General features: G+C 64.0%; 103 protein-coding genes and 4 tRNA genes (1 of these 107 cut by a window edge). 44 read left to right on the forward strand and 63 right to left on the reverse strand.

What is annotated here, in order from left to right:
• Positions 1-772, reverse strand: partial view of an NADP-dependent malic enzyme gene (locus ACU8YE_RS08390; RefSeq protein WP_316878981.1) — the 5' portion only. 1,550 nt of this gene lie to the left of the window's left edge; the window shows 772 of its 2,322 coding nt (coding positions 1-772); it begins with the start codon at positions 770-772; its stop codon lies beyond the left edge, outside the window.
• Between the two features lie 293 nt (positions 773-1,065).
• The gene (locus tag ACU8YE_RS08395; RefSeq protein WP_433864791.1) at positions 1,066-1,734 is read right to left on the reverse strand and encodes a DUF4136 domain-containing protein; all 669 of its coding nucleotides are present in this window, start codon (positions 1,732-1,734) and stop codon (positions 1,066-1,068) included.
• 163 nt (positions 1,735-1,897) lie between these two features.
• Between ACU8YE_RS08395 and pepN the strand changes: the two genes are divergently transcribed.
• From pepN to ACU8YE_RS08410, 3 genes are all read left to right on the forward strand, one after another.
• Positions 1,898-4,600 carry an aminopeptidase N gene (gene pepN / locus ACU8YE_RS08400; RefSeq protein WP_446928504.1) on the forward strand — a complete coding sequence of 901 codons (2,703 nt, stop codon included), beginning with the start codon at positions 1,898-1,900 and terminating at the stop codon, positions 4,598-4,600.
• Positions 4,601-4,646: 46 nt separating this feature from the next.
• Positions 4,647-5,663 carry a class 1 fructose-bisphosphatase gene (locus ACU8YE_RS08405; protein WP_232040504.1) on the forward strand — a complete coding sequence of 339 codons (1,017 nt, stop codon included), beginning with the start codon at positions 4,647-4,649 and terminating at the stop codon, positions 5,661-5,663.
• A 76-nt stretch (positions 5,664-5,739) separates the two neighbouring features.
• A tRNA-Thr gene (locus ACU8YE_RS08410) sits at positions 5,740-5,815 on the forward strand.
• A gap of 153 nt (positions 5,816-5,968) precedes the next feature.
• Here ACU8YE_RS08410 and ACU8YE_RS08415 read toward each other — a convergent pair.
• From ACU8YE_RS08415 to lysM, 9 genes are all read right to left on the reverse strand, one after another.
• Positions 5,969-7,924 carry a sigma-54-dependent Fis family transcriptional regulator gene (locus ACU8YE_RS08415; protein WP_260801859.1) on the reverse strand — a complete coding sequence of 652 codons (1,956 nt, stop codon included), beginning with the start codon at positions 7,922-7,924 and terminating at the stop codon, positions 5,969-5,971.
• A gap of 155 nt (positions 7,925-8,079) precedes the next feature.
• A complete protein-coding gene (locus tag ACU8YE_RS08420) occupies positions 8,080-9,660 on the reverse strand; it encodes a GMC family oxidoreductase (protein WP_260801860.1) in 1,581 nt (526 codons plus the stop codon).
• A gap of 33 nt (positions 9,661-9,693) precedes the next feature.
• Positions 9,694-10,266, reverse strand: coding sequence for a gluconate 2-dehydrogenase subunit 3 family protein (locus tag ACU8YE_RS08425; protein WP_322017297.1), 573 nt, complete (start codon positions 10,264-10,266; stop codon positions 9,694-9,696).
• A gap of 74 nt (positions 10,267-10,340) precedes the next feature.
• Positions 10,341-11,123, reverse strand: a complete 783-nt coding sequence (locus ACU8YE_RS08430) for a lipoate--protein ligase family protein (protein ID WP_446928505.1) — start codon at positions 11,121-11,123, stop codon at positions 10,341-10,343.
• Entirely contained in the window at positions 11,123-11,833 is a 711-nt protein-coding gene (locus ACU8YE_RS08435) for a dihydrolipoamide acetyltransferase family protein (protein ID WP_446928506.1), read from the reverse strand. Before ACU8YE_RS08435 ends, ACU8YE_RS08430 begins: the two co-directional genes overlap by 1 nt.
• A complete protein-coding gene (locus ACU8YE_RS08440) occupies positions 11,830-12,081 on the reverse strand; it encodes a lipoyl domain-containing protein (protein ID WP_232040559.1) in 252 nt (83 codons plus the stop codon). Before ACU8YE_RS08440 ends, ACU8YE_RS08435 begins: the two co-directional genes overlap by 4 nt.
• Positions 12,078-13,151, reverse strand: a complete 1,074-nt coding sequence (locus tag ACU8YE_RS08445) for an alpha-ketoacid dehydrogenase subunit beta (protein WP_252685368.1) — start codon at positions 13,149-13,151, stop codon at positions 12,078-12,080. Before ACU8YE_RS08445 ends, ACU8YE_RS08440 begins: the two co-directional genes overlap by 4 nt.
• Before the next feature lie 32 nt (positions 13,152-13,183).
• Positions 13,184-14,194 (reverse strand): thiamine pyrophosphate-dependent dehydrogenase E1 component subunit alpha, encoded by a 1,011-nt coding sequence (locus ACU8YE_RS08450; RefSeq protein ID WP_446928507.1) that lies wholly within the window; start codon positions 14,192-14,194, stop codon positions 13,184-13,186.
• Between the two features lie 306 nt (positions 14,195-14,500).
• On the reverse strand, positions 14,501-14,986 hold the full coding sequence (gene lysM / locus ACU8YE_RS08455) for a peptidoglycan-binding protein LysM (protein WP_009241111.1): 486 nt from the start codon (positions 14,984-14,986) through the stop codon (positions 14,501-14,503).
• A 302-nt stretch (positions 14,987-15,288) separates the two neighbouring features.
• On the opposite strand from lysM, the gene ACU8YE_RS08460 reads away from it, so the two are divergent.
• Entirely contained in the window at positions 15,289-16,323 is a 1,035-nt protein-coding gene (locus ACU8YE_RS08460) for an extracellular catalytic domain type 1 short-chain-length polyhydroxyalkanoate depolymerase (protein ID WP_446928508.1), read from the forward strand.
• A gap of 7 nt (positions 16,324-16,330) precedes the next feature.
• Here the strand turns inward: ACU8YE_RS08460 and ACU8YE_RS08465 are convergent, their stop codons facing one another.
• The 3 genes from ACU8YE_RS08465 to gcvA form a co-directional block, all read right to left on the reverse strand.
• Complete coding sequence (locus tag ACU8YE_RS08465; protein ID WP_232040563.1) at positions 16,331-16,636, reverse strand: hypothetical protein; 306 nt, start codon at positions 16,634-16,636, stop codon at positions 16,331-16,333.
• Between the two features lie 105 nt (positions 16,637-16,741).
• On the reverse strand, positions 16,742-17,152 hold the full coding sequence (locus tag ACU8YE_RS08470; RefSeq protein ID WP_232040564.1) for a hypothetical protein: 411 nt from the start codon (positions 17,150-17,152) through the stop codon (positions 16,742-16,744).
• A gap of 74 nt (positions 17,153-17,226) precedes the next feature.
• Complete coding sequence (gene gcvA, locus ACU8YE_RS08475) at positions 17,227-18,162, reverse strand: transcriptional regulator GcvA (protein WP_446928509.1); 936 nt, start codon at positions 18,160-18,162, stop codon at positions 17,227-17,229.
• A gap of 156 nt (positions 18,163-18,318) precedes the next feature.
• Between gcvA and ACU8YE_RS08480 the strand changes: the two genes are divergently transcribed.
• A complete protein-coding gene (locus ACU8YE_RS08480; RefSeq protein WP_446928510.1) occupies positions 18,319-19,152 on the forward strand; it encodes an EamA family transporter in 834 nt (277 codons plus the stop codon).
• Between the two features lie 9 nt (positions 19,153-19,161).
• On the opposite strand, the gene greB is transcribed toward ACU8YE_RS08480, so the two are convergent.
• On the reverse strand, positions 19,162-19,725 hold the full coding sequence (gene greB / locus ACU8YE_RS08485; RefSeq protein ID WP_446928511.1) for a transcription elongation factor GreB: 564 nt from the start codon (positions 19,723-19,725) through the stop codon (positions 19,162-19,164).
• 115 nt (positions 19,726-19,840) lie between these two features.
• Here greB and ACU8YE_RS08490 point away from each other — a divergent pair.
• Positions 19,841-19,917, forward strand: a tRNA-Arg gene (locus ACU8YE_RS08490).
• 168 nt (positions 19,918-20,085) lie between these two features.
• Here ACU8YE_RS08490 and ACU8YE_RS08495 read toward each other — a convergent pair.
• Positions 20,086-22,506 carry a RelA/SpoT family protein gene (locus ACU8YE_RS08495; protein ID WP_232040568.1) on the reverse strand — a complete coding sequence of 807 codons (2,421 nt, stop codon included), beginning with the start codon at positions 22,504-22,506 and terminating at the stop codon, positions 20,086-20,088.
• On the opposite strand from ACU8YE_RS08495, the gene ACU8YE_RS08500 reads away from it, so the two are divergent.
• Complete coding sequence (locus ACU8YE_RS08500; protein ID WP_232040569.1) at positions 22,505-22,720, forward strand: hypothetical protein; 216 nt, start codon at positions 22,505-22,507, stop codon at positions 22,718-22,720. The two genes, ACU8YE_RS08495 and ACU8YE_RS08500, sit on opposite strands and share 2 nt — an antisense overlap.
• A gap of 47 nt (positions 22,721-22,767) precedes the next feature.
• On the opposite strand, the gene rpoZ is transcribed toward ACU8YE_RS08500, so the two are convergent.
• The 3 genes from rpoZ to ACU8YE_RS08515 all read right to left on the reverse strand — a co-directional run bounded on the left by rpoZ (position 22,768) and on the right by ACU8YE_RS08515 (position 24,731).
• Positions 22,768-22,971 carry a DNA-directed RNA polymerase subunit omega gene (gene rpoZ, locus ACU8YE_RS08505; RefSeq protein WP_004630929.1) on the reverse strand — a complete coding sequence of 68 codons (204 nt, stop codon included), beginning with the start codon at positions 22,969-22,971 and terminating at the stop codon, positions 22,768-22,770.
• Positions 22,972-23,107: 136 nt separating this feature from the next.
• On the reverse strand, positions 23,108-23,773 hold the full coding sequence (gene gmk, locus ACU8YE_RS08510) for a guanylate kinase (RefSeq protein WP_024975230.1): 666 nt from the start codon (positions 23,771-23,773) through the stop codon (positions 23,108-23,110).
• Positions 23,774-23,795: 22 nt separating this feature from the next.
• Positions 23,796-24,731 (reverse strand): YicC/YloC family endoribonuclease, encoded by a 936-nt coding sequence (locus ACU8YE_RS08515; protein WP_260801870.1) that lies wholly within the window; start codon positions 24,729-24,731, stop codon positions 23,796-23,798.
• Between the two features lie 151 nt (positions 24,732-24,882).
• Between ACU8YE_RS08515 and ACU8YE_RS08520 the strand changes: the two genes are divergently transcribed.
• From ACU8YE_RS08520 to ACU8YE_RS08545, 6 genes are all read left to right on the forward strand, one after another.
• Entirely contained in the window at positions 24,883-25,908 is a 1,026-nt protein-coding gene (locus ACU8YE_RS08520) for a serine/threonine-protein kinase (protein ID WP_024975228.1), read from the forward strand.
• 105 nt (positions 25,909-26,013) lie between these two features.
• On the forward strand, positions 26,014-26,928 hold the full coding sequence (locus ACU8YE_RS08525) for a PP2C family protein-serine/threonine phosphatase (protein ID WP_147214658.1): 915 nt from the start codon (positions 26,014-26,016) through the stop codon (positions 26,926-26,928).
• Between the two features lie 94 nt (positions 26,929-27,022).
• On the forward strand, positions 27,023-27,739 hold the full coding sequence (gene rph / locus ACU8YE_RS08530; protein WP_232040571.1) for a ribonuclease PH: 717 nt from the start codon (positions 27,023-27,025) through the stop codon (positions 27,737-27,739).
• Positions 27,740-27,750: 11 nt separating this feature from the next.
• On the forward strand, positions 27,751-28,356 hold the full coding sequence (gene rdgB, locus ACU8YE_RS08535; protein WP_446928512.1) for an RdgB/HAM1 family non-canonical purine NTP pyrophosphatase: 606 nt from the start codon (positions 27,751-27,753) through the stop codon (positions 28,354-28,356).
• A gap of 7 nt (positions 28,357-28,363) precedes the next feature.
• Positions 28,364-29,632 carry a radical SAM family heme chaperone HemW gene (hemW, locus tag ACU8YE_RS08540; protein ID WP_446928513.1) on the forward strand — a complete coding sequence of 423 codons (1,269 nt, stop codon included), beginning with the start codon at positions 28,364-28,366 and terminating at the stop codon, positions 29,630-29,632.
• 74 nt (positions 29,633-29,706) lie between these two features.
• Positions 29,707-29,796: transfer RNA gene (locus ACU8YE_RS08545), tRNA-Ser, on the forward strand.
• 123 nt (positions 29,797-29,919) lie between these two features.
• Here ACU8YE_RS08545 and ACU8YE_RS08550 read toward each other — a convergent pair.
• Complete coding sequence (locus tag ACU8YE_RS08550; protein ID WP_260801873.1) at positions 29,920-30,237, reverse strand: hypothetical protein; 318 nt, start codon at positions 30,235-30,237, stop codon at positions 29,920-29,922.
• 608 nt (positions 30,238-30,845) lie between these two features.
• Positions 30,846-31,013, reverse strand: a complete 168-nt coding sequence (locus ACU8YE_RS08555; RefSeq protein ID WP_446928514.1) for a hypothetical protein — start codon at positions 31,011-31,013, stop codon at positions 30,846-30,848.
• Positions 31,014-31,067: 54 nt separating this feature from the next.
• On the opposite strand from ACU8YE_RS08555, the gene ACU8YE_RS08560 reads away from it, so the two are divergent.
• The 4 genes from ACU8YE_RS08560 to ACU8YE_RS08575 all read left to right on the forward strand — a co-directional run bounded on the left by ACU8YE_RS08560 (position 31,068) and on the right by ACU8YE_RS08575 (position 34,040).
• Positions 31,068-31,652, forward strand: coding sequence for a PAS domain S-box protein (locus ACU8YE_RS08560; protein ID WP_232040575.1), 585 nt, complete (start codon positions 31,068-31,070; stop codon positions 31,650-31,652).
• A gap of 398 nt (positions 31,653-32,050) precedes the next feature.
• Entirely contained in the window at positions 32,051-32,458 is a 408-nt protein-coding gene (locus ACU8YE_RS08565) for a hypothetical protein (RefSeq protein WP_316869885.1), read from the forward strand.
• Positions 32,459-32,493: 35 nt separating this feature from the next.
• Positions 32,494-33,126, forward strand: a complete 633-nt coding sequence (locus ACU8YE_RS08570; protein ID WP_316869886.1) for a DUF2968 domain-containing protein — start codon at positions 32,494-32,496, stop codon at positions 33,124-33,126.
• A 182-nt stretch (positions 33,127-33,308) separates the two neighbouring features.
• A complete protein-coding gene (locus tag ACU8YE_RS08575; RefSeq protein WP_446928515.1) occupies positions 33,309-34,040 on the forward strand; it encodes a ribonuclease E in 732 nt (243 codons plus the stop codon).
• A 26-nt stretch (positions 34,041-34,066) separates the two neighbouring features.
• Here ACU8YE_RS08575 and pcp read toward each other — a convergent pair whose 3' ends face one another.
• The 8 genes from pcp to ACU8YE_RS08615 form a co-directional block, all read right to left on the reverse strand.
• On the reverse strand, positions 34,067-34,714 hold the full coding sequence (gene pcp / locus ACU8YE_RS08580) for a pyroglutamyl-peptidase I (protein ID WP_260801878.1): 648 nt from the start codon (positions 34,712-34,714) through the stop codon (positions 34,067-34,069).
• Positions 34,715-34,792: 78 nt separating this feature from the next.
• A complete protein-coding gene (locus tag ACU8YE_RS08585; protein ID WP_232040580.1) occupies positions 34,793-35,818 on the reverse strand; it encodes a TRAP transporter substrate-binding protein in 1,026 nt (341 codons plus the stop codon).
• Positions 35,819-35,957: 139 nt separating this feature from the next.
• Entirely contained in the window at positions 35,958-36,914 is a 957-nt protein-coding gene (locus ACU8YE_RS08590; protein WP_232040581.1) for a DUF979 domain-containing protein, read from the reverse strand.
• A gap of 3 nt (positions 36,915-36,917) precedes the next feature.
• Positions 36,918-37,643 (reverse strand): DUF969 domain-containing protein, encoded by a 726-nt coding sequence (locus ACU8YE_RS08595; protein WP_045206110.1) that lies wholly within the window; start codon positions 37,641-37,643, stop codon positions 36,918-36,920.
• Positions 37,644-37,698: 55 nt separating this feature from the next.
• Positions 37,699-38,442, reverse strand: a complete 744-nt coding sequence (gene pxpA / locus ACU8YE_RS08600; RefSeq protein ID WP_024975214.1) for a 5-oxoprolinase subunit PxpA — start codon at positions 38,440-38,442, stop codon at positions 37,699-37,701.
• Positions 38,443-38,461: 19 nt separating this feature from the next.
• Entirely contained in the window at positions 38,462-39,511 is a 1,050-nt protein-coding gene (locus ACU8YE_RS08605; RefSeq protein WP_316670750.1) for a 5-oxoprolinase subunit C family protein, read from the reverse strand.
• On the reverse strand, positions 39,508-40,155 hold the full coding sequence (pxpB, locus tag ACU8YE_RS08610; RefSeq protein ID WP_322017310.1) for a 5-oxoprolinase subunit PxpB: 648 nt from the start codon (positions 40,153-40,155) through the stop codon (positions 39,508-39,510). The genes ACU8YE_RS08605 and pxpB overlap by 4 nt, the downstream gene beginning before the upstream one ends.
• Before the next feature lie 278 nt (positions 40,156-40,433).
• A complete protein-coding gene (locus tag ACU8YE_RS08615) occupies positions 40,434-41,648 on the reverse strand; it encodes a multidrug effflux MFS transporter (RefSeq protein WP_045206106.1) in 1,215 nt (404 codons plus the stop codon).
• 486 nt (positions 41,649-42,134) lie between these two features.
• Here ACU8YE_RS08615 and ACU8YE_RS08620 point away from each other — a divergent pair, with 486 nt between their 5' ends.
• The 5 genes from ACU8YE_RS08620 (at position 42,135) to ACU8YE_RS08640 (ending at position 47,499) form a co-directional block, all read left to right on the forward strand.
• Entirely contained in the window at positions 42,135-43,649 is a 1,515-nt protein-coding gene (locus ACU8YE_RS08620) for an ABC transporter ATP-binding protein (protein ID WP_232043028.1), read from the forward strand.
• Positions 43,642-44,751 (forward strand): ABC transporter permease, encoded by a 1,110-nt coding sequence (locus tag ACU8YE_RS08625; protein ID WP_446928516.1) that lies wholly within the window; start codon positions 43,642-43,644, stop codon positions 44,749-44,751. The genes ACU8YE_RS08620 and ACU8YE_RS08625 overlap by 8 nt, the downstream gene beginning before the upstream one ends.
• Positions 44,752-44,764: 13 nt before the next feature.
• Positions 44,765-45,685: an ABC transporter permease gene (locus ACU8YE_RS08630; RefSeq protein ID WP_024975208.1), complete on the forward strand. Its 921-nt coding sequence runs from the start codon at positions 44,765-44,767 to the stop codon at positions 45,683-45,685.
• A gap of 81 nt (positions 45,686-45,766) precedes the next feature.
• The gene (locus tag ACU8YE_RS08635; RefSeq protein WP_232040585.1) at positions 45,767-46,927 is read left to right on the forward strand and encodes a BMP family ABC transporter substrate-binding protein; all 1,161 of its coding nucleotides are present in this window, start codon (positions 45,767-45,769) and stop codon (positions 46,925-46,927) included.
• A gap of 275 nt (positions 46,928-47,202) precedes the next feature.
• Positions 47,203-47,499: a DUF1232 domain-containing protein gene (locus ACU8YE_RS08640; protein ID WP_433864830.1), complete on the forward strand. Its 297-nt coding sequence runs from the start codon at positions 47,203-47,205 to the stop codon at positions 47,497-47,499.
• A 9-nt stretch (positions 47,500-47,508) separates the two neighbouring features.
• Here the strand turns inward: ACU8YE_RS08640 and ACU8YE_RS08645 are convergent, their stop codons facing one another.
• From ACU8YE_RS08645 to ACU8YE_RS08660, 4 genes are read right to left on the reverse strand one after another with little or no spacing between them, the layout of a single operon-like run.
• Entirely contained in the window at positions 47,509-48,489 is a 981-nt protein-coding gene (locus ACU8YE_RS08645) for a quinone oxidoreductase family protein (RefSeq protein ID WP_446928517.1), read from the reverse strand.
• Positions 48,486-48,917 carry a methylglyoxal synthase gene (locus tag ACU8YE_RS08650; RefSeq protein ID WP_232040588.1) on the reverse strand — a complete coding sequence of 144 codons (432 nt, stop codon included), beginning with the start codon at positions 48,915-48,917 and terminating at the stop codon, positions 48,486-48,488. Before ACU8YE_RS08650 ends, ACU8YE_RS08645 begins: the two co-directional genes overlap by 4 nt.
• Before the next feature lie 10 nt (positions 48,918-48,927).
• Entirely contained in the window at positions 48,928-49,719 is a 792-nt protein-coding gene (locus tag ACU8YE_RS08655; RefSeq protein WP_147214644.1) for an SDR family oxidoreductase, read from the reverse strand.
• Positions 49,720-49,761: 42 nt separating this feature from the next.
• Positions 49,762-50,679: a DMT family transporter gene (locus tag ACU8YE_RS08660; RefSeq protein WP_446928518.1), complete on the reverse strand. Its 918-nt coding sequence runs from the start codon at positions 50,677-50,679 to the stop codon at positions 49,762-49,764.
• A gap of 184 nt (positions 50,680-50,863) precedes the next feature.
• Here ACU8YE_RS08660 and ACU8YE_RS08665 point away from each other — a divergent pair, with 184 nt between their 5' ends.
• Both ACU8YE_RS08665 and upp read left to right on the forward strand, forming a co-directional pair.
• Entirely contained in the window at positions 50,864-52,342 is a 1,479-nt protein-coding gene (locus ACU8YE_RS08665; protein WP_322017315.1) for an NCS1 family nucleobase:cation symporter-1, read from the forward strand.
• Between the two features lie 65 nt (positions 52,343-52,407).
• On the forward strand, positions 52,408-53,058 hold the full coding sequence (upp, locus tag ACU8YE_RS08670) for a uracil phosphoribosyltransferase (RefSeq protein ID WP_232040591.1): 651 nt from the start codon (positions 52,408-52,410) through the stop codon (positions 53,056-53,058).
• A 69-nt stretch (positions 53,059-53,127) separates the two neighbouring features.
• Here upp and ACU8YE_RS08675 read toward each other — a convergent pair whose 3' ends face one another.
• Entirely contained in the window at positions 53,128-54,690 is a 1,563-nt protein-coding gene (locus ACU8YE_RS08675; RefSeq protein ID WP_322017317.1) for a helicase HerA-like C-terminal domain-containing protein, read from the reverse strand.
• Between the two features lie 173 nt (positions 54,691-54,863).
• On the opposite strand from ACU8YE_RS08675, the gene ACU8YE_RS08680 reads away from it, so the two are divergent.
• The 8 genes from ACU8YE_RS08680 (at position 54,864) to rng (ending at position 62,118) form a co-directional block, all read left to right on the forward strand.
• Positions 54,864-55,589, forward strand: coding sequence for a YebC/PmpR family DNA-binding transcriptional regulator (locus tag ACU8YE_RS08680; RefSeq protein WP_446928519.1), 726 nt, complete (start codon positions 54,864-54,866; stop codon positions 55,587-55,589).
• A gap of 84 nt (positions 55,590-55,673) precedes the next feature.
• Positions 55,674-56,942, forward strand: a complete 1,269-nt coding sequence (gene purD, locus ACU8YE_RS08685; RefSeq protein WP_316878949.1) for a phosphoribosylamine--glycine ligase — start codon at positions 55,674-55,676, stop codon at positions 56,940-56,942.
• Between the two features lie 155 nt (positions 56,943-57,097).
• The gene (gene hemF / locus ACU8YE_RS08690; RefSeq protein ID WP_232040595.1) at positions 57,098-58,006 is read left to right on the forward strand and encodes an oxygen-dependent coproporphyrinogen oxidase; all 909 of its coding nucleotides are present in this window, start codon (positions 57,098-57,100) and stop codon (positions 58,004-58,006) included.
• Positions 58,003-58,713, forward strand: a complete 711-nt coding sequence (locus ACU8YE_RS08695; RefSeq protein ID WP_322017319.1) for a nicotinate-nucleotide adenylyltransferase — start codon at positions 58,003-58,005, stop codon at positions 58,711-58,713. The genes hemF and ACU8YE_RS08695 overlap by 4 nt, the downstream gene beginning before the upstream one ends.
• Positions 58,714-58,779: 66 nt before the next feature.
• Complete coding sequence (rsfS, locus tag ACU8YE_RS08700; RefSeq protein WP_322017320.1) at positions 58,780-59,397, forward strand: ribosome silencing factor; 618 nt, start codon at positions 58,780-58,782, stop codon at positions 59,395-59,397.
• A gap of 21 nt (positions 59,398-59,418) precedes the next feature.
• On the forward strand, positions 59,419-59,889 hold the full coding sequence (rlmH, locus tag ACU8YE_RS08705) for a 23S rRNA (pseudouridine(1915)-N(3))-methyltransferase RlmH (RefSeq protein WP_027680941.1): 471 nt from the start codon (positions 59,419-59,421) through the stop codon (positions 59,887-59,889).
• The gene (locus ACU8YE_RS08710) at positions 59,886-60,509 is read left to right on the forward strand and encodes a Maf family protein (protein ID WP_232040598.1); all 624 of its coding nucleotides are present in this window, start codon (positions 59,886-59,888) and stop codon (positions 60,507-60,509) included. The genes rlmH and ACU8YE_RS08710 overlap by 4 nt, the downstream gene beginning before the upstream one ends.
• A 139-nt stretch (positions 60,510-60,648) precedes the next feature.
• On the forward strand, positions 60,649-62,118 hold the full coding sequence (gene rng / locus ACU8YE_RS08715) for a ribonuclease G (RefSeq protein WP_232040599.1): 1,470 nt from the start codon (positions 60,649-60,651) through the stop codon (positions 62,116-62,118).
• Positions 62,119-62,140: 22 nt separating this feature from the next.
• Here the strand turns inward: rng and ACU8YE_RS08720 are convergent, their stop codons facing one another.
• From ACU8YE_RS08720 to mdlC, 4 genes are all read right to left on the reverse strand, one after another.
• On the reverse strand, positions 62,141-63,559 hold the full coding sequence (locus tag ACU8YE_RS08720) for an MFS transporter (protein ID WP_260801891.1): 1,419 nt from the start codon (positions 63,557-63,559) through the stop codon (positions 62,141-62,143).
• A gap of 120 nt (positions 63,560-63,679) precedes the next feature.
• Complete coding sequence (locus tag ACU8YE_RS08725; protein ID WP_446928520.1) at positions 63,680-64,615, reverse strand: ketopantoate reductase family protein; 936 nt, start codon at positions 64,613-64,615, stop codon at positions 63,680-63,682.
• A gap of 12 nt (positions 64,616-64,627) precedes the next feature.
• The gene (locus ACU8YE_RS08730) at positions 64,628-66,079 is read right to left on the reverse strand and encodes an aldehyde dehydrogenase (RefSeq protein WP_446928614.1); all 1,452 of its coding nucleotides are present in this window, start codon (positions 66,077-66,079) and stop codon (positions 64,628-64,630) included.
• Positions 66,080-66,111: 32 nt separating this feature from the next.
• Positions 66,112-67,701, reverse strand: coding sequence for a benzoylformate decarboxylase (mdlC, locus tag ACU8YE_RS08735; protein WP_440475676.1), 1,590 nt, complete (start codon positions 67,699-67,701; stop codon positions 66,112-66,114).
• 92 nt (positions 67,702-67,793) lie between these two features.
• On the opposite strand from mdlC, the gene ACU8YE_RS08740 reads away from it, so the two are divergent.
• Positions 67,794-68,693, forward strand: a complete 900-nt coding sequence (locus ACU8YE_RS08740) for a LysR family transcriptional regulator (protein ID WP_260801894.1) — start codon at positions 67,794-67,796, stop codon at positions 68,691-68,693.
• A 12-nt stretch (positions 68,694-68,705) separates the two neighbouring features.
• Here ACU8YE_RS08740 and ACU8YE_RS08745 read toward each other — a convergent pair whose 3' ends face one another.
• Positions 68,706-69,302, reverse strand: a complete 597-nt coding sequence (locus tag ACU8YE_RS08745) for a peroxidase-related enzyme (protein ID WP_316869908.1) — start codon at positions 69,300-69,302, stop codon at positions 68,706-68,708.
• A gap of 51 nt (positions 69,303-69,353) precedes the next feature.
• On the reverse strand, positions 69,354-71,078 hold the full coding sequence (msbA, locus tag ACU8YE_RS08750; protein ID WP_232043030.1) for a lipid A export permease/ATP-binding protein MsbA: 1,725 nt from the start codon (positions 71,076-71,078) through the stop codon (positions 69,354-69,356).
• Between the two features lie 233 nt (positions 71,079-71,311).
• On the opposite strand from msbA, the gene ACU8YE_RS08755 reads away from it, so the two are divergent.
• Positions 71,312-72,094: a glycosyltransferase family 25 protein gene (locus ACU8YE_RS08755; RefSeq protein WP_446928521.1), complete on the forward strand. Its 783-nt coding sequence runs from the start codon at positions 71,312-71,314 to the stop codon at positions 72,092-72,094.
• 15 nt (positions 72,095-72,109) lie between these two features.
• Here ACU8YE_RS08755 and ACU8YE_RS08760 read toward each other — a convergent pair whose 3' ends face one another.
• From ACU8YE_RS08760 to dnaE, 5 genes are all read right to left on the reverse strand, one after another.
• Entirely contained in the window at positions 72,110-72,952 is an 843-nt protein-coding gene (locus ACU8YE_RS08760; protein ID WP_440839399.1) for a glycosyltransferase, read from the reverse strand.
• On the reverse strand, positions 72,939-73,712 hold the full coding sequence (locus tag ACU8YE_RS08765) for a glycosyltransferase family 2 protein (RefSeq protein ID WP_446928522.1): 774 nt from the start codon (positions 73,710-73,712) through the stop codon (positions 72,939-72,941). The genes ACU8YE_RS08760 and ACU8YE_RS08765 overlap by 14 nt, the downstream gene beginning before the upstream one ends.
• Positions 73,713-73,724: 12 nt before the next feature.
• Positions 73,725-75,005, reverse strand: coding sequence for an O-antigen ligase family protein (locus ACU8YE_RS08770; protein ID WP_446928523.1), 1,281 nt, complete (start codon positions 75,003-75,005; stop codon positions 73,725-73,727).
• Positions 75,002-76,069, reverse strand: coding sequence for a glycosyltransferase family 4 protein (locus ACU8YE_RS08775; RefSeq protein ID WP_232040609.1), 1,068 nt, complete (start codon positions 76,067-76,069; stop codon positions 75,002-75,004). Before ACU8YE_RS08775 ends, ACU8YE_RS08770 begins: the two co-directional genes overlap by 4 nt.
• Positions 76,070-76,152: 83 nt before the next feature.
• The gene (dnaE, locus tag ACU8YE_RS08780; RefSeq protein ID WP_446928524.1) at positions 76,153-79,671 is read right to left on the reverse strand and encodes a DNA polymerase III subunit alpha; all 3,519 of its coding nucleotides are present in this window, start codon (positions 79,669-79,671) and stop codon (positions 76,153-76,155) included.
• Positions 79,672-79,821: 150 nt separating this feature from the next.
• Here dnaE and ACU8YE_RS08785 point away from each other — a divergent pair, with 150 nt between their 5' ends.
• Positions 79,822-80,670 (forward strand): sulfurtransferase, encoded by an 849-nt coding sequence (locus ACU8YE_RS08785; RefSeq protein WP_446928525.1) that lies wholly within the window; start codon positions 79,822-79,824, stop codon positions 80,668-80,670.
• Between the two features lie 182 nt (positions 80,671-80,852).
• On the opposite strand, the gene ACU8YE_RS08790 is transcribed toward ACU8YE_RS08785, so the two are convergent.
• Both ACU8YE_RS08790 and ACU8YE_RS08795 read right to left on the reverse strand, forming a co-directional pair.
• Complete coding sequence (locus ACU8YE_RS08790; protein WP_232040612.1) at positions 80,853-81,425, reverse strand: flavodoxin family protein; 573 nt, start codon at positions 81,423-81,425, stop codon at positions 80,853-80,855.
• Between the two features lie 78 nt (positions 81,426-81,503).
• Complete coding sequence (locus tag ACU8YE_RS08795) at positions 81,504-82,202, reverse strand: pirin family protein (RefSeq protein ID WP_446928526.1); 699 nt, start codon at positions 82,200-82,202, stop codon at positions 81,504-81,506.
• 106 nt (positions 82,203-82,308) lie between these two features.
• Here ACU8YE_RS08795 and ACU8YE_RS08800 point away from each other — a divergent pair, with 106 nt between their 5' ends.
• On the forward strand, positions 82,309-83,211 hold the full coding sequence (locus ACU8YE_RS08800) for a LysR substrate-binding domain-containing protein (protein ID WP_232040614.1): 903 nt from the start codon (positions 82,309-82,311) through the stop codon (positions 83,209-83,211).
• Positions 83,212-83,273: 62 nt separating this feature from the next.
• Complete coding sequence (gene gluQRS, locus ACU8YE_RS08805) at positions 83,274-84,209, forward strand: tRNA glutamyl-Q(34) synthetase GluQRS (RefSeq protein ID WP_232040615.1); 936 nt, start codon at positions 83,274-83,276, stop codon at positions 84,207-84,209.
• A 48-nt stretch (positions 84,210-84,257) separates the two neighbouring features.
• On the opposite strand, the gene ACU8YE_RS08810 is transcribed toward gluQRS, so the two are convergent.
• The gene (locus ACU8YE_RS08810; RefSeq protein WP_392397746.1) at positions 84,258-85,739 is read right to left on the reverse strand and encodes a DEAD/DEAH box helicase; all 1,482 of its coding nucleotides are present in this window, start codon (positions 85,737-85,739) and stop codon (positions 84,258-84,260) included.
• 254 nt (positions 85,740-85,993) lie between these two features.
• Here ACU8YE_RS08810 and ACU8YE_RS08815 point away from each other — a divergent pair, with 254 nt between their 5' ends.
• On the forward strand, positions 85,994-86,809 hold the full coding sequence (locus ACU8YE_RS08815) for an MBL fold metallo-hydrolase (protein WP_316869918.1): 816 nt from the start codon (positions 85,994-85,996) through the stop codon (positions 86,807-86,809).
• Here ACU8YE_RS08815 and ACU8YE_RS08820 read toward each other — a convergent pair.
• Complete coding sequence (locus tag ACU8YE_RS08820) at positions 86,793-87,503, reverse strand: TetR/AcrR family transcriptional regulator (RefSeq protein WP_316869919.1); 711 nt, start codon at positions 87,501-87,503, stop codon at positions 86,793-86,795. The two genes, ACU8YE_RS08815 and ACU8YE_RS08820, sit on opposite strands and share 17 nt — an antisense overlap.
• Before the next feature lie 200 nt (positions 87,504-87,703).
• Between ACU8YE_RS08820 and ACU8YE_RS08825 the strand changes: the two genes are divergently transcribed.
• Genes ACU8YE_RS08825 through ACU8YE_RS08835 form a run of 3 tightly spaced genes read left to right on the forward strand, consistent with a single transcriptional unit; the run spans position 87,704 to position 94,036 of the window.
• A complete protein-coding gene (locus tag ACU8YE_RS08825; protein ID WP_446928527.1) occupies positions 87,704-89,407 on the forward strand; it encodes an AMP-binding protein in 1,704 nt (567 codons plus the stop codon).
• 14 nt (positions 89,408-89,421) lie between these two features.
• Positions 89,422-92,733, forward strand: a complete 3,312-nt coding sequence (locus ACU8YE_RS08830) for a carboxyl transferase domain-containing protein (RefSeq protein WP_446928528.1) — start codon at positions 89,422-89,424, stop codon at positions 92,731-92,733.
• 25 nt (positions 92,734-92,758) lie between these two features.
• The gene (locus ACU8YE_RS08835; protein WP_414560859.1) at positions 92,759-94,036 is read left to right on the forward strand and encodes a branched-chain amino acid ABC transporter substrate-binding protein; all 1,278 of its coding nucleotides are present in this window, start codon (positions 92,759-92,761) and stop codon (positions 94,034-94,036) included.
• A gap of 15 nt (positions 94,037-94,051) precedes the next feature.
• Here the strand turns inward: ACU8YE_RS08835 and ACU8YE_RS08840 are convergent, their stop codons facing one another.
• From ACU8YE_RS08840 to rpoD, 7 genes are all read right to left on the reverse strand, one after another.
• On the reverse strand, positions 94,052-95,065 hold the full coding sequence (locus ACU8YE_RS08840) for an MBL fold metallo-hydrolase (protein WP_316869923.1): 1,014 nt from the start codon (positions 95,063-95,065) through the stop codon (positions 94,052-94,054).
• A gap of 210 nt (positions 95,066-95,275) precedes the next feature.
• Positions 95,276-95,779, reverse strand: coding sequence for a hypothetical protein (locus tag ACU8YE_RS08845; protein ID WP_446928529.1), 504 nt, complete (start codon positions 95,777-95,779; stop codon positions 95,276-95,278).
• Positions 95,780-95,891: 112 nt separating this feature from the next.
• Positions 95,892-96,716, reverse strand: coding sequence for an OmpW/AlkL family protein (locus ACU8YE_RS08850; protein WP_232040624.1), 825 nt, complete (start codon positions 96,714-96,716; stop codon positions 95,892-95,894).
• Positions 96,717-96,790: 74 nt separating this feature from the next.
• The gene (locus ACU8YE_RS08855; RefSeq protein WP_446928530.1) at positions 96,791-98,050 is read right to left on the reverse strand and encodes a DUF2957 domain-containing protein; all 1,260 of its coding nucleotides are present in this window, start codon (positions 98,048-98,050) and stop codon (positions 96,791-96,793) included.
• A 90-nt stretch (positions 98,051-98,140) separates the two neighbouring features.
• Complete coding sequence (locus tag ACU8YE_RS08860) at positions 98,141-99,736, reverse strand: DUF2957 domain-containing protein (RefSeq protein WP_446928531.1); 1,596 nt, start codon at positions 99,734-99,736, stop codon at positions 98,141-98,143.
• A 738-nt stretch (positions 99,737-100,474) separates the two neighbouring features.
• A tRNA-Ile gene (locus ACU8YE_RS08865) sits at positions 100,475-100,562 on the reverse strand.
• Between the two features lie 108 nt (positions 100,563-100,670).
• Positions 100,671-102,995, reverse strand: coding sequence for an RNA polymerase sigma factor RpoD (gene rpoD, locus ACU8YE_RS08870; protein WP_232040627.1), 2,325 nt, complete (start codon positions 102,993-102,995; stop codon positions 100,671-100,673).
• Between rpoD and ACU8YE_RS08875 the strand changes: the two genes are divergently transcribed.
• The gene (locus ACU8YE_RS08875; RefSeq protein WP_232040628.1) at positions 102,988-103,368 is read left to right on the forward strand and encodes a hypothetical protein; all 381 of its coding nucleotides are present in this window, start codon (positions 102,988-102,990) and stop codon (positions 103,366-103,368) included. The two genes, rpoD and ACU8YE_RS08875, sit on opposite strands and share 8 nt — an antisense overlap.
• Positions 103,369-103,476: 108 nt before the next feature.
• Here the strand turns inward: ACU8YE_RS08875 and dnaG are convergent, their stop codons facing one another.
• The 3 genes from dnaG to ACU8YE_RS08890 all read right to left on the reverse strand — a co-directional run bounded on the left by dnaG (position 103,477) and on the right by ACU8YE_RS08890 (position 107,134).
• Positions 103,477-105,288 (reverse strand): DNA primase, encoded by a 1,812-nt coding sequence (dnaG, locus tag ACU8YE_RS08880; RefSeq protein ID WP_446928532.1) that lies wholly within the window; start codon positions 105,286-105,288, stop codon positions 103,477-103,479.
• 40 nt (positions 105,289-105,328) lie between these two features.
• Positions 105,329-105,778: a GatB/YqeY domain-containing protein gene (locus ACU8YE_RS08885; RefSeq protein ID WP_280928277.1), complete on the reverse strand. Its 450-nt coding sequence runs from the start codon at positions 105,776-105,778 to the stop codon at positions 105,329-105,331.
• 132 nt (positions 105,779-105,910) lie between these two features.
• Complete coding sequence (locus ACU8YE_RS08890) at positions 105,911-107,134, reverse strand: NAD(P)/FAD-dependent oxidoreductase (RefSeq protein WP_446928533.1); 1,224 nt, start codon at positions 107,132-107,134, stop codon at positions 105,911-105,913.
• A 95-nt stretch (positions 107,135-107,229) separates the two neighbouring features.
• Here ACU8YE_RS08890 and tsaD point away from each other — a divergent pair, with 95 nt between their 5' ends.
• On the forward strand, positions 107,230-108,273 hold the full coding sequence (gene tsaD / locus ACU8YE_RS08895) for a tRNA (adenosine(37)-N6)-threonylcarbamoyltransferase complex transferase subunit TsaD (protein ID WP_316878920.1): 1,044 nt from the start codon (positions 107,230-107,232) through the stop codon (positions 108,271-108,273).
• 46 nt (positions 108,274-108,319) lie between these two features.
• Here the strand turns inward: tsaD and folE2 are convergent, their stop codons facing one another.
• The 4 genes from folE2 to ACU8YE_RS08915 form a co-directional block, all read right to left on the reverse strand.
• Positions 108,320-109,126: a GTP cyclohydrolase FolE2 gene (gene folE2, locus ACU8YE_RS08900; RefSeq protein ID WP_024975157.1), complete on the reverse strand. Its 807-nt coding sequence runs from the start codon at positions 109,124-109,126 to the stop codon at positions 108,320-108,322.
• 250 nt (positions 109,127-109,376) lie between these two features.
• Entirely contained in the window at positions 109,377-111,287 is a 1,911-nt protein-coding gene (dxs, locus tag ACU8YE_RS08905) for a 1-deoxy-D-xylulose-5-phosphate synthase (RefSeq protein ID WP_232040633.1), read from the reverse strand.
• Positions 111,288-111,343: 56 nt separating this feature from the next.
• Entirely contained in the window at positions 111,344-112,255 is a 912-nt protein-coding gene (locus ACU8YE_RS08910) for a polyprenyl synthetase family protein (protein WP_232040634.1), read from the reverse strand.
• On the reverse strand, positions 112,252-112,539 hold the full coding sequence (locus ACU8YE_RS08915; RefSeq protein ID WP_232040635.1) for an exodeoxyribonuclease VII small subunit: 288 nt from the start codon (positions 112,537-112,539) through the stop codon (positions 112,252-112,254). The genes ACU8YE_RS08910 and ACU8YE_RS08915 overlap by 4 nt, the downstream gene beginning before the upstream one ends.
• A gap of 414 nt (positions 112,540-112,953) precedes the next feature.
• On the opposite strand from ACU8YE_RS08915, the gene ACU8YE_RS08920 reads away from it, so the two are divergent.
• The gene (locus ACU8YE_RS08920) at positions 112,954-114,051 is read left to right on the forward strand and encodes an aromatic ring-hydroxylating oxygenase subunit alpha (protein WP_232040636.1); all 1,098 of its coding nucleotides are present in this window, start codon (positions 112,954-112,956) and stop codon (positions 114,049-114,051) included.
• Positions 114,052-114,148 lie beyond the last annotated feature (97 nt).

The raw sequence follows: 114,148 nt of genomic DNA on the forward strand, positions 1-114,148 counted from the left end.
GCGCGTAGCGCGCCTTGTTCGCCTCCATCTTGGCGTCGCGACCAACGTAGATCACGCCCTTGGAATCCACCACGTAGACGTTCTCACGCTTGACGCCCAGGCCCACCATCACGTCCAGGCAGGCAATGGCCGCGGCGCCCGCGCCCGACACGGCCACCTTCACGCTGCCGATGTCCTTGCCGACGACCTTCAAGCCGTTGAGCAGCGCCGCCGACGAGATGATCGCCGTGCCGTGCTGGTCATCGTGAAAAACGGGAATGTTCAGGCGGTCACGCAGCTTCTGCTCGATGTAGAAACACTCCGGGGCCTTGATGTCTTCAAGGTTGATCCCGCCCAGCGTCGGCTCCAGCGAGGCGATGATGTCGACCAGCTTGTCCGGGTCACGCTCGGCCAGTTCGATATCGAACACGTCCACGCCGGCAAATTTCTTGAAGAGGCAGCCCTTGCCTTCCATCACCGGCTTGCTGGCCAGCGGGCCAATGTCGCCCAGGCCCAGCACCGCGGTGCCGTTGGTAATCACGCCGACGAGGTTGCCGCGCGAGGTGTATTCCGCCGCCAGCGACGGATCTTGCTCGATCGCGGTACACGGATACGCCACGCCCGGCGAATACGCCAGCGAGAGGTCGCGCTGATTGATCAGCGCCTTGGTCGGGCGAACCTCGATCTTGCCGCGCGTGGGTGCGCGGTGGTATTCAAACGCCGCGCGGCGCAGTTCGGCCTCGGCGCCTTGGTCTTGGGAATCCGGCGAGGCGTCGTGAAGCTTGTCGTTCATAGCAATGCATCCTGATGGGGAGTTCCGCGGAGAGGCGCTCAGGCGCTCAGGCAGAAACTCCCTGAGACGAAGTGGCGAAAAACAGTGGGAACAGAGAGAAACCGGGGGTGAGGCCGCACGCGTTGCGCAGCACCGTCAGGAGGGTAGCGACGGGGCGGAGGCGGCGCCGGCCAGGGGTGGCGGTCGGCGCGAGACGGGATGAAGTGACAACGCTCAAGCGAGGTACGGCTGGCGGCCTACAGATTAGGTCACGCATTCTAACGTAGACAGCCGGCCAAAACCCACCCTGGCGCCTACTTGGGTGCCGGCCCGGATGCCGGTTTCGCTGCCGGTTTCACCGATGGATCAACCGGCAGCTCTACGACGATGGGCTGCGCGTTCGGCGCCGGGAAATTGGCAAAGGCGCTGCGTACCAGATACGGCATCACCGCCGTCAGCGATCCATCCCCACCCTGCGTTTGCGCCGTCACCTGATAAACGCGCTTGCCGGTGGCTGCTTCGTCAATTTCCACGTGATAGGCATAGAACGGCACTTGAACGGTGGTATCGACGTATTGCGGCCCCCACGGGCCCCAGGGTCCCCAAGGGCTGCGCCATGGCCCCCATGGCCCGGGCCCCCAGTACGGATCGGGATACACCGGCTGCCGCACCTGTACGAGGCGCGTGGCGGTCGAGTAGTCCAGGCGGACCAAATAGCGTGCGCTGGCACGGGGCACGCTGGAAAAGCCGTGGGCGGCCAGTTGGTCCGATGTCCAGGTCTCGTAGGTCTGACGTTCGAGATCATTTTGCTGCGCCGCAGTGTGCTCGAAGGCATAGGTGCGCGGCGGGTTGTCGGTCCAGCCGGGTTGCCGGAACGCCGTCACCTGGCTGGTGACCGTGCTCGCGCAGCCCGCCAGCAGGCTGGCCGCCATCAGGGCGCCAGCCATCGGCCAGACGCCCGATGTCTTGATCCATTTCCACATAGAAGATCCCTCTACTCTCAATCAGACAGATGGTCGCGGGCCCCGGAAGCGGGCTGCGCGCGCTCTGTTACTCAGAGTGACGCCCCGCGCGGAAGATTCCCGCCAAGGGCCTGAGTACAATGGCCTTTTGCGACCGCAGACAACGCAGATAAGGATGTTACCGATGTTGCGCACCGATACCGCCGTCACGATTTACCGCAAGGACTACACCGCGCCCGCTTTCCGCATTGACGAAGTGGCCCTGGAGATCGATCTCGTGCCCGAGCGCACCCGTGTCGTCAACCGCATGCGCATGACGCGCACGGACGCCGGCAGGCCGCTCGTGCTGGTGGGTGAGGGGCTGGAACTGGCCGCCGCAACCGTCGACAGCAAAGCGCTTTCCGGCCTGCAAGCCTCGGGCGACACCCTCACCATCGACGCCGTGCCGGCCGATGTTGGCACCAGCTTCACGTTGGAACTCACCACCTACTGCAATCCCGCAGCCAATTCGTCGCTGATGGGCCTGTACGTTTCCAACGGCAACTTCTTCACGCAGTGCGAGGCCGAGGGCTTTCGCAAGATCACCTACTTCCTCGACCGCCCGGACGTGATGACGGTCTACACCGTCACGCTGCGCGCATCGAAGGCGGACTACCCGGTGCTGCTGTCCAACGGCAATCTCATGTCGGAGCGCGACCTGCCGGACGGCCGCCACGAAGCCGTGTGGCACGACCCCTTCAAGAAGCCGTCTTATCTGTTCGCGCTGGTGGCGGGCAAGCTGGAGTGCATCGAAGAGCGCATTCAATCCGCCTCGGGCAAGGAGAAACTGCTGCAGGTCTGGGTCGAGCCGCATGACCTCGGCAAGACCCGCCACGCGATGGATTCGCTCATCCATTCGATCCATTGGGACGAACGCCGCTTCGGCCTGGAGCTGGATCTCGACCGCTTCATGATCGTCGCCGTGGGCGACTTCAACATGGGCGCGATGGAGAACAAGGGCCTGAACATCTTCAACACGAAGTACGTGCTGGCCAATGCGGAGACGGCCACCGATGTGGACTTCGCCAACATCGAATCGGTGGTCGGCCACGAATATTTCCACAACTGGACGGGCAACCGCGTCACCTGCCGCGACTGGTTCCAGTTGAGCCTGAAGGAAGGCTTGACGGTGTTCCGCGATCAGGAGTTTTCCGCGGACATGGCCGCAGCCGCCGGCAACGAAGCCGCCGCGGCCAGCGCCCGCGCCGTCAAGCGCATCGAAGACGTGCGCGTGCTGCGCCAGGCGCAGTTTCCGGAAGATGCCGGCCCGATGGCCCACCCGGTGCGGCCCGACAGCTACGAAGAAATCAACAACTTCTACACCGTCACGGTGTACGAAAAAGGCGCGGAAGTCGTGCGCATGTACCAGACGCTGCTCGGCCGCGACGGCTTCCGCAAGGGCATGGACCTGTACTTCCAGCGCCACGATGGCCAGGCCGTCACCTGCGACGACTTCCGCGCTGCCATGGCCGATGCCAACGGCCGCGACCTCACGCAATTCGGCCGCTGGTACAGCCAGGCCGGCACGCCGGTCGTGGCCGTTGACGGTCACCACGATGCGGCCACGCACACCTACACGCTCACGCTGCGCCAGCGCTGTGAGCCGGTCGGCATCGAAGTGAACAGCGGCATCCAGAAGCAACCATTCCACATTCCGTTTGCGATCGGCCTGATCGACAAGAACGGCCGCGACTTGCCGCTGCGTTTGCGTGGCGAAACCGCATCGGCCTCGCCCGTGACCACGCGCGTGCTGGACTTTACGGAAACCAAGCAGACCTTCGTCTTCGAAGATGTGGCCGAAGCGCCGCTGCCCTCGCTGCTGCGCAATTTCTCGGCGCCGGTGATCGTTGAATACGGCTATACGACCGAGCAGCTCACGTTCCAGCTCGCGCACGATTCCGACCCGTTCAACCGCTGGGAAGCCGGCCAGCGCCTGGCCACCGACACGCTGCTGCGCATGGTGACGGACATCCAGCACGGCCGCGCGCCGGTGGTGGATCCGGCGCTGGTCGAAGCCCTGCGTGCCGTCGTCGCCGACGCCTCGCTTGATCCGGCCTTCCGCGAGCAGATGCTGATCCTGCCGGCCGAAGGCTATCTGGCCGAGCGCATGGACGTGGCTGATCCGGCTGCCATCCACACCGCACGCCGCACGCTGCGCCGCACGCTGGCAGAAAAGCTCAACGCAGAGTTGCTGCACGCCTATCAGGCCAACCAGACCGAAGGCGCCTACTCGCCCGATGCGGTGTCTGCAGGCAAGCGCGCACTCAAGAACATTGCCCTCGGCTATCTCGTGGAAACCGAAGCCGCCGAGGCGCTGGCCCTGGCCGAACAGCAATATGCCGGCGCCACCAACATGACCGACCGCATGGGCGCCCTCTCCGCAATGGTCACCAGCTATGCCCCGGGCCGCGAAGCGGCGCTGGCTGATTTCTACACGCGCTTTGCCGACGACGCACTCGTCATCGACAAGTGGTTCTCGCTGCAGGCCATGCAGCCGGGCGCTGCCGGCAAGCCGACGCTGGCGACCGTGCGCGCGCTGATGGCCCATCCGGCCTTCACGCTGCGCAACCCGAACCGCGCGCGCTCCCTGATCTTCAGCTTCTGCTCGGGCAACCCCGCGCAGTTCCATGCCGCCGATGGCTCGGGCTATGCCTACTGGGCCGAGCAGGTGCTTGCGCTCGACGCCATCAACCCCCAGGTCTCTGCCCGCCTGGCACGCGCGCTGGACCGCTGGCGCAAATACGTGCCCACGCTGCGCGACGCCATGCAGGACGCGCTCAAGCGCGTGGCGGCGCATCCGAGCCTCTCGCGCGACGTGCGCGAGATCGTCGGCAAGGCGCTGGCCTGAATGTCACCGCTTGTATCGTAAAATCGCGCCCGTCTCAGGAGAACCCATGAAGCGCATCAACCTCACCCGCTACCTGATAGAAGAGCAGCGCGAGCACAACACCATCCCGGCCGAGCTTCGTCTGCTGCTCGAAGTCGTGGCGCGCGCCTGCAAGGCGATCTCGCACAGCGTCAACAAGGGGGCCCTTGCCGGCGTGCTCGGCTCGGCTGGCACCGGCAACGTGCAAGGCGAAACCCAGCAGAAGCTGGACGTGATCGCCAACGAAGTCCTGCTCGAAGCCAACGAATACGGCGGCAACCTGGCCGCCATGGCCTCGGAAGAGATGGAATCGTTCTACGAGATTCCGCACCGCTATCCGAAGGGCGAATACCTGCTGCTGTTCGATCCGCTCGACGGCTCGTCCAACATCGACGTGAACGTGTCGATCGGCACGATCTTCTCGGTGCTGCACATGCCCAAGGCCGGCGAGGCCGTGACCGAAGCCGATTTCATGCAACCCGGCGTCAAGCAGGTCGCCGCCGGCTATGCCGTGTACGGCCCGCAGACCACGCTGGTGCTGACCGTCGGCAACGGCGTGCACATGTTCACGCTCGACCGCGAAGTCGGCAGCTTCGTGCTGACCCACCGCGACGTGAAGATTCCGGTCGATACAAAGGAATTCGCCATCAACATGTCGAACATGCGCCACTGGGCCCCGCCCGTGCGCCGCTACATCGACGAATGCCTGGCCGGCTCCGAAGGCCCGCGCGGCAAGGATTTCAACATGCGCTGGATCGCTTCGATGGTGGCGGACGTGCATCGCATCCTCACGCGCGGCGGCATCTTCATGTACCCCTGGGACAAGCGCGAACCGGGCAAGGCCGGCAAGCTGCGCCTGATGTACGAAGCCAACCCGATGGCCTTCCTGGTGGAACAGGCCGGCGGCGCGGCCACCAATGGCGAGCAACGCATTCTGGACATCCAGCCCGAACAGCTGCACCAACGCGTGGCGGTGGTCCTGGGGTCAAAGAACGAGGTGGATCGCGTCACGCAATATCACCTCGAAGCCAAGAAAACGGCGTAACGCCGCCATGTGAGACTGTTGTTCCAGCGGTTCTTGCGGAGCGACAAAAAGTTCTGTTAGAATCTCTGTTTCCGACGCCGCTGTAGCTCAGTCGGTAGAGCAGCGCATTCGTAATGCGAAGGTCACCAGTTCGATTCCGGTCAGCGGCACCAGAATAAAAAAAAAGGGTTACAGGTTCTGCCTGTAACCCTTTTTGCATTTCTGCCTCGCCGAGGGTGTCCCCCGGCATCTCCCCCGCAAGTAATCCAATTCGTCCCCACCCAAGGCAACTAACTGGCGCCCTTCCCCCTCCTAGCGCGCCCAGCCTATTGCTGATTCGGCGCAACAATCCCGAACCGTTCCATCTGCCGATAAACCGTCGCGCGCGCGATGCCAAGCTCGTGCGCAACGTGGGTGATGCGCCATTTGTTCCGGCGCAGTGCCGCCAGCAGGATTTCCCGCTCGTTGTCCGGTGCGGCATCGGCCGCGACTGGAGCTGCGGCAGCCGTCGCGTCCGTCGTGCTTTCGAGCACCTCCGGCGGCAATGCGTCGACATCGATCAGGCCGTCGTCGCTCATGGCCAGCGCAAAGCGCAGCACATTGCGCAACTGCCGGACGTTGCCCTGCCACGGGTAGCTGCGCAGCACCGCCAGCGCGGCCGGCGCGAGTTGCGCGTGCATGTCCAGCTGGCGCGCTTCTTCTTCGACGATACGGGCGATCAGGTAGTCCTTGTCGCAGCGCTCGCGCAGCGTCGGCAGGTGCAGCGTTGCGCCGCATAGCCGGTAGTAGAGATCTTCACGGAAGCGCTGCTCGGCAATCAGTTGGCGCAGATCACGATGGGAGGCGGCAATCACGCGCAGGTCGACCGGAATCGGCTTTTCCGAGCCTAGCGGCATCACCTCGCGCTCGGACAGCACGCGCAGCAGCCGGCTCTGCAGATGCAGCGGCATGTCGCCAATTTCGTCGAGGAACAGCGTACCGCCGTCTGACTGGGCGATCAGGCCACGCATGCCCTTGCTGCGTGCGCCGGTGAAGGTGCCGGGCGTGTAGCCGAACAGTTCGCTCTCGATCAGCGATTCGGGAATGGCGGCGCAATTGACCGCGACAAACGCCTTGGCGCGACGCTCGCTCGCCGTGTGCAGCGCCTTGGCCAGGACTTCCTTGCCGGTGCCGGTCTCGCCTTGTACCAGAATGTTGAGCGGCTTGTTGGCCAGGCGCTTGGCCTGCAGGATCAGCCGCTGCATCTGGGGGTCGTCGGCGCCCAGCGCCTCCAGCGCAGCACTGGCCTCGGGGCTCGGCAACACCGACTGAGCCGCCGCTGCGGACGGCATAGACGGCTTGCCGGGCGCGCCGCGCGGCGGGATCCCCGTCGCGTAATACAGCCCGTGATCGAACATCCGAATCGCCGTGCGCTCGGATGACGTGCCAGCCCGGGCGATGCGCCACAGCTCGCTCATGTTTTCGCGAAACACTTCGGTCAGCAGGTGGCCACGCACATCGGCGTGCGGATCGCTCTCGAGCCGCAGCTTGCGCCGCCCGCCGCTGTTGATGCCGCGAATCACACCGTTGGCATCGAAGGCGACCATGATTTCGCTGTCCACATCCACCAGCGACCACGTTGACCCAAGCCGCAGGATCCACTGGTCGCGAAAGTAGCGCAGGAAGTTCGCGTCTTCGATCTTCTGCGCGTACATGGCGGTCATCTGCAGCGCGAGGTGTTGCCCTTCGCGCGGCGCCGGCGCACTCAGCGCAGACACATCGAGCACGCCCAGGAAGTTGCCCGTCGGGTCAAACAGCGGCGCGCTGTTGCAGGTGAGCGTGATGTGGCATGCGTCGAAATGATCGGTCTGATGGCACGTTACCGGGGCCTGCTCGACGATGCAGGTGCCGACCGCACAGGTGCCGGCGCGCGACTCACTCCAATCCGCCCCCAGGTACAGGCCTGAACGCTTGAGTTCGCGGTCGAGGTTGTCGTTACCGATGAAGTCGACCGTGACACCGTAGGCATCGGTCAGCAGCAGCACGTAGTCGAGGCCGGAGACGCGCTTGTAGAGCTGCTCCATGCCGGTACGCGCGACGCTCAGGAAGTCCTCGATCTGGTCCTTGTGTTCGCGCAGGCGCTGTGCCTCGACGATGTAGGCGGGTGTGGGGCGGCTCGGGTCGCGACCGTAGTCGTCCAGGCAGCGCCGCCATGAGCGCTCGATGACGCCCTGCGCCTCGCCCGGCTGCTGCGAGAAGGCGAGCAGCCGCTCGATATGTGCGCGGTGTGCTTTTTGCTGCACGACTGTCTCCTTAGCCGCCGCATTTGAAGGGTGCGATGCCCGCGCCGCCGGTCTTTTGCCGGCCTTTGGGGCGAGGGCGGATGCGGTTCTACGCTAATCGATTTACCCGGTTGCCGCAACGTAGCAGCGCTGCACAGGCAACCGGGCAGACTGGCTTAGATCTCCCTCCGGTTCAATGCCCCGGCAATGTATTCGGCCTGCCGGATCGCCAGGGCCACGATGGTGAGCGTGGGGTTGGCCGCTGAACTCGACGTGAACTGGCTGCCATCGGAAATGAACAGATTCTTTACATCGTGTGCCTGGCCCCAACGGTTGACCACGCCATCGCTGGCCTTCGCGCTCATGCGGTTGGTGCCCATGTTGTGGCTGGCCGGATAGGCAGGCATGTCGATCACGCGCGTCGCACCCACCGCCTCCGACACCTTGCGCCACTGCACCAGACCATGCGCGGTAATTTTTTCGTCGTTCTCGTGATAGGTCTTCGTGACGATCGGAATGGGCAGACCGTACTGGTCTTTCTCCGTGGGGTGCAGCGTGATGGTGTTCTGCTCGCGGGCCATGTCTTCACCGCAGACCCACACGCAGCTCATGTGGTCGTACATCTCCATGGCCGATGTGAAGTCGCGCCCCCAGCCGCCCGGCTTCATGAATGCGGCCGTGTACGGCAGATGAATGGCCAGGCCTTCGAGATAATAGCCGCCGACAAATCCGCGCTTGGTATTGAGCGGCACCTCATCGGCCACCACCGCCGCAATGTCGAAGCCGCGATACATGTAGACCGGCTTCTTGTGGATCGACACCGCCGCTGCCGTCGCGTGGTTCATGTAGTTCTTGCCCACCTGCCCTGAAGAGTTTGCGAGCCCGTTGGGGAACATGCTCGACGCCGAGTTCAGCAGCAGCCGCGGCGACTCGATGGAGTTGCCTGCCACGCAGACCACCCGTGCCTTTTGCAGTTGCTTGCGGCCCTTGCTGTCGACATAGAGCACACCATTGGCGCGACCCTGCTTGTCATGCTGGATCTGAAGCACCATCGACTCGGGCCGCAGTTCGACATTGCCCGTGGCCTGGGCACGCGGCACTTCGGTGTAGAGCGTCGACCATTTCGCGCCGATCTTGCAGCCCTGCATGCAGAAGCCGATCTGCATGCAGCCCGGGCGACCGTCGTACGGTTCGGAGTTCGACGCCGCCGGCCGCACGATGTGCTTGTAGCCGACCTTCTTTGCCCCCGCCTCGATCACCTTGTAGTGATTGTTGGGCGGCATGGGGGGCAAGCCGCTGGCCTTGGTGCCGCACACGCCCATCTTCTTCTCGGCCAGTTCGTAGTACGGCTCAAGCTCGGACAGCGTGATGGGCCAATCCAGCACATTGGCCCCGTCGATGGCGCCGTATGTAGTTTTGGTGTGGAAGTCGTGCTCCTGAAAGCGCAATGCCACGCCCGACCAGTGCACCGTAGAGCCGCCCACGCCCTTCACGATCCACGCAGGCAGGTTCGGATACGTCTTGGTGTGGTGCCAACCGCCCGCCGAGATGCGTTTGTCCAGCCACGAAATCTTGTTGAACATGGCCCATTCGTCGTTCTCGAAATCGGCCTGCGTGTAGTGCTTCCCCGCTTCCAACACCACGCATTTGACACCGCGCTGCGCCAGCTCGTTGGCCAGCGTGCCGCCGCCCGCGCCCGAGCCGACGATCACGACGACGCTGTCGTCGTCGAGTGAAAACTTCGCCTGATCCGTCATGATGGTTGTCTCCGTTTTTTTATGTGCCGAGGCTTAGAGCCAGTCGATGTCGTCAAAGCCGCGGTGCAGGTAGCCGCCCTTCTGCCACGACGAGCCCTCGTAGCCGAACAGGGGCCAGAGCTTCTTGTTGTTGTAGAGGCCGGTCACCAGATCGCCCTGGACTTTCTTGAAGAAAGGCGTGGACTCGATGTCCTTGAGCAGCACCACGCGTTCGTTCTCGGTCTTCACCTGGGCATAGGGCACGCCATAACGTTGCTTGGCGCGTTGGTCCAGGTCGCGCACCCCATCGATCAGCAGCGCCTTCACTGCGGGGTCCTTGCCTGCGGCCGCGTCATAGGGCGCGACTGCCTCCACGTAGAACTTCTCGGCCAGCTTGTCGTGCGGATAGATGTCGCGCGCCATGCGCACCAGCGTCTTGCCGGTGACGGTGCCCAGACGAGGAAAGCTCTGCTCGACCACCACATCCTTGGTGACCGCCATGGCCGCGGGGACGACCGTGACGCTGATGGCGGCCAAGCCGCCACCGCGCAGAAAGCCGCGTCGCGACACCTTGGGTTGCTTGTCCAAAACACGCATGGCAGCGCCAGCGGCTGGCGTGGGTTTCATGTTGGTTGCCTCCGTTATCGGGCGTGCACAGCGCGCGCCTTATCTTGTTGAAATGCACAACGTTGACCGCCAGCTCACGGGCCTGCTGTGGCGGACCGAGTTACCTGCGCCGAATGCGGCACGCGGCGGGAATGACGGGATTCACTCGTGGGCTCATGCTCGCCAAGCACATCGACGAGCATGTGGTGCAGACCTTCGGCCAGCACCGTCGCCAGCAGCGGCGCACCCAGCTGCTCGGTACAGGACGTCGTGCAGGCCTGCAGGCGCTGGGCATCCGCCGGGTTCGCCCCCAATGCAGCGCACAGCAGCGGCCAGTCGGGCGACGAGATGAGCGTGCCGCACGTCAGCAACACGCCCGTGCGCCGGCGTACCTGCGCGAGACCGACGATCTTGCGTTGCCCGACCACCACCTCCCATGGCGACAGCGAACCGAAGCAGGCCCACCTGAGCGATCGGGCCGGCGGCGTCATCTGCAGTTCCTCGGGCGGCACCGCGTAAGCGGGAATGCCGAGATCTCGCAGCAGCCCTGCGTGCAGCACGCCCAGCCATCGGTAGCTCGACACCGTGCCGGTGCCCGCCACCAGCGGATGATCGGCGGGCAGCACGATCGACGCCGACAACATCCAGGGCCCGGCCAGCACCGCGCCACCCCCCGCGTCCCTCACAACTACTGGCGTGGCACCGCCTGCCATGCCCGGATGCAAGGCCGCCTGCGCGCGGCCCAGGACAACACCGGGCCCCGCATACGTCCACAGCCGCACCGCAGGCCGCTGGACCGGCTGCGCAAGTTGCGCGCGGTTCCAGTCCTGCTCTTCTGCGCAGTGGATTCCGTCGGAGAGAAAGTCAGGCGCGAGCATCACAGGCCTTCGAGGCTTTCCAGCCGCGTCTTCAGATCGGTCAGGAAGCGTGCGGCCGGGTAGCCATCCACCGCGCGGTGATCAAAGATCAGATGCAGGCCCATCATTGGCGCGATCACGATGCTGTCGTCCTTGACCACCGCCCGCTTGGCAACACGCGTCACACCGAGGATGGCCACCTGCGGCACGTTGATGATGGGCGTGAAGCTGTCGATGCCCGTCATGCCGAGGTTCGTCACGGTGAAGGTGCCGTGCTGATAGCTGCCGGCCGACAACGTGCCGGCGCGGGCGCCCGCCGCCAGGCGGCGACTTTCGGCGGCAATGTCGGCCACTGACTGCGTATCGACATTGCGCAGCACCGGCACCATCAGCCCTTCGCCCAGGCTGACAGCCAGGCCGATGTTGACCTCGGGCATCAGCTCGATCTCTTTCTCCTGGAGGCGTGCGTTCAGGCGCGGATGCTCGCGCAGTGTCAATGCCAACGCACGCAGCACGAAGGCCGTCAGCGTGACCTTGCACTGCGGCCCGAGCTGATCCTGCAGAGCCTGCACGGCGGCCTCCAGCCGTGTCGCCTCCACCTCGATCGACTGCGCCACGCGTGGCACCTGCCAGGCGGCGCTCATGGTGCGGGCGATGGCACCGCGCATGCCGGAAAGCGGCACGACACGACGCTCGCCGGCATCCGGCACGAAAGCCAGGGCCTGACTCATGCTTTCGGCTCCAGCCGCGCGAGCACAGCGCCGCGCCCGAAGGTGTCCTGGGCAGCCACCTCCAGCGCAGCAACAACGCCATCTGCAGGCGCTGCCACCTCGTGCGTGGTCTTGACTAGCTCGACCACCGCCAGTGCCTGGCCCGCGCTCACCACATCGCCGGGCTTGACCAGCCAATCCTGCAACAGGGCCTCGGTGCCGTCTTCAACGTCCTGCCAGACGGCGTCGGACATCACGATGTCGATCATGCTGCTTCTCGCTTGAGTGAATAGGAAACGGGTTGGTGCTGCACCAGCGCACGCACCTGGGCGACGATGCTGTCGACCTGTGGAATGACGAACTGCTCGAGCGGTCGCGAGTACGGGATGGGCACGTCGGGCACCGCCAGCCGCCGCACGGGCGCGCGCAATGCCACGGTGTCGAGGTTCTCCGCGACGATGGCGGCAATCTCGCCCGACAGGCCGAAACTCAGGTAATCCTCGTCGGCCACCAGGAGACGCCCGGTCTTGGCCACCGAGCGCAGCACGGCCTGGCGGTCGAGCGGCACGATGGTGCGCAGGTCGATCACTTCGACATCGATGCCCTCGGCCGCCAGTTGCTCGGCTGCCAGCAGCGACTTCTGCACCATCTGCGAGAGCGTGACGATGGTCACGTCGCGGCCTTCGCGTGCCACGCGGGCCTGCCCGAAGGGAATCGTGTAGGCCTCTTCTGGGACCGCGTTCGTGCTGCCCTCGAAATAGGACATCCACGACAGGCCCATGATGCCCTTGTGGTAGCAGAAGATGACCGGGTTGTCGTCGCGGATGGCCTGGATCATCAAGCCCTTGGCGTCATAAGCGTTGGACGGCACGACCACCTTCATGCCCGGCATGTGGGCAAAGCTGGCGTACAGGCATTGCGAGTGCTGGGCCGCATCGTTGTAGCCCCCGCCGATGCCGGTCGTGATGACCGCGGGCAGCGCGACACGGCCGCCGGACATGTAGGTGTTCTTCGCCAGGTGGTTGTAGATCTGGTCGAAGCACACACCGAAGAAATCCACGAACATCAGTTCTGCAATGGGGCGCAACCCTTCTGCCGCCGCGCCGAGCGCAGCGCCGATAAACGCCGTCTCTGAGATCGGCGTGTCCATGATGCGATCCGGCCCGAAGCGGTCGAGCAGCCCGGTGGTGGCGCTGAAAATACCGCCGTACTTGCCGATGTCTTCGCCCATGACGAAGACACGCGGGTCGCGTTCCATTTCCTGGCCGATGGCTTCGGAAATGGCCTGCGCCATGGTGAGGGTGCGCGCGCCCTGCGCCGCGCCTTGTGAGGCTTGCATGGTGAGTCTCCTGTGATGGCCGCAGGGGCTGCTTAGTGAACGAAAACGTGATCCAGCGCTTCGCCGGGTTCCGGGTACGGGCTGTTGCGGCCGAAGTCGTAGGCCGCGTCAATGCGTGCCGAGATGGCGGCCCGCAGCGCGGTGTCTGCGTCGCCGTCGAGCAGCCCCGAAGCCCGCAGACTGTTTCCGAGCAGGTTGATGGGATCGGACTCGCGCAGATGCTTCGCTTCGTCCTTCGGGCGGTAGGTTTCCGGATCGCCCTGGAAGTGCCCGAGGTAGCGGTCGGTCTTGACCTCGATGAGCGTCGGCCCCTCGCCGCGGCGCGCGCGGGCGATCGCCTCGCCGGCTGCGTGATACACGGCCACCGCGTCGTTGCGGTCCACCAGCACGCCAGGCATGCCGTAGCCGGCAGCTCGTACATCGTTGGAAGGCACGGACGTCGAATCGGCTTTCTCGACAGAAATGCCGTACTTATTGTCTTCGCAGATGAAGACGACGGGCAGCTTCCAAAGCGCGGCCAGATTCAGCGATTCATGAAACGCGCCCTGGTTGGCCGCGCCCTCGCCAAACACCGCGATGGCCACCCAGTCCTTGTTCAGCTTGCGCGCGGCCAGCGCAGCGCCGCAGGCCTGCGGCATGCTCGCGCCAACGATGCCGCTGCACGAGAACTTGGTCTCCGGGTGAAACAGGTGCATGTGGCCGCCCTTGCCGCGGCCAAGACCGGTTGCCTTGCCGAAGATTTCGGCGGTCATTTCATCCAGGGGCACGCCCTTGGAGATGGCGAAATGGTGGGCGCGGTGCGGGCCGACCACGGTGTCTTCGGGCCGCAGATGCACACACACACCCACCGCTACCGGCTCCTGCCCCGCCGACAGGTGCATCTCGCCAGGCACAGGGCCTGCGCCAATATCAAAGGCCAGTCCCTTCTGGATTTTCGGCGGCAGCTTGCCTTCCAGATAGACCTTCGCCATGGCCTCTTCATACTGGCGAATCTCGATCATCTTCTCGTACATCCACAGAAGATGTTGCGGTGTCGGGTCCATGCAAAGTCTCCTCTTGCTCTCGTATCGGTGTCCGGCTGCGGGGCCGGCTAACCGGGAATTGCAAGAGGGGTGCCAGGTGCATGCGCAAACAGGATGCGTGCGTGGGAACTACCCGCAAAGCCTTTCAGCACAAGGATTTGCGACGATGCAACCGGAGATGGCCGGGCACCTGAAGACGTCTCGGAAAAGCGCGGCCGAACGAGACAGACGTCGCAATGAATGCGACAGGTGTCTCACTCAACCGTCATGCGTGAGCAAAAGAAAAGGGCCCGAAGGCCCTTTGTCTTGATGCAACCGCCAGACAGATCACGCGGCCGGAATGCGCAGCTTCTGCCCGGGATAGATCTTGTCCGGATTCGACAGCATCGGCTTGTTGGCTTCGAAGATGGCCGGGTACTTGTTGGCATCGCCGTAGAACTTCTTGGCGATGGCCGAGAGCGTGTCGCCGCGCTCCACCGTGTGCCATTGAGACTCTTCCGACTCGGTGTTGACCGACATCTGGTCGTCCACCGACTTGATGCCCTCGACGTTGCCACAGCACAGGATGATCTTTTCGCGCGTGGCCTGGTCGGGCGCTACGCCGAACACCTTGGCAGCATCGCCTTCCACCTGCACTGACAGCGCCGTGGCGCTCAGGCCCTGCTGTGCGATGTAGTCCTGGATGGCTTGGCCCTTGGCATCGTCGGCCGCCTTGGCGGCATCGGCATCCGCCGACGCATCGGCTGGCGCAGCTGCAGCGCTGCCGTGGAACAGCTTCTCGCCAGCCTCTTTGATGAAGTCAAAAAAACCCATAACGACCTCCATAAGTACACAACGGGGAACGGGAAAGCAGAAAGGCGTGCCCCCATGGGGCTTGCCCGTCGCGGCAGTGTAGCCGCTCACCCACGGTGTCTCCATGACAGTCGCGCGCGCAATTGCAAACTTTGCCGCCCGCTTGGGCGACCATGAGGCGCTTTGCCCACTTTGAATGCTGCGTTGCAACAAAATCGCTGGCACACTGTCTTATCAACATCGAAACCCCTTGCGACCTCTCGGAGAGCACGGGCACCATCGTCCTCCCGAGCCACTTTGCCGCCGCCATGCACCGTAATTGGATGAAATCCATCACCCGGCTGGTCGACGCCCTGACCACACCGGGCTTTGGCCGCCAGTCATGGCCGCCCAAACCGGTCAAGCCGCTCAAGCCAACCACCCGCCGCGACAGCCCGCGCCGCGTACGCCCCACACCCACCCAGGGCACCTTCGTTCGCGAACAATTCATCTACGAACCCGAGTCGCCCGTCGTGGTGGCGCGCCGGCCGGAATACTGGCTCTACACACCGCCCACACGCGGCAGCAAGCCCCCCGCATTGATGGTGATGCTGCATGGCTGCAAGCAATCGGCAGAAGTGCTCGCGCATGGCACGCGCATGAACGCACTGGCAGACCGCGAGGGCTTTATCGTGCTGTATCCGGAGCAGCCGCGCCGCGCGCATCCGCAATGCTGCTGGCACTGGTATGACCCCGAGCACGCCGGCGCGCGCGAGGCGGACGGCATTGCCCAACTGATCGAGCAAACCCTCGAACAAACTGGCGCCGACCCTTCGCGCGTGTATCTGGCAGGCTTGTCAGCCGGCGCGGGATTGGCCGGCCTGATCGCATTGCGTCATCCGAAGCTGTTCGCCGCGTTGGCGCTGCATTCGGGCCCGGCGTTGGGCGTGGCGCGTTCGCCGGCGTCTGCACTGAACCTGATGCGCCGCGGAGCCCGCGTCGACGCTGTCGAGGCGCTCTCAAGCGTGGTGAACGTGGCCACCTACCCCGGCATGCCGACGATGCTGTTGCACGGCCTGCGCGACGAGGCCGTCAACTCCGCCAACCAGGCGCAGTTGGCCGCGCAGTTCCGCGCGCTGAATCATCTGGGCGATGGGGGCAACGTCTCACGTCAAACGACGCGCGGCGAGGGCTATGTCCTGCGCAACGACATGCGCGACGGCGAATGCATCGTCAGCCTGTGCCAACTCACCACCACGGGCCACGCCTGGAGTGGCGGCGACCCGCGCTATGCCTTCCACGCGCCGGGGCCCGACTCGACGTGGCTGTGGTGGCAATTCGCACGCCAGCACGTTCGCGACACAGCGCTGGCGGCGTAAGCGCGCCTCAGAGATCAATCGACTGCTGGACGGGGCTACGCCCCAGCAATTCATCGATCAAGCCATAGCCCCGCGCGAGCCCGGCCTCTTCGGCGGCCTCACGTGTGGGCAGCGGGCGCTCGTCGTGCGAGTGGGCGACGAGGGTTTCGACCGCCGTCGGGTCTGCACCCGACTCGCAGATGCGCACGACAAAATCCCACTGCGTGGGCCCCTGCCCGCCCTTGTCCGATTTGCGCTCGGCACGCGGAATGGCCAGTACGTAGACGTCGAAGTCCTTGTACAGCTCGGTGCGCCAATTCGATTCCATTGTCATGTTGCCTCCCGGAAGACGCCGCAACTTCTCACTTGGCGGTTGCGACATCGACAGACTTGCCTGCAAAAAAACAGGCCGGTACATGACCGGCCTGTCGTTGCATCGTCAGCATTCGCCCTTGCGCGCGTGGCCCGGGGGGCAGTGGTAGCGGTCGTCGCGATCCCGGCCACGGCCATGCCAGCGGCCGTCGTCGCCTCGGTCCCAGCCGCCGTCACGCATTTGCCAGCCGTGCGGCCCCTGCTCCCAGCGCGGCTCGCGCCAGTGGTAACCCGGCCGTCCATGTTCACGATAGCCGCGACGCCAGACATAGCGGCCGTCGCGCCATTGCCAGTAACCCGGTACCCATACGTAGCCCGGCTGCAAGACTGGCACGGGCTCATACTGGGGCGGCGGGGGCGCGTAGGTCGGGCCGATCTGCACGCCGATCGACACCTGGGCCTGCGCCGGCAAGGCGATCGAACCAGCGACACCGGCAGCCGCCAAGCATGCAGCGAGAATCCATGCGTTCTTCTTCATGTGGGGACCTCCTTTTCAAAGCAATCGAGCGTGAGTGCATCGTAGCATCGCGTTTCGCCCCCGCCTCTAGGGTGTTACGCGGCGTTACCTCCGTTACCGGAGACCGGAAATGTATTCACGTTTGCGTGACGTTGCGGTCGTTCCTCCCCCAGCCACGCGCAAAAGGCCTGCACCACCTCGTCACCGAGATTGCGGGCAGGGCTGTACCAGTAGTAGCTGCGCGCGACCAGCGCGAGATCGGGAAACGGCGCCACAAGACGCCCCTCCTCCAAATCCTCCGCGATGAGCGCCGATGGTCCCATCGCGACACCCAACCCATCGATGGCGGCTTGAATCGACAGATAGAAATGCTCGAACGTGAGCGCATGCGCTGGCCGCAGGTTCGGCACGCCTGCCAGCACCAGCCAGCTGGGCCACACCGAAGGCAGCGTGTCCGAATGCAGCAGCGTGTGATGCCGCAAGTCGGACGGCGTCGATAGCGGCAAGCGCTCCAGCAACACCGGGCTGCACACCGGAAAGCGGCTCTCGTCCAGAAAGCGCCCGGATTGAAAACCCGCATGAATCTCCGGCCCGCCACGGATGATCACGTCGAAATGATCAGGCAAGTCTTCGATCTCTTCGATGGAGGTGGTCAGCCGCACCTCCACGCGCGGGAAGCGCATCTGAAACGTGGAAAGCCGCGGGATCAGCCAGCGCATCGTGAACGTCGGGATGCTGTTCACACGGAGAATGCGCACGGCATCGCGGTCGCGCAGCGCCTGGCTGGCCATGCTGATGCGGTCAAGCGCTACGCCAATCTCGCCAAGGTAGCGTTGGCCCGCATCGGTCAGTTCCACACGCCGATTCAGCCGACGAAACAACGACACACCCAGCCACGCCTCCAGCGCCTGGATATGACGGCTGATCGCGCCATGCGTGACGCTCAGTTCTTCGCCCGCGCGCGTAAAACTGAGATGGCGCGCCGCCGATTCAAAGGCGCGCACGGCATTCAGAGGGGGCAGCTTGCGCATATCGCGTGAGTTTTTTGCACAGATCGAGTCAGTATATATCGATTGTTGATCACACTTTGCGGCGTTACGCTGGCGTCTTCTTGCTCTCGCTGCCACGGCATCGAGTGAGAAAAATCGACCCGATTCTCGCTTTCGCACATCGCGCACATCGTCATCGTGACCGCCGCCGTCATCGCCCTGGTTCTCTGCGCCGCCCTGCTCCACGCCTCATGGAATGCCTTGCTGAAAAGCGGCTCCGACCGCCTGCGCGCCATTACGCTGATGACGCTGGCCTCTGGCGTGACCGCAATACCGATGGCGATTGCATTGCCGTTGCCGGCGCCGGCCGCTTGGCCTTATGTGGCGCTGTCCGTGGTGCTGCACGTCGGCTACAACGTGTTCCTCGCGCGCGCGTACCGGTTTGGTGAATTCGGGCAGGTGTACCCGATTGCGCGCGGATCGTCGCCGCTGCTGGTAACGGTGGGCGCCGCACTGTTTGCGGGCGAAATGCCCGGCGCGATTGCGCTCGCGGGCGTGGTGCTGGTGAGCGGCGGCATTCTGAGTCTGGCGCGCGGCCGCAAGGCCGACCTTGGCTCGACGCTGGCGGCCCTCACCACGGGCGTGTTCATCGCGTGCTACACGGTGTGCGATGGCATCGGCGCGCGGCTAGCCGGCAATGCGAATGCGTACTCGGCTTGGCTCTTCATGCTCGACGGTCTGCCGATGGTGCTGCTCTATCGCGTGTGGAAAGGCCCGTTAAACATCGATCTGCGAGACGCCGCTACGCTCAAGACGTTTGGCGGCGGCGTGGTCTCGCTCATCGCATACGGCATCGTCATCTGGGCCGTGACGCTCGCGCCGATGGGGCCCGTGTCGGCCCTGCGCGAAACGTCGGTGGTGTTTGCCGCGCTGCTCGGCCGACTGTTCCTGAAGGAGTCGCTCACGGCGCGGCGCCTCTCGGCGTGCTCTGTCATCGCTTTCGGCGCCTACTGCCTGGGGCACCCTGCGTGAGGACACAACTCATGCAGAGCGCGGCGGATATTTGACTTCAAGGATCTCGATCTGCTCGACGCCCGTGGGCGTACGCAGCGGCACCGTATCGCCCTCGCGCGCTTTGATCAGCGCTCGCGCAATCGGCGAGATCCAACTCACGTGCCCGATGTCCAGATCGACCTCGTCCATGCCGACGATGGTGACGGTGGTCTCGTCACCGCGCTGGTTGGCGTAGGTGACCGTTGCACCAAAGAAGATCTGATCGTTGTCGCCCTGCAAACTGGCGTCGACCACCTCGGCCTTCTCGATACGGCGCGTGAGAAAGCGGATGCGGCGATCGATCTCGCGCAGGCGCTTCTTGCCGTAAAGGTAGTCGCCGTTCTCAGAGCGGTCACCATTGGACGCAGCCCACGACACGATGCTGACCACTTCGGGCCGCTCCGTGTCGATCAGGTGCATCAGCTCGGTGCGCAGGCGCTCGCAGCCCGCTGGCGTGATGTAGTTCTTGGAACCCGGCGGCAAGGGCGCAGCGCCCTCGGGCAGATCGTCTTCGTCATCGCCGGAATCTTCCCGGACGAAAGCCTTGTTCATGATGGAAGCCACGGTGGATCAAGGCTCCATTATAGAAAGTTGGCCCCACTCGAAGAAAAAGTGAAGAAGGGGGTTCACAAGACGGAAAATCTCTGTATAATCTCATTTCTCGGTTGCGGCTGTAGCTCAGTTGGATAGAGTACTTGGCTACGAACCAAGGGGTCGTGGGTTCGAATCCTGCCAGCCGCGCCAACCTAATACGAGAACGAAAAGGGCTTCCAGAAATGGAAGCCCTTTTCTTTTGTGCGCATCCGTCTCGCATACGGCGCAATGTCCCAGCGCTCTTGGGTTCGCTGCAAGCGGCTACAAGCAAAAAAGGCGAAGCCCCTGGCCTCGCCTTTTTTGCTTGTGCGTGGAGCATCAATCTCCGCCGCGATCTCGCGCAATGCGAATCACATCCGGGTTGCGCCGCAGCGCGCGCATCACATCGGCAAGGTGCACGCGGTCGTGCACCTGAATCAGGAACGTCATGTATGTCGCTTCCTGATCGCCCTCCTGCTCCATCGACACGTGTGCCACGTTGGCGTCGGCCGAGGTCAAATCCGCTGCTACGCGCGCAAGAATGCCCTTCGTATTGCGCACCAGGACCTTGATCGACACGTCGAACGCACGCGTCGTGTGCTCCGCCCACATGACGTCGATCCAGTGCTCCGGATCCTTGCCATGCAGGCGCTTTGCCACGCGGCATTCCTGCACGTGGATCTGCAAGCCTTCGCCCTTGCCGATATAGCCGACGATCGGATCGCCGGGAATCGGGCGGCAGCACGACGAGAACACCATCGCCATGCCTTCGTCGCCGCTGACGGTGACGGCAGGCGCTTCTTCACCAGCAAAGGTATGCACGGCCGCCATCAAGGCTTCGTCGCCCTCGTGGCCACCTTCTTGCAAAAGGATTTCCAAACGGCGCGCAACCACGGCAGCCACCCGGCGGCCGAGCGCGAGATCCGCAAAGACATCTTCACGCGCCTTGTTGCCCGTCCACTGCACGATGCGTTCCCACACCTGGGCGGACACGGCCTTCATGTCGATGCCGATCTGACGCAGCGCCTGTTCGAGCAATCGCTCGCCCAGTTGAATCGCCTCATCCAGCTTGGCCGTCTTGAGGAAATGCCGGATTGCCGCACGCGCTTTGCCCGTGCGTACGAACGTGAGCCATGCCGGGTTCGGCTTGGAGTACGGCGCCGTCACCACCTCGACGATGTCGCCGTTCTTCAGCTCCGTGCGCAGCGGCAGCAGCTCGTTGTTGATCTTGACCGCCACACACTGGTTGCCCAGGTCACTATGCACCGCGTAGGCGAAGTCCAGTGCCGTGGCGCCGCGCGGCAGCGCGCGGATCTCGCCCTTGGGCGTGAACACGTAGACCGCATCCGGGAACAGGTCGATCTTGACGTGCTCAAGAAACTCCTGCGAATCCCCAGTCTGGCTTTGAATGTCGAGCAGCGATTGCAGCCACTGATGCGCTTGTTGCTGCGCCCGATCAGGCTCATCGTGGTGCTGCTTGTACATCCAGTGCGCGGCCACGCCGGCCTCCGCGATCTGGTTCATCTCGCGCGTGCGGATCTGAAACTCGACCGGTGTGCCGAACGGGCCCACCAGCGTCGTGTGCAGCGATTGATAACCGTTGATCTTGGGGATGGCGATGTAGTCCTTGAACTTGCCGGGCATCGGCTTGTACAGGCTGTGCAGCGCACCCATCGTCATGTAACACTGCATCTGCGTGTCGACCACCACACGGAAGCCATACACATCCAGCACCTGCGAGAACGACAACTGCTTGTCGTGCATCTTCCGGTAGATGCTGTAGAGCGTTTTTTCGCGGCCAGTCATCTCGGCCGGGATGCCTGCGTCGGCCAGCGCACGCTGAGCCGTTTCAAGAATGCGGCTCACAACCTCGCGTCGATTGCCGCGCGCGGCCTTCACCGCCTTCTCAAGCGTGGCGTACCGGAACGGTGAGCCGATGCGGAAGCTCAGTTCCTGCAGCTCACGATAGGTCGTGTTGAGCCCAAGGCGGTGCGCGATCGGCGCGTAGATCTCCATCGTCTCGCCCGCAATGCGGCGGCGCTTTTCCGGCGGCACGTGGTCGAGCGTGCGCATGTTGTGCGTACGATCGGCGAGCTTGACGAGAATCACGCGCACATCGCGCGCCATCGCGAGCAGCATCTTGCGGAAGCTCTCCGCCTGCGCCTGCTCGCGGCTCTGGAATTCGAGCTTGTCCAACTTGGTCAGGCCATCGACCAGCTCGGCGACTTTGGGGCCGAACTTCTCGGCCAGCTCGCTCTTGGTCACGCCCTGATCTTCGATCACGTCGTGCAGCAGCGCCGCCATGATCGATTGCACATCCAGCTTCCAGCCCGCGCATATCTCTGCCACGGCCACGGGATGCGTGATGTAAGGCTCGCCGCTCTGGCGATACTGCCCGAGGTGCGCCTCGTCGGAGAAGTGAAACGCTTCCTTCACCAACTTGAGATCGGCCGGCTTCAGATACGAAAGCTTTTCGGTCAGCCCCGAAATGGAAACCACTTGCTGCCGAGGCGGTGCCGCCGGCTGCGAGGTCGGGCCAAACAGATGGCGATAGGTTTGCTCCAGCACCGCATCGATGAAGAGCGTGTCCGCGCCTTCGGACTTGGCCGTCTCCTCGGGTGCATCAGCACTTGCGCCCTTGTGCGATTTTGGCGGCAGCGCTGCACGCTCCCCGACCAGGTCGGCACCACGCGGATCAGGCAAGTTCGGCGCGCCCGTACGAGGCGACGCAGGGCCGGAGCCGGAAGCGGAGGACGGCATGGAAACGATGGAAGCGGTGGAAGACCCGGAGGGACCCGTGGAGACGCCCAGCGCAGGACCGGACGACCTCGCGGACGATTCCACCGACGGCACGTTGTATTCGTGCGTGGCGGAATGTTCGGTCCTGGGCGAAGAAGCGGGCGAGGTAGGCATGCCGGGGTCTAGTGCGTTCGCGGCTTTTACATCCACGAAAGATCGCAATAACGATCAGTGACCGAGGCAGCGTACCACGCCAGGTAATGCCAAGTAACGCGTGTCAGCTCAGGACGGAACCTTCTTGAGCATCTCGATACCAACCTGGCCGGATGCGATTTCGCGCAATGCGGTCACGGTCGGCTTGTCCTTGGCATCGACCTTGGGCGTGTGGCCCTGCACCAACTGACGGGCGCGGTACGTTGCGGCCAATGCCAGTTCGAAGCGATTCGGAATCTGTTTCAAGCAATCTTCGACGGTAATACGCGCCATGAAAACTCCACCTGGTGGCAAATCTTGTTGATCTCGATATTTTAGCAGCAGCGCAGCACTTCCCTCGGACAGCGCGGGGAAGCGGGCGCTACCACACTTTCGCAATCGCGCTGAAAAACGCGATTGCGCTGCTTGCTCAATGAATACCCAGCTCGACGAACAGCTCGCCGTGGCGCGCCTTCTGGGCACCGAAGCGCAGACGCGTGGCCTGCACCACGGTGCGCAGCTCGGCCAATGCGGTATCGAACACTTCGTTGATGATCACGTAGTCGGCCTCGGGTGCGTGCGCCATCTCGGAGCCCGCCGCCAGCAGGCGGCGCACGATCACGTTAGGCTCGTCCTGACCGCGCTTCTTCAGACGCTCTTCCAGCGCCGTGAGCGACGGAGGCAGGATAAAAATTTCGACCGCGTTGGAGAAACGCTGGTGCACCTGCTGAGCGCCCTGCCAGTCGATTTCGAGCAGCACGTCGGTGCCGGCGCGCATCTGCTCTTCGATCCACACGCGTGAGGTGGCGTAGTAGTTGCCATGCACCTCGGCCCATTCGAGAAACTCGCCGCGATCCCGGCAAGCCTTGAACTCCTCGACGGTCATGAAGTTGTATTCGCGGCCGTGCTGCTCGCCCGGACGCGGCTTGCGCGTGGTCGCCGAGACCGACAGGCGGATCGAGGAATCCTGTGCCAGCAGCGCATTCACCAGCGTTGACTTACCGGCGCCGGAGGGCGCCACGACCATGAACAGGCTGCCCGGAAAGTGATTCTCGATGGGCGTATCGACGGCAGAGTGCGCTTGAGAGGATGGCATGTTCTAGTTCTATCGTTTCGAGTTATTCGAGGTTCTGGACCTGTTCACGCATCTGCTCGATGAGCAGCTTGAGTTCCATCGATGCATCGGCCAGCTCCTTGGCGGCGGCCTTCGAGCCGAGCGTGTTCGCCTCCCGGTTCAGCTCTTGCATCATGAAGTCCAGGCGCTTGCCGATCTGGCCGCCCTTTTCCAAGATGTGGCGCGTTTCGCGCAGGTGCGCCTGCAGGCGCGAGAGCTCTTCGGCGATGTCGATGCGGATGCCATAAACGGTGGCTTCCTGGCGAATGCGCTCGGACAGCTCGTCGCGCGTCAGTGCCGGAGTGCCTTCGGGCGCTGCCAGGCCAAACGCCTCGCGCAGGCGCTCGGTCAGCTTGTCCTGATGCTGCTGGATCAGGACCGGCACCATCGGCGTGAGTCTGTCGACGATGCCGAGCATTGCGTCCGCACGGTCAAGCAGCACAGCCTTGAGCGCATCGCCTTCGCGGCGGCGCGATTCGAGAAGTTGCTTGAGCGCCTCTTTGGCCGCCTCGATCACGGCGTCGCGCAAGGCGTCCTGTGTCAGTTGCGGCTCGGCCAGGACACCCGGCCAGCGCAGGATTTCGCCCATGCGCAGCGAACCCGATGCCGGCAGGTGGCGCGTGACCGCCTGCTCCAGTTTGGCCAGTTGTTGCAGCAGGTCCACATTGAGCGCCGCGACATCGCTCGCGGCTTCCTGGCGCTGCAGGTTGATCCGGCACTCCAGCTTGCCGCGCGACAGTGCGCTCATCAGCATTTCGCGCAGGGCCGGCTCGAAGGCGCGGCATTCCTCCGGGGCACGGAACAGCAGGTCGAGAAAGCGTGAGTTGACGGTGCGGAATTCGACCGAGACGGTAGCGACGCTCCCGCTGGGTGCGCCATGGGCGTCGGTAAAGGCTGCTTGGCGTGTGGCAACGCCGTAGCCGGTCATGCTGTGGATCATGGAATCGTGGTGTGTTGTTCTTGGTCGAATCAGGAAATCCGGCGGCGGTTATTTAACGCCCGGAATTGGCGGGGAATCCCCCACCTTTTGTCGCTTTACAACGTGTGGACTGGTCAGGGAGAATCCGACAGCCATTTCGCCACACAAACCCATGACAGAGTCAAAAGGCTCAGGACAGCCGCGCAGTGCCCCGTTGCCGGTCGGTACCTTGCTGTCCAATTATCGTATTGTAAAGAAGTTGGCCAGCGGGGGGTTCAGCTTCGTCTATCTTGCGACCGACGAACATGGGACGCCGGTGGCCGTGAAGGAATATTTGCCGTCTTCGCTGGCGCGTCGTGCACCGGGCGAATTGATTCCTGTCGTGCCTGAAGAAAGCGGGAGTGCATTCCGCCTCGGGCTGAAATACTTCTTTGAAGAAGGCCGGTCGCTGGCCAAGATTTCTCACCCTGCCATCGTGCGCGTGCTCAATTTCTTTCGGGAAAACGGCACCGTCTACATGGTGATGACGTATGAGCAGGGTAAAACGCTGCAGGAACACATCCTCACCGCGCGCCAGCAGGGCAAGCTGAAGATGCTGCGCGAGCGCTTCATCCGCCAGGTCTTCCATGACCTGATGAGCGGCCTGCGCGAAGTCCACATCCACAAGCTGCTGCACCTCGACATCAAGCCCGGCAACATCTACCTGCGCGAAGACTTTTCACCGATCCTGCTCGACTTTGGCGCCGCAAGGCAGACGCTCACCGCCGAGGCCTCGCGCTTCCAGCCGATGTACACGCCGGGCTTTGCCGCGCCGGAGCTGTACCGCAAGCACAACGAGCTCGGCCCGTGGACGGACATCTACAGCATCGGCGCCACCATCTATGCCTGCATGGCCGGCACGCCGCCCCAGGAAGCCACGCAGCGCGAGAAAGACGACAAGTTGGAAGAAGGCCTGGAGCGCTTGCGCAAGGTCTATACGGCCAGCCTGATCGATCTGGTTGGCTGGTGCCTGAAGATGAAGCCGGAAGAGCGTCCGCAGAGCGTGTTCCGCCTGCAAAAGGTGCTGCGTGAAGAAAGCAACGCGCTGACAGAGTTGCAGGCATTGACCGCCGTCACGCAGGGCGGCCCGGTGCCAGAAGAGAAAGAGGCGTTGACGACACGTTTCATGAGCCGCCTGTTGCGCCGCCGGGACAGTTGACCGCCCAGTCGCCGCCCATAGGCGGAGTATGATTCCAAAACGGTGTAACACCAGGCGCGACGTGCCGGTGCACCGCATCCCTCACCGAATATTTATTTAGCCGCAATGCGATTCTCGGTTTATCAGGAAAGCAAAAAAGGCGCGCGACGCGTCAACCAGGACCGCATGGGCTACTGCTTCACGCGCGATGCCATGCTCATGGTGCTGTGCGACGGCTTGGGCGGGCATTCCCTGGGCGAAGTTGCGGCCCAGCAGGCTTTGCAGACCATGGCGCGCCAGTTCCAGCGCCACGCCCGTCCGTCGATTCGCAATCCGCGTGATTTTCTGCATGAGAGCATCATGCTGGCGCACCGCGACATCCATCGCTATGCCGAGACGAACGGCTTGCCGGATGCGCCGCGCACGACGATCGTTTGCGCACTGGCCCAGCGCGGGTCGCTGCATTGGGCGCACGCCGGTGATTCGCGCATGTATCTGATGCGCAAGGGCGAGCTGGTGACGCGCACGCGCGATCACTCCAAGATCGAAAACCTGCTGCAACAAGACCGCGTGCTGCCGATGCAGGTCGCGAACCACCCCGAGCGCAACAAGATCTACAACTGCCTGGGCTCGCCCAATCTGCCGCTGATCGACATCGGCGGGCCGGTCAACCTGGAACCGGGCGACGTCGCCATGCTGTGCTCCGACGGCCTGTGGGGCAGCGTGCAGGAAGACGAACTGATCGACACCTGCACCAGCTTCTCGGTCACGCAGGCGATTCCCGAACTGATTGCCCGCGCGCTGCGCAATGCCGGCGACACGGCCGACAACACCACCGCCATCTCCATGATGTGGGAGCTGGACGCCGTGACCACCACGCAGGATTCGGTGCAGACCGACACCCTCCCCCTGAACGCCTTCACCACGTCCATCCTGGACGCGCCGCAAAGCGAATCGGGGCTGATGTCGGAAGAGGAAATCGAGCGCTCCATCGCGGAAATCCGCGCCGCCATCGACAAGACCAGCAACCTGACGCGCTAAGCACGTCGCGCAGTCCTCATCCGGCCCGCCCTGCCGAGCGCAGCGCGGGCCGGTATCATGTCGGGCTAACCGTTTTCCTCAGCGAGACCCCCACATGCGACCCAGCGGCCGCCAGCCCGACCAACTCCGTCACGTCACCCTCACCCGCAACTTCACGCGCCACGCCGAAGGCTCGGTGCTGGTCTGCTTTGGCGACACGCAAGTGCTCTGCACGGCCAGCGTGCTGCCCAAGGTGCCGCCGCACAAGAAAGGCAGCGGCGAGGGCTGGGTGACGGCCGAATACGGCATGCTGCCGCGCTCGACGCACACGCGCTCCGACCGGGAGGCCGCACGCGGCAAACAGACCGGCCGCACGCAAGAAATCCAGCGCTTGATCGGCCGCGCGATGCGCTCGGTGTTTGATCTGCGCGCGCTGGGCGAGCACACGCTGCATCTCGACTGCGATGTGCTGCAGGCCGATGGTGGCACGCGCACGGCCAGCATTACCGGCGCGTTCGTCGCCGCATATGACGCTGTCTCGGTCATGCGCGAAAAGGGCCAGTTGGTGGGCAACCCGGTCCGCGACTTCGTGGCCGCCGTATCGGTGGGCGTGGTGGATGGCGTACCGGTGCTCGACCTGGACTACCCCGAAGACTCGGCGTGCGATACCGACATGAACGTCGTCATGACCGGCAGCGGCGGCTTTGTGGAAGTGCAAGGCACGGCGGAAGGCACGCCGTTCTCGCGCGCTGAAATGGACGCACTGCTGAATTTGGCCGACCAAGGCATCCGCACGCTGATCGGCCTGCAAAAGCAGGCCTTGGGCCTGTGAACGACACTGCCATGCGCAAGATCGTTCTGGCATCGAACAACGCCGGCAAGCTGGCCGAGTTCAACGCGCTGCTGGCCCCCCTCGGTTTCGACGTGACGCCGCAAGGCGCGCTCGGCATTCCCGAGGCGGAGGAGCCCTATGCGACCTTCGTTGAAAACGCGCTCACCAAGGCACGCCACGCGAGCCGTGCCTCCGGCCTGCCCGCGCTGGCAGACGACTCAGGCATCTGCGTGCATGCGCTGGGCGGCGCGCCGGGCGTGTATTCAGCGCGCTATGCACAACTGGTGGGCGAGCCCAAAACGGATGCCGCCAACAACGCCCGCCTCGTCCGTGAACTGGCCGGCAAGGCGGACCGCGGCGCGCACTATGTTTGCGTGCTCGTCTACGTGCGCCATGCCGATGACCCGCAGCCGATCATTGCCGAAGGCAACTGGTTTGGCGAGGTGATCGACACCCCGCGCGGCGACGGCGGCTTCGGCTACGACCCCCACTTCCTGCTGCCTGATCTCGGCAAGACCGCTGCCGAGCTGACCAAGGCCGAGAAGAACAGCGTGAGCCATCGTGCACAAGCCCTCGCGCAGCTTGTCGAACGGCTGCGCACCTTTGAAAACGCCTGAAGTTCCGATGATCCCGATTCACCCCGCCGGCGCAGCCAAGACGCCTTCCGCAACTGCCGCTGAGACTGGTGACAAGGTCACCTCCGTCTTCCTGCAGCCGGGCAAGATCAGCCTGCCCGCTTCGCCGCCGCTGTCCTTGTACGTGCACGTGCCGTGGTGCGTACGCAAGTGTCCGTACTGCGATTTCAACTCGCATGCGGAGCCGGACCAGGGCATCCCGGAAGAGCGTTTTCTCACTGCCGTGCGTCAGGATCTGGAGGCCGCGCTGCCGATGGTGTGGGGCCGGCATGTGCATACGATCTTCATCGGTGGCGGCACGCCCAGCTTGTTGTCGGCGCAAGGGCTGGACCGCCTGCTGTCGGACATCCGTATGCTGCTGCCGGTCGACGCCGATGCCGAGATCACGATGGAAGCCAACCCGGGCACGTTTGAGGCAGAACGCTTCCGCAGCTACCGCGCCAGCGGCGTGAACCGCCTGTCGATTGGCATCCAGAGCTTCAACGACGCGCACCTGCAGGCGCTTGGCCGCATCCACAGTGCCGCCGAAGCGCGCGCCGCGATCGACATCGCCCGCGCGCATTTCGACAACATCAACCTCGACCTGATGTTCGCCCTGCCGGGCCAGACACTCGCCGAATGCGAGGCTGATGTGGAGGCCGCGTTGTCGTGCGATACGAACCATGTGTCGCTGTACCACCTGACACTGGAGCCGAACACGTACTTCGCCAAGTACCCGCCCGCGCTGCCGGATGACGACACGGCGTTTGCGATGCAGGACTGGATTCACGCGCGGCTGGCGGCGGCGGGTTACGAGCACTACGAGGTATCGGCGTATGCCAAGGCGGGCAAGCGCTGCAAGCACAACCTGAATTACTGGCAATTCGGCGATTACCTCGGCATCGGGCCAGGCGCGCACGGCAAGCTGAGCTTTCCGCACCGGGTCATCCGCGAGATGCGGCACAAGCATCCCGACACGTATCTGCGTCAGGCTGAGACGGCCGGCGGTGCGGCGGTCATGCAGGAGCAGCGCGAAGTCGACGCCGCCGACCTGCCGTTCGAATTCATGCTCAATGCGCTGCGTCTGACCGACGGTTTCCCGGTCACGCTGTTCCAGGAGCGCACCGGCCTGCCGCTGCGCTCCATTGAGCGACAACTCGACGCCGCCGAGCAGCGCGGCTTGCTGACGCGCGACCATGTCGCCATCCGCCCGACCGAGCTGGGCCAGCGATTCCTCAATGATTTGCAGGAATTGTTCTTGGCTGACGACGAAAACTGACGGTAACCGGTGCCAAGTTGCGCCAGGTGCCGTTACAATGGCGCCCTTGCTCGCAACGAGCAGCGCAGTACGAAGGAAGCGTGGCCGAGTGGTTTAAGGCAGCAGTCTTGAAAACTGCCGATGGGGTGACCCATCCGTGAGTTCGAATCTCACCGCTTCCGCCAGTCTTTGCCTTGCCACAGGGCGCTCCAGATTTCTCCAGCCCCCCTCGCCGCGTCGATTGACAACGCCGTGCCGCGGGCATTTCCGCTTTTGCCAGTTCCGGGTCTTCAATAGCGCATGCCGTGTTAGTGCCGCGCCATTGGCCAAAGCGCATCAGGATCTTCTCCAAGCGCTTTGGCAATGGCCAGACGAACGCGCTTGGCCCCACTGCCCGCAATGGAAGACGACAGCAGTTGCGGAGTGACGTCGTCCAAACCCAGCTTTTCTGAAAGTTCACGCAAGGTGGCTTTGCCGAAACGCTCGTTGAGGAGGCGTTTTACGGTGGGTATGGCGCGGGGAAATTCGCGAGGAGCGGGCGTGCCGCCGCCTGCCTGGCTAGCGCTCTTGCGCTCCTTCGGCTCTATCGACAAATCGGCCGACTGAGGCAGAGAATTCTCGGCCATTGAACGGCCTAAATTGGTCAAAGCTTCAGCTGCGTCTCGCCCTGTGCTGGAGCACATCGTGTCCGGTGCGACCAACACCGCAAAATAGCGTCCACGGTCTTGATACAACCTCACCTTGCAAATCAAATCCATAGTATTCGGGCGCTAAATAAAAACCGGCTTATTGATTATTCTTTTTTTAAATGGAATAACCTGACCGCGACTGCTATGCGCCGTTAACCGAAGGCAAAAACGCAAGCGCCGCCCCAAGCCCCCCCGGGCTTGGAGCTGGTCGAGCGCATGAAGACTCTTCCCCGTTCTTCAAAAAAGGTACAACTCTTTTTATTTTTTTCTCACCAATAAGCTTATTGGTGAGGACTTGCGCATCAATGCCGGAGCAATGTCGCCGGATCGCCAACTCGAAAAGACCCGGAAGAATCCGCTTACCCCCGTGTCAACGAGTCGGGCTTGGCCTGTGACGGCCAGACGACTTGCTGTTTTCCCCGTTACCCGCCCCGCATCGATTCCATGGAATCGAGAGGGCGCTGAACATTGTTATTAGGCATGATGCTGACACCGCATATTGTGGGCAACGATAGCAGACGCTATTCTGAGTGGCACCCTGCTAATTAGAGGGCATGAACCTGCCAGCAGATGCCGTTCGTGCCTGCTGCTTTTTGGTGCAACGGGCTTGAATCAGCATATTCCGGGACGCCGTAAACGCTGGCAGCGCTGTCAATGATCACTGCCTTGTGCACTGTTTGTTGCTGCCTGGGATTGCGACCCAGCTTGGTCATGCACATCGGCGCCGGCCACCACTTCTTTTGTATTGCAACCAAACGCGGCAGACCATGGAAGTCCTCAATGATGTGAGCGCGATCGCTTTGGCCAATAGCCTTCCGGATGGCGTCTTCCTGGTCGACGAGCGGGGGCGTATCCGTCACGCCAACGCGGCCTGGCAAGACCTCCTGGGTTATCGGCCATCTGAGCTGGTCGGGCAATGCATGCTTGAACTCGTAGCGCCGGACGACCGCGACAGAACCCGAAGGGAGGCCGGTCGCGTTCAGGCGGGTGCAAAGTGCACCGGATTCGAAAATCGCTATCGCCACCAGCTTGGCACCGATGTCCAGTTGTCATGGTCGGCGCAGTGGAGCGTCGAGCACCGACTGCGCATTGGCGTGGCGCGTGACGTCACCGCAACGCGGGCCCTGGCCGAGCAGAGCCAGCTGGCGCAACTGCAAGCGCGTCTGGCGCCTCACGAATCCCGGGTATTGCAGTTGTTGTTGACGGAGGCTGCGGAAAAGCAGATCGCGGAACAGCTCGGCCTGGCCACGTCGACAACGCACTCTTACATCACGAATATCTATCGCAAATTCGGCGTGCGTGGCCGCGCTGGGCTGATGAGCCTGTGGCTCAAAGAGATGCAGAACCGCTGATACCCGCTTTGTTCATGGCCGGGCCTTGGTAGAGGAGCGCTTGCGCTCACCGGTTTCCTGTATCGCCGGTACGCCAACTCCACCTTGTGCCCGGCCACCCGTCGATATCACAACACCATCTGGCACAAATGGCCCACGCACCCTGGGCTATACTGCCGCCCGTCACGCACACAACGTGACCTCGGATTGGCGTCCGGGAATATCGCAGGCGGGTACGACCGCCGGTTGGCGGTTTTTTTACGCCCGTACATCAAGCGCCTCCTCTGGTCGGGCCTTGGTGGGGGAGCGCTCGCGCTCGCCGGTTGCCTGCGATACCGGTACGCCAACTCTACCTTGTGCCCGGCCACCCTGATTGGCGTCAGGGAGCGGGATACCAACCCATCGCAGGAGGCCACAACGTGCGCCATGCCATCGCTCGCCCCGAGCAATCGCAATCCCCCTCCCCAGACGGCAGCCGCAAATTCCAGCGCGAGATTGAATCGCTTCAACAGCAACGTGCCGACCTCGTACGAGCCCTGGCAGCGGCCGAAGCATCCGTAAGAAGATTTCCCCTCGGCTCATTGCAACAGGCCAACGCGCGGGCCCGTGTCACGCGTTTGCAGAGAGAATTGCGACGCTTGAAAGCCGCGCTTGGCACGCCAAAGCGGCATCAGGACGTGGGCGACTTCCTGATCGAGATGTTCCGCGAGCGCGTCTCCTTCAGCGAGTGGCAGTGCATCGTCGCCGAAGCCCGACGCCGCCACGACTCAAAAGCGACGGAAGGTCAAATCGGTACGCTCCCTGCGGGGCTGGGCGCGCAAAGCTGATATAGTCGCGTCGCCTCCGATTTCTGAACTTTGCGATGTCTCTCGTACTCCGCCGAACCGTCCTCACGTTCGTTGCCGCAGCCTCGGTTGCAGGCGCCGGCTTGGTCCACGCGCAAGCCAGTGCGCCACAAGCGCCAGCAGCGTCCACGGCTGCATCGGGCGGTACCGTCGCTGAGCTGCAGCAGTTGCTGGCGCAGAAACGCCTGACCGAACTGCGCACGACCTACAACGGCGACTACGGCACCAGCCTGCTACTCGTCAACGAGGACACCACGGCCTACGTTGCCCTGTCGTATCGCAAAGAATTGTGGCGCGTGTACAAGTTTGCGTCGGTCGCTCCGGCAGAAGGCGCATACGACACGCTGGCCAGCCAGACTCGGACGTGGGCCGAAGATGATCTGCGCCGCGCCGTCACGGCGGGCCAGAAGGCGCAACTGGAGCGCGAAGCCCAGGCGGCGCAGCAGCGCGCCGAATCGCTCAGCCAGGAAGTGCGCATCATGCAGGCGCAGCGTCAGAAGATGCTGACCGAACAGCAGACCATGCGCCAGGAAACCAAGGCGCTGGACATTGAGCGCCGCGCGTATCAAACCCAGGTTGAATCGCTGCAGCAGCAGATCCGCCTGCTGGAAAAGCAGTTGAATGATCCGCACTGGTCGCCTGCGCCGTAACGTTCTTTGACGCCACCTCCCTGGCCTGCGCGAGAGCGGCGGGCCAGCGACCTCTCCGCGCTAGATGCAGCACGCATCGACTTAAGACCAGTCTGATCGACCACCGTCCATCTGCCGCTTAGCATGGCGCCTGCTTGCGCAGCCGGCCTGGATGTCCGCTGCGGCCATCAGCGGAGACGGCCTTGGAATCCCCCAACTTCATCATCGACGGACACCTGCGCCTACCGGGTCTGGTGCGTATGCCGCCGCCCTTCGGGCCAACGCTCGATAACGTGCAGGCCAACGCCGCTACACAGGTCAGCGCGGCGACCGATCCCGCAGCCAACACGTGGGGGGGCGCTGGTGCTGCGGGCCATGGGCAGTGGCGTCGACGCGTGTCTGTGCTGTCGATTGGCATGGCGTGCACATTGGCGGCCGCGCTGCTTGGCTGGCAGACCGGGCAGCATCGGCAGCCCGCCGCACAGCTTGATCAAACAACCGTGGCCGCCCTGCCCCCGCAGGCCGCATCGCCACGTTCACTCGATCATTCCCTTGCATTGCCGGCGGCACCCGTGGAAACCAACAAAGCCACGGAGCCGCAAGCCGCCACCACGGCAGCAGCCGCAGCCAACGTTGCCCAGGCGACCGACATGACTTTCGACGAAACGGAAGTTACCGCGCCGGTCATCGCTGCAACACCGCCGGCCGCGACGCCATTGCCGGTGAAGCCGCGGCCTCGAGCGCTGACGCTGGCCGTCGCGCACTCGCCGACGACGTCCGAATTGCAGCACACACCCGTGTTGCACGACGAAACGCCAGCGTCCATCGAAGCCGAATGGGCCACGGCCGACACGGCGCCGATCACCTCAGCCTATGCAGCGCCGGGCACACCGGTGCACATCGAACTACAACGGCATAAGCGCTTCACGGACTGAACAGCGCGCTGCGCCGTCGCGCTAGCTCAGTGCAGCTGGCCGCCCGTTTCGCGTACGTCGTGCAGCGTGCGCAGCGTTGTCTCGATGGCGATGCGCAGGCCTGTGACGATGGTGTCGTGCGCCATGCTCGGTTGCCCCGGGTGCTTGGCTGCCTGCGACGGCAGATACGGGATGTGGATGAAGCCGCCGCGCGTGGGCAGCTTGTGACGGGCGATGGCATGCATCAGCCCATAGAAGACGTGGTTGCAGACAAAGGTGCCCGCCGTCTGCGACACCGACGCAGGAACACCGCCGGCACGCAACTCGCGCACGATGGCCTTGATCGGCAGCGTTGAAAAATACGCGGCCGGTCCGTCGCTTGCGATTGCGATATCGATGGGCTGTTTGCCGGCGTTATCGGCAATGCGGGCGTCGTCGACATTGATGGCGATGCGCTCGATGGCCATCTCGGCGCGGCCACCGGCCTGCCCCACGGCGATCACCACATCCGGCTGCAGTGTCTGCAGCAACTTGCCGAGCACTTTGTTGGATTCACCAAAGATGGTCGGCAACTGGCGCGCAACGATGTCGGCGCCGGCGATTCCCTGGCCGTCGAGGGTGCGCACGGCTTCCCACGACGGATTGATGGGTTCGTTCTCGAACGGATCGAAACCGGTGACGAGGACGGTAGGCATGACGTTCTCCTGCGTGCTGCGTAAGACTAAAACGATGATAAACGTCCGTCGAACATCATGCCCAAGCGCGTTGCGGCGTCAGTTGGCCTTGCTGCGCTTGTTCTCGAAGTTCAACAGGATGTCGACTTCTTCCGTGCCCGCGGTGTGCAGCCATTCACGCGTCAGGCGTTCGCCCAGGCGGCGCATGTCGCCCTGCAAGGTCACGTCGGGATTGAGCACGCGCACGCCGGTTTTGGCGAGCTCGGCTTCATCGCGCTCATAGGTCTGGCGGCTGGCGTCCCAACCCCGCGTCTCGTAATCCTTGGCGAGCTTGAGCACGGTCTGCTGCATCGCCGGCGGGAGCTTGGCGAAGCGCGCCTCGTTGACGAACACGGCGTTCTTCGGGATCCACGCGTTGACCTTGTAGTAATAGGTCATGCGCTGGCCAGCCTTCGTTTCCAGACCGGTGGACGGCGAGGTGACCATCGTGTCGATCCGCCCGCCGGCAATCGCGGCGGTCAGATCGGCGGCTTCCACCTGCACGGCCTGGGCACCATACAACTCGGCAATGCGCTTTTGCGCCGCGTTATAGGTGCGCAAACGATGTCCCTTCAGGTCGGACAAACGGGCGATCGGTGTTTCGGAATACAGGTTCTGCGGCGGCCAGGGTACGGCGTACAGCAGGCGCAATCCGTTGGCCTTCATCAGCGCTTCGATGTGGCTGCGCGAGGCATCCCACAGCAGGCGCGCATCGTTGTAGCCCGACACCACGAAGGGAATCGAATCCACGCCGAAGAGCGGATCGCGCTGGGCCAGCGTCGAAAGCATCACCTCGCCAGCCTCGGCTTTGCCGTCCTTGACGCCGTCAAAGATGGCGGCCGGCTTGAGCAGCGTACCGTTCGGATAAACCTCAAGCTTGAGCCCGCCGTTGGTGGCGCTGCTGACGGCGCTGGCGAAGGCCTGCAGGTTTTGCGTATGGAAATTGAGGGCCGGATACGGCGTGGCCACTCGGAGCGTTTCCGCGCTGGCGTGCGCGGCGGAAATCAGCGACAGGGCACTGACTGCGAGAACACAAAGAAAGCGGCGTCCCGACATGGAACGGCCGCTCGTCATCTGGCTGCTCATGAATCCCCCCGGAGAAAGAGCACGATGCGAGGTCTACGACCGCATGCCCTTGTCTCGCGGGCAGCGATCGCGCTTGGTGACGTCGGCGGGGGAAGAACCGCCCGCGTGACGCACACCGCACGCGACGCATTAAACACGATTAGTGGAGCATCAGGAAGTACAAGAGCAGGATATTGGCTGTAAGCAACAGCAGCGCGGTCGGGACTTGCGCTTTGATCACAGCGTTCTTATCGGACAACTCCAGCAGCGCAGCCGGCACGATATTGAAGTTGGCCGCCATCGGGGTCATCAGCGTGCCGCAGTAGCCCGAGAACATGCCGATGGCCGCCATCACCGCCGGGTTGCCATGGAACACGCCCACCAGGATCGGCACCCCCACGCCGCCCGTCATGACCGGGAAGGCTGCAAAGCCGTTGCCCATGATGACGGTGAACAGCGCCATGCCCACGCAATAGACAACGACCGCAACGAGGCGATAGTCCATGTTGATGTAGGCGGTGGTCAGGTGCGCAACAGCCTTGCCCACACCGGCATCGGCGAAGACGAGACCCAGCATGGCCAGCATCTGCGGCAGCACCAGCGCCCAGCCCAGCGACTCCGTCAGCCGGCGCGATTCACGCATGGCTTGCACCGGCGTGTCGCGCGTCAACCAGCACGCCAGCGCGAGCGAGATGATGCAGCCCAGGCCCAGCGAGACGAAGGTCTGGTTCTTCGGATCGAGCAGCAGATCGCCGCCGATCTTGATGTCCTTCAGGAACACGCTGCCGATGACGGTGACCAGCGGAATGGTCAGTGCCGGAATGAACAGTCGGTTGCCCAGGCGTTTGGCGGATGCACGGCGCTCTTCTGCCGGCAGTTCGCCATGCTTGCCCAGCGTTACACCGCCCGTGCCGGCCAGCAGCGCCATCACCACGGCGCCGATGCCCACCGCGATCGGCGGGATCTTGTCGCCAACGAGAAAGATGACGGCGAAGATCGCCCAGAACAGGCCCGTGGTCCAGCGACGCGGGTGGTTCTTGTCGGCAAAGGTCATCAGCGCGGTGATCGTCAGGATGATCCCGGCCAGCCAGTACAGATAGTTGATTGACAGAATCATGGCTTACCCCTGCTTGGCCGCGGCCGCGTTGGTGTTAGCGGCGGCACCCATTTCACGGGCAAGCCAGCCATCCAGGCGCTTGAGGCGCACCGAGTGGATCAGGAACGCGCAGACCGCGGTCGGGATGCCCCACACAGCGATGTGCAGCGGTTCCACGTCGATGCCCGAGCCGAGCAGGAACGTGTGCATCAGCGCGATGGCGCCAAAGGCCACGAAGATGTCTTCGCCGAAGAACAGGCCGACGTTGTCGGTGGCGGCGCAGAAGGCCAGCAGGCGTTCGCGCACCGGCGCCGGCAGTTTGCCGAAGCGGTTTTCGGCGGCACCTTCGGCCATTGGGGCCAGCAGCGGACGGACCATCTGCGGATGCCCACCGAGGCTCGTCAGACCGGCGGCCGCCGTCAGCTCGCGCACGGCGAGGTAGACGATCAGCAGACGGCCCACCGTGGCCGATTGGATGCGCGAGATCCAGTTCTGCGCGTGCTCACGCAAGCCGTGGCGCTCAAGCAGGCCCACCACCGCGAGCGGCAGCAGGATGATCAGCGGCAAGGTCCGCGTCTTGATGATGCCCGTCCCGATCGCCGTCAGGATCTGGTCGATGGACATCGATGCCGCAAAGCCGGTGGCGATGGCGGCCACGGCCACCACCAGCATCGGATTGAATCGCAGGATGAACCCCGCGATGATGACGGCCACCCCGATCAGCGGCCATAGATTCACTGCCGTACCCATGTGGTGCTTCCCCCCAAGTTAATAAAAAGCCCCGCTGGAAGGACGGGGCCGTGGCTCAGGCGCCGGCGCGAACAGCGATCCCTTCGCTGCCCAGCCGTTCCCGAATGCGTCGCGCGAACGCCAGCGCATGCGCGCCGTCGCCGTGCAGACAAACCGTTTCCGCGCGGATCGGAACCCACGTGCCATCGATGGCCTTTACGCGCTGCTCGCGCACCATCGTCAGCGTCTGGTCGAGCGCGGCATCTTCGCTGTCGATCAGGGCACCCGGCGTGCCGCGTTTGACGAGCGAGCCGTCCGCGTTGTAGCCGCGATCGGCAAACACCTCTTCCTTGGCCTGCAGGCCAAGCTCGCGCGCGGCCTTGACCAGCTCACCGCCCGCCAGACCAAACACCACCAGCGACGGATCGAAATCACGGATCGCGCGCACGATGGCGACGGCCAGAGGCCGGTCACGCGAAGCCTGGTTGTACAGCGCGCCATGCGCCTTCACGTGGGCGAGCTTGCCGCCCTGCGCGCGCACGATGGCCGACAGCCCGCCGATCTGGAACAGCACGCCCGCGTAGATTTCATCCGGCGGGAGGTGCATTTCAGTGCGGCCGAAGTTTTCGCGATCAGGAAAACTCGGATGCGCGCCGATCGATACGCCCTGGCGTAGCGCCCAGCCGACGGTCTGGCGCATCGTGTTGACGTCGCCGGCGTGCCAGCCGCACGCGATGTTGGCGGAACTCACCAGCGTGAGGAGCGCCTCGTCGGTATCGCAGCCCTCGCCGAGGTCGGCGTTCAGATCAATTGCAGTCATGGTGTTGTCTTCCGGTGCATCAGGCGTTCAGTCGCGTCTTGGCGGTGCGGTGCGCGCTCGACAGAATGCCCTGGCGCTGCCAATCCAGCGCGGTTTCAATTTGCTGCAGATACCGTGCCACGTCGGCGCGGGCGGCTTCGGCCTGCTCCAGCGTCACGCGCTCGAAGCGCACGCGCGTGCCAAGCGGAATCTGCGCCAGCCGCCATTGGTCGGCCAGGATGACGGAGCCGATCTTCGGATAGCCGCCCGTGGTTTGCGCATCGGCCATCAGCACAATGGGCTGGCCAGACGGCGGCACCTGGATCACGCCCGGCACCACGCCGTGCGAGAGCAGATCGCCGCTGCGCTGCTTCTTGCGCTTGAGTTCCGGCCCTTGCAGGCGAAAGCCCATGCGGTTGCTGTTGGGCGTGAGCGTCCAGTCTGATTCCCAGAACGCGGCTTGCGCATCGGCAACGAAATCGTCGTATTCGGGACCCGGCAACACGCGCATGACGGGCGTGTCCTTCTGCGCGCGGTCGAATGTCCAGCGGGCTGCCTTCACGGCAACGGTATCGCCGCTGATGTCGGGGGCATACGTCGTATCGGCAGGCAGCACGGGCAGCCTGTCGCCATCCTTCAGCGGGCGCCCTTCAAGGCCGCCGAATCCGGCTTTCAGATCGGTGCTGCGCGAGCCCATCATCTCTGGCACATCAATGCCGCCGGCCACGCAGAGATACGCACGCACGCCGCCCTGTGCCACACGCAAGGTCAGCGTCTGACCGCGCTGCACGGGAATGGCGCGCCATGCATGCACCGGTGCGCCGTCAAGCGTGGCGCGGCAATCCGCACCCGTCAGCGCGATCAGGCCATTGGCGTGGAAGCGCAGCGTGGCGTTGCCCAGCGTGAACTCGATGCCCGCCGCATCGCTCCGGTTGCCGACCAGGCGGTTGCCCACATACAGCGATAGCGGATCGAGCGCGCCCGACGTGCATACGCCAAAGCGGCGATAGCCGGTGCGGCCCAGGTCTTGCACGGTGGCCAGCACGCCGGCCCGCACGATCTCGATCATGGGTTGGGGTTTCGAACTCATGCGCGCACCTTCGAGGCAACAAAACGGATGCGGTCTCCAGGCGAGAGCAGCGTGGGGGGATTGCGCTGCGGCATGAAGAGCGCCGCGTCTGTACGGCCCAGCAGTTGCCAGCCACCGGGGGATGCGGCCGGGTAGATGCCCGTCTGCTCACCGCCGATGCCCACCGAGCCGGCCGGCACGGCCATGCGCGGCTCGGCGCGGCGCGGCGTGGCGAGCGACTTGTCGAGCCCGCCCATGTAGGCAAAGCCGGGCTGGAAGCCCAGGAAATAGACGATGTATTCGGGCGCGGTGTGACGACGCACGACTTCGGCCGTGCTCAGGCCAGTGTGCCTGGCCACTTCGCGCAGGTCGGGACCTTCGTCACCGCCATACGCGACTTCGATGTCGACGAGTTTGCCGTCAGCCACCAGCGCCTGGCTTTCTTCCCAGGCTTCGCGCAGTTGGGTGGCCAATCGCTGCGCATCGGCCATTGGGCCGAACACGAGCGTGAGGTTGTTCATGCCGGGCACCACGTCGACCACGCCCGTCCAGTTGGACGCGCGCGAAGCCATCGCCCAGATGCGCTGCTGACAAGTCAGGGTGGCCGGTGGCGGCACTTCGCACAACAGCGCCAGTTCTCCCAGCCGGTGAATCGTGCACTGCAACTTGACCCCCGTCTCGTGTGCACCGTTGGCGGGAAGATCCCAGCAAAACGATGCGCGATTGAAAACGAAAGCGATACGTTAATAAATTGTCGATAAATTCTGTATAAGAAGTAACCCTTAGTCACTCAGGGCCAACTCGCGGCGGAACGCGGTCCGGCTGCACTCATCATAGGTGCCGAACACGGTCAGCGTGACGGGCATGTTATTCCCGAGTCACATGAAAAGAGGAAGACGCCTCTAGAACAAGTGGCGTTAAGGAACAGCGGGAAGCGCGAAGATCAGGCGCTGGGCTCTTCGCGCGTGATGCGCAGGCCCAGAACCAGCGCGGCAACGGCGCACACCGCCATCATGCCCAGCAGCGGCAGCGCGGTCTGGCCAATGGCGGCGACCACCGTACCCGTCACCATGCCGAGGCCGAATTGCATGGCGCCCATAAGCGCCGAGCCCGTACCCGCACGCGCGCCCTGCCCCGCCATTGCGAGCGCCCCGGTGTTGGGCGAGATGCAGCCGATCGACGCGATGTAGCAGAACAGCGCCGCCAGCACGAGCGGCAGCGGCGTATAACCCGCCGCGGCGGCTGCAGCAGCCAGCACGCTGGTGATAACCGGCACCCACAGCGCCCGGCGCAGCACGCGCGCCGGCGAGTACTTGCGCACCAGCCGCACATTCACGCGCGATGCTGCGATCATCCCCGCCGCGTTGCTGCCAAACACCCACGCATAGTGCGAGGGCGTCAGCCCATAACCGTCGATCAGCACGAACGACGACACGGTGATGTACGCAAACATGCCTGACAGAAACACCGCGCCGCACCACATATAGGCGGCGTAGTGGTGATCGCGCAGCAGCTCCCAGTAGTCGCGCAGCACATGGCTGACTGCCAGCTTGCGCGCCTGCTCGGGCGCCAGCGACTCGCGCATCAGGTAGTGCACGGCCACCAGCGACAGCACGCCAAATGCTGTCAGCAATGCAAAGATGACCCGCCACGTTGCGAACTGCAGCACCGCGCCGCCAATCATCGGCGCGAGGATGGGCGCCACACCCATCACCAGCATCAGCGTCGAATAAGCCTGCGCGGCGCCGGCCGGGTCCATGCGATCACGCACGGCAGCGCGTGCGATGACCATGCCCGCGCAGCCGCCAAACCCCTGCACGCCGCGCAGCACGGCCAGCATCGTAGCGTCCTTGGCAAATGCGCAGCCAATGGATGCCGCCACGTACATCGCCAGACCGATATAGAGCGGCGGCTTGCGGCCAAACCGATCGCTGGCCGGGCCGTAGATAAGCTGGCCGATCGCCAGGCTGATCAGGAAGACGGTCAGCGTGAGCCCCGCCGCGGCCGACGACGTATTCAGATCGCGCGCGATGGTCGGCAGACTCGGCAGGTACATGTCGACCGACAGCGGGCCGATGGCCGTGAGCGCGCCAAGCAGCAGGAGCCAGCCTGGAATCGGGCCTGGCATGCGGGATCGTGCGGGAGCGGGAGCAGTCATGAGGGGAGAGCGGGACGCGGCAGCTGACGTGCGGCCCGCGCCGAAGCAAACCGAGGACTTTAGCGCAAAGTGGCGCCCCACGGGCGCGCACCGGTCAGGTGCAACTCAGCTCGTGCGCCCCACCCGAGGGCTGCGCTTGCAACCTGCATACGTCGGCATGACAAGCTGGAACCCGCAAATGGGCCCGATGAGCCCGGCACGGGATTTGCACTCTGCCACCCCTCGTACGAGGCAGTCGCAAGCGGGCTGAAATCCCCGTCTGGAGCGGTGCCGGACGATATAATTTGTGGTTGATAGCAAGCATCACGCAACCATGATGATTGCTGCGATGCGTCGGCGCGAACCTGCATCGGCGTTACCTGTTGTGAAGTGTCGTCAACACCCAAAAAGAGACCGCCTCCGTTGCGCATCCGCACGGTGAGCGGCACGGAAACCACGAGCCAACCTGTTGTGACACCACTCCCACCACGCCTGTCGCTGACGGGCATGACCAAGCGCTACCCGAGCGTGGTCGCCAACGACGGCGTCAGCCTGACTGTCGCGCCGGGCGAGATCCATGCCGTGCTAGGCGAAAACGGCGCCGGCAAGTCGACGCTGATGAAGATCATCTTCGGCGCCGTGCAGCCCGACGCCGGCGAGATGCTGCTCGACGGCCAGCGCGTTGAGATCGCCAATCCGCACCAGGCCCGCGCGCTGGGCATCGCCATGGTGTTCCAGCACTTCTCGTTGTTCGACACGCTCACGGTGGCAGAGAACATCCTGCTCGGCCTGCCCGCTGGCACCGACCTGCGCGACGTGGCCGATCAGGTGCGCAGCACGGGCGAGAAATACGGCCTGCCGCTGGAGCCGCATCGCCATGTGCACACGCTGTCCGTGGGCGAGCGCCAGCGCGTGGAAATCGTGCGCGCGCTGCTCACCAAGCCGCGCCTGCTGATTCTTGACGAGCCGACCTCGGTGCTGACACCGCAGGCCGTCGAGAAGCTCTTCGTCACGCTGCGCCAGTTGGCGGCAGAAGGTACGAGCATTCTCTACATCAGTCACAAGCTCGACGAGATTCAAGCCCTGTGCCACGCCGCCACGGTGATGCGCATGGGCAAGGTCACGGGCGTGTGCGACCCACGCCAGGAAACGGCGGCGTCGCTGTCTCGCATGATGATCGGTGGCGAGCCGCCGCGCGAATTGCGCCCGCAGACCACACCGGGCGAGGTGCGCATGGAGGTGGCCGGCCTGTCGCTGCCCAAGTCGCACGCCTTTGCGACGGAACTGCGTGACATCGCCCTGCAATTGCGCAGCGGCGAGATCGTCGGCATCGCGGGCGTCTCGGGCAATGGGCAGCAGGAACTGCTGGCCGCCCTGTCGGGCGAAGACACGCGCGCCCCCGCGCAGACCATCACGATCGGCGACGAGCCGGTCGCCAAGCTGGACCCACGTGCGCGTCGCAAGCGCGGACTGTCATTCGTGCCGGAAGAGCGCCTGGGGCGCGGCGCCGTGCCATCGCTGTCGCTGGCCGCCAATACGCTGCTGACGCATCAGCGTGCGCCGCAGGTGCGTGGCGGGCTCATCGACAAGAAGGCTGCCGCCAAGCTGGCTACCGGCATCATCAGCCGCTTTGGCGTGAAGGCCGGCGGCCCGGACGCATTGGCTAAGAGCCTGTCGGGCGGCAATCTGCAGAAATTCATCGTCGGCCGCGAAATCGAATGCGCGCCGCGCGTGCTCATCGTCGCGCAACCTACCTGGGGCGTGGACGTGGGCGCGGCGGCGCAGATCCACAACGAAATCCTCGCGCTCAAAGCCGGGGGCTGCGCCATCCTCATCGTGTCGGAAGAACTCGACGAACTCTTTGCGCTGTGCGATCGCCTGCACGTGATCGCCAACGGGCGCCTCTCCCCTTCCACCCCCACGCACGCCACCGACCGCGAACAGATCGGCCTGTGGATGAGCGGCATGTGGGACAAGACCGCTGCTTCGGCGGCAGCAACCTCGGAGGCGGCCCATGGCTGACGTCATGCATGGCAGCCGCCTAGCGCTGCCGGTTTCGCTGGAGTTGCGCGCAATCCCGTCGCGCACCATGGCCTATGCCTCGCCGCTGATCGCGCTGGTGCTGACGATGGTGTTCGGTTTGCTGCTGTTCGCACTGCTGGGCAAGGACCCGGTGGCGGGCCTGCGCGTGTTCCTGGTCGAACCGCTGGCCAGCAAACGCGCGATTGGTGAAGTGCTGCTCAAGACCGTGCCGCTGGTGCTGTGCGCCCTCGGCTTGTCGGTGTGCTATCGCGCCCACGTGTGGAACATCGGCGCGGAGGGGCAGCTCATCGTCGGCGGTATCTTCGCGGCGGCCACGATCATTTACTTCGATACGCCCACGCCCGCCATCCCCGGCGGCTTTGCGCTGGTGCTGGCCGTCGTTGCCGGCCTGATCGGCGGGGCACTGTGGGCCGCCATTACTGCGCTGCTGCGTGATCGCTTTCATGCCAACGAGATCCTCGTCTCGCTCATGCTTACGTACATCGCGCAGTTGCTGCTGCTGTACGTGGTCAACGGGCCGTTGAAGGACCCGAACGGCATGAACTTCCCGCAGTCGATCGTGTTCGACAGCGCATTCGTTCTGCCGACGCTCGTAGCCGGCACGCGTCTGCACGTCGGCTTTCTGTTCATGCTCGTGATGACGGCGGCGATGACGTTGTTCGTGTTCCGCAGCTTTGCGGGTTACCGGCTGCAAGTGGGTGGGCTGGCACCGCAGGCGGCGCGCTACGCGGGCTTCTCGTCACGTGCGGCGCTGTGGACGGCGCTGCTGGTGTCGGGCGGCCTGGCAGGCATTGCCGGCGCCTTCGAGGTCACGGGCCCGATCGGGCAGCTGCTGCCGTCCATTTCCCCGGGCTACGGCTTTGCCGCCATCGTGGTGGCATTCGTCGGTCGGCTGAATCCGGTTGGCACCGTGCTGGGCGCGATCGTGATGTCGCTGTTCTATATCGGCGGCGAGCTTGCGCAATCGCGCCTGGGCCTGCCGTCGGCCATTACCGGGGTGTTCCAGGGCATGCTGCTGTTCTTCCTGCTCGCCTGCGACACGCTCATCGAATACCGCCTGCGCTGGCGCGCGCATCACTGATCAGGCCTCACACATGGAAAGTCTCGCTCCCCTGATCGCCGCGTCGATCAACGCCGGCACCCCGCTGTTGCTGGCCGCCCTGGGCCTCTTGATGAACGAGCGTTCCGGCGTGCTCAATCTCGGCGCCGAAGGGATGATGCTGGTGGCCGCCGTGGTCGGGTTCATGGTCGGTTACCAGACGCAGATTCCGCTGCTGGGTTTTGCAGCCGGCGCGATTGCCGGCATGGTGATGGCGGCCCTCTTCGCGTGGCTGGCGCTGGTGCTCGTCACCAACCAAGTCGCAACAGGCCTCGCCTTGTCGATCTTCGGCACCGGGCTGTCCGCCTTCATGGGGCAGCGCTTTGTCGGCATGTCACTGCCGGCGCAGGCGCACGGCATTCCGGGGCTGGAGTCGATTCCGTTCGTCGGCCCCGCCCTGTTCGCGCACCACTGGATGGTCTATTTCAGCCTGCTGCTGTGCGGCGCGATTGCCTGGTTCCTGTTCAAGACGCGCGCGGGGCTCACGCTGCGCGCGATCGGTGAATCACCGGAGTCGGCTCACGCGCTCGGCTACCCGGTGCGCACCATCCGCTTTGGCGCGCTGCTGTTTGGCGGCGCATGCTGCGGGCTGGCCGGCGCATACCTGTCGCTCGTCTACACGCCAATGTGGGTCGAAAACATGGTCGCCGGCCGCGGCTGGATTGCCCTCGCGCTGACCACCTTTGCGACCTGGCGGCCCATGCGCATCCTGTTCGGCGCGCTGCTGTTTGGCGGTGTGACGATCCTGCAGTTCTACCTGCAGGGGATGGGCGTGTCGGTGCCGTCGCAGATTCTGTCGATGGCGCCGTTTGCCGCAACCATCGTCGTGCTGGCCATCATCTCGCGCAATCCGGATTGGATCCGCCTGAACATGCCCGCTTCGCTCGGCAAGCCGTTCCGCCCAGGGGCTGCCTAAACTGCTGCCCAAGGCTTCTGCATTCCCGTCTTTTGCTTCAAGCTTCAACACAGTCAACGAGCCACACAACAGGAGAAATCGATGAACGTTACCCGCAGGATCACGCTGGCCGCCCTGGCCGCCGGTGCTGCCCTGACCCTCTGGGGTTGCGGCAAATCCAACGAAGGCGCAGGCGACAAGACCGCCGCGCCGGCCGCTTCCTCGGCACCCGCCGCTGCCGCGCCGGCACCGGCCAATGAGCCGCTGAAGGTCGCGTTCGTCTACGTCGGCCCGGTGGGCGATGCGGGCTGGACATACGCTCACGACGCCGGCCGCAAGGAAGTTGAAGCGAAGTTCGGCGACAAGGTGAAGACCAGCTTTGTCGAAAACGTGCCCGAGAGCGCTGCTGACGCCGAGCGCGTGTTCCGCGACCTGGCCACCCAGGGCAACAAGGTCATCTTCGGCACGAGCTTCGGTTTCATGGAATCGATGCTCAAGGTCGCCAAGGAATTCCCGGACGTGAAGTTCGAGCACGCCACCGGTTTCAAGACCGCAGACAACCTCGGCCAGTACGACGTGCGCACGTACGAAGGCGCGTATCTGGCGGGCGTGGTCGCCGGCAAGATGAGCAAGTCGGGCAAGCTGGGCGTGGTGGGTTCGGTGCCCATTCCTGAGGTGATCCGCAATATCGACTCGTTCACGCTGGGCGCGCGTAGCGTCAACCCGAAGGCCACCACCCGCGTGGTGTGGGTCAACAAGTGGTTCGATCCGGGCAAGGAGCGTGAGGCTGCCACTACCCTCATCGGGCAGGGTGTCGACGTGCTGATGCAGAACACCGACTCCGCAGCAGTCGTACAAACTGCACAAGAGAAAGGTGTCTACGCGCTTGGCTGGGACAGCGACATGACCAAGTTCGGCGAGAAGGCCCACCTGGCCGCCTCGATCAACAAATGGGGCGTGTACTACACCAAGGTCGTCGGCGACGTGCTTGAAAACAAGTGGAAGCCGGAAACCGTGTGGTGGGGCCTGAAGGAAGGCGCAATCGATCTGGGCGCGTACAACGCCGTGGTACCGGAAGACGTGAAGGCGCTGGTCGAGACCCGCAAGAAGGGCATCATCGACGGCTCGGCACCGATCTGGAAGGGTCCGCTCAAGGACAACACCGGCAAGGAAGTCCTGCCCGCCGACAAGGTCGCCGACGACGGCTTCCTGCACGGCATCAAGTTCTACGTGGAAGGCGTGGAAGGCAAGATTCCGGGCTAACCTGCCCACGGTCCTACTGCGCGGGCCGATCTTGGCTCTGTGATGCTCGCCGTACCCATGTACGGCTGCGCTTCTCAAGCCAACTTCGGACCGCTCGCTACGAACCGTGAACAGGTTCGTTGCGGCAAAAAGCCGGCACCTCGCGAGGGGGGGCCGGCTTTTTTTATGGACGATCGCGCCTTACCTTGAAAACCGGGCCGCCTCCCCAAGCTGATACGATGGTCCGCCGGTCAAACGCTCTCATGTGACGCCGGCTTTTCATCAAGGAGCCCACGATGTTCGGACGCCTCATCCGCCTGTGGAGCGTGGTGCGCAACGATGCGCGCCTGCTGTGGTTTGCGCTGCGCCATCCGGACAAGCCGTGGTGGCTCGCCCCGGCTGCGCTGCTGCTGGTGGGCTATGTGGTATCGCCAATCGACCTGATTCCGGATGTCATCCCGGTGATCGGGTGGGTGGACGACATCGTACTGGTGCCGTTCGCGTTGCACATGCTGCTGCGCGGCCTGCCCGACCGCGTACGCGAGGATGCGCGCTTTGCCGCCGCCCGGCGTGTGAAGCCCTCCGGGCGGTAACGTCCCACCTTACGGCAAGAGGATCGTCGACCCGGTCGTCTTGCGCGCTTCCAGATCGCGGTGCGCCTGCGCCGCGTTCTGCAGTTCGTAGCGTTGGTGAATTTCGATCTTCACCTTGCCGCTGCTCACTACATCAAACAACTCTGCCGCCATCGGTTCCAGCAGCTCGCGCCGCGCCGTGTAGGTCATCAGCGTCGGGCGCGTGATCTTGAGCGAGCCTTTTGCGCTCAGCACACTGAGGTCAACCGGCGGCACGGGGCCAGATGCGTTGCCGTAGGTCACCATCATCCCGCGCGGCGCGAGGCAATCCAGCGAACCCGTAAACGTGTCTTTGCCAATGCCGTCGTAGACCACCGGCACGCCCTTGCCGCCGGTGATTTCGCGCACGCGTTCGGTAAAGTTCTCGCGCGTGTAGACGATGGTGTGATCGCAGCCGTGCGCGCGGGCAAGTTCAGCCTTGGCATCGCTGCCGACGGTGCCAATCACCGTGGCGCCGAGCGCCTTCAGCCACTGGCACGCAATCAAACCCACACCGCCAGCGGCTGCGTGAAACAGCACCGTATCGCCGGGCTGCACGCGGTAGCTGTCGCGAAGCAGGTACTGCGCGGTCATGCCCTGCAGCATCATCGCGGCGCCGGTTTCAAAGTCGATCGCATCCGGCAGGCGCACGAGGATGTCGGCCGGCATTGTGCGCACCGCAGCGTAGGCGCCGGTGGGGCGACCGGCATAGGCGACGCGGTCGCCGGGCTTGACGTGCGTGACGCCCTCGCCCACCGCTTCCACGACACCCGAAGCTTCCATGCCGATGCCGCCCGGCAGCGGCTGCGGATACAGCCCGGTGCGGAAATAGACGTCGATGTAGTTCAGGCCGATGGCGTGCTGCTTGATGGTGGCCTCGCCGGGGCCGGGCGCGGGCACGTCGACATCGACGTACTGCATCACTTCCGGACCGCCGGCCTCAAAGATGCGGATGGCTTTCGCTTGCGTCATGCGTGGATCTCCTTCGGATCGGGCGCCACCCGTTGCAGGGCAGACATCACCAGGTCGGCGGTGGCCAGGTTGGTGGCGCAAGGGATGTTGTGGACGTCGCAGGCGCGGACGAGCGCGTTGATATCGGGTTCGTGCGGTTGCGGCGTCATCGGGTCGCGCAGGAAGATGACGGCGTCGACACGGCCTTCGGCCAACTGCGCGCCAATCTGCAAGTCGCCGCCCCACGGGCCGGACAGCATGCGCTGCACGGTCAGGCCGACTTCTTTCTCCAGGCGGCCACCGGTGGTGCCAGTCGCCAGCAGATCGCATTGCGACAGGAAGGCTCGGTGCGTTTGTGCGAAAGCGACCATGTCGTCTTTCTTGTGATCGTGTGCGATCAGGGCGACGCGGCGTTTGCGGGCTGCGCTTTCGGGCGTAAGAGTGGTCATCGTGATTGGCTTAGAAGGTGCCAGGGAAGCTGCCGCCATCCAGCAGGATGTTTTGCGCATTCAGGTAGCCAGCATGCTGGCTGCACAGGAAGGCACACACGGCGCCAAATTCGGCCGGTTGGCCAAAGCGTCGAGCCGGATTGCCCTGCCGCTTGCGGTCGAAATTTTCTTCTGCGCTGATGCCGGCGGCCTTGGCGCCCGCTTCCAGCGTCTTGGTCAGGCGATCGGTCTCGAACTGGCCCGGCAGCAGATTGTTGATGGTCACGCCGTGCTTGGCGACTTCACGCGCCAGGCCCGCCACGAAGCCCGTCAGCCCGGAGCGCGCGCCGTTGGACAAACCCAGCACGTCGATCGGCGCCTTCACGGCACCGCTGGTGATATTGACGATGCGGCCCCAGCGGCGCTCGATCATCTTGTCGACGGTGGCTTTGATGAGATCGATGGGCGTGAGCATGTTGGCGTTGAGCGCGGCATTCCAGGCGTCGCGGTCCCAATCGCGGAAGTTGCCTGGCGGGGGGCCACCTGCGTTGTTGATGAGGATGTCGGGCGAGCCGCCCAGGCGTTCGCACGCGAGTAGCGCCTCAGCGCGGCCTTCCGGCGTGGTGATGTCGGTGGCGACGGCTTCCACGCGCACGCCGTGCGCCGTGCGGATGCGCTCGGCGGCTGCCGACAACGCTTCGGCACCGCGCGCGACGATCACCACGTCCACGCCTTCGGCGGCCAGCGCGTCGGCACACGCAAAGCCCAATCCCTTGCTTGCGCCGCACACCAGCGCCCGCTTGCCTTTCAGCCCCAAGTCCATCCTGTCTGACTCCTTGTGATTGTTATTTCGATTGGCCGCCCGTCAGCCGCGACGGCGTGACAGCAGCGCCATCCCGGCAAGCACCAGCGCGCTGCCGGCAATCTGCCAAATCGTGATCGGCTCGCCCAGCAGCCACCAGCCCAACAGCAGCGTCGACACCGGCCCGATCATGCCCGCCTGCGACGCCACCGGCGCACCCACACGCGCCACCGCCATCATCGTCATCGTGACCGGCGCCACCGTGCAGAACACCGAGTTGATGGCCGACAGCCCATATACCTGCCAGGGCAGCACCAACGCTGAAACCGGCCGCAACATCAGAAACTGGACGATACAGGCCGCGGTCGACACGCACATCGCATAGGCAACCAGCCGCATCGACCCAACACGCTTGACCAGCTCACCGCTGGCCAGCAGATAGATACCGTAGCTGATGGCGCTGGCGAGCACCAACCCGCCGCCCAGCCACACGTTGTTACCGCCCAGGTTCAGGTCGTGCGCGAACACCAGCACGATGCCGGCATAGGCCAGCGCCAGCGACACCCACTGCAAGCCGGTGATGCGCCGCTTGAAAACCGTCGATGTAATCAGCAGCACGAACGACGGCGTCAGAAACAGGATCAGCCGCTCCAGCCCTGCCGTGATGTACTGCAGGCCGAGGAAGTCGAGAAAGCTGGAGAGGTAATAGCCGATGAGCCCCAAGCCGACGATGCGCCAGCGGTCTGGCACGGTGAGCGGCTCGGCCCCGCGCGACTGCCACCACCCCATCGCCATGAACAGCGGCGCGGCCAGCAGCATGCGCAGAGTGATGACCATGACGGCGTCCACCTGATAGCGGTACATCAGCTTGGCGACGATGGCCTTGGCGGAAAACAGGACGGCGCCCGCGGAGGCAAGCAGCAGGCCGCCGGTGTCGGTGGTTCTTGCGGAACTGGAAGACGCAGAAGACGCGGTGGTCACAGCGGGGCGCGGGAGAGAAGCGAGCGGCGTTGGAGAGCGTCGTCGATTGTATTGGAATTCAACAAAACGTTCCGGCGCGGGGTGCGCTGCGCGTGGCACAGGTTTCGCTTGGATACGCCCGGGGCCGCCGTACAATCGCGCCTGCATTCCGAAAATCTACAACGACAACGGATCCCACATCGACATGAGCCAAACCACCTCTTCCGCGTTCCCCGCGGGCCCCGCCGGGGCACCCGACCCGACCCTCTGGAACGAAGACCTCAACCCCACCCCGCAGGCTGCCCGCACCTGGACGGCGACCAACTACGCCGCGCTGTGGGTATCGATGGTGGTGTCGGTGCCAGCCTACATGCTGGCGTCGGGCCTGATGAGCGAGGGCATGAATTGGTGGCAGGCCGTGCTGACGGTGTTTCTCGGCAACCTCATCGTGCTCGTGCCGATGGTGCTGGTGGGCCACGCTGGCACCAAGTACGGCATCCCGTTCCCTGTGCTGGTGCGGGCATCGTTTGGCGTGCGCGGCGCGCAGTTGCCGGCCATCCTGCGGGCCATCGTCGCATGCGGCTGGTTCGGCATCCAGACGTGGCTTGGCAGCCAGGCGATCTACACGATCCTCAACGTCGTCACCGACAACATGCTGGTCGGCAGCAACATTCCGGGGCTGGGCATCAACCCCGGCCAGGGATTCTGCTTCCTGCTGTTCTGGGCGCTGCACATCTGGCTGATCACCAAGGGGCTCGAATCGATCAAGCGCTTCCAGGCGCTGGCCACGCCGCTGTTGATCCTGGCGGCGCTGGGCCTGGTCTGGTGGGCGTATATCAATGCGGGCGGCTTCGGGCCCATGCTGTCTGCGCCGTCGGCGTTTGCGGCGGGCGGCAAGCGCGCCGGCGAGTTCTGGGGCTTCTTCTGGCCGTCGCTCACGGCCATGGTCGGCTACTGGGCCACGCTGGCGCTGAACATTCCCGACTTCACCCGCTTCGCACGCAGCCAGCGTGATCAGCTGGTCGGCCAGGCAATCGGCCTGCCGCTGCCGATGGGGCTGCTGGCACTGGTGGCCGTGCTGGTCACGTCGTCCACGGTGGTCATCTACGGCCAGGCCATCTGGGATCCGGTCACGCTGGCCGGCAAGATGACGGGCCCGTCGGTCATCGTGGCCCTGCTGGCGCTGATCACCGCCACGCTGATGACGAACATCGCAGCCAACGTGGTCTCGCCGGCGTATGACTTCTCGAACCTGGCACCGCACCGCATCTCGTTCCGCATCGGCGGCTACATCACGGCGGGCATCGGCCTGGCGATGATGCCGTGGAAGATCCTGGAAACGACCAAGGGCTACATCTTCACGTGGCTGGTCGGTTACGGCGCGCTGCTGGGCCCGGTGGCCGGCATCATGATGGTCGATTACTTCCTGGTGCGCCGCACCGTGCTCAAGACGGGCGAACTGTTCCGCGTGGACGGCCCGTACGGTTACGGCAACGGCTGGAACGGCCGCGCCATCGCCGCGCTCGTCATCGGCGTGCTGCCCAATCTGCCGGGCTTCTTCAAGCAGGCCGGGTTCGTCGCCAACGTGCCGGGCGTGTTCGAAGCGCTGTACACGTATGCATGGTTCGTGGGCCTGGCGATTTCGGCCGTGGTGTATGTGATCCTGATGCGCGGCCGCCGTTGAGCGCCTCCACAATCGGCGCGGGGCGCGCCGGTACAATGCGCCCCATCTGAGAATCCCTTGCCGCCATGAAACAAGATCCGCGCTTTCCGAACCTGTTCATCCTCAATCACCCGCTGATCCAGCACAAGCTCACGCACATGCGCGACAAGGACACGTCGACGCGCACGTTCCGCGAGCTCCTGCGCGAGATCACGCTGCTGATGGGCTACGAGATCACGCGCAACCTGCCGCTGACCAGCCGCCACATCGACACGCCGATGGGCCCGATGGAAGCGCCCGTCATCGCCGGGCGCAAGCTGGCCGTGGTGCCGGTGCTGCGCGCGGGCGTCGGCATGAGCGACGGGCTGGTCGAACTGATTCCGTCGGCGCGCATCGGCCACATTGGCGTGTACCGTGATGAGCAACACCGTCCGGTGGAATACCTCGTGCGGCTGCCGGACCTGGAAGACCGCACCTTCATCCTGTGCGATCCGATGGTCGCCACCGGCTACTCGGCCGTCCACGCTGTCGACGTGATGAAGAAGCGCGGCGTGCCCGACGAGAACATCCTGTTCCTCGCGCTGGTGGCGGCGCCCGAAGGTGTGGAGGTGTTCCAGAAGGCGCATCCGAACGTGAAGCTGTTCGTGGCCTCGCTGGATTCCCACCTGGATGACAACGCCTACATCATCCCCGGCCTGGGTGACGCGGGCGACCGCCTCTTCGGCACGAAAAACTGATCGCGCATTCCCAGTGCAAACAAAAACAGCCGGCAATGCCGGCTGTTGTCTTTGGTGCGTCGAATGCGCTCAGCGCTTCTTCGATCCGCCCAGAATGCTGCCCAGCACGCCGCGCACGATTTCGCGCCCGACAGTGGAGCCGATGGTGCGCATCGTCGACTTGGCCAACGTTTCGACAATCGAATCGCCACGGCCGCTGCGGCCCGTACCCTTGGTCAGGATCGAGCCGACATCGCCAAGCCAGCCGCCACTTTCCTGCTGGGCGGGCGCAGGCGCCGGTGCGGGTGCCGAGCCCGTCGATGCGCCGAAATCCGTGCCGATGGAACCCGGTGCCGGTGCGGACGCCGCCCCGCCTTTCGCCACGCGCCCGCTCAGGATTTCGTACGCCGATTCGCGGTCGATTGCCGCCTCATAGCGGCCGGCCACCAGCGAATTGGCCATCAGCTCGCGGCGCTCTTCGTCCGAGATCGGCCCGATGCGCGATGCAGGCGGCACGACAAACGCGCGCTGCGTGATCTCCGGGCGGCCGCCCTCGTCCAGCATGGAGATCAGCGCCTCGCCCACGGCCAATTCGCCGATGGCCTCTTCGATGCTGAACTCGGGGTTCGCGCGCATCGTGGTGGCCGCCGCCTTCACGGCTTTCTGATCGCGCGGCGTGAAGGCCCGCAGCGCATGCTGCACGCGGTTGCCGAGCTGGCCGAGCACCGTGTCGGGCACGTCGGCGGGGTTTTGCGTCACGAAGTACACGCCCACGCCCTTGGAGCGGATCAACCGCACCACCTGCTCCACCTTCTGCAGCAGCGACGGCGGCGCGTCATTGAACAGCAGATGTGCTTCGTCGAAAAAGAAGGCGAGCTTGGGCTTGTCCACGTCGCCCACCTCGGGCAGATGCTCGAACAACTCGGAGAGCATCCACAGCAGGAACGTCGCGTACAACTTGGGCGCGTTGAGCAGCTTGTCGGCCGCCAGGATGTTGATCACGCCCTGGCCGCGTACGGTCTGCATCAGGTCATTGATATCGAGCATCGGCTCGCCGAAGAACTGGTCGGCCCCCTGCTCTTCCAGCGCGATCAGGTTGCGCTGGATGGCCCCGATGCTGGCCGACGAGATATTCCCGTACTTGTTTGTGTAGTCCGAAGAATGCTCGCCAACGTGCTGAAGCATCGCGCGCAGGTCTTTCATGTCGAGCAGCGCAAGACCCGAGTCGTCCGCAATCTTGAAGACGAGGTTCAGCACGCCGGTCTGGATGTCGTTCAGCTCCAGCATGCGCGAGAGCATCAGCGGGCCCATGTCGGACACGGTGGCGCGCACAGGGTGGCCACGCTCGCCGTACACATCCCACAACGTGACGGGGCAGCTGGCCCATTGCGGCTCTTCCAGACCGCGTTCCTGCAGGCGGGCCTTGAGCTTGTCGTTCGGTTGACCGACTTGCGAAATGCCGGTCAGATCACCTTTTACGTCGGCCAGGAAAACCGGTACGCCGATCTTCGACAGGCCCTGGGCGATCGTTTGCAGGGTGACGGTCTTGCCGGTGCCGGTAGCGCCGGTGATCAAGCCATGCCGGTTGGCGAGCTGGGGCAGCAGCACCAACTCCGCTTTGGCGTTCTTGGCAATCAGGATGGGATCGGTCATGGCGTTTGGACGAGGATCAATCTGGGGGGATGACACACCAGCAAGTCGACCGGATGGACGGGGCGGCGGGCGTGTGCAGCATGCTAAAATCCGCGACCGATTATAGAGCGTGCAGGTGGCGTCAAACCGCCATCTGGGCGCCAGATTCCACTGCATTCCGCTCGGAGAGTTTCATGGCCGGTCATTCCAAATGGGCCAATATCAAGCATAAGAAAGCCGCTGCCGACGCCAAGCGCGGCAAAGTTTGGACGCGCCTGATCAAGGAAATCACCGTGGCGGCCCGTCTGGGCGGCGGCGATGCCGACTCCAACCCGCGCCTGCGCCTGGCCATGGACAAGGCCACCGACGCGAACATGCCCAAGGACAACATCAACCGCGCCATCCAGCGCGGTGTGGGTGGTCTGGAAGGCGCGAACTACGAAGAAATCCGCTACGAAGGCTACGGTATCAACGGCGCAGCCGTGATCGTCGACTGCCTCACCGACAACCGCACGCGCACCGTGGCCGAAGTCCGCCACGGGTTCGACAAGTACGGCGGCAACATGGGCACATCGGGCTCCGTCGCGTTCCTGTTCGACCACATCGGTCAGTTCATCTACGCGCCGGGCACGCCGGAAGACAAGCTGATGGACGCCGCGCTCGAAGCCGGCGCCGACGATGTCGTCACCCATGAAGACGGCTCGCTCGAAGTCATCTGCCCGCCCAACGATTTCACCAAGGTCAAGACCGCGCTGGAAGCCGCAGGCTTCAAGGCGGAACTGGCCGAAGTCATCATGAAGCCGCAGACCGAAGTCGAGTTCACCGGCGAAGACGCGGTCAAGATGCAGAAGCTGCTCGACGTCCTGGAAAACCTGGACGACGTGCAGGAAGTCTTCACCAACGCGGTCTTCGGGGAGTAAGCCCCGGGACACGCGCATAACGGCGATCGACCTCACGATCGCCGTTTTTGTTTTCCAGATTTCGAATTTTTGAGTAGGTACAGCATGAAAGTGATGGTGGTCGGTTCGGGCGGTCGAGAGCACGCCCTGGCATGGAAGCTGGCACGCTCGCCCAAGGTGCAGGTGGTATACGTGGCCCCCGGCAACGGCGGTACGGCGCTCGACAAGCGCCTGCAGAACCTCCCGATCACGGATCCGGAAGTGCTGGCAGCCTTTGCCGAGCGCGAAGGCATCCACTTCACGGTGGTCGGGCCAGAAGCGCCGCTGGCCGCCGGCATCGTCGACCTGTTCCGCGCCAAGGGCCTGCGCATCTTCGGCCCGACCAAGGCCGCCGCGCAGCTCGAATCGTCGAAGGATTTCGCCAAGGCGTTCATGCACCGCCACGGTATTCCGACCGCCAAGTACCAGACCTTTAGCGATGCTGCGCAGGCACACGCGTACATTGACCAGGAAGGCGCCCCGATCGTCATCAAGGCCGATGGCCTGGCCGCCGGCAAGGGTGTGGTCGTGGCAATGACGGCCGAAGAAGCGCACAACGCCATCGACATGATGCTGGCCGACAACCGTCTGGGTGACGCCGGTGCGCGCGTGGTGATCGAAGAATTCCTCGCCGGCGAAGAAGCCAGCTTCATCGTGGTGTGCGACGGCAAGAACGTCGTGGCACTGGCCACCAGCCAGGACCACAAGCGCCTGCTCGACGGTGACGCCGGCCCCAACACGGGCGGCATGGGTGCCTACTCGCCCGCGCCGGTGGTTACGCCCACACTGCACGCCCGCGCCCTGCGCGAGATCATCCTGCCGACCATCCGCGGCATGGAGAAGGATGGCATTCCGTACACCGGTTTCCTGTATGCCGGCCTGATGATCGACGCAGAAGGCAACCCCAAGACGCTCGAATTCAACTGCCGCATGGGCGATCCGGAAACGCAGCCCATCATGGCGCGCATGAAGACCGACCTGTACGACGTGCTGGACCGCGCCATCGACGGCAAGCTCGACGGCATGGAGCTGGACTGGGACCGCCGCACCGCACTGGGCGTGGTCATGGCCGCACACAACTACCCGGACACGCCGCGCAAGGGCGACGTCATCACCGGCATCCCGAAGGAAACCGAAGACAGCGTCACCTTCCACGCCGGCACCACACTCAAGGACGGCGTGTTGACGACCAACGGCGGCCGCGTACTGTGCGTCGTTGGCCTGGCCGATACCGTCAAGGCGGCCCAGCGTGCGGCGTACAACGCCATCGAGCAGATCCACTTTGACGGCGCACAGTACCGGACCGATATCGGCCATCGCGCCATCCGCCATTGAGCGATAGCCAGCCGCGCTGATGCCCCACCATGGGGCAGGCGCGGCATCCGTCACCCCGGGTGATCCCCGACTTGCCCCGGCTGCGCGCCCGCTACAATGGTGACAACCGTATGACTCGGCCTGACTCGCCCCTTCGAGCGGCCCCTTCTGATCGCATGGATACCCAAGTCGTCCGCGCCTACCTGCTGGACCTGCAGGACCGCATCACCACTGCCGCCAGCGCCCTGGACGGCGGCACGTTCGTCACCGACGCATGGGAGAAGCCGCCCACCGAGCGCCTGCGCGGCAGCGGTCGCACCCGCATTCTGGAAGGCGGCGCGCTCCTTGAGCGCGGCGGCGTCGGTTTTTCGCACGTGATGGGTGACACCCTGCCCCCCTCGGCGACCGCCAACCGGCCAGAATTGGCGGGGCGAGGTTTTGAGGCGATGGGGGTGTCGCTGGTCTTCCACCCGCGCAACCCGTACGTGCCGACGGTGCATATGAATGTGCGCTGCTTCGTCGCCGTGCGCCCCGACGCCGAGCCCGTCTGGTGGTTCGGCGGCGGCATGGATCTCACGCCTTACTACGGTTTCACCGAAGACGCGTCGCATTTCCACCGCACCTGCCAGGGCGCCCTGGCCCCCTACGGCGATGAGCTGTACCCGCGCTTCAAGCAATGGTGCGACGATTATTTCTATCTGAAGCACCGCAAGGAAGCGCGCGGCGTCGGCGGCATCTTCTTCGACGACTTTGCGGAGCTGGGCTTCGAGCGCAGCTTCGAGATGATGCGCTCGGTCGGCGACGCCTTTCTGCCCGCCTGGCTGCCTATCGCCGAACAACGCCACGCCACACCCTACGGTGAGCGCGAACGCGCCTTTCAAGCCTACCGCCGTGGCCGCTATGTCGAGTTCAATCTGGTCTTTGACCGTGGCACGCTGTTCGGCCTGCAAAGCGGCGGCCGCGCAGAATCGATTCTGATGTCGATGCCGCCGGTCGCCAACTGGCGCTACGACTGGCAGCCGGAACCGGGTTCGCCGGAGGCCGCGCTGTACACCGATTTCCTGCCGGCGCGCGACTGGGTATGACGCTTCCCACATTCGTGCGCCCCGATCTCGATCGCCCCTATCGACTTGGCTTGCTGGGCGGCACGTTCGACCCGCCGCACGTTGGCCACATCGCCCTGGCCGAACTGTGCATCACCCGCCTCGACCTGGATGAGCTGCTGTGGATTCCCACCGGCGTGTCCTGGCAGAAAGCCTCCGACATCACGCCCGCACCGCTGCGCTTTGCCATGACCGAACTGGCCGCCAAAGCGGTGCAGGGTGGCCGCGCCCGTGTCCATGTGAGCAGCATGGAAGTTGACCGCCATGGCCCCAGCTACACCATCGATACCGTGCGCGAGTTGCGCGGCGTCTACGGCCCGGACACCTCCATGGCGTGGCTCATGGGTGCCGACCAGCTCGTCGGCCTGGACACCTGGCACGGCTGGCAGGACCTGTTCGAATACGTCCACTTGTGTGTCGCCACACGCCCCGGTTTCGACCTTCAGGCGCTGCATGCGCCAGTGCAGCGCGAACTCGATGTGCGCCGGGGCGACACGGCATTGATACAATGCGCACCCGCCGGCCATATGTGGATCGACCAGACCCTGGCCGTCGACCTGTCATCCACACGCCTGCGCCAGCAGCTTGCCAGCGGCGCGCGCTGCGACGCCGACCTGCCCGCCGGCGTGGCCGACCTGATCCAATCGCATTCGCTGTACCGCCGTGCCAATGGCACGGTCAGTGCCTGACCGCGTGATTCACCACGCGCATTTTCGACCTTTTTTCTCGCCCTTTAAACGTTCTTCTCACTCAGTATGGATATTCGCAAACTACAACGCGTGATCGTCGACGCGCTCGAAGACGTCAAGGCGCAAGACATCAAGGTCTTCAATACGACCCACCTGACCGAACTGTTCGACCGCACGGTCATCGCCAGCGGCACATCTAACCGCCAGACTAAGGCCCTCGCCGCATCGGTGCGTGACGCCGTCAAGGAAGCCGGCGGCCACGTCATCGCCGTGGAAGGCGAAGACGTGGGCGAATGGGTGCTCGTCGACTGCGGCGACGCCGTGGTCCACATCATGCAGCCGCAACTGCGCCAGTACTACAACCTCGAAGAGATCTGGGGCGACAAGCCGGTGCGCATCGAGCTCGGCGGCACCGGCAAGCGCGGTCTGCCCAAGGCCAGCGAAGGTTACGACGACGAGGAAGACGAGCCTGAAGAGGTCACGCCAGCCAAACGCCGCACCACCAAGCCGAAGCTGGCAGGTGAGCGCCCGACCAAGGCCGCAGCACCGGCCAAGAAGGCTCCCGCCAAGACAGCCGCCAAGAAGCCGGCAACCAAGCGCGCAACCGGTACCGGCAAGACCACCGCAAAAACGGCGACCAAGACGGCAGCCAAGCGCGCTCCGGCCAAAAAGCGCGCAGCGTAACGTCGAGCACGCAGTCTCGCCATGCAGTTGCTGATCGTTGCCGTCGGGCACAAGATGCCGTCCTGGATCGAGGACGGCTTCTCTGAATATGCCAAGCGCATGCCGCCCGAGCTGCGCATCGAACTGCGTGAGATCAAGCCCGAGCAGCGCTCGGGCAGCCGCACCGCCGCCACCGTCATGCAACTTGAAGCCGCTCGCATTGAAGCCGCGCTGCCCAAGGGCTGCCGCATGATCGCGCTGGATGAGCGCGGCAAAGACCTCACCACCGTCGCACTGGCAGAATCCCTCACCGGATGGCAACAGGAAGGCGGCGACATCGCCTTCGTGATCGGCGGCGCGGATGGGCTGGACCCGGCGCTCAAGGCAAAAGCCCGTACGCTGATCCGCCTGTCGAGCCTGACGCTGCCGCATGGCATGGTGCGCGTGCTGCTGGCCGAGCAGCTCTATCGCGCGTGGAGCATCACGCAGAACCATCCGTACCACCGCGTATGACCATGGATGCACCCGGCGCGCCACACCTCTATCTCGCCTCGCAAAGCCCGCGCCGGCAGGAACTGCTGCGCCAGATCGGCGCGCGATTCGAGCTCCTGCTGGCCGCCGACGACGAAGATGCCGAAGCGCTGGAAGCTGTGCTTCCCGGCGAGACGCCAGATGACTACGTCCAACGTGTCTGCGCGTTGAAGGCACAAGCTGCGGTGCGCCGCCGCATCGCCCGCACCCTCCCTGCCCTGCCGATCCTCACATCCGACACCACGGTATGCCTGGGCGGTGAGATCCTCGGCAAGCCGACCGACGCCGCCGATGCCCACCGCATGCTGCGCGCCATGTCTGGCCGCGAGCACCGAGTGCTGACCGCCGTGACGGTCGTCACCGCCAGCGGCACGCCGATGCACGCGCTGTCCATTTCCGACGTGCGCTTTGCCGTGATGACGGACAACGACATCGCCCGCTACATCGCCAGCGGCGAGCCCTTTGGCAAGGCCGGCGCGTACGGCATCCAGGGTCGCGCAGCCGCCTTTGTGGCCCATATTTCGGGAAGCTATTCGGGTATCATGGGCCTACCCTTGTTCGAGACAGCAGCGCTGCTCGCACAGGCGGGCATCACGCTGTGAACCACGCTGTAACTCGCGCTCTCTGACCGGCCATTGATGCACGCGCCGGACAGCGTGCGAGGGCCGGTTTCAAGACACGCTTCGGGCAACGCTGTCCGGCCCAGAGGCGGGTGCTGAAACCCGCTCTCCAGGTATCCCCATGTCCGAAGACATCCTCGTCAATATCACGCCGCAAGAAACGCGCGTGGCCATCGTCCAGCAAGCCGCTGTTCAAGAGCTTCACATCGAGCGCACGCTGACGCGCGGCCTGGTCGGCAACATTTACCTCGGCAAGGTGGTGCGCGTGCTGCCCGGCATGCAGTCGGCCTTTATCGATATCGGGCTGGAGCGCGCCGCGTTTTTGCATGTGGCCGACATCTGGCACCCGCGTGATGCCAAAGACGCGCCGCCTACACCGCAGGTCGCCATCGAAAAAACGCTCTTCGAAGGCCAGGCGCTGATGGTGCAGGTCATCAAAGACCCGATCGGCACCAAAGGGGCGCGGCTGTCCACGCAGGTCAGCATTGCCGGCCGCACGCTGGTGTATCTGCCGCAAGACCCGCACATCGGTATCTCGCAAAAAATCGGCAACGAGGCCGAACGTGAAGCGCTGCGTTCGCGCGTGACCGCCATGGTCCCAACCGATGAGCGCGGCGGCTTTATCGTGCGCACCATCGCCGAAGAGTCGACCGACGAAGAGCTTGCCAACGACGTTGCGTACTTGCGCAAGATCTGGGCGACCATCCGCCACAACGCGACGACCCTGCCCGCCCCGTCGATCCTGTATCAGGACCTGAACCTCGCCCAGCGCGTGCTGCGCGATTTCGTGACAGACGAAACGCGCAGCATTCAGGTCGATTCGCGCGAGAACCATCAGAAGCTCGTCGAGTTTGCGCAGGAGTACACGCCGGCCGTGGTCGAGCGCCTGACGCATTACACCGGCGAACGGCCGATCTTCGACCTGTACAACATCGAAGCGGAAGTGGAGCGTGCGCTGTCGCGCCGGGTCGACCTGAAATCGGGCGGTTACCTGATGATCGACCAGACCGAGGCGATGACGACCATCGACGTCAACACCGGCGGTTACGTGGGCGCGCGCAACTTCGACGACACGATCTTCAAGACCAACCTGGAAGCAGCCCACACCATTGCGCGTCAGCTGCGGCTGCGCAATCTGGGCGGCATCATCATCATCGACTTCATCGACATGGAGTCGGCCGAGCATCGCGATGCGGTGCTGGCAGAACTGCGCAAGGCGCTGTCGCGCGACCGCACGCGCATCACGGTCAACAGCTTCTCGCAACTGGGCCTGGTGGAGATGACGCGCAAACGCACGCGCGAATCGCTCGCGCATGTGCTGTGCGAGCAGTGCCCGGTATGCCAGGGCAAGGGCCAGGTGAAGACGCCGCGCACCGTGTGCTACGACATCCTGCGCGAGATCATGCGCGAGTCGCGGCAGTTCAATCCGCGCGAATTCCGCATCCTCGCGTCGCAGTCGGTAATCGATTTGTTCCTGGAAGAAGAAAGCCAGCACCTTGCGATGCTGGGGGATTTCATCGGCAAGCCGATTTCGCTGCAGGTGGAATCGTCGGCGGCCAGCCAGGAGCAGTACGACATCATCCTGATGTAGTGCTGCCCACAGGCGCCGGCAGTTACGGTTTGACCGGGCTGCCGTGCGAAACCGGCGCGGCTGCCAATGATGCTCGCGCACGCTCGGTCAGACGTGGAATTTGCTCGCGCATGGCGAGCAGCGCGGCCAACACCACCAACATCACGATCCCGAGCATGGCCAGATAGGCCGCCGACCCGCCGGCGGTGATGACCATCGCCCCGGCAAACGCGCTGAGAATCGCGCCCAGCCGACCGAACGCCACCGCCGACGCCGTGCCCGTTGCGCGCACCGCCGTCGGATAAACATAGGCACAGAGCGCATACATCGTCGATTGCACGGCGTTGACGAACAGCCCGTGCAGCCCAAGCCCGACGATCAGCAGGTTCGTGTTTAGCTTGGCGTCGACACCCTGCAACGCAAAGGCGCTCGCGGCCGCGCCCACGCAACACAGCGCCATTGGCCAACGCGAACCCCACCGTGCGATAGTCACCGCGCAGACCAACGCGCCGATCACCCCGCCAAGGTTGTACGCCGTGAGCCCCGAGCCCGCCACGCTCACGCTCAAGCCTTCTGAAGCAAGCATCGTCGGCAACCAGCTGAACGCTGCGTACACGGCGAGCAGACACATGAAGAAGGCCGCCCAAAGCGCCACCGTATCGCGCGCCTGCCCCGGGGCAAAAAGCGAGCGGAAGCTCGCGTGCTGAATGACCTTCTGACCCGCCACATCCGCAAACGCGGTATTGGCGGGCACATCGCGCCCCATCTTCGACAGCAGATGCGCCAGTTGTGGCCAATGCGATTGGCGACGCGCCAGGAAGCGCGGCGATTCTGGCAGCGCGGCCACCAACACAAAACCAAGCACGAGCGGCAGCGCACCGCCAATCCAGAACAGGCCGCGCCAGCCATAGAGCGGCAGCACGTGGCCCGCAAACAGACCTGCCACCATCCCGCCCAGCGGCACGCACACGATGGTGGCCGTCACCGCCAGCGTGCGGCGACGCGCAGGCGTGAACTCCGCCGTCATCGTCGTGGAGCTTGGCAGCGCGCCACCAATACCCAGACCGGCGATAAATCGCAGCGCGGCAATTGTCGCCACATTCGGTGCAAAACCGATCGAGCACGTCGCCACGCCAAACACGAATACGCTGCCGATCAACGCCCAGCGTCGCCCGAAGCGATCGGCAAACAGGCCCGCCAGCGCGCTGCCGAGCCCCATGCCAATCAGGCCCGCAGCCACCGCCGGTGCAAACGCGTTGCGCGTGATGCCCCACTCCTTGATGAGCACGGGGATGGCAAAGCCGATCAACTGGCCGTCAAAACCATCCATGACGATTGCAAAGGCTGCCAGCAGCACCGCCATCTTCTGCGCGAAGGAAAACGGTCCATCATCGAGGACCGTACCGATATCGAGCGTGGTCTGGTTCTGGCTCATGCCGGCCTCCGCGGGGGCGTAGAGCATGCGAACGCGCAACGCGATACCACCACTGCGCTCAACAATTTGGAACTGCACTTCATGGGGTTGTCTCCGTTGAGGTGGCGTCTGCGCGCCATCGAATGAATCCCTAGGTACCTCGTCCTGCTAGGGCGCCCGCTGGTGCACGGCGCTCGCCTGCACCAACCGCACCAACTGCATCAACGTCTCGGTGTGCGGCACGGGCACGCCATGCCGGCGTGCCGTCGCCACCACGGCGCCGTTGATGGATTCGATCTCGGTCTGGCGCCCGGCAAGCACGTCCTGCAGCATCGACGGCTTGTGCCCGCGATGCGCGACGATGGCGTGCCGCACGTTGTCGTTCACCTTCGCGGCGTCAACCGTAATGCCGCTCGCGCGTGCCACGGCCAGCACTTCGTCCACGATGGTCAGCGCCAGCATTGGGCCGTCTTCCACCGCGCCCAGCGCGTCGACGGGCTGATTCAGCACCGTGCACAGCGGGTTCAGCGCGGCGTTGAAGGCGACTTTCTCCCATACAGCGCCCCATACGTTCGCATCGGACTGACAGTTCAGGCCGGCGGCGCTGAGCGTATCGACCACGCGTGCCAGCATCGGACGCGGCGTGCCGTCTGCGGTCATCAGCCGGATCACGCCCGCGCCGTGGGAGCGCACGTGGCCTGGCCCAGCAAGATCCGCTGGCCACGTCGTCACGCCAACGAAGATGCGCTCCTGTGGCACGACCGACGCCAGCGCCTCCACATTGCCGAGCCCATTCTGCAGCGTCAGGACATGCGTTGATGCGCCGATGAGATGACGCACGCTCGCCAATGCCGCCCGTGTGTGCATCGCTTTGGTGAAGACGATCAGCACATCGGGTACCTCTGTCGCATCGCCCGGACGCAGCGCCTGCAGGTTCCGCACGTGACGATCGCCGCGATCGGTTTCCAGCCGCAAACCGTGCGCAGCAATGGCGTGCAAATGCGCGTCGTTGATGTCGAGCAGCGTGACGTGCTTGTCGGCTTCGGCCAGCAGCCCGCCAAACAGCGAGCCCATTGCGCCCGCGCCGAGGATTGCGATCTTCATCGGCATCGTGGCTCAGAACGGGTAATGGCGCGGCGTGGTCTGCACCGTCATCCAGCGCAGTTCGGTGAACTCCGCCACACCGGCGCGGCCGCCAAAGCGCCCGAAGCCGCTCGCCTTGACGCCGCCGAACGGCATTTGCGCCTCGTCGTGCACGGTCGGGCCGTTGATGTGGCAGATGCCGGATTCGATGCGGCGCGCAACGTTCATCGCCCGCGCCACATCGCGGCTGAACACGGCGGACGACAAGCCATACGCGCTGTCATTCGCGCAGGCGATGGCGGCATCGTCACCGCTCACGCGCACGATGCCCTTGACCGGACCGAATGATTCTTCCGCGTAGATCAGCATGTCGGACGTGACGTGGTCGAGCAGCGTGGCGGGCATCAGTGTGCTGTCTGCCTTGCCGCCGCACAGCAGCTTCGCGCCCTTGGCGAGCGCGTCGTCGATGAGGTGATTGCAGCGTTCGACCGTGCTCATGTCGACCACCGAGCCCAGCACCGCCGGCCCCTTGCGTGGATCGCCCAGCGGCAGCGCTGCAGCCTTGGCAGCCAGCTTCGCGACAAACGTATCGGCGATGGATTCGTCGACGATGATGCGCTCGGTGGACATGCAGATCTGGCCAGAATTGGCGAATGCGCCAAACGCCGCACCATCGACAGCGGCGTCGATATTGGCATCTGCCAGCACGAGCAGCGGCGCCTTGCCGCCCAACTCCAGCACAGCAGGCTTCAGATACGTCGCGCACATCTGCGCGATGAGGCGACCCACGCGCGTGGAGCCCGTAAAGTTGACGCGCCGCACGGCCGGGTGGGCAATCATCGCCTCCACCACGGCCCCCGCGTCGGCCGGCGCATTCGTCACAAAATTGACGACGCCGCGTGGCAAGCCCGCCTCCTGCAAGGCTTCGATGATGAGCCCGTGCGTGGCGGGCGAAACTTCCGAGCCCTTGAGCACGACGGTGTTACCGCACGCCAGCGGCAACGCAATTGCACGCACCGCGAGGATGACCGGTGCATTCCACGGCGCGATGCCCAGCACAACGCCTGCCGGTTGGCGCACGCCCATGGCGAGGCTGCCTGGCACATCGGACGGAATGATCTCGCCCGCAATCTGCGTGACCATGGCGGCAGCTTCCTGCAAACCGCTCGCAGCGAGATGCACGTTGAAGCCGGCCCACAGCGCGGAGGCGCCGGTCTCCGCGGCCATCGCCGCAGCAAAAGCATCGCCCTTGGCTTCGAGCGCTTGCGCAGCACGCATCAGCAACGCGCGGCGCTCCGTCGGTCCTATGGCTGCCCAGACGGGGAAGGCTGCAGCGGCGGCGTCGACAGCGCGACGGGCATCGTCCACGGTGGCGGCTGGCGCTCTCGTGGCCACGGTGCCGTCAAGCGGATTCCGCCGCTCGAACACCGCACCACTGGCGGCGTGCACGCGTTCGCCGTTGATGAGCATCGAGATGGTCAGCACCGCATCCGGCGCGGCAATGTTCGTATTCGTCATCAAGCGATCTCCACTTCAATCAAGGTTGGTCCGGCGGATTGCAGCCCTGTACGCAGTACGGATTCCAGCGCACGCGGGTCGCCCACGCGCTGGCCAGTGCAACCCATCGCGCGGGCCAGGCCTACGAAATCGATGCCGTGCAGATCCGTGCCCTGCACCGCGTCGGTTGGCGCAAAGCCGAATACCGGGGCGAAATCCTGCAGGGCGGCATAGCGGCGGTTGTTCAGGATCACGAACGTCATGGGCAACTTGAGCAGCGCCGCGCTCCACAACGCCTGGATCGAATACATGCTCGAACCATCGCCAATCAAGCCGATGACACGCTTACCAGGGGTGGCCAGAGCAACTCCCACGGCGGCGGGCATGCCGTAGCCCAAGCCGCCGCTGTCCATCGTGTAGAAGGCGCCGGAGCGGCGCATCGGCAGATAGGCCTGCATGGTCGCCCGGGCACTCGGGGCTTCTTCGACAACGATATCTGTGGGTCCGCGTACAGCGTCGAGCGTCTGTAGAACAAAGGCCGCCGACATGGGCGACGCCGGCTCGGCGCGCGGCGATTCGACGCGTGGCGCGGGCAGCGGCCGTGCCGGTGGCGCGGGGCGGGCGAGCAGATCCAGCACACCCAGGCGGATGTTGCCAACGGCGGAAATGCCCTCCGGCGTCCACGCAGCGGTCGCTGGATCGTCGATCAACTGCACGAGCTTCGCCCCGACCGGCACATGCGGCCCATGGCCTTCCACGTGATACGTAAACGCCGGGGCGCCGAGCGCGAACACCACGTCATGTCCCTGCAGGAGGCTGACGATCTTTTCACGCATGGCGGGAAGAAAACCGGCGAAAAGGCGGTGGTCTTCCGGAAACGCCCCGCGCCCTGCCATCGGCGCGGTGAACACGCGCGCGTTGTGGGTCTCGGCGAGTTGCACGACCGCATCCCACGCGCCAGCGCGATCGACCGCGGCCCCAACCACGAACGCCGGCCGCTGCGCCGCGTCGAGCAGGTCGCCGATGCGCGCCAGCATGACCGGATCGGGCCGCACCGCTGTCGCCACTTCGTGCACGGCAACATGCGCGGCAGGCTGGTCCCAGTCATCCACGGGAATCGACACCAGCACGGGGCCGCGCGGCTCCTGCATCGCAATGTGATATGCGCGGGCCAGCGCCAGCGGCACATCTTGCGCACGCGCGGGCTCAGCGCTCCACTTCACATACGGCTTGGGCAGTTCCGTCGCCTGGTTGGAAGCCAGGAACGGATCAAATGGCAGGATGGACCGCGCCTGCTGCCCAGCGGTAATCACAAGCGGCGTACGGTTCTTGAAGGCCGTGAAGATATTGCCCATGGCATTGCCGACACCGGCCGCCGAATGCAGGTTCACCAGCGCGGCATTGCCCGTTGCCTGCGCAAAGCCGTCCGCCATGCCGACCACCACGGCTTCCTGCAAGCCCAGGATGTAGCGGAAATCCTCCGGAAAATCGCGAAACATCGGCAGCTCGGTCGAGCCAGGATTGCCGAACACGTAGGTCATGCCGAGTCGGCGCAGCAAGTCGATCGTGACGTCGCGCACGGTGGTCAGCGCGAGCGAAGTGCGGGTCATACAGGCAGTCTCCTTGAAACAGGCTGCCAGTATGGAATCCGTAGCGATTAACGCGATATTGAATTATTTCGGAAAAGTCATTACCTTCCAGCATGACTTTCGATCTGCGCCAGTTGCGCGCCTTCACCACCATCGTTTCCACGGGCAGCCTCGGGCGTGCGGCAGAGGTGCTGCACGTCACGCAACCTGCGCTCAGCCGCATCGTCAAGCGGTTAGAAGACGAAGTGGGCGCCCCGCTGTTCGAGCGGCATTCCAAGGGAATGCAACTCACGGCCATCGGGCAGGCGCTCCTGCCGCACGCGTCGCTGCTCCAGCACGAGGCCAATTACGCACAGGAAGAGATCAACGCGATGCGCGGCCTTGCCAAGGGCACCATCCGCGTGGGTGCGGTGGGCAGCATCGCAAGCTATGTCTTGCCGCTGGCCGTCGGCACGGTGGTAGCCCGCTGGCCGAACCTGCGCGTAGAGATCTTGGAAGGCGTATGGGACCGGCTGGCCGAAGGGTTGGTCAAGCACGAGATCGACCTCGCGCTTTCCATGGCGATGGCGGACACCGATGAAATCATCGCCATCGCGGATTGCCGCTGGGAGGATGCGAGTTTCGTGGTCGCGTCGCCGGAGCATTCGCTACGCCATCGCCCAGGCCTGACATTGGCCGATACGCTGGATGCATTCTGGGCCGTTCCGCCGCGCGGCACCGGCCCGTACGAGCACATGCGTCAGGTGTTCGAAGCCGCCGGTCTTGGGCTTCCGAATATCGTGGTGGAAACGCGCTCGGTGACGGCACTCAAGAGCCTGGTGGCGCGCTCCGGCTTCCTGAGCTGGATGGCCGAACCGATGATCGATGCCGAGCGCCGCGCCGGCGTGATCGAGCCGTTGCCGATTCCCGGCCTGGTGGCACGCCGCACGCTCACCGCGTTCCGCCGCCGGCACGGCATTCTGCCGAGCCCGGCCGTCAAGCTGCTCGAAGCGTTGCGCGAGCTGACGGCGTAGGCGGCCTGCGCCCTACTTCTTCTCGCGCGGCACGCGGCCAAGCAGGAAGAATTCGTCATTGGGCCGCATCGAAATCACATTCGCCATGCGATTCGACAGGCCAAAGAAGGCGGTGATGCCGGTGATATCCCAAATGTCCTCATCATCGAAGCCGTGCGCGCGCAGTGCTTCATAATCGGCGTCATTGACGGTGTGCGATTCGGTGCAGACCTTCATCGCAAAGTCGAGCATGGCGCGCTGGCGGGGCGTGATATCGGCCTTGCGGTAATTGACGGCGATCTGGTCGGCCACCAGTGGCTTCTTCTCGTAGATGCGCAGGATGGCGCCGTGTGCGACCACGCAATACAGGCACTGGTTGGCGGCGGACGTGGCGACCACGATCATCTCGCGCTCGCCCTTGGTGAGGCTGCTGCCTTCGCGCAGCATCAGGGCATCGTGGTATGCAAAGAAGGCGCGGCACTCGTCGGGCCGATGCGACAGCGCCAGGAAGACGTTCGGCACAAAGCCGCTCTTCTCCTGCACCTCCAGGATGCGCGCGCGGATATCTTCGGGAATGTCTGCCAGTTCAGGAACGGGGAACCGGCTGATGGGCGGCGTTGTGGTCGTCACGATGTCTCCTTTGTTGTGAGCATCCTGAGCACGCCGCCCGAAAGGCAAGGCTTACTGGGTGGCGAACTGGATGCGATGCAGTCCAGCATACAACCCATCGCGCTCGATGAGTTCGCGGTGCGTGCCGGCTTCAGCAATCTTGCCGTGCTCCAGCACGATGATGCGGTCGGCGTTTTCGATGGTCGACAGACGGTGCGCGATCACGAGGGTCGTGCGACCTTCCATGAGCCGTTCGAGCGCGGCCTGCACCTGGCGTTCGGACTCCGAATCCAGTGCGGACGTCGCTTCGTCCAGGATCAGGATCGGCGCGTCTTTGTAGATCGCGCGTGCAATCGCCAAGCGCTGGCGCTGGCCACCAGACAGCTTCGAACCGTTGTCGCCGACATTGGTATCGATACCCTCGGGCAGGTTGTCGACCACATCGGTCAGGTAGGCTGCTTCCAGCGCACGGCGCACGCGGGCCATGTCGATCTCGGAGGCGTCTCGCGCGCCATAGGCCACGTTGGCGGCAATGGTGTCGTTGAACAGCACCACATCCTGGCTCACGAAGGCAATCTGGCGGCGCAGGTCGTGCAGCGCCAGATCCGCTAGCGCTTCGCCGTCGAGCGAGATCGTGCCCGAGGTGGGATCAAAGAAGCGCGGCAGCAGGTTCACCAGCGTGGTCTTGCCACTGCCCGACGGCCCGACCAGCGCAACGACCTCGCCCGGCTTGACATGCAGGTTGACGTTGTCAAGCGCTGCCCGGCCGTCTTCGCCATAGCGGAACGTGACGTTGTCAAAGCGGACGTCGCCACGGGCGCGATCAATCTTCTTGCCACCTTCTTGCGGTTCGATCGGTGTGTCGATCAAGCCGAAGATGAACTCGGCGGCGGTCAGGCCGCGCTGCAGCGGCTGATTCACGTCGGTCAAGTGCTTGAGCGGCGAGATCAACAGCAGCATCGCCATCACGAAGCCGGTAAAGCCGCCGACCGTGGTCTGGTTGGCCTGTGCCTGCATCATGGCAATGGCCAGGATGATCGACAGCGCCAGCGCCGCCAGAAACTGCGTCACCGGCTGGTTCAGGCCACCGGCCACGGCCACGCGCATGGCGTAACCACGCAGACGATTCGTCATGGCATTGAAGCGCAGCGATTCATACGCCTCGCCGCCATGCAGCTTGACGACCTTGTAGCCGCCCACGGCTTCCTCCACCACATAGGCGGCCTGGTTGGTCAGGTTCTGGCTCTCGCGGTTGAGCGAGCGCAGCCGGCGGTTGATACGCGACATCAGCAGCCCGATGATCGGCAAGATCACCGCCACCACCAGCGTCAGGCGCCAATTGGTATAGAAGAGGAAGATCAGCAGCGCCAGCACGGTCATCGAATCGCGCACCAGCGTGATGAACACGCCGGTGAGCACCTGCAGCACCTGGTTCACTTCAAAGATGACCGCGTTGATGATCGACGCCGCCGTATTGCGCTGATAGTACGAAGCGGGCGCCTGCAGCAGGCGCTCGAACATCTTCATCCGCAGATTCAGCAGCACCTTGTTCGACACCAGGCTCAACAGATACGTCGACGCAAACTGCGCGATGCCGCGCACCACGGCAATGCCCACCAGCATGGCCGGCACCTGCCACAGCCTGCCGGCGTATTCACCGCCGAAGCCCTGATCCAGCAAATCCTTTACGACCTTCGGGATGATCCCCTCAGTGGCCGCCACCACGCCCATGGCGACCATTGCCAGGATGAAGGCGGTCAATTCGGGGCGCAGGTAGCCCCATAACCGCTTGAGCATCGGCTTGGCGGGCGCTGGGTGATCAGACTTTGCTTGTATACTCACGGCGTTTTCAAATGAGGGTGGGCAGCTTGCGTCGCATGGCGGTCAGCGCCGCCGACATAAAGTGCGTTGCAGCAGCTGTCATCCGACAGACGGGCGACCCGGCATTTTAGCGGCAATCGACCACCCGGCCCATCCTGCTGCGCAATCCCAGGTCCAGACTGGCCTACGCATCATCTGACGCTTCTGCAATGAGTTCGCGCGTTCCCACGTTTTTCATCAATCTTGAGCACGACGCCGGACGCCGCGAGGCGCTGGAACGCCAGCTTGACGCGCTGGGCCTGCCGCACAGCCGTTTCCCAGCTGTGTACGGCAAGGCGCTCCCCGCCGACGAATTTGCGCGCCACTACGATCATGCGCGCGCGACGAGTCAAAGCCGCGAATTGACTGTCGGCGAAGTCGGCTGCGCGCTGAGCCACCTAGGTGTCTACCGGGCAATGATCGAGCAGAACCTGCCCTACGCGCTCATCCTGGAAGACGATGCAAAGCTCGGGCCGGATGTGCCAGCCGTGCTCGACGCGCTCGCACAGAGCGTGTCGCCCGACGAACCGGTCGTCACATTGCTCACGCACATCGACCGTTACTACAAACGCAGCGCCCGGCCGCTGACAGCTGACCACCGCACGGTCAAACTTGCCAACTACCAGTGGCTCGCGCATGGCTATTTCATCACGCGCGCGGCGGCCAAGCGCATGGTTGAGCAGCTCTATCCCGTGTGGCTGGCCGCAGACTATTGGTACAAGTTCGAGCGCGAAGGCATCGTGCAGATACGCGCGGTCGTGCCTTATGTGATTGGCGTGCAGCACTTCGATAGCGGCTCCAACCTGGAAGCCGATCGCGCTATCAAAAGCCGCGAAGCCGACAACCGTCTTGGCGTCGGCCATCACCTGCGCCAGATCTTCGTGCGCAAGTTCCTCTATCAGATTTTCGTGCGGCCGTTCCTCGGCATCGTTAAGCAGAAGAAGACTTGGTGAGCAGATGGCGCCCGCTCAGGCGCGCTGCCCTCGCAGTTCTGCAAGCCCAGCGTCTGCGCGGATGATGTCGGTATTGCGCCGAGCCATCATGCGTTGATAGTTGGGGCTTTCCTGCTCGCGCGATTGCTCGCGATGCCACAGGTGGAAGACCTCAGTCGCGCAGAAGCCGCGCTTGCGCCGCACACCTGCGTTGTACAGGCGGACCGCCAGATCGGCGTCTTCATGGCCCCACCCGACGAAGCTCTGATCGAAGCCGTTCACGCGCTCGAAATCGCTGCGCCACACGCCAAGGTTGCAGCTCTTGATGCCGCGCAGGCTGGTGTCCTTGAATGTACGCGGCACCGGCAAACCTGGCACCAGTAGCGGCAGGAACTTGTTGATGCGGCGCGCGCGCCAGGCGGCAAACCAATACGCGCGGTCCTTCAAGTGGATATCGATCTGCTGGGCGACGACCTCACGCGTCATCGCTTCATTCAGGAGGATGCGGCTGCCGGACAGCAGGCGCCCCCGCTCCGCCAACGCGCGATGCCGCGCCACGAAATCCGGACGCGGCACGCAATCGCCATCGAGAAAAACGAGGTAGTCGGCGTCTGTCGCCAGCACGCCGCGGTTGCGGATTTCGCCTGCGCGAAAGCCGTCGTCGGGATGCCAGACATGGCGTAGTGGATACGGCGCAGTCTTGACAGCGGCTTCGACCGCCACGCGTGTGTCATCGCGCGAACCGTCGTCAGCGACGACGACGTCGAATGCGTGGTCGGTCTGTGCGCCACAGCCGGCCAGTACGCGAGCCAGCGCATCTGGGCGGTTATACGTCGTAACGATGAGGGCGATGCGACGCGGCGGCTCAGCGCTTGCCATGACGATGCAGCATCATCAGCTTGATGTAGCGGTAGTACGTGCCCTCGGCGTTCGACACGGCGAGCATGAAGCCCTCCGCACCATCGAGGAAACCACGCTGGATGATGTACGTACGGATGAACGCCCACAGCCCGTGACCAATCGCACTGCCCAGCGACGCGCGCTTGCCCTTGGCATAGGCTGCGGCCGCACCGGCGGTCGAATAATCGTTCGCCTTGTCGAGCGCAGCCTTCAGGTCTGGAATCGAGTAGTGAATGATCGGCGCGCGGAAGTCGCCCACCGTACCCTCGAAGACCAGGTGCGAGTGCACCGGCGCATCGAAGAACGTCACCCGCTCGCGCTTGAAAAAGCGGCGGATGCGGTCCGGCCACCAGCCCGAATGCTTCATGAAGCGACCGCAGAAACTGGAGCTGCGCGGCATCGAATAAACAGTGTGCGAGCTGCCCGATTCCAGGACGGCGATCATCTCGGCACGCAACTCGGGGCTGATGCGCTCGTCGGCGTCCAGCGAGAGCACCCAGTCGGTACGCGCCTCGCGCAAGGCACGGTTGGACTGCTCGCCGTAGCCGGGCCAGTCGGTCTCGAACACGCGCGCACCTAGCTGGCGGCAGATATCTTGCGTGCCGTCTGTGCTACCCGAGTCGAAGACGATGACATCGTCCGCCCAGTCGCGCACCGAACGGATGCAGTCGCCGATATCAGCGGCTTCGTTCTTGGCGACGATGATGACGGCGAGCGTGGCTCGATTGGATGCGGACATGCGAAAGCGATCTCAGAGAACAGGAGCGGCGCCAAGCTGCTGCCGGCGCCGATGAATATGCGCGGTGAATATGGCCACCATCACGCTGTAAAACACGACCGTCTGCGCGATGATCAGCATCACTTCGGTCAGCCCGAACAATACGAAACCGACACATAACGTGAGGCCCATCGCTCCCGTGGTGCGTAGGATGCGATCGTCGCACAGCGCAGCGCGCAGAAAGTACGCGGCAGGCACCAAGTACAGCGCCAACAATGCGCCGATGCCCAGCACGCCAAGCGTGGCGCCATTGTATAGAAACTCGTTGTGGGCATGCTCGAAGGCAGTCGCTTCCTGTGTGATCAGCCCCTCCGCATGAATCGTCTTGAGAGCGGGCTCGAATTGGCCTCTTCCCACCCCGGCTATTGGATGGCGCGTCAACATCAGCGTAGCCGCCTTCCAAAGTTGGAAGCGGATGCCGACCGAGGTATTGGTTTGACCTGCCTGATAGGCATGCAAATCACTGACTGCCTGATCGAAACGCGTACGAACCATATTCGACGATACGCATACCGCCGCCAACAGCGCGAAGAACACCAGCAAGGCGGACAAGCGCTTCTTCCAGCTCACATGGCGCAGCGTCGCCACGGCGATCAGCAGTAGTACGGGGATTGCAATCCATCCACCGCGCGACTGGGACAGGTACGACGCATAGAGCCCAGCGCCGCCTGCCACTCCGCGCAAGATAACAAGCAGCCAGCCGTCCCCCTTGGACCAACCAATAGAAATCAGAGAGAACAGCCCCATCAGCAACGATAGATTGCCGAAAGGGATCGTGTTGGCGAACGCGCCGATCTTGTCTGGCCGCCCCACACGCAACTCAAGGTAGGCCCACACAACCGACGCCAGTGCGCCTGCAACACATCCCCACTGCACACTCTCCAGCTGTTTAGGCCGCAATTTCAACAGCGCAAAAAGCGCCAATCCGAACAACCAAAGCCTGCCATAGGCAAACGGCACAGTGCGCGGCGCGGCCGGGTTCAGCTGCGCACTGACCAGCATCGCAGTCGGCATGGCGGCCATGGCCAGGATCAGCCACCGATGTTCGCGCCACATCGCGCGCAGTCGGTTCATGACTTCTGCAGGCGCGGCCAGCATCGACCAGAACGCGGCCACCAGCAGCAGCAAGAACGACAGGAACGCTGCGCCGCGCACCGACAGCATGAAAGCCGGGAGGATGGAGATTCCGAACACGGCCAGCGCCGCCGGCACACTGGATATCAGCGTCCGGCCACGTTGCATCGAGCCGTTCATCGCAATGCCCCCGCGCCAGGTGCAAGCGCCAGCAAGGCATCGATGTGCGCAGTGATGCTGGGGTCATAGCGCAGATGCTCACGCGGATTCGCCAGGCGCGCCTGGCCGGCCTGCGCACGGGCAACAGCGGCTTCAATCGTGCGCGCCAGCGTGGCTGGATCGTCGAGATCGAAGGTGGGCGCCCCTTCTTCCGAGATCACCTCGGTGCAGGCGATGTTGGCTGCCAGCACGGCCGGCGTACCGCACAGCACGGACTCCACGCCAATCAGCCCAAACGGCTCGTAGTGCGAAGCAAGGATTGTGTAGTCCGCCGCGCGGTAGACGTTCTCGATGTCCTTGCGGTATCCCAGGTAGCGGATGTTGGGCGAGGACGACGACACCGGCCGTCCGATCACCGCCAGTTGCACCGGCAAATCCGTCTTGGAGAAGAACGCCTCCAGCAGCGGATAGCCCTTGCGCTTGTGGCTCGACGAGGGGAACACAAACGTGACGCGGTCCTTTGCAAAGCCCAGCTCATCGCGCAGCCGCTGACGCTCGGCTTCGCTCACCGGCGAGAACTTCGTCTCGCTCACCGGCGGGTACACCGTCTTCACCTTGGCCGCCGGAATGTCGTAATAGTCGAGCACTTCCTGCGCCATCAGCCGCGAGTGCGCAACGACAACGTGCGAGCGGACATAGTCTCTGCGCTCCAGCGCGATCTGTTGGCGGTCCCAGAAGGCGGCCTCTTTGGAAAAGCTCTTGAGATAACCGACGTGCGTACCGCCGCAAATGGCGATATCGGATGCCCCTGTGCGGTTGCAGCCGATCATCAGATCGATGTGCTCCCGCTTGGCCAGATAGCGCACTAGCCAGCCGAACGCGTGGTCATTGAATTTGCCGGGCAGTTTGCGCGTGGGCAATGCAACTGCCTTGACCTGGCGGTATTCGGGAAGCGCCTTGTCCACCATCTTGGCGAAGAACACGGGACGGATGGCGCGCTCATGCAGGCCGCGCACCAGGTCCATCGCGTAGCGCTCGCTGCCGCCGCTGTAGCCCAGCGCGTTGCACGAGATTCCGACGTTCATGGATGCTCTAGTAATAATCGTATTGAGACTGCAGTCCTGCCGAGCGTACGCCCGGCGATGGCGCCCCCTGCGCCATCATCAGACTACTCGTACACCGTTGCCACGTTCTCGGCGTCCAGCGCCTGACGCAGCGCGGCGATGGCGTCCTCGCTCGGAACAATGCGCCAGGCGTCGCCGAGCACGGCTTCGCAGCGGGCCTGCTCGCAGACGTAGTTGATGCGCACCGAGACGCCATTGCCATCCGCCGCCACATGCGGCGAGAGCAGGTCGCGCAGCTTGGCCGCCGTTGAATCGCCGTTCATCGACAACCGGATGGCCCGCGCAAACTTGGCGCGCGCCTGGGTCATGTCCATGACCGATTCGGCCGTGACGCGCACGCCGCCAGTGAACATGTCGTGGCGGGCGCTGCCCTGCACGATCAGCACTTCGTCTTCCTTGAACAGCGCGCGATTGGCTTCGAACACTTCGTTGAAGACCGTGACTTCGGTGGCTTCGCTGGCGGAGCCGTCGTCGAGCATGACGATCAGCATCTTGCCGCGCTGGGTCATCTGCGTGCGCTGCCCGACGATCACGCCTGCCACGGTCTTGTTACGTGCGTCGCGGTTGCCGTAACCGCCGCCATTGCCCTTGTCGGTCACTTCGCGAGCCAGCTCGGCCAGCGTCGTGCGCGCAAAGCGGCGCACTTCGTCACGGCATTCGTCGAACAGGTGACCGGAAAGATAGAAACCGAGCGCCTGCTTTTCTTCCTGCAGCTTGCGCTTGGTCGACCAGGCCGGCTCGTCGACGAGTTCGGGGCGATGCTGCTCGGCATCGTCACCGCTCATCAGATCGAACAGCGACACTTGGTTGGCGGCCGCTGCCTTCTGCTCGGCGGCTTCCATGGCCAAGCCGATCGAAGCGAGCAGCTGTGCGCGGTTGGCGTTGAGGCTGTCGAAGGCGCCGGCGCGCACCAGCGCTTCGATAGTGCGGCGATTCACCTGGCGGCGGTCGACGCGCTCGCAGAAGTCGAACAAGTCCTTGAATGGGCCGTCTTCGCGTGCACGCAGGATGTCTTCGATCGCGCCCTGACCGCTGCCCTTCACGCCGCCCAGGCCGTAGCGGATGGTCTTGGCGTCGGTTGGGGCGAAGCGGTACTGGCTCGCGTTGATATCCGGCGGCAGCACGGTCAGGCCGTTCTTGCCCCGGGCATCGTCGTAGAGGATCTTCACCTTGTCGGTGTCGTCCATGGCGAGCGACATGTTGGCTGCCATGAATTCGGCCGGGTGATGCGCCTTGAGCCACGCAGTGTAATACGCCAGCAGCGCATAAGCGGCCGCGTGCGACTTGTTGAAGCCGTAGCCCGCGAACTTCTCCATCAGGTCGAAGATTTCGTCGGCCTTTTCGGTAGAGAGCCCATCCTTGGCCGCGCCCGCGCGGAACAGCGCGCGGTGCTCGGCCATTTCTTCGGCTTTCTTCTTACCCATTGCACGGCGCAGCAAGTCGGCGCCGCCGAGCGAGTATCCGCCCACGATCTGCGCCATCTGCATCACCTGCTCCTGGTAGACCATGATGCCGTAGGTCTCCTTGAGCACCGGCTCGACGCGCGGGTCGGGGTACTCGACCTTCTCGCGACCGTGCTTACGCGCGCAGAAGCTCGGAATCAGGTCCATCGGGCCTGGGCGATACAACGCTACCAGGGCGATGATGTCCTCAAAGCGGTCAGGTTTGGCGTCCTTCAGCATGCCCTGCATGCCGCGGCTTTCCAGCTGGAACACAGCGACCGTGTTGGCCGACTTCAGGATGTCGAACGCCTTCTTGTCCGTCAGCGGAATGTGACTGCAATTCCAATCTGCCTTGGACGGATCGAGCATGCGGATATAGCGCTCGGCCCAGTCGAGGATCGTGAGCGTGGTCAAGCCCAAGAAGTCGAACTTGACCAGGCCGACGGCTTCCACGTCGTCCTTGTCGTACTGGCTGACGACGCCGGCGTCTTCACCGCCTTGTGTGTAGAGGGGGCAGAAGTCGGTCAACTTGCCCGGGGCGATCAGCACACCGCCCGCGTGCATGCCGACGTTACGCGTCATGCCTTCCACGCGCTGTGCGAGTTCGAGGAGCTGCTTGACCTCTTCTTCGTTGGCTTCGCGCTCGGCCAGCAGCGGCTCTTCCTTCTTCGCTTCTTCGAGCGTGACGAGCTTGCCCGGCTTGAACGGGATCAGCTTGGCCACGCCGTCAACGAAGTTGTAGCCGAGGTCCAGCACGCGACCCACGTCACGCACCGCGGCCTTGGCGGCCATCGTGCCGAAGGTGGCGATCTGCGAGACGGCATCCTTGCCGTACTTTTCCTTCACGTACTGGATGACGCGGTCGCGGCCGTGCTGGCAGAAGTCGATGTCGAAGTCGGGCATCGACACACGTTCCGGGTTCAGGAAACGCTCGAACAGCAGGTTGTATTTGAGCGGGTCCAGATCGGTAATGCCCAGCGCATATGCCACCAGCGAACCGGCGCCCGAACCCCGGCCCGGCCCCACCGGCACGCCGTTGTTCTTCGCCCAGTTGATGAAGTCCGCAACGATCAGGAAGTAGCCCGGGAAGCCCATCTTGATGATGGTGCCGGTCTCGAATTCCAGACGGGCGTAGTACTCGGCGCGCTTGGATTCACGTACCGCCTCGTCGGGGAATAGCACTTCCATGCGCTTTTCCAACCCTTCCTTGGCAAGCTGGACGAGGTAGTCATCCAGCGACATGCCATCGGGCGTCGGGAACAGCGGCAGCTTGGGCTTGCCCAGTTCCAGCTTGAGGTTGCAGCGCTGCGCGATCTGCACCGCGTTGGCCAGCGCGGACGGAATGTCGGCAAACAGCGCGCACATCTCGTCCTGCGTCTTGAAATACTGTTCGGTCGTGAAACGGCGGGCACGACGCGGATTGGCAAGCAGCTCGCCCTCCGCAATGCAGGTGCGCGCTTCGTGGGCCGTGAAATCGTCCGGCGTCATGAACTGCACCGGATGCGTGGCCACCACCGGCAACTGCATGGCCGAGGCCAGCTTCACGGCTTGCTGGATGTAGGCCTCGGTACCGGCGTGCCCCGCGCGCTGCAGTTCGATGTAGAAAGCGCCCGGAAACACGCGCGACCAGTTCATCGCGAGCTTGCGCGCCAGCGCATCGTTTCCATTGGCCAGCGCCATGCCGATATCGCCCGCCATACCGCCGGAGAGCGCCAGCAGGCCGGTGGCCAGGGGGGCGTTTTCCACGCCAGGCTCATCAAACCATTCGGGGGCGATTTCCGCGCGGCCGCGATGTTGGTTGGAGAGCCACGCCCGTGCCAGCAACTGGCACAGGTTCAGGTAACCCTGCTTGTCACGCACCAGCAACAGCAGGCGTGTCGGTTTGTCGCGCTCGTCGTGATTGGTGATCCACACGTCGGCGCCGACGATAGGCTTCACGCCCTTGCCACGCGCTTCCTTGTAGAAGCGCACCAGCCCGAAGGCGTTGGCAAGATCGGTCAGCGCCAGGGCGCCCATGCCGTCTTTGGCGGCGGCCTTGACGGCATCGTCCAAACGGACGTTGCCATCGACGACGGAATATTCGGAGTGGAGACGGAGGTGGACGAAGCGCGGCGAATTCATCCGCGTATTGTACCGGGTGACACCTTCCGTAAAGCATTCCGGGCGTGCCCGGTTGACCATCGACAACCCCGCACGGCTGCGCGGGCGGCTATAATTTCGGCTTACGAATCAACGGGTTACCCAAGGCGCCAGAAAATGGCGCGGCAGCACATGCAGATCGTCAATATTTCCGCTTACAAATTCGTCACCCTCGATGACCGCGAGACCCTGCGCCCCGCCCTGCTGGCCGAGTGCCAGGCGCGCGAGTTGAAGGGCACCGTGCTGCTGGCGCCCGAGGGCATCAACATCTTCCTGGCCGGCTCGCGTGCGGCCATTGACGGCATCGTCAGCTGGCTGCGCGCCGACCCCCGTTTTGCTGACCTGGCACCGAAGGAAAGCCTGTCCGACCACCAGCCGTTCCGCCGCTTGCTGGTGCGCATGAAGAAAGAAATCATTACCATGCGCCACCCGCTGATCCGCCCGGAAGAGGGCCGCGCGCCGTCGGTTGCGCCGCCAGATCTCAAGCGCTGGCTCGATCAGGGCCACGATGACGAGGGCCGCCCCGTGGTGATGCTCGACACGCGCAACGACTATGAAGTTGCCGTCGGCACGTTCAAGAACGTCGTCGAATACAACCTCAAGAAATTCACTGAATTCCCGCCCGCCATTGCCGCGCACAAGGACGACTTTGCCGGCAAGACGGTCGTGTCGTTCTGCACCGGCGGCATCCGCTGCGAAAAGGCGGCGATCCACATGCAGGAGATCGGGGTCGAGCGCGTCTATCAGCTTGAAGGCGGCATCCTCAAATATTTCGAGGAAGTGGGCGGCGCCCATTACGACGGCGATTGCTTCGTGTTCGACCACCGCACCGCTCTGAATGCCGAACTGCTGCCGGCGGGCCCCAAGCAATGCTTCGCCTGCCGCGCCGTGGTCACGCCGGAAGAACAGCAATCTCCCGACTACATCCCAGGCCAGCGCTGCCCGCATTGCGCCGGCAGCCAAGCGCGCGCCGCTGCATGAAGCGCCTCGCCGCCCTCCTCCTCGTCACCACGATGTGCCTGACAGCATTGGCAGGCTGCGCGGCGAGCTGCGAGGGTGGCTCCAACCGCGGCGTGTTCTGCGGAGCAGGCACGCGGTTCTGACAGCGCTTTGCCCAACAAAAAACGCCGGACATGCCGGCGTTTTTCTTTGAGCGATCCGCTTTACTGACGGCCGCGCACAAACTGGTTGGTGATGGCAACAATGCGCTCGCCGAACAGCTTGGCGGTTTCCAGATCGCCCGGCAGCGGACCTTCTTCAGGGCTCGCATCCGACGGCGATTGCGCCAGCGCGCCACCAAAGCCCGCCAGATAGTTCACGTCATTGCGCGTGGCGGCCTTGCTGTTGGCCGGCATCATGCCCGTGCCAACCCAGATCATTCCGTGCTGCTGCGAGAGCGTCCACAGGTACTGGATCGACGCGTATTTGTCGCCGTTCATCGATGCAGAGTTCGTGAAACCCGCAGCGATCTTGTCCTTCCACGCGCCCGTGAACCAAGCCTTGGACGATGCATCGGCAAATTTCTTGAAGTCGCCCGAAACGCCGCCCATGTAGGTCGGCGCACCAAAGACGATCGTATCGACACCGGCCAGCAGCGCCCAGGTGTCGTCGTTGACGTCGGTGACCGAAATCAGATGCGCGTCAGCGCCGGCGCCTTGAATGCCTGCAAATACGGCCTCGGCCTGCTTCTTCGTGTGGCCATAACCGCTGTGATAAACAACTGCAACTCGTGCCATGGGAATCCTCTTGGGGTTGGGGTACCGCGGGGGAACAACGGAAAAGAAAAATGGCGCACACAGGGTGCGCCATGAACATTACGGCAGATCGAACACCAGCACTTCGCCACCTTCGCCGCCAGAGAGCGTCACCGCCTCTTCTTGCGTCAGCTTGGCTGCGTCGCCGCCAACCAGCGTGCGACCGTTAACGCTCACCTTGCCACGCACCACGTGCACATAAGCACGGCGGCCTGCGGCGATTGACAAGGACGCAGTTTCTGCGCCATCAAACTTGCCGGCGTAGAGCGCCATGTCCTGGTGGACTCTCACCGAACCATCACGACCATCGGCGCTAGCGATCAGGGCGAGCTTGCCGCGCTTGGCTGCCTCGTCGAAATGACGTTCTTCATAGCCCGGCGTGAGGTTCATTTGCGCGGGGAGCACCCAGATCTGCAGAAAATGCGTGGTCTGGTCCTGCGCGTGGTTGAACTCGGAGTGACGCACACCTGTCCCAGCCGTCATGCGTTGCACGTCGCCCGGGCGCAGCACGCTACCGTTGCCCATGCTGTCCTTGTGCGCCAACTCGCCGTCGAGCACGTAGCTGATGATTTCCATGTCACGGTGGCCGTGGGTGCCGAAGCCCATGCCGGCTGCGACGCGGTCTTCATTGATGACGCGCAACGGGCCGAACTGGACGTGCTCAGGGTCCATGTAATCGGCAAACGAGAAGCTGTGATACGACTTGAGCCAGCCGTGGTCTGCGTAACCGCGATCTTGAGAGGGGCGGATTTCAATCATTTTGATGAATCTCCTATCCGAATTACTGCGCCGATGTGTGAATGGTACGCAGATTGGCTATAGTTGAGCGGTACGGCTTTGATTCAATACATCAAAAATTCTGAACATGGCGCTATCGCTGGAATCTCTGGAAGTGCTGGACGCGATCGAACGCAAAGGCAGCTTTGCCGCCGCGGCGCACGAACTGGGCAAAGTGCCGTCAGCCCTCACCTATGTAGTGCGCAAGCTTGAAGACGATCTCGATGTCCTGCTGTTTGACCGACGGCGCCACCGGGCGGAACTCACGCCGGCTGGCCGTGCGCTGCTCGACGAAGGCCGTCACCTGCTGCAGGCCGCGGACGAACTCGCGCGCCGCGTCAAACGCCTTGCCACCGGATGGGAAGCCACGTTGACCATCGTAGTCGACGATCTCGTGCACTTTCGCGCACTCATGCCCGTCATCCAGGATTTCTACGCCGAAAACACCGCCACGCGATTGCGCTTCTGTCGGGAGGTGCTGGCCGGCACGTGGGACGCCCTTCTCTCCGGCCGCGCGGACTTGCTGATCGGGCCGGCACAGGTGATGCAGGTGCAGGGTATCCAGACGCGCACGGTGGGCAACATCCCGTTCATCTTTGCGGTGGCGGCGCATCACCCGTTGGCGCAAATGGACGAGCCGTTGCCGGCAACTGCCATCACGCGACATCGCATCGTTGCCGTGGGAGATACATCGCGCAATCTGCCCGCACGCACCATCGGTGTGATGGCTGGACAAGACACGCTGGTCGTGCCGTCCATGGCAGACAAGGTGCAGGCGCAGATTCGTGGCCTGGGCTGCGGCTGGCTGCCGGTGCCCCTGGCGCAACCGTATCTGGATTCCGGCGTGCTGATCGCCAAGGAAACCACCGAAGACAAGCGTGCGGGCACGTTTCAGGTTGCGTGGCGCAACAACATGCGCGGCAAGGCGCTGCAATGGTGGGTCGACAAGCTGGAAGACCCGCGCCTGGGGCAGGCCCTGATGATGCAGTAGGGGCCTCGTGCGGACAAATCGCGCACAATAGCGGCATCGGCTTCTGAGCCTGGAGCGTTGCGTTGTCCCAAGCCAATCTCGATTTTCCGGAATCCACCAATGCCTCGCGGGGCCAATACCGCGGCCGCTTTGCGCCCTCGCCCACGGGGCCGTTGCATATCGGCTCGCTGGTCACCGCGCTGGCAAGCTGGCTGGATGCACGTGTACATGGCGGCACGTGGCTCGTGCGCATTGAAGACATCGACTTCCAACGCAACGTGCCCGGCGCCGATCGCGACATCCTCGCCACGCTGGATGCGCTCGGGCTCATTCCCGACGAAGCCCCGCAGTGGCAGAGTACGCACCTATCCCGCTTTGAACAGGCGCTGGAGCAACTGCAGGCCAGCGGCAGCCTCTACCCGTGCGGCTGCACGCGCCGTGAGATTGCGGATTCCGTCACCAGCATCGACGCCAACGGCCACGTGCGTCACCAGACCCTGATCTATCCCGGCACGTGCCGCAACGGACTGCACGGCCGCCCGCCGCGCGCTTGGCGCGTGCGTGTGCCGGATGCCGACGCCGCCACCATCTGCTTCAACGATCGCTGGCAAGGCACGCAATGCCAGAACCTGGCTGAAGCCGTAGGCGACTTTGTGCTCAAGCGCGCAGACGGCATGTGGGCGTACCAGATTGCGGTGGTGGTGGACGATGCGACGCAAGGGATCACGGATGTCGTGCGCGGTGCCGACCTGCTCGACTCGACGCCGCGCCAGATCTACCTGCAACAGCTGCTGGGGCTGCCCGCGCTGCGCTACCTGCACGTGCCCGTGGTGGTGAACGCCGACGGCGAGAAACTCAGCAAGCAGACGGGCGCGCGCGCCATCAGCCGCAATCAACCGCTGGCCGCGTTGACGGAAGCGGCCCAACACCTGGGGCTGGACATTCGCGCGGGGGATGTGGAGGGGTTCTACCGGGACGCCGTCCCGGCATGGGCCAATCGCCTGGCACAACCGGCCTGATGCAATTGACCCTGGCGGCGGGAGCACCGCCGTCTTGGGTCGACTGACTTAGCGCTTACGCGGCACGCCGCCGAGCAGCGCCGCGATCGGGCGCTTGGCACTGCGCGGATGTCCGGTCGCTTGTGCCGGCTTGGCAGCCTCTGCCGACTCCGCCGGCAGAGACGATTCGTACGGGCGATTGAAGAACGGGTCGTCCGATGGGCGGAATGCCGGGCGCACGATGGTGTGATCGAGCACGCGGGCGCCATTACGCTCATCGCGCTCACGGGCGCGGCGGACTTCTCCGCGGGCACGCTTCTCGTCTCGCTCACGACGTTCACGGTCACGCGCCTGCTCGCCGGTCGGATCGAAATCAGCGAGTTGCTCGCGTGGCAGGTTGCGCTTGATCAGCTTTTCGATGTCGGCCAGGAAACGCTCATCGCCCGGCGCGAACAGCGACAGTGCATCACCGGAAGCACCGGCACGGCCCGTGCGGCCGATACGGTGCACGTAGTCTTCCGCGTTGAACGGGAGGTCGAAGTTGATCACGCACGGCATCTGCGAGATGTCGAGACCGCGCGCCGCCACGTCGGTGGCCACCAGCACGTCAACGGTACCTTGCTTGAATGCTTCAAGCGTTTGCATGCGCTCGGTCTGCGTCTTGTCACCGTGGATGGCGTTGGCGTTGATGCCTTCGCGCTCCAGCGCGCGCGCCAGGCGCGAGCAGCCGATCTTGCTGTTGGAGAACACGATGCACTGGCGCGGAAGACCTTGATCCGCACGCTGCTTCAAGAGGTGCACGAGCGCCGCTTGCTTGTGGTTGTCCGGCACCGTGTAGATGACCTGGCGGACGTTCTCTGCCGTGGCGTTGCTGCGTGCCACTTCAATGGTTTGCGGATGACGCAGGTAGCTCGCGGCCAGCTTCTTGATCTCCGGCGAAAACGTGGCCGAGAACAGCAGCGTCTGGCGGTGAGCCGGCAGCAGGTTGATGATGCGCTGCAGGTCGGGCAGGAAGCCCATGTCGAGCATGCGGTCGGCTTCGTCCAGCACCAGCATGCGCACTTGCGACAGGTTCACGCTGCGCTGCTGCACGTGATCGAGCAGACGACCCGGCGTGGCAACGAGGATTTCCACGCCGCGGCGCAATTGCTCGGTCTGCGGGTTCATGTCGACACCGCCGAACACGACGGCGCAGCGCAGCGCCGTGTACTTCGCGTACTTGGCGACGTTGTCATATACCTGGTCGGCAAGCTCGCGCGTGGGCGTGAGAATCAGCGCCCGCACCGGGTGGCGCGCCGGCGACGCGCTCGTGTTGGCGTCGGGCAGCAGGTTGTGGATGATCGGCAGCGAGAAACCGGCGGTCTTGCCGGTGCCGGTTTGTGCGGCGCCCATGACGTCGCGACCGGCGGTCACCACCGGAATGGCGGCGGCCTGAATGGGTGTGGGCTTGGTGTAACCGCTTTCGGTCAGCGCGCGGAGGACGTCCGGATGCAGGCCGAAGCTGTCGAATGTCACCGATTCATTGGCCGGCGCTTCTGACGCTTCAGACATCGTTGCAGTATTCATAGGGGGAGATGCGGCATGCCGGTTGGCATGGCGGCGCGCCAGACCCAAGCGGACGATCCCGCGTGCGGCTCGCGCAAAGCGTTAAAAATCAAAAGTTTATCACGTGACACCCGGCCCGGGACGGATGACAGGGTCGCCCGGGCCACTGCCGGCACCACGGCTGCCTTGACACGGATCAAGTGTGACGGGCACGCGCTGCGCGACCATCGAAACATTCCAACCGCGCGCCGCCCTCTCCCATGGTCACCACGCTCTACGAAACGCCCGAGCACGTCTGCCTGATGTTTTCGGATCTGGTCGACGATCACGACGACCTGCCGGTGCAGACGAACCAGTTCCTCATCGTCGATCACGGCCACGGCGCGCTGATCGATCCGGGCGGTCAGATGACCTACAACGCGCTGTTTTTGGCGATGAACCGGTACTTTCCGCCCAAGCAGCTCGACTACGTGCTGGCCTCGCATGCAGACCCCGACATCGTCGCCTCGGCAGGACGGTGGCTGACAAGCTCAAGCTGCGACATCCTGATCTCCCGCGTGTGGGAACGCTTTCTGCCGCACTTCTGCAGCGTCGGCAAGACCGAGGGCCGCATCGTGCCGATCCCGGATACGGGCATGGCGATTCCGCTGGGGCAATCGCATCTGTTGGCAGTGCCGGCGCACTTCCTGCATTCGGAAGGCAATTTCCAGTTCTACGATCCGGTGTCGCGCATCCTGTTCTCGGGCGATCTGGGGGCCTCGATGGTGCACGCCAATGTGGCCGCCAAGCCCGTGGAAGATTTTGACGCGCACCTGCCGCTGATGGCGCCCTTCCACCGCCGCTACATGAGCGGCAACCGCGTGTGCCGGCTGTGGGCGCAGATGGTGCGAGGGCTCGATATTGAATGGATCGTGCCGCAGCACGGCCAAGCCTTCCGTGGCAAAGCCATGGTCAACCGGTTCATCGAATGGGTTGAGACGCTCGACTGTGGCATCGACCTGATGACGCCCGAAGTCTTCCGCCTGCCTGCGTTGCCGAAGGCGCCGGCCAGCGCGGCGCTCAAGACGCGCGTTTAGCGCCAGATGCCGGGGCGGCCGGCAAAATGATCTTCATCATGGCGCCCGACAGCTCCACCGCCAGCACCTCGGCATCGATGCGCGACGGGTCATGCCAGGTGTACATGAAACCCATGACGCCGCCCATCGAGTGCGCGGCGACGCGCGCATCGCCAAAGTCAAACACGCCGGCGCGCTTGCCCTCGTCGAGCAGCGCATAGAGATCGCGGTAATACGCCCGCGACATGCCGTGCAGCCACTCCACCGTTTCGGGGCGCAGGTATTGCCGATCGCGATACGTCAGCGCAGCGGCGTAATGGCAGGCAATGCAGCGGCGCGCCATTTCCAGCAGACACGCCTGCAAACGCTCTCGCACTGGCAGCGCCGGATCGGCCGTCTCGCGGATGGCCGACAGGCAGATCTGCGCGGCCTCACGGCAAAGGATGTCGAAGATCTCGTACTTGTCGGTGAAGTAGTAGTACACCGCCGGCTTGGTCACCCCGAGCGCGTTGCAGAGGTCGCTCATCGTCATGCCGGCATAGCCTTTGGTGAAGAAAAGCTGCGCGGCCGTGTCGAGAATCTGCCGGCGGCGGGCCTCCTGCCGCTCGGCGATGTGCGGGCGCGTGGCCGGCGATGCGACGCCAGAGGCTTCGGGGGCCTCGGATTCACCAGACGGTTGCACGTCGGGAACGACAGATTTGCGGACGATGGACATGGCGCATATTTTCGCATGCCGCCCGCGTATGCGCCGTGGCATACGCGCATCTGGCGACATCATTGCTCTTAAATGCTTGACGCATCAAAGAACGCTTTCTATATTCTTACCCGTTGGTATAAAAAATTACTTTTTAGTATAGAGAGTGCGGCGCCGCTGTGCGCACGCACTGCACAACCCAACGGAGACAAGCTTTGGCGATGGACGAGTCCGAGTATCTCGGCCGCGTTCGCGCGCTCTGGGCGCGCGCATGGCCGGTGGATACCCCACGTGAGCCGCATTATCCAATCGGGCGCGTAGCCCTCACCGACTACCTGCGGCACTGGGCACGCACCACGCCAGACAAACCGGCCATCCACTTCTACGGGCACGACACAACGTTCGCCCAGCTTGACGATCTCTCCGACCGCTTTGCCGCGCTGCTCGCGCAACACGGCATCGGCACTGGAGACCGCGTTGCGGTGTTCCTGTCAAACTGCCCGCAATTCAATGCGGTGTTTTTCGGCATCCTCAAACTGGGTGCTGTGTATGTGCCGATCAGCCCGCTGTCGCAGCGCGCCGAGCTGATGCATGCACTGAGCGACGCCACACCGCGGGCCATCGTCGCGCTGGATCGCCTCATGCCCCTGGTGCGTGACGTGCGTACCGAAACATCGATCGAGCACGTTTTCGTCACCCGTTACGCAGACGTGCTGCCCGCGGAGCCGACGCTGCCGCTCCCCGCAATGCTGACCGAACCGCCGGTGGCCTGCGACGATGCGATCGACTTGTTGCCCGCATTGGCACAGACCACGCCGATTCCCCTGCCGCCTGCCTCACTCGATACAGTTGCCGCGCTCAACTACACCGGCGGCACGACGGGGCTGCCGAAGGGCTGCATCCACACGCAGGGCGACATGGTGGATATGGCCGCCGCGTTCTCGGCCGTGTCGCTGCGCGCGGATGCCGACACCGTCATGCTCAGCTTCTATCCGCAGTTCTGGATTGCGGGCGAGAACACCGGTCTGATCTTCCCTGCCTTCCTTGGCGTACCGCTGGTGTTGCTGGCGCGCTGGGATGCCGAGGCCTTCATGGCTGGCGTGCAGCGCTACCGCGTGACCAATGGCTCGATGCTGGTCGACAGCGCCGCCGAGGTGATGGCGCATCCTCGTGTGCATGCCTACGACTTACGCTCGCTGCGGCATACGGGCGTGTCGTCGTTCGTAAAAAAGCTCAACCCCGAGTACCGCCGTGCGTGGCGTGAACTGACCGGCTCGATGATGGCCGAGAGCGCCTGGGGCATGACGGAAACGCAGACCTGCAACAGCTTCACGGTCGGCATGCAGGACGACGATTTCGACCTCCGGTCACAACCGATTTTCGTGGGTCTGCCGGTGCCGGGCACCGACTTCAAGATCTGCGATTTCGACACGCACGAGCTGATGCCGATCGGCGCCGAAGGCGAACTCTGCGTACGCACGCCGACGCTGCTCAAAGGCTACTGGAACAAGCCGGACGCCACCGCGCAAACCCTGCGCAACGGCTGGTTTCACACCGGCGACATCGGCTGCATCGACGAACAGGGATACGTGCACTACCTAGGCCGCCGCAAGGAGATGCTCAAGGTCAACGGCATGAGCGTATTTCCGGCGGAGATCGAAGCCATGCTCGGCAAGCATCCGGCCATCCTCGGTTCTGCCGTGGTGGGCCGCGCCGACGAACAACGCGGCCAGCTTCCCGTCGCCTTCGTGATGCTGCGGCCCGAGGCCGTGGGCACATTGGATGACGCCACCCTTACCAGTTGGTGCCGCGAGAACATGGCCGTCTACAAGGTGCCCATCGTGCGCATCGTCGATGCACTTCCCCTCACGGCCACCGGCAAGGTGCGCAAGCAGGACCTCGCACCACTCGCTGAACAGATCTAACCCACACCCGTTCCATGACGTTTCGCAAACTGCTCATCGCCAATCGCGGCGAGATCGCCATTCGCATTGCCCGCGCAGCCGCCACGATCGGCTTGCCCTCGGTCGCCGTCTATTCCGAAGACGATCGCGACGCGCTGCATCCACTACGCACCGATGAAGCTGCGCCCTTGCCCGGCACCGGCGCACGCGCATATCTCGACGGTGCGGCCATCCTTGCGGCCGCACGCGCCGTCGGCGCCGATGCGGTCCACCCCGGCTATGGCTTTCTGAGCGAGAGCGCCGCCTTCGCGCGCGAGTGCGCACAGGCCGGGGTGCAGTTCATCGGACCATCACCGCGCGTGCTCGAACTCTTCGGCGATAAGGCTCGTGCGCGGGCGCTTGCGCACGAGGCAGGCATTCCCATCGTCAGCGGCACACAAGGCGCGACCACGCTGGACGATGCCCGCGCCTTCTTCGCCGCGCTGCCGCCCTCGCACGGCATGATGATCAAGGCCGTGGCCGGCGGCGGCGGACGCGGCATGCGTGCCGTGCACGATGCGCAGGCGATTGCCGACGCGTATGCACGCTGCGTATCTGAAGCCACTGCCGCAGGTGGTGGCGGGGACGTCTATGTGGAAGCGCTGGTGCCCTCGCCGCGCCATATCGAAATCCAGATCGTTGCAGACGCGCATGGCCACGTTGTGCACCTCGGTGAGCGTGAATGCAGCCTGCAGCGACGTCACCAGAAGCTGATTGAGATTGCGCCCAGCCCCGCGCTGGACGAGGCGCTGCGTGCGCGCATTGCCGATGCTGCCGTCACGCTCGCCAAAGCGGCAGGCTACACCGGCATCGGCACGATCGAGTTTCTCGTGGAAGGCGCGGGCAAGCCGCACGCCACTTTCTACTTCATGGAAGCCAACCCGCGCGTGCAAGTCGAGCACACCGTCACGGAAATGGTGACGGGTGTCGACCTGGTCGTGACACAGCTGGCACTGGCGCAAGGTGCGTCGCTCACGGATTTGGGGCTTGACCGACCCATCGCACCGCGCGGCCATGCCGTGCAAGTGCGCATCAATGCCGAGACCATCGATGCATCAGGACAACCGCATCCGTCCACCGGCACGCTCATCGCATTCGAACCACCGAATGGCCCAGGCGTGCGCGTCGACACCTGCGGTTACGCGGGCTACCGTCCGAATCCGCGCTTCGACTCGCTGCTGGCCAAACTGATCGTCCACGCGCCGCACGGCACGTATGCGCAGACGCTGGCACAGACGTACCGCGCGCTGTGCGAATTCCGCATTGAAGGGCTGGCCACCAACAAGCGGCTGCTGCAGGACCTGCTGCGCGACGCCGACGTGCAGGCCAACGCTGTGCACACGCAGTTCCTCGATGTAAAGCTCGCCGACTTGGCCGCCGGCAACAGCGAAGCGCATCCCGCACTGCACGCCACATCGGTCGCCACCCCCGACCTGACGCCCGCAACGTCATTCCTCGATGAGCTTCCTGACGACGCTGAAGTGCTCACTGCCCCAATGGATGGCGCGCTCATCCAGATCCACGCAGAAGCCGGCGCCATGGTTGCGCGCGGCGACGTGCTGGCCGTGATTGAAGCGATGAAGATGGAGCACGTCGTCATCGCGCCTGCAGCCGGTCGTGTGCTGCAGGTCTGCGCGCAGTCGGGCGCAACGGTGCGCGAAGGCCAGCCGCTGGCCGTGCTGCAGCCCGATGACGCACAACATGACGCCGCAGCCGCCGATACCGAGATCGACCTCGACCGCATTCGCCCCGACCTGCAGGCCGTCATCGACCGCCATGCATTCGGCCTCGACGCGAACCGCCCCGAGGCCGTTGCCCGCCGCCGCAAGACCGGCCAGCGCACCGCGCGCGAGAACATCGCCCACCTGTGCGACGCCGGCTCATTCATCGAGTACGGCGCGCTCGCCATCGCTGCGCAACGTCAACGGCGCGCGCTCGATGACCTGATTCGCTCCACACCGGCTGACGGCATCATCACCGGCATCGGCACCGTCAACGGCGCGCACTTTCCCGATCAGGATGCGCGCTGCATGGTGCTCGCGTACGACTACACCGTGCTGGCCGGCACGCAAGGCACCTTCAATCACAAGAAGACCGACCGGGCGCTGGAGCTGGCGCAGCAGTGGAAGCTGCCCGTCGTGCTGTTTGCCGAAGGGGGGGGCGGCCGGCCGGGCGACACTGAAAAGCGTGGCGTCAGCGGCCTGGACTGTCCGACCTTCATCCAATTCGCGCGTCTTTCGGGGCTGGTGCCGACCATCGGTATCGTCTCGGGCCGCTGCTTTGCGGGCAATGCCGCGCTGCTCGGCTGCGCAGACGTGATCATCGCCACGCGCGACGCGACCATCGGCATGGGCGGCCCGGCCATGATTGAAGGCGGCGGCCTTGGCGTCTACGCGCCCGAAGAGGTCGGCCCCGTGAGCGTGCAGGCGCCGAACGGCGTGATCGACGTGCTCGTCGAAGACGAGACCGAAGCGGTCGACGCCGCGCGCCGCTATCTGAGCTATTTCCAGGGGGCGCTCACCCACTGGGAAGCCGGCGATGTGCGCCACCTGCGCCATGTGATTCCCGAAAACCGCATGCGCAGCTATGACATGCGCGCCGTGATCGATGCATTGGCCGACACGGGTTCGGTTCTGGAACTGCGTCAGGCGTTTGGCGTGGGCATCATCACCGCGCTGATCCGCATTGAAGGGCGCGCCTTCGGCTGTATCGCCAACAACCCACGTCATCTGGGCGGCGCCATCGATTCCGCCGCCGCCGACAAGGCTTCACGCTTCATGCAGTTGTGCAACGCGTTCGATCTGCCCATCGTCTCGCTGTGCGACACACCAGGTTTCATGGTCGGGCCGGACGCGGAAAAGACCGCCACCGTGCGCCACGTCAGCCGCATGTTCGTGACGGCGGGCAACTTGCGTGTGCCCTTCTTCACCGTCGTGCTGCGCAAAGGCTATGGCCTCGGGGCAATGGCCATGGCCGCGGGCGGTTTCCACGCGCCGTTCTTCACCGCGTCGTGGCCGAGTGGCGAGTTTGGCGGCATGGGCATCGAAGGCGCCATCCGCCTGGGTTATCGCAAAGAGCTGGAAGCGGTGGAAGACCTTGCCGAGCGCGAGGCGCTGTTCCGCAAGATGGTCGATGCCGCCTACGAGGAAGGCCGCGCGCTCAACATCGCCAGTTATCTCGAAATCGACGCCGTGATCGACCCGGCCGATACGCGCCGCTGGCTGTTGCGCGGGCTGCAATCGACGCCGCCTGCGCAGCCGCGGCACGCACGCGACCCCGCCACACGCCGCTTCATCGACACCTGGTAGCCGAGAACACACACAAGGAGGAGACATGCCCGCAGCGATCCGCTTTGCCCGTCTGTTATCCGCATCGGCCTGTGCGGCAACGTTACTGTTCGCACACCCGACCTACGCCGCCGACACGGCGCCAATCAAAGTGGCGTTCATCGATCAGCTGAGCGGGCCGCTCTCGAATGTGGGCGAGCAGTTTCTGGCGAATCTGAAACTCGGCATCGACGACGCCAATGCGCAACCGCAAGGCGTGCTGAATGGTGCGCGCTACGAGCTGTCGACCTACGACAATAAGCTCTCGGCGCAAGACAGTCTGTCGGCGCTGCAGAGCGCCATCGACGCCGGTGCGAAGATCGTCTTCACCGGCGGCTCGGGCTCCTCCGTCGTGGCCGCCATGGTGGATGCGGCCACCAAGCACAACGAGCGCAATCCGAACAGCCGCGTGCTGATCATCAACTACGCGTCGATCGACCCTGACCTGACCGGCGCGCATTGCAGCTTCTGGCATTTCGCCACCGAGGCCAACACGGCGATGAAGATGCGCGCGCTGGCCAACTTCGTGAAGACGCAGCCCGATATCCGCAAGGTCTATTCATTGAACCAGGACTACGCGCACGGCCGGCTGTGGGCGTCGTTGGGCAAGCAGATGATCTCGTCCGCACGGCCCGACGTGCAGTTCACCGGAGAGACGCTGCACCCGATCGGCAAGGTGAAGGATTTCGCGCCGTACGTCTCGAAGGCCAAGGCGACGGGCGCAGACACACTCCTCACCGGCAACTGGGGGCAAGACCTGAACCTGCTCATCAAGGCCGCCGGCGACATGAGCTACGACGTACGCTATCTGAACCACAGTGGCGCGGGCGCGCCGGGCACCGTGCTTGCCGTATCGCAGGCCAAGATCGGCAAGGTGACCTGGGTGTCGGAATGGACGCCCGGCAATGGCAACGCGCAACTGATGCAGATGGATGCGCGCGTACGGCAGACGCCCGCTGGGGAGCACTTCGCGCCGCGCACTGTGTTGTCCGTCGAACTGGTGACGGACGCCATCCGCAAAGCCAATTCGACCGATCCGCTAAAGATTGCGCTGGCGCTGGAAGGCATGCAGAAGCAGAGCTTTCTCGGCGACGTCACGATGCGCAAGGTCGACCACCAGTTGCTGCTCCCGCAAGTAGTCTCGACGATCGCGCCGGTGGACGGAAAGGCCGTCAAGGTCGGCTACGACGGCACCCAATGGGGCCACAAGACGGAGAGCACGACCGCGGCCAAAGACCTGGATCTGCCGACCACTTGCAAGATGAAGCGGCCGGCAGGCGCTTAATCGATCAATCCGAAATCAATCTGCGCGGTCCGTGCGCAGCGGGCCGTATTCGATCGGCACCCAAGCGAAGGCGTTGCCGTCGCGGCGCACGTGACCCAGGCCCGGGAACGGCAAATGTGCGCCGGCCACCCAGAGCTTGTCCCGCGCTGCTTCCGCAAACAGCTTGCGTCGCGAGGCAATGGCGGCCTTCTTGTCGACGTCGTATTCGAACGCGACCTCCGGGTGCTGGAACTGCACCGCGTGGCTGTGCACGATGTCGCCCCACACCAGCAGGCTGTGTCCCTTCGAGGCAAACAGATAGCCGCTATGCCCCGGCGTATGCCCGTTGGCGATCACCGAACGTACGCCCGGCACGACCTCGTCGCCCGGCTTGAATTGCTTGAGCTTGCCCGCGGCGGCATATGGCGCCACCGAGTCGCGTGCCATCTTGAAGAACGGTTGCATGTCGGTCGGCTTGGAAGCAGCGATCGTTTCGCTCAACCAGAAATCGGCCTCTGGCGCGGCCACATACACCTGCGCATTTGGGAAGGCCGGTTGGCCTTGTGGCGTCAACAGGCCGCATGCGTGGTCCGGATGCAGGTGCGTCAACAGCACGGCGTCGATCTGCTCGGGCTGGTAGCCGGACGCACGGACGTTGCCGGCCAGGCCGCCCATCGTCGGACCAAAGCACGTGCCCGAACCCGTATCGACAAGGATGCGTTTGGCGCCGGTGTCGATCAGGAAGCCGTTCACCGCCGTCTGCATCCCTGGCGTGTTCGATACGAACATCCGTGCCAGCAGGCTCTGCACCGACTTCGCATTCAGGCCGAGCAAGGTCTTGGCGGGCAGATCGGTGTAGCCGTCGTAGAGCGCGGTCACAACGTCGTCGCCCAGTGCCATGCGGTAATAGCCGGGCACCTGGGTGCGTTGTTGCGTGGCGGCGGTGCTGACAGCGGTGGCAGCCACAGCGGATGCTGCGGTTTGGGCGTGAGCAAATCCGATGGACGCCGCCATTGCGGCGGCCACGGCGGCAGAGGTGAGCAAACGCATGTCTTGGCTCCTGGGAAAGACCGCTGCCCCGGTGCAGCGGCGAAAGCCGGATCATGCCACCGCCCAGCATATTGCGTTGCCGCCATTGACGACAGGGGTATTGCCCAGAGAGAAATACGCATCCCAAAAGAAACAAGGCCCGACATGCCGGGCCCATGCTTCAGACCAATCGACGGCGGCTGCGCAACCGCCCGTCAACCGGGTACGTGCTTACTGCACGTGGAACTTCGGCGTCGACACCACCGTGCCGCTCACCGTGCAGTCCGGCGTGAGCAGCGCATTGGTGAACGTGAGCGACGAGTTCGGATCGTTCCAGGCGGTCACGACCTTGCTGGGGCCGCAACTGCCCAGCAGGAACACGTTGACCGCCGCATTGTTGATCGACAGCTGGGTGGTGCTGTCCGCCTGGCCCGTCCACGGGTTGGAGCTGCTGGCCGTTCCCGAGATGAGGCCGCACGTCCCGCCGCCGGTAAACGATGTGGACGTGATGTTGACGATGCCCGTAGGCGTGATCGTGCCGGTGAAGGTCGCTGTGCAATTGGCGCTGACGGAGCCTTTGGACAGCGTGGTCTGGCCGGTCACCGAGAACGGCTCGCCATTTGGGTTCATGGCTTGACCATCGACACGCGAAACGGTGACGGCAAGTGCGGGTGTGGCTGCTACGGTGGCAAGTGCGAGTGCAACTGCAAGAGATACGACTTTACGTGTGCTCATTTATTGCCTCACTAGAACTGACGGTAGAAACCGCCTTAAGAATGCGACGCAAACCGGTTCCCGCTCGATTCACGCCGCGCCAATTAGCCAGGCGCAGACAGCCGACACCCAGCTAAAACTTGTACGACACCCCAACGAACGTGATGATCGGATTGGCCTTGAGCGTGGTCTTGGTGGTGGCCAGCGTGGTGCCGTCCGCCGCCTTGATGACGGTTGCCGCTTCAGTCTTGAGTGGCAGATACGAGACCGTTGCCGTCAAGGCCCATTGCTTGTTGATCGCGTAGCTCGCCCCGAGGTTGAAGATCGGTGCCCACGAGGAGGACGATTTCCCTTCGACATACGTCGGCCCCGGCTTGCCCGCTCCCGCTGCCAGCACGCTGCCCAGTTCGCGATTCACCGCCGCCGCAAAGTACGGATTCAGCTCGATGTTGGTGAAGAAGCTGTAGACCACGCCCACGCCCACGAACGGACGGAACGTCGACTGCGCATGCCCGAAGTACCACTGCAGGATGACCCCGGGGCTCCATTGGCGCGCCTTGCGCACGGCCGGCTGATTGGATGGGTCGTCCAGATCGACGTGGCCGAGGGCGCCCGCGGGCCCGGGCGCGCGGATCACGCCATGCCCGGTCAGTTTGAATTCGGGCGGCACGCCCGCAATCGTGGTCAGCGCAATGTTGTCGGTAAAGAAGTGCGTGAGCGTCAGACCCAGCGTGTTGGCGTTGCTCACGCGCAGCCCGCTGTTGGGCGAAGTGAAGCTGCCCGGTAAGCGCAGCGGATCATTGATCGGCGCGTTGATCACGCTGGTGGTCAGGTTGTTGCTCGAGTCCTGCGGCATGATGTGGAACCAGCCCACCGTTGCCACGTTGTCACCGGCCTGCTGCGCCATGGCACCTGCGGATGCGCAGGCCGCCATCAATGCGACAGTCAGTTTCTTCATGATGCTTCCTCCTGTTGTTCTGAGCGGAGCGCGGTTGTCTGTGCCGCGCCCCGTGGCGTGTTATTCCGGAAACGTCACTGCACGAAGGCGCCCACCGTGAAGTACGGGTTCTTCGTATCGCTCATGTCCAGGAAGCCGAAGGTCTTGCCGGTGAAGATCAGCTTGCCCGTCGGGGCCGAACCGGCCGGTGCGCTGGTCTGCGTGGTGCGGATCACGCCCGGGACGGTCTGCGTGAAGTCGAGGTTCAGCGGTCGCGCCAGCGCTGCCTGCGATGCGTTGAACGGATCGAGCATCGTGGCCTGCGCCCCCACCAGCGCCGTGGCACGGTAGTTGAACGTGCTGTCCACACCTGTGTATTCGCCGTCCTGCGAGCCCTGCGCGATGTTGCCGACCGGCGCCATGATGGAAATACCGGACTCGTCATCCGCCACCGGGGGGCCGGCCGTCAGATCGGAATTGGCCGCACCAACGCGAATGAAGATCGGCACGAGCTGGCCATACAGCTTGCCCACGATCATCACGCCCTTGCCCGCCTTGGCCGGATCCAGCGACGACACCGTTGCCGGCACCTGCGGCTGATAGTTCAGCGTGGTGAAGGCCGGCGCGTCGCCGCGCAATGTCAGCTTCTGGTTGACCGTCGCGCTTGACGTCAGGCACGCCCCGCCGTTCTTCACGCCCAGGTTGTCGCACTCGGTGTAGGTGCCGTCCGCGTTGATGGTGAAACGCGCATCGACCGCCTGCTGCGAGAAGCTCTGCGATGGCACCTGGTGGTAGCCGAGCTGGTTGTAGTTGCCCGCAATCTTGTTCAGATCGGTCTCGGTGTTCGAGAAGCTGATGAACGGGTAATACGGGAACGTGGTCTGCGGAATCTTGCCCACGCCGACAATGCCGTCGAACTGGATCGTCGCCCCCGGAATCGTGCCGCCCAGCACGCCCTGCCCCAGGAAGAACCGCGCCGGACGGCTCGGATCAAGGCTTGCATTGTTCAAGCGGAACGCGCACTGGTTCAGCTTCTCGGTCGGCAGCGCCGTCTCTTGCGTGAGGGTGCCGGTCTGCACATTGTTGGGGGCCGTATCGCGCGTCGGCGCAACAGTGCCCGTCTTGACGGGAATCGGCGAGGCCAGATACGTGATCTGGTACGTCATCTTCGTCGTGTCGAGCTGCACCTTCACGAGTTCGCCCGAGCCCGACCCGCCGGTGAACACGGTGTTGTAGTCGATGGCCTGCGGACACAGGCGCTGGATCACCGGGGCCGGCGAATCATCCCCGCCTCCTCCGCACGCCGTCACCATCGGTGCGCAAGCGAGCACCACCAACCATTTACGCCATTGCATTTGCGTCTCCTCCATGTTGTTGTTCAGCCGCGGCAGCGCCGCGTGCACAGCTCACGCACGCCGCCGCATGTGGTTTCGTTGCTGCGCGCCTCACTGGACGAATGCACCGACCGTGAAGAACGGGTTGTACTTGTTGTTGTTCATGAGCATCGCGTACACGTTGCCCACCTTGACCGCCACGCCGGTGTCGCCCGCCTTGAACAGCGCAACGTTGCCGCTGGCGCCCTGCGCGTTGAAGTCGTTCTGCGCGGTCACGATCAACTTGCCCGGCGAGCTTTGCGTGTAGTCGAGCCCGAACTGCGCCGTCACACGAGACGTAAGCGGGTTGATGAAGGCGGCGGTGCCGTTCTGGAACAGCGTCGAGGTGTAGTTGGCGGCCAGCGACGACACGGCTGTGCCGTCGCTGCAGTTGCCCGCATTGGCGTGGAAGAAGCCACCGCTGAAGGAGCCCGACAGTTCCGGGTGATCGATCGTCGCGTTCAAGCCGTTGTTGCTGGCAGGCGCACCGCTCGGGCCGTTGTTGGTGACCACGCCGCAAGCCGAGCCGCTGGTCGCCCCGACATAGCCACCCTTGAGCGCGTTGGCCGGGATCGCCGTTGCGGGCGACAGGATCGAGATACCGATCTGGTCATCCGCCACCGAAGCCAGCAGGTTCGCGGCATCGCTATGCGAGTAGCCGACACGGATCACCACCGGTACCATCTGGCCGTTGAGCTTGCCGGCAATCAGAATGCCCTTGGCCTGGCTCGGCGCCAGCAGCACCAGCGGCGAGACCTGGCCCACATACGGATACGGCACGCTGCTGCTGGTCGGGTTGCTGACGAACACGTTGTCCTGCGAGCCATCGGCGTTCTGACGCAGCGTCCACGGCGTGCCAGTCGTGTGGCAGGAATAGTCGATCCCTTCCGCCGTACACGTGCCGTCGGCATTCAACGTTTGCGTCCAGTTGACGGCATCGGGTTGCCAGCCTTGCGGCGCCGAGGTCTGGTTGCCCGACCCCGTGGGTGTGACATGCACGCCAACCTGGTTGTAGCGCCCCGCCACCTGCGAAAAATCCGTCACCGTCTCGGAGAAGCCCAAGAACGGATAGAAATCGAACGTGCGCGACGGCACCGCGCCAATCACGACGCCGGGAATCGGCTGGATGCCGTCGAATTGGATGGTTGCCCCCGGAATGCCGCCCCCCACGATGCCCTGACCGACAAACAGCATCGGCGGGTCTTGCGGATTGACGGTGATCGCGTAGCTGTTGTCCGCCGTCTTGCCCGACTGCAGCACGAAGGCGCAGCGGTTCTGCTCGGGCGTCGGCAAGTTGGTCGGATGGACAAACGTACCGTCGATGGTCAACCCCTTGCGGGTCGTGTTGATCTGCCCCGCCGAAGTCGGCACCGACGACTCCAGAAACTGCATCTGGTACGTGTTCTTGCTCGTATCGAACTTGACCTTGATGTACTCGCCGCTGCCGGAGCCGCCGGTGTACGTGGTCGTGTAGTCGAGCGCCGCCGGGCACAGACTGGTCGGCGTGCTGGGCGTGGTAACCGCTCCGCTCGGCGGGCAGGAACTGCCCGAACACTGCGCTACATCGGACGAGCCGGGGTCATCCGCCCCGCCGCACCCGCCAATGAACGGCATGGTCACGATGCAACTGGTTGCCATGACAACAAAAAGATGACGTCGACTACCCATGGTTGTCTCCTCACGTTTTGGAACTTGTTGTGTTTTGGGCCGGCGAATGTGTGCAAGAGCCGGTCAATACCCCCGCCTGCCGGCAAACGACAGCCGGCAGCGCACGACCTGCCCAGTCGGCAGATCGACTTGCGAACTACAAAAACGACGGACGAGCTTTGGCCGCGTTACCCGATGGTTTGCCGGGTATCACGCAGATCGGCCGGGTGCCGATCTCAAGAAATCGAGGTAACGCTGCTAGCGTGGACGAAGCTCGCCACCGCTGCTGCAGTGACGACGATGGCGATGACGCGCGGGGGCACGCGCAGATGCGGAATGCTGGAAGGGCCCGTTTTGAATGCGTAACATCCTGTGTCTCCGAAGGGTACGCTACTGGCTATTTACTTATCGTTATGGCCGAAACTATGGTCTGCTCAGAGTATGAAGTAAATAGAGATTTCATTCAAAACAGCGACCGCAATCCCCCGCGCAAGCAGGCGCGGCGCGGTTTGGCGGATTTTCAAACGAGAGAATGAAACGCCTTCGTTTGAAGCGTTTTAAACTCCCCCCTCCGATTGAGGGGAATGCCCACGTACCGCTGCGTTATTCAATTATTTCGAAATGAATATATTTCGCCGAAACTCACTGGCTTAGCAGAATACGATCCCGCGACAATAACGCGCGCAAGGCGAGAGAAAGCCGCCAGATAAAAAAGGCACGCAAACGCGGGGGAAGGGAAAAACGGCGGGAGAAGAAAGATGGTGGGCCGGGTGGGATTCGAACCCACGGTGTCCTTTCGGAGGCGGATTATGAGTCCGCTGCCTGCAACCAGCACGGCGTCCGGCCCTGAGAAACAGGAAAAAAAGAGACCCGGCGCTTAGGCCGGGCCTGGTGCGGGATTTTACCTGAAAGTGGGCGCAAGCCCACTCGGAAAATCGCCTGCTTCGCTACAGAATCAACTCCCCTCGAGGAAGCTCTTCAGCTTGTCGGAACGGCTCGGATGGCGCAGCTTGCGCAGTGCCTTCGCCTCGATCTGACGGATACGCTCGCGGGTCACGTCGAACTGCTTGCCGACTTCTTCCAGCGTGTGGTCGGTGCTCATTTCGATACCGAAGCGCATGCGCAGCACCTTGGCTTCGCGCGGCGTCAGCGAATCCAGCACGTCCTTCACCACGCCGCGCATGGAGCCATGCAGCGCCGCTTCGGCCGGAGCCAGCGTGTTCGTGTCCTCGATGAAATCGCCCAGATGGGAATCGTCGTCGTCACCGATCGGCGTTTCCATGGAGATCGGCTCCTTCGCGATCTTCATGATCTTGCGGATCTTGTCTTCCGGCATCTCCATCTTCTCGGCCAGCGTTGCCGGATCCGGCTCGTTGCCGGTTTCCTGCAGGATCTGACGCGAGATGCGGTTCATCTTGTTGATCGTCTCGATCATGTGCACCGGAATACGGATGGTGCGCGCCTGATCGGCGATCGAACGCGTAATGGCCTGACGGATCCACCACGTGGCGTACGTCGAGAACTTGTAGCCGCGGCGGTATTCGAACTTGTCCACCGCCTTCATCAGGCCGATGTTGCCTTCCTGGATCAGGTCGAGGAACTGCAGACCGCGGTTCGTGTACTTCTTGGCGATCGAGATCACCAGACGCAGGTTGGCCTCGGTCATCTCACGCTTGGCCTCACGGGCGCGGCGCTCGCCTTCCGACATCTTGCGATTGACGTCCTTCAGCTCGGTCAGCGGCAGCACCACGCGGGCCTGCAGGTCGATCAGCTTTTGCTGCAGTTCGTGCACGGCCGGCACGTTGCGCTCGACGATGGTGCTGTACGGCTTGCCGTCAGCCACCACGGTCTCGATCCACTTCAGGTTGGTCTCGTTGCCCGGGAAGCGCGCAACGAAGTCGCCGCGCGGCATGCCGCACTTGTCGACCACGATGTTCAGGATGGCGCGCTCGAGCTTGCGGACTTCGTCCACCTGGCCGCGCAGCGTGTCGCACAGGCGCTCGACGTTGCGTGCCGTGAAGCGGATCGTCATCAGCTCGGCCTGGATGGCTTCCTGCGCCTTCACGTAAGGCTTGGACTTGTAGCCTTCCTTCTCGAACGCACGACGCATCTTGTCGAACTGCTCGCCGATCACACCAAACTTGACCAGCGCAGCCTGCTTGAGCTCTTCGAGTTGACGGGCCGAAGCTGCGGCGGCGCCAGCACCTTCATCGTCCTCGTCTTCCTCTTCGTCGCCCTCTTCTTCGGCTTCCTCTTCCTCGAATTCCTCTTCTTCCTCGGCAGCAGCGGCTGCGTCGGCTTCAGCGTTCGGGTCGATCAGGCCATCGATGTACTCGTCGATCTTAGCTTCATCGTTGGCGACGCGCTCGCCCATGGCGAGGATTTCAGAGATGGTGACCGGGCAGGCCGAGATGGCCATGACCATGTCCTTCAGGCCGGCTTCGATGCGCTTGGCGATCACGATTTCGCCTTCGCGCGTCAGCAGCTCGACCGTGCCCATTTCGCGCATGTACATGCGCACCGGGTCGGTCGTGCGGCCGAATTCGGAGTCAACCGTCGACAGCGCGGCTTCGGCTTCTTCTTCAGCCTCTTCTTCCGTGGTCACGGAAGGCGCGTTGTCGTTCAGGAGCAGCGTTTCGGCGTCCGGCGCCTGCTCGTACACGGCAACGCCGATGTCGTTGAGCGTGGCGACCAACGTTTCCAGCGACTCCACGTCGACCATGTCGTCGGGGAGGTGGTCGTTGATTTCGGCGTAGGTCAGGTAGCCGCGCGATTTGCCCAGCTTGATCAGCGCCTTGAGCTTCTGGCGGCGGGCCTCGAGCTCTTCTTCCGAACCGCCTTGCTGCGAGGCAGCGAATTCCTTGAGCAGGGCTTTTTCCTTGGCCTTGCGGTCACGGGCCTTCAGCTTTTCGGTTTTCGGTGCCGGAGCGGCGGGGGTGTCAAATTCTTCAGTCACGTCCGTGCTGCTGTCGTCGTCTGCCTGCGTCTCTGCCTTGGGCTTGCGGCCGCGCTTCTTGGGCTCGGCTGCTGCCTCGGCGCGGGGCGCGGGAGGAGTTGTGGGGGTGGCCTCTGCCTGGGCGGTGCGCTTGGTGTCTTCCGCGGTCGCCTTGGCTGGCTTGGCTGCGGTGCTGGTACGAGCAGTACCCGTCTTGGTTGCGCTTGCGCTGGCAGTGGTCTGCTTGCTCTCGACTTCGGTAACTTTCGATTTCGCCACGGTGGTTGTCTTGCCCTTGAGTGCGACGGAAGCGGCTGTGCCGCCAGGTCTGGCGCTCGTGCTCATCGACGTCGAGACCTTGCCTGAGGTTGAAGATTGGATCACGCCCTTTGTGCGCGCTGTCGGTTTGACAGTCTTGGCGGCGACAGCGATATCGGCGGTCTGGCGCGGCTGGGTTTTCCCCGTCTTTGCCGGCGCAGTGGCCTTCACTCCTGTCGATCCTGCCTGCCCCATATGGGTCCGACCATTCGCGACTTTCGCCGTTCCCGCTGGGGTCTTTCCTCCTCCCGAGCCGCGCGCCGATGAGGATCGCTTGGCAGAATCAGAAGCAGGACTGGCCTTGGAACCGGCCTTCGCGGAGGTCTTCACCTTCACCATGGGCACGCTCACTCCCCCAAAAATGGGAAAAAGGACTTGCAATCCAAACCGGCTATTCTAGCACGCCAGACCCAGCCGGTCTAAACGAAAATCGGGTTTTCGCCTGAAAAATCAAGGGGCTAACCGCAATTGCCCGCCCCGCTTGGCAGTGGGCTCTGCGGCCCATGCGCTACACGAGCTGTCGACGGCGGCTGATTTCACCCACGAGCCAGCGCATGCGCTCCTTGTCGTCGTCGCCGGCATGGCCGGCTTCCATCTTGCGCTGCAACATCTCCAGCTCGCGCTTGAGTGGCTCGGCGAGCATCTTTTGCACGGCGGTATCGAATTCGGAAATGGCCGGTTCCAGCTCGATGTCATCCTGGAGCACGGCGGTACGCAGCGCGGCAAAAGCTTCGGCCTGGGGCGTCTGGCCCAGTCGCTCGACAAAGGCCCCGAAATGCACTTCCGGGCCGACAGCATCGCATTCGACCAGCAAACCCGCCAACACCTCACCTTGGGGCAATTGTGGTGCAGTCAACTGGGCACGGGCATCGGCGTCGAGCCGGGCGGCCAGTGTGGGATAGCGCATGAGCAGGCGAAGCACCTTCTGCTCCAACGCGGTGGGTGCCGTGCGCGCCACGCGCGGGCGCTTTTGGGTCATACGGCCCGCTTGGGCCGGGTCGCTGCGAAGCCCGCATAGCGCCTCGATGTCGGCGGGCGTGGTGCCTGTCATGTCGGCCAGGCCCCGCACGATCTGCAGGCGCAGGCCCCCGGCGGGCATGGCACTCAGCAGCGGCTTGGCTTCGTATTGCGCGCGGGCACGCCCCTCGGGTTGACGCAGGTCGAGGTCTTCCGTCACGGCCTGCAGCAAGAAGCGCGACAGCGGCATGGCGTTGTGCACTTCACGGGCGAAGGCCTCGGTGCCCTCTTCACGCACGAAGCTATCCGGATCGTGTTCGGCGGGCAGGAAGAGGAACTTGATTGTCTTGTTGTCGGTCGCGTGCGGCAGGCAGGCTTCAAGGGCGCGACGTGCGGCCCGGCGCCCGGCGCTGTCTCCGTCAAACGAAAAGATGACGGTATCGACCTGCCGCAACAGCTTCTGCACGTGGACAGGCGTACAGGCCGTGCCCAGCGTCGCCACTGCATTGGCAAACCCGAGCTGCGCCAGCGCGACGACGTCCATATAGCCTTCCACGACCAGCACATAGTCGAACTCGCGGATGGCATTGCGCGCCTCGAACAGGCCGTACAGCTCGGTGCCCTTGCTGAACAGCGGCGTTTCGGGGGAATTGAGATATTTCGGCTCGCCCTGCCCCAGCACCCGGCCGCCAAATCCGATCACCACGCCCTTGGTATTGCGGATCGGGAACATGATGCGATCGCGAAAGCGGTCGTAGCGGCGATGCGAGCCGTCGGCACTGGTCTTCTCGCTTTCGATGACAAGCCCGGCCTCGATAAGCGGAGCCGCAGTGGCGTCTTCGCGATACGGACCAAACACCGCCTCGAGCGATTGCCAGTCGTCCGGCGCATAGCCGAGGCCGAAGTGAGCGGCAATCTCGCCAGTCAGTCCGCGGCCTTTCAGGTATTGGATGGCGTTGGGTGCACTGCGCAGTTGCTTGCGATAGTGCTCGCAGGCGCGAGCCATGACGTCGCCCAGTGCGACAGTCTTGGCTTGCTGTTCGGCCCGCGCGGCAGGCGGCAAGCCACCACGCTCTTCGGGCACCACCATGCCGACAGACTGTGCAAGGTCCTTGATGGCCTCGACGTACGACTGCCCGGAAAACTCCATCAGGAAGCCGATGGCCGAGCCGTGCGCGCCACAGCCGAAGCAGTGATAGAACTGCTTGGTGGGCGATACCGAGAACGACGGCGACTTCTCGTTATGGAACGGGCACAGCCCCATGAAGTTGGCGCCGCCCTTCTTCAACTGCACGTAACGACCCACCACGTCGACGATATCGACGCGGTTGAGCAGGTCGTCAATGAACGGCTGCGGGATCACGCGGGGTGTGCCCCTTGGATGCTGCGAGTGTGGTGGGGATTCAGGCGCCGGTCAGGGCGGCCTTCACGCGGGCAGAGACCTGCGTCATGTCGGCGCGGCCGGCCAGGGCGGGCTTGAGGATGCCCATCACCTTGCCCATGTCTTGCGGGCCAGTTGCGCCAGCCTTGGCCACGGCGTCACGCACGGCGGCGTCAACTTCGGCTTCCGACAGTTGCGCGGGCATATAGACCTGCAGCACGGCCACCTCTGCCGCTTCCTTGGCAACGAGATCGTCACGACCGGCTTGCTCGAATGCGGTGATGGAATCCTTGCGCTGCTTCAGCATCTTGTCGATCACGGCCAGCACGGCAGCGTCATCCAGCTCGATGCGCTCATCCACCTCGCGCTGCTTGATGGCGGCCTGCAACAGGCGGATCGTGCCGAGACGATCCGCTTCCTTGGCGCGCATGGCCGCCTTCATGTCTTCCGTGATCTGTGCCTTGAGGGACAACTGCGACATTCCGAACTCCGATAAACGGCAAAACCCGCTTGGACGGTGGGCCCAGCGGGTTGCAAACTTTAAAAAATGGATCACTGATCGTAGCACAGAACCCGAACAGTTCCAGGACCGAGCCGTGGGGGATCAGCGGGCGGAGGCGGCCTCTCCCGCCGCGACGGCCGAAGCCCACGCCCACTGGAAGTTGTAGCCGCCAAGCCAGCCCGTCACGTCGACCACCTCGCCGATGAAGTACAGGCCCGGCGCAGATTGCGCCTCCATGGTGGCCGATGACAGCGCGCGCGTATCGACCCCGCCGCGCGTCACTTCAGCCTTGCGATAGCCTTCACTGCCGGAAGGTGTCAGCTCCCAGCGGTTGAGTGCGGCGCCAAGTGTGCGCAGCACCTTGTCGGGCAGCTCGGCAATCGGCGCGTGCGGGTTGGCGCCATGCGTAGCACACCAGGCCTGCGCAACGCGCTCCGGCAAGCGCTGCGCAAGCACCGTCCCGAGTTGCTTGCGTGAGCCCGACTTCTCATCGCACAGCCACTGTCCGGCGTCAGTGTCCGGCAGCAGATCGATGACAAGCGGCTGGCCCGAATTCCAGAAGCTGGAGATCTGCAGTACGGCCGGCCCCGACAGCCCGCGATGGGTCAGCAACAAGTCTTCGCGGAATGTCGTGGCGCCCCCCTTGCTACCACCTTTGCCCGCAGGCTGCGCCACGGTCACGTCCACCTCCATCGACACGCCGGACAATGCCGAGAACGGCGCCCAATGCTCGGCATGGAAGGTGAGCGGCACCAGCGCCGGATGCGTCTCAACGATCTTCAGCCCGAACTGCCGCGCAATGCGGTACCCAAAATCCGTCGCCCCGATCTTCGGAATCGACAGGCCGCCCGTGGCGATCACCACCTTATTGGCGACGATCTCACCCGCGCTGGTCGACAGACGATATGCCTCGCCGTCCTTGCCGACTTCGGCGATCGCGCAGCCGGTGCGCCAGATCACATTGCCGCGCTCGCATTCCGTTTCCAGCATGCGGATGATGTCTTCCGCGCTGTCGTCGCAGAAAAGCTGGCCCTTGTGCTTCTCGTGATACGGAATGCGATAGCTGGAAACGAGGTTGACGAAATCCTGCGCCGTATACCGCGCCAGCGCCGAACGGCTGAAGTGCGGATTGTTCGACAAGTAGTTGGCCGGCCCGGCGTTGACGTTGGTGAAATTGCAGCGGCCGCCGCCAGAGATGCGAATCTTCTCCGCCAGCTTCGTGGCGTGATCGATCAGCACCACGCGGGCACCGCGCTGCCCAGCCACAGCTGCGCACATCATCCCGGCCGCGCCCGCGCCGATCACCGCTACATCGCACCGCATCATGATGGCTGCGCCGCCCTATTCTTGAAGAAACCGCGCATTTTAACTTGTGCTATCTTCGGCGGCCTTCCCATTGCAATTCCTCACTCCCGCTTGCCATGCTGGTCCTCGGCATCGAATCCTCCTGTGACGAAACCGGCGTCGCCCTGTACGACACGGCGGCTGGCCTGCGTGCGCATGCGCTGTATTCGCAGATCGCCATGCACCGCGAATACGGCGGTGTGGTGCCCGAGCTGGCCTCGCGCGATCACATCCGCCGCGTGATTCCGCTGCTCGAAGAGGTGCTCGGCAAGGCCGGCGCCACGCGCGCGGACATCGACGCCATTGCCTATACAAAAGGGCCAGGGCTTGCCGGCGCACTGCTGGTGGGCGCTTCCGTGGCGAATGCGCTGGCGTTCGCGCTCGGCAAACCGCTGGTGGGCGTGCATCACCTAGAGGGGCATCTGCTTTCGCCGCTGCTGGAGGCGGATCGACCGGAGTTTCCGTTTCTGGCGCTGCTCGTCTCCGGCGGGCATACGCAGTTGATGCGCGTCGATGGCGTCGGCCAATACACGCTGCTTGGCGAAACACTCGACGACGCCGCCGGCGAAGCCTTCGACAAGACCGCCAAGCTGCTCGGCCTCGGGTACCCGGGCGGCCCTGCTGTGTCGCGCCTGGCCGAATTCGGCAACCCGGGCGTATTCGACCTGCCTCGACCGATGCTCCATTCGGGCAACTTCGATTTCTCATTCGCAGGCCTCAAGACCGCGGTGCTCACGCAAGTGCGCAAGCTCAACCTGACCGACAGCGAGACCTGCTACCAGCCACGCGCCGACCTTGCTCGCGCATTTGTCGACGCCATTGTCGAAGTGCTCGTCAAGAAGACGCTGCGGGCGGCACGCGAGCATGGCCTCAAGCGCATCGTCGTGGCCGGTGGCGTAGGCGCCAACCGCCAGTTGCGCGATGGCCTGAACGCCGAGGGCAAAAAGCGCGGCCTGCGCGTCTATTACCCCGACCTGCAGTTCTGCACCGACAACGGAGCCATGATTGCCTTTGCGGGGGCGATGCGGCTGCAGGCCGACCCTACCCAGGTGCAGGACGGCTACGGCTACGGCGTGACACCACGCTGGGACCTCGAAGACATCCGTATCCAGCAAGCATGAAAAAAGCCGCTCGGTTGAGCGGCTTTTTCTTTGGGCACAGCGTCGATTACTTGTCGGTGCGCTTGTCGCGCTCGATCAGCGCATAGGCGCTGTGGTTGTGGATCGACTCGAAGTTCTCGGCTTCCAGCGTGTAGGCGACGATGCGGTCGTCCTGGTTCAGGCGCATGGCGATATCGCGCACCAGGTCTTCCACGAATTTCGGGTTTTCGTACGCACGCTCGGTCACGAACTTTTCGTCCGGACGCTTGAGCAGGCCCCACAGTTCGCACGACGCTTCTTCTTCGGCCATGCGGATCAGCGATTCGACCGGCGTATCGGCCGCCAGCTCGGCATCGATCGTGATGTGCGAGCGCTGGTTGTGCGCGCCGTACTGCGAAATCTTCTTCGAGCAGGGGCACAGGCTCGTCACCGGCACCAGCGCCTTGACGCGGACCTTCGTGTGGCCGTCGCGCACTTCACCGATCATCGTCACTTCATAGTCCATCAGCGACTGCACGCCCGACACCGGCGCGGTCTTGCTGACGAAGTACGGGAAGTGGACTTCGATGCGGCCGGCGTCGGCTTCGAGCTTCTCCAGCATCTTTTCCAGCAGCAACTGGAACTGCGCCAGATTCAGCGGCTCGCGCTCTTCTTCAAGGAGCGCAACGAAGCGCGACATGTGCGTGCCCTTCTGGTCAGCGGGCAGATGCACATCGAGGTTGTACGTGCCGACGGTGTTCTGCACGCCCGAGGGGGTCTGCAGCGACATCGGATAACGCACGCCGCGCACGCCAACGCGCTGAATGGGGATCTGGCGGGTATCGTGACTGGACTGCACGTCCGGCATCGCGAAAGCCGGGTTCATATCGTTCATGATCGGTTTCCTTTACGGTCGCCCGGCCATCGCAGTCGGCCGGCACGCAACGAGTGTGAAACCGCGGAACTTGGCTGACGGTGACCACCCCTCAAGTGATCCAATCTGCCCATCCCGCGACTGCGCACACAATTCAGAAATAAGACTGGCGGAGTGTAAAAGAAATTTCCTACCTCTGCAGTCAACTACTCATACCCGTGGATGCAATACGGGTGATTGATTCTGCCTATGACGCAACACCAAAGGTGCCTCAAGCGACGCGCGGGGCTGCCGCGCGCGGCTGTACGGCAAAGCGCTCGCGGATGGACGCGAGGATGCCGTTGGCATCGAGCCCGCATTGCGTCAGAAGCGCCGCGTGATCACCGTGATCGACAAAGCGGTCAGGCAAGCCGAGCTGCAGTACCGGCGTTGCGACACCGGCGGCAGCCAGGGCTTCCAGGCACGCGCTGCCGGCACCGCCCATCACACAGCCTTCCTCCACCGTGACCACAAAATCGTGTGTGCGGGCCATTTCCAGGACGCATGCCACGTCGAGCGGCTTGACGAAGCGCATATTGACGACAGTCGCGTCCAAACGCTCGGCCGCCGCCGTAGCCGGCGCAACCATCGAACCAAACGCCAGAATCGCCACGCGCTGGCCAGCCGGAGCCGTGGAAGCGCGGCGCACTTCTGCCGTGCCTACCGGCAGCGGCTCCAGCGTCGGCTGCACCGCCACGCCCGTGCCGGCACCACGCGGATAGCGCACTGCTGCCGGGCAGTCCTGCGCAAACGCGGTACTCAAGAGCTGGCGGCATTCGTTCTCGTCGGCCGGCGTCATCACCATCATGTTGGGGATGCAGCGCAGGTAGGCAATGTCGTAGGCACCTGCATGCGTGGCGCCGTCTGCACCGACCAGACCGGCGCGGTCCAGCGCAAATACCACCGGCAGATTCTGCAGCGCCACGTCGTGGATCAATTGGTCGTAGCCACGCTGCAGGAACGTCGAATAGATAGCGACAACAGGCTTCAACCCCTCGCACGCCAGGCCGCCAGCAAAGGTGACGGCGTGCTGCTCGGCGATACCGACGTCGTAATAGCGGTCAGGAAAGCGCTGCTCGAACTCCACCATCCCAGAGCCTTCGCGCATGGCTGGCGTAATGCCCACCAGCCGCTTGTCGGCCGCCGCCATGTCGCACAGCCATTGGCCGAACACTTGCGTGTACGTGACCTTGGCCGGGCGCCCGGAAGGTTTGATGCCCTCTTGCGGGTTGAACTTGCCCGGGCCGTGATAGAGGATCGGGTCAGCTTCAGCCAGCTTGTAGCCCTGGCCCTTCTTGGTGACGACGTGGAGGAACTGCGGACCACCGCCTTCGCGAGCGCGCTGGCGGATGTTCTGCAGGGTCGGCACGAGCGATTCGAGATCATGTCCGTCGATCGGCCCGATGTAGTTGAAGCCGAACTCCTCGAACATCGTGGCCGGCACGAACATGCCTTTGGTGTGTTCCTCGAAGCGCTTGGCGAACTCGAGCACCGGCGGCGCCACCGACAGCAGCTTCTCGACGCCTTTCTTGGTGGCCGCGTAGAACTGCCCGCTCATGAGGCGAGCCAGATAGCGGTTCAGCGCCCCGACCGGCGGCGAGATCGACATGTCGTTGTCATTCAGCACGACCACGAGCGGCAGGTCTTTATAGACGCCGGCGTTGTTCATGGCCTCGAAGGCCATGCCGGCGCTCATCGCGCCGTCGCCAATCACGGCAATGGCGACGCGGTCTTCACCCTTGGTCTTGGCGCCTAGGGCCATGCCCAGCGCAGCCGAAATCGACGTGGACGAGTGCGCGGTGCCGAACGTGTCGTACGGGCTCTCGCTGCGGCGCGGGAAGCCGGAGATACCGTCCAACTGGCGCAGCGAGCCCATCTGGTCGCGGCGGCCCGTCAGGATCTTGTGCGGATAGCTCTGGTGACCGACGTCCCACACGATGCGGTCTTCCGGCGTGTTGAAGACGTAATGCAGGGCGATGGTCAGTTCGACCGTACCCAGGTTCGACGACAGGTGCCCGCCCGTTTGAGAGACGGAATCCAGCACGAAGGCGCGCAACTCGTTGGCCAGCGGCCCAAGTTGGCGGCGGTCCAGGCGGCGCAGGTCGGCCGGATCGTCGATGGTGTTCAGAAGTTCGTACGTCATGTGGGACCGCCGTTCAGGCGTTTGGGCAAAGACTTCTACCGTCTATGCAATGTTGTTCAGTGGCCACGCCGCACGATCAGGTCAGCCATTTCGACCAATCGATCGGTACGTGCCTTGTCCGCTTCACAGCCGATCTCGCGGGCAAGTTGGGCAACCGCCGCACCCGCTGTGGCGTGCAGCTCGTCGGCCAGTGCCCTGGCCTTGTCCAGCCCGAGGATGGACACGTAAGTCGGCTTGTCGTTGGCCTCGTCCTTGCCAGCGGTTTTGCCCAGCGTGGCGGTATCGGCGGTCACATCGAGGATGTCATCGACCACCTGGAACGCGAGACCGACCGCGCCGGCATAAGCATCAACCTGCTCCAAGGCTGCGGCATTCACGCCAGCACAGAGCGCGCCCATCCGCAGACTCGCCCGCAGCAACGCACCGGTCTTCATGCGATGCATCGCCTCCAATTCGTCCTGCGATAGTGCAATGCCGACGCTTTGCAGATCGATCGCCTGACCGCCCGCCATGCCGAGCGAACCAGAAGCGCGCGCCAATTCAGCCACCAACACTGCACGCGTCGCCTGGCTCACCGCGCCCAGCTCAGCCAACACGATGAACGCCTGCGTCTGCAAGGCGTCGCCTACCAGCAGTGCAGTCGCTTCATCATAGGCGCGATGCACGGTCGGGCGGCCACGGCGCAGGTCGTCGTCGTCCATGCACGGCATGTCGTCATGAACGAGCGAGTAGGCGTGGATCATCTCCACCGCGCAGCTCACGCCGTCGAGCGCCTCGGAGGAGGCCTCCCCCAGCGCGCCCGCCGCATGCGCCAGCAAGGGCCGCACGCGTTTTCCGGCCCCCAGGGTGGCATAGCGCATCGCCGCGTGCAGACGTTGCGGCGAGACGGTTTCGGCCGGCAGCGCGCGCTCAAGTGCACTTTCCGTCCGCGCGACCACAGATGCCATCCATTGGGCGAAATCGCTCATGCGTCGCCCTGCTCGTTCGCGTTGCTATCGTCGGCTAAGGGCCTCAGGGCTTCGCCATCAAGCACGCGCACCTGCTGCTCGACGCGTTCCAGCACCTGCTGACAGTATTTGACCAGCTCGGCTCCGCGTCGATACGCCGCAAGCGAAGCCTCCAGCGGCAATTCACCGGATTCCATGCTGGCGACGAGGGTTTCGAGTTCAGCCATGGCCGCTTCATAGGAAGCCGGCGTAGCGGAGGGCGTGGCGGACGCGCTGCTGGAGGCGTCGTTTGAGGCACGGGGCATGCCGATTGCGAATCAGAAAAGGACAATCTGGCATTTTACGGCAATTCCGCGTGCGTTCCGCGCACATCCCGCAAGGGGCGGGATAGCGGTTTGCGGTGACAAGGCGGGGCATCGTCAGCCCGGCGATCGCGCGGTTGGAAGCGGAAAGGGTTCGAAAATCAGGGACTTATCAATTTCCCTGGGGTACAATCCCCCCCTTTCCTCCAAAGGCCGGGCCGGTGTACGCCGCTCCGCACGATGGTTTGGGTCTGTTGGCCCATTGAACGTATGGTCGTTGGCCCAAGCGGGGGCCAGCAAGCGCTCGTTTCCTACCTCAACAGACCCTAGGCCACCTGCCGATGGCGTCCTTTCCCAAATCGATCTTGTCGATGGTTGGGTTGTTCACTGCTTTCACCGTTATTGGGAGTGGGGATAATGTCCAATCTCAGCGCCGCACTGAATCTGGTGCCGTCTGAAACCCAGTTGCCCGTCTCTGCTTACTTCGACGAGGCGCTGTATCAAACTGAAATCGAACGTCTGTTCAAACATGGCCCCGGTTACGTCGGCCATGAGCTGATGGTCCCGGAAGTTGGCGACTATCACACGCTTGCCGCCGAGGCCGAAGGCCGCGTGCTGGTGCGCAACCCGAACGGCGTCGAACTGCTCTCCAATGTGTGCCGGCATCGGCAGGCAATCATGCTCAATGGGCGCGGCAATGCCCAGAACATCGTCTGCCCGCTGCATCGCTGGACATACGACCTGCAGGGCGACTTGCTGGGCGCACCGCACTTCGAGAAGCAACCGTGCGTGCATCTGTCACGCTCGCCACTGCAGAACTGGAATGGCCTGCTGTTCGAGGGCAAGCGCGACGTGCGCGAAGACCTCGCCCGCCTGGGCGTGGCGCGCGATCTCGATTTCTCCGGCTACATGCTGGATCACGTCGAAGTGCACGACTGCAACTACAACTGGAAGACCTTCATCGAGGTGTACCTCGAGGACTACCACGTCGTGCCCTTCCACCCAGGCCTCGGGCAGTTCGTCTCGTGTGACGACCTGGAATGGGAGTTTGGCGAGTGGCACAGCGTGCAGACGGTCGGCATCCACGCGAATTTGCGCAAACCCGGCACACCGGCTTACCAGAAGTGGCATGACGCCGTGCTGCGCTTCAACAACGGCGAGATGCCGAAGTACGGCGCGGTGTGGCTCACCTACTACCCGAACGTGATGGTCGAGTGGTATCCGAACGTGCTGGTCGTGTCGACGCTGCATCCGATGGGGCCGACCAAGACTCGCAACGTGGTTGAGTTCTATTACCCGGAAGAAATCGTCCTGTTCGAGCGCGAGTTCGTCGAAGCCGAGCGCGCCGCCTACATGGAAACGTGCATCGAGGATGATGAAATCGCCGAACGCATGGACGCCGGACGCCTGGCGCTGCTCAAGCGCGGCACAAGCGAAGTCGGCCCGTACCAATCGCCCATGGAAGACGGCATGCAGCACTTCCACGAGTGGTATCGACGCACAATGAACTACTGAGCGACGACCGAAGGTAGGCATCCGCCGCCTTCCGCGTCACAATAGGAACGGTGCAGCCCTCACAGGCCGCACCGTTTTTTTTCGCCCTCGCCCCTCG

It is taken from the genome of Ralstonia sp. VS2407, from assembly GCF_052950655.1.

Bases quoted from the DNA above. Each gene is read 5' to 3' on its own strand.
- ACU8YE_RS08395 (WP_433864791.1), bottom strand. From the start codon at position 1,734: ATGTGGAAATGGATCAAGACATCGGGCGTCTGGCCGATGGCTGGCGCC.
- pepN (WP_446928504.1), top strand. From the start codon at position 1,898: ATGTTGCGCACCGATACCGCCGTCACGATTTACCGCAAGGACTACACC.
- ACU8YE_RS08405 (WP_232040504.1), top strand. From the start codon at position 4,647: ATGAAGCGCATCAACCTCACCCGCTACCTGATAGAAGAGCAGCGCGAG.
- ACU8YE_RS08420 (WP_260801860.1), bottom strand. From the start codon at position 9,660: ATGACGGATCAGGCGAAGTTTTCACTCGACGACGACAGCGTCGTCGTG.
- ACU8YE_RS08425 (WP_322017297.1), bottom strand. From the start codon at position 10,266: ATGAAACCCACGCCAGCCGCTGGCGCTGCCATGCGTGTTTTGGACAAG.
- ACU8YE_RS08430 (WP_446928505.1), bottom strand. From the start codon at position 11,123: ATGCTCGCGCCTGACTTTCTCTCCGACGGAATCCACTGCGCAGAAGAG.
- ACU8YE_RS08435 (WP_446928506.1), bottom strand. From the start codon at position 11,833: ATGAGTCAGGCCCTGGCTTTCGTGCCGGATGCCGGCGAGCGTCGTGTC.
- ACU8YE_RS08440 (WP_232040559.1), bottom strand. From the start codon at position 12,081: ATGATCGACATCGTGATGTCCGACGCCGTCTGGCAGGACGTTGAAGAC.
- ACU8YE_RS08445 (WP_252685368.1), bottom strand. From the start codon at position 13,151: ATGCAAGCCTCACAAGGCGCGGCGCAGGGCGCGCGCACCCTCACCATG.
- ACU8YE_RS08450 (WP_446928507.1), bottom strand. From the start codon at position 14,194: ATGGACCCGACACCGCAACATCTTCTGTGGATGTACGAGAAGATGATC.
- lysM (WP_009241111.1), bottom strand. From the start codon at position 14,986: ATGGGTTTTTTTGACTTCATCAAAGAGGCTGGCGAGAAGCTGTTCCAC.
- ACU8YE_RS08460 (WP_446928508.1), top strand. From the start codon at position 15,289: ATGAAATCCATCACCCGGCTGGTCGACGCCCTGACCACACCGGGCTTT.
- ACU8YE_RS08465 (WP_232040563.1), bottom strand. From the start codon at position 16,636: ATGACAATGGAATCGAATTGGCGCACCGAGCTGTACAAGGACTTCGAC.
- ACU8YE_RS08470 (WP_232040564.1), bottom strand. From the start codon at position 17,152: ATGAAGAAGAACGCATGGATTCTCGCTGCATGCTTGGCGGCTGCCGGT.
- gcvA (WP_446928509.1), bottom strand. From the start codon at position 18,162: ATGCGCAAGCTGCCCCCTCTGAATGCCGTGCGCGCCTTTGAATCGGCG.
- greB (WP_446928511.1), bottom strand. From the start codon at position 19,725: ATGAACAAGGCTTTCGTCCGGGAAGATTCCGGCGATGACGAAGACGAT.
- ACU8YE_RS08500 (WP_232040569.1), top strand. From the start codon at position 22,505: ATGGAAACGATGGAAGCGGTGGAAGACCCGGAGGGACCCGTGGAGACG.
- ACU8YE_RS08495 (WP_232040568.1), bottom strand. From the start codon at position 22,506: ATGCCGTCCTCCGCTTCCGGCTCCGGCCCTGCGTCGCCTCGTACGGGC.
- rpoZ (WP_004630929.1), bottom strand. From the start codon at position 22,971: ATGGCGCGTATTACCGTCGAAGATTGCTTGAAACAGATTCCGAATCGC.
- gmk (WP_024975230.1), bottom strand. From the start codon at position 23,773: ATGCCATCCTCTCAAGCGCACTCTGCCGTCGATACGCCCATCGAGAAT.
- ACU8YE_RS08515 (WP_260801870.1), bottom strand. From the start codon at position 24,731: ATGATCCACAGCATGACCGGCTACGGCGTTGCCACACGCCAAGCAGCC.
- ACU8YE_RS08520 (WP_024975228.1), top strand. From the start codon at position 24,883: ATGACAGAGTCAAAAGGCTCAGGACAGCCGCGCAGTGCCCCGTTGCCG.
- ACU8YE_RS08525 (WP_147214658.1), top strand. From the start codon at position 26,014: ATGCGATTCTCGGTTTATCAGGAAAGCAAAAAAGGCGCGCGACGCGTC.
- rph (WP_232040571.1), top strand. From the start codon at position 27,023: ATGCGACCCAGCGGCCGCCAGCCCGACCAACTCCGTCACGTCACCCTC.
- rdgB (WP_446928512.1), top strand. From the start codon at position 27,751: ATGCGCAAGATCGTTCTGGCATCGAACAACGCCGGCAAGCTGGCCGAG.
- hemW (WP_446928513.1), top strand. From the start codon at position 28,364: ATGATCCCGATTCACCCCGCCGGCGCAGCCAAGACGCCTTCCGCAACT.
- ACU8YE_RS08550 (WP_260801873.1), bottom strand. From the start codon at position 30,237: ATGGCCGAGAATTCTCTGCCTCAGTCGGCCGATTTGTCGATAGAGCCG.
- ACU8YE_RS08555 (WP_446928514.1), bottom strand. From the start codon at position 31,013: ATGACCAAGCTGGGTCGCAATCCCAGGCAGCAACAAACAGTGCACAAG.
- ACU8YE_RS08560 (WP_232040575.1), top strand. From the start codon at position 31,068: ATGGAAGTCCTCAATGATGTGAGCGCGATCGCTTTGGCCAATAGCCTT.
- ACU8YE_RS08570 (WP_316869886.1), top strand. From the start codon at position 32,494: ATGTCTCTCGTACTCCGCCGAACCGTCCTCACGTTCGTTGCCGCAGCC.
- pcp (WP_260801878.1), bottom strand. From the start codon at position 34,714: ATGCCTACCGTCCTCGTCACCGGTTTCGATCCGTTCGAGAACGAACCC.
- ACU8YE_RS08585 (WP_232040580.1), bottom strand. From the start codon at position 35,818: ATGAGCAGCCAGATGACGAGCGGCCGTTCCATGTCGGGACGCCGCTTT.
- ACU8YE_RS08590 (WP_232040581.1), bottom strand. From the start codon at position 36,914: ATGATTCTGTCAATCAACTATCTGTACTGGCTGGCCGGGATCATCCTG.
- ACU8YE_RS08595 (WP_045206110.1), bottom strand. From the start codon at position 37,643: ATGGGTACGGCAGTGAATCTATGGCCGCTGATCGGGGTGGCCGTCATC.
- pxpA (WP_024975214.1), bottom strand. From the start codon at position 38,442: ATGACTGCAATTGATCTGAACGCCGACCTCGGCGAGGGCTGCGATACC.
- ACU8YE_RS08605 (WP_316670750.1), bottom strand. From the start codon at position 39,511: ATGAGTTCGAAACCCCAACCCATGATCGAGATCGTGCGGGCCGGCGTG.
- ACU8YE_RS08615 (WP_045206106.1), bottom strand. From the start codon at position 41,648: ATGACTGCTCCCGCTCCCGCACGATCCCGCATGCCAGGCCCGATTCCA.
- ACU8YE_RS08620 (WP_232043028.1), top strand. From the start codon at position 42,135: ATGACCAAGCGCTACCCGAGCGTGGTCGCCAACGACGGCGTCAGCCTG.
- ACU8YE_RS08625 (WP_446928516.1), top strand. From the start codon at position 43,642: ATGGCTGACGTCATGCATGGCAGCCGCCTAGCGCTGCCGGTTTCGCTG.
- ACU8YE_RS08630 (WP_024975208.1), top strand. From the start codon at position 44,765: ATGGAAAGTCTCGCTCCCCTGATCGCCGCGTCGATCAACGCCGGCACC.
- ACU8YE_RS08635 (WP_232040585.1), top strand. From the start codon at position 45,767: ATGAACGTTACCCGCAGGATCACGCTGGCCGCCCTGGCCGCCGGTGCT.
- ACU8YE_RS08640 (WP_433864830.1), top strand. From the start codon at position 47,203: ATGTTCGGACGCCTCATCCGCCTGTGGAGCGTGGTGCGCAACGATGCG.
- ACU8YE_RS08645 (WP_446928517.1), bottom strand. From the start codon at position 48,489: ATGACGCAAGCGAAAGCCATCCGCATCTTTGAGGCCGGCGGTCCGGAA.
- ACU8YE_RS08650 (WP_232040588.1), bottom strand. From the start codon at position 48,917: ATGACCACTCTTACGCCCGAAAGCGCAGCCCGCAAACGCCGCGTCGCC.
- ACU8YE_RS08655 (WP_147214644.1), bottom strand. From the start codon at position 49,719: ATGGACTTGGGGCTGAAAGGCAAGCGGGCGCTGGTGTGCGGCGCAAGC.
- ACU8YE_RS08665 (WP_322017315.1), top strand. From the start codon at position 50,864: ATGAGCCAAACCACCTCTTCCGCGTTCCCCGCGGGCCCCGCCGGGGCA.
- upp (WP_232040591.1), top strand. From the start codon at position 52,408: ATGAAACAAGATCCGCGCTTTCCGAACCTGTTCATCCTCAATCACCCG.
- ACU8YE_RS08675 (WP_322017317.1), bottom strand. From the start codon at position 54,690: ATGACCGATCCCATCCTGATTGCCAAGAACGCCAAAGCGGAGTTGGTG.
- ACU8YE_RS08680 (WP_446928519.1), top strand. From the start codon at position 54,864: ATGGCCGGTCATTCCAAATGGGCCAATATCAAGCATAAGAAAGCCGCT.
- purD (WP_316878949.1), top strand. From the start codon at position 55,674: ATGAAAGTGATGGTGGTCGGTTCGGGCGGTCGAGAGCACGCCCTGGCA.
- hemF (WP_232040595.1), top strand. From the start codon at position 57,098: ATGGATACCCAAGTCGTCCGCGCCTACCTGCTGGACCTGCAGGACCGC.
- ACU8YE_RS08695 (WP_322017319.1), top strand. From the start codon at position 58,003: ATGACGCTTCCCACATTCGTGCGCCCCGATCTCGATCGCCCCTATCGA.
- rsfS (WP_322017320.1), top strand. From the start codon at position 58,780: ATGGATATTCGCAAACTACAACGCGTGATCGTCGACGCGCTCGAAGAC.
- rlmH (WP_027680941.1), top strand. From the start codon at position 59,419: ATGCAGTTGCTGATCGTTGCCGTCGGGCACAAGATGCCGTCCTGGATC.
- ACU8YE_RS08710 (WP_232040598.1), top strand. From the start codon at position 59,886: ATGACCATGGATGCACCCGGCGCGCCACACCTCTATCTCGCCTCGCAA.
- rng (WP_232040599.1), top strand. From the start codon at position 60,649: ATGTCCGAAGACATCCTCGTCAATATCACGCCGCAAGAAACGCGCGTG.
- ACU8YE_RS08720 (WP_260801891.1), bottom strand. From the start codon at position 63,559: ATGCTCTACGCCCCCGCGGAGGCCGGCATGAGCCAGAACCAGACCACG.
- ACU8YE_RS08725 (WP_446928520.1), bottom strand. From the start codon at position 64,615: ATGAAGATCGCAATCCTCGGCGCGGGCGCAATGGGCTCGCTGTTTGGC.
- mdlC (WP_440475676.1), bottom strand. From the start codon at position 67,701: ATGACCCGCACTTCGCTCGCGCTGACCACCGTGCGCGACGTCACGATC.
- ACU8YE_RS08740 (WP_260801894.1), top strand. From the start codon at position 67,794: ATGACTTTCGATCTGCGCCAGTTGCGCGCCTTCACCACCATCGTTTCC.
- msbA (WP_232043030.1), bottom strand. From the start codon at position 71,078: ATGCTCAAGCGGTTATGGGGCTACCTGCGCCCCGAATTGACCGCCTTC.
- ACU8YE_RS08755 (WP_446928521.1), top strand. From the start codon at position 71,312: ATGAGTTCGCGCGTTCCCACGTTTTTCATCAATCTTGAGCACGACGCC.
- ACU8YE_RS08760 (WP_440839399.1), bottom strand. From the start codon at position 72,952: ATGGCAAGCGCTGAGCCGCCGCGTCGCATCGCCCTCATCGTTACGACG.
- ACU8YE_RS08765 (WP_446928522.1), bottom strand. From the start codon at position 73,712: ATGTCCGCATCCAATCGAGCCACGCTCGCCGTCATCATCGTCGCCAAG.
- ACU8YE_RS08770 (WP_446928523.1), bottom strand. From the start codon at position 75,005: ATGAACGGCTCGATGCAACGTGGCCGGACGCTGATATCCAGTGTGCCG.
- ACU8YE_RS08775 (WP_232040609.1), bottom strand. From the start codon at position 76,069: ATGAACGTCGGAATCTCGTGCAACGCGCTGGGCTACAGCGGCGGCAGC.
- dnaE (WP_446928524.1), bottom strand. From the start codon at position 79,671: ATGAATTCGCCGCGCTTCGTCCACCTCCGTCTCCACTCCGAATATTCC.
- ACU8YE_RS08785 (WP_446928525.1), top strand. From the start codon at position 79,822: ATGCAGATCGTCAATATTTCCGCTTACAAATTCGTCACCCTCGATGAC.
- ACU8YE_RS08790 (WP_232040612.1), bottom strand. From the start codon at position 81,425: ATGGCACGAGTTGCAGTTGTTTATCACAGCGGTTATGGCCACACGAAG.
- ACU8YE_RS08795 (WP_446928526.1), bottom strand. From the start codon at position 82,202: ATGATTGAAATCCGCCCCTCTCAAGATCGCGGTTACGCAGACCACGGC.
- ACU8YE_RS08800 (WP_232040614.1), top strand. From the start codon at position 82,309: ATGGCGCTATCGCTGGAATCTCTGGAAGTGCTGGACGCGATCGAACGC.
- ACU8YE_RS08810 (WP_392397746.1), bottom strand. From the start codon at position 85,739: ATGTCTGAAGCGTCAGAAGCGCCGGCCAATGAATCGGTGACATTCGAC.
- ACU8YE_RS08815 (WP_316869918.1), top strand. From the start codon at position 85,994: ATGGTCACCACGCTCTACGAAACGCCCGAGCACGTCTGCCTGATGTTT.
- ACU8YE_RS08820 (WP_316869919.1), bottom strand. From the start codon at position 87,503: ATGTCCATCGTCCGCAAATCTGTCGTTCCCGACGTGCAACCGTCTGGT.
- ACU8YE_RS08825 (WP_446928527.1), top strand. From the start codon at position 87,704: ATGGACGAGTCCGAGTATCTCGGCCGCGTTCGCGCGCTCTGGGCGCGC.
- ACU8YE_RS08830 (WP_446928528.1), top strand. From the start codon at position 89,422: ATGACGTTTCGCAAACTGCTCATCGCCAATCGCGGCGAGATCGCCATT.
- ACU8YE_RS08835 (WP_414560859.1), top strand. From the start codon at position 92,759: ATGCCCGCAGCGATCCGCTTTGCCCGTCTGTTATCCGCATCGGCCTGT.
- ACU8YE_RS08840 (WP_316869923.1), bottom strand. From the start codon at position 95,065: ATGCGTTTGCTCACCTCTGCCGCCGTGGCCGCCGCAATGGCGGCGTCC.
- ACU8YE_RS08845 (WP_446928529.1), bottom strand. From the start codon at position 95,779: ATGAGCACACGTAAAGTCGTATCTCTTGCAGTTGCACTCGCACTTGCC.
- ACU8YE_RS08850 (WP_232040624.1), bottom strand. From the start codon at position 96,716: ATGAAGAAACTGACTGTCGCATTGATGGCGGCCTGCGCATCCGCAGGT.
- ACU8YE_RS08855 (WP_446928530.1), bottom strand. From the start codon at position 98,050: ATGCAATGGCGTAAATGGTTGGTGGTGCTCGCTTGCGCACCGATGGTG.
- ACU8YE_RS08860 (WP_446928531.1), bottom strand. From the start codon at position 99,736: ATGGGTAGTCGACGTCATCTTTTTGTTGTCATGGCAACCAGTTGCATC.
- rpoD (WP_232040627.1), bottom strand. From the start codon at position 102,995: ATGAGCACGAGCGCCAGACCTGGCGGCACAGCCGCTTCCGTCGCACTC.
- ACU8YE_RS08890 (WP_446928533.1), bottom strand. From the start codon at position 107,134: ATGATGCGGTGCGATGTAGCGGTGATCGGCGCGGGCGCGGCCGGGATG.
- tsaD (WP_316878920.1), top strand. From the start codon at position 107,230: ATGCTGGTCCTCGGCATCGAATCCTCCTGTGACGAAACCGGCGTCGCC.
- folE2 (WP_024975157.1), bottom strand. From the start codon at position 109,126: ATGAACGATATGAACCCGGCTTTCGCGATGCCGGACGTGCAGTCCAGT.
- dxs (WP_232040633.1), bottom strand. From the start codon at position 111,287: ATGACGTACGAACTTCTGAACACCATCGACGATCCGGCCGACCTGCGC.
- ACU8YE_RS08910 (WP_232040634.1), bottom strand. From the start codon at position 112,255: ATGAGCGATTTCGCCCAATGGATGGCATCTGTGGTCGCGCGGACGGAA.
- ACU8YE_RS08915 (WP_232040635.1), bottom strand. From the start codon at position 112,539: ATGCCCCGTGCCTCAAACGACGCCTCCAGCAGCGCGTCCGCCACGCCC.
- ACU8YE_RS08920 (WP_232040636.1), top strand. From the start codon at position 112,954: ATGTCCAATCTCAGCGCCGCACTGAATCTGGTGCCGTCTGAAACCCAG.